Here is a 115,343-nt window from a genome sequence, read left to right as displayed (position 1 = left end):
AAAGCCGTAGAAAAAGCAGGCTACGAAGTGGAAGCGCTGCAACCAATAGAGCTTACGATTGAGGGTATGTCATGTGCTTCTTGTGTAGGTCGAGTAGAAAAAGCCTTAAAATCTGTTGAGGGTGTGGAATCAGCACATGTAAATCTGGCTACTGAAAAAGCGACTATTCAGGCAAGCTCATCTGTCACTCGTGACTCGTTAATTCAGGCTGTCACCAAAGCAGGGTTTGAAGCAAAGTCAGTTCATCAAACTACGGAAAGCTTTCAAGATAAAAAAAATATTGAATTAGAAAAACTTAAAAAAGATTTAATTTTGTCAGTCTTATTGACTCTACCCGTTTTTATTTTAGAAATGGGATCACACCTGATTCCCGCCTTTCATACGTTTATGATGGATAACATTGGCCAACAAAATAGCTGGTTAATGCAATTTTTCTTGACCACAGTAGCATTAATTTTTCCAGGCCGACGCTTCTTCAAAAAGGGCATCCCAAGTTTATTCCGCTTAGCACCAGACATGAATTCCTTGGTGGCTGTAGGAACATTGGCTGCTTATCTTTATTCAGTGGTTGCTACTTTCTTTCCAAGTGTCCTGCCACAAGGCACGGTCAATGTTTATTATGAAGCTGCAGCGGTTATTATCACTTTAATTCTATTAGGTAGATTTTTTGAAGCCAAGGCAAAAGGCCGAACGTCTTTAGCAATTCAACATCTAGTTGGAATGCAGCCTAAAGTTGCCAGAATACAGCTCAATAATCAGGTGATAGAAGTTCCGATTGCCGAAGTTCAAACAGGAACGATTGTAGAGATTAGACCAGGTGAGCGTATCCCTGTCGATGGTGAAGTTATTCACGGCCAAAGTTTTATTGATGAATCCATGATTACTGGCGAGCCTATGCCCGTTGAAAAAACGATAGGCTCTACTGTGGTAGGAGGAACAATTAACCAAAGTGGCAGCTTAAATATCAAAGCCACCTCTGTTGGTAGTTCATCAGTGCTTTCTCAAATCATCCGAATGGTTGAACAGGCACAGGGTTCCAAGCTGCCTATTCAGGCATTGGTTGATAAAATTACCATGTGGTTTGTACCTGTAGTAATGGGTCTCTCTCTTTTAACTTTTATTACTTGGTTTATCTTCGGCCCTGAGCCCGCCCTAACGTTTAGCTTAGTTAATGCAGTTGCGGTACTCATTATTGCATGTCCTTGTGCAATGGGACTTGCAACGCCTACATCAATCATGGTGGGAACTGGGCGTGGTGCTGAAATGGGTGTTTTATTCCGTAAAGGGGAAGCTTTGCAGCTGCTCAAAGAAACTAAAGTGGTTGCTGTTGATAAAACAGGGACCCTGACTGAAGGGAAACCAATTTTAACCGATCTGCATGTCTTAGAAGGGTTTGAATACAATGCCGTACTTTCACTTATGGCAGCCGTTGAATCAAAGTCTGAGCATCCTATTGCTCGAGCAATTGTACAAGCCGCTATAGATAAGGAATTAATCCTGTCTCCTGTTGCTGATTTCAAGTCAGTCACGGGCTATGGAATAGAAGCAACGGTGTCTGAACATTTGGTTCATATTGGTGCAGATCGATATATGGAAAAACTAGGTTTGAATCCTAATGTTTTTTCTCAATTTTCGGATCGTTTGGGAGAAGAAGGAAAAACCCCTCTCTATGTTGCGATTGACCAGAAACTTGCTGCCATTATTGCTGTAGCAGATCCAATTAAAGAATCAACATTTGCTGCAATTGAAGCGTTACATCAGTTAGGTTTAAAGGTTGCCATGATTACAGGTGATAACCGTCATACAGCTCAAGCGATTGCAAAAAAACTAGGTATTGATGAGGTTATTGCAGAAGTCTTACCTGAAGGTAAAATAGAGGCCGTTAAAAAATTAAAAAATCAATATGGTAAACTCGCATATGTTGGAGATGGCATTAATGATGCCCCTGCACTTGCAGAAGCAGATATTGGTTTAGCAATAGGTACAGGTACAGACGTAGCTATTGAAGCTGCTGATGTGGTTTTGATGTCTGGCAACCTGAAAGGAGTGCCAAATGCTATCGCTTTAAGCAAAGCGACTATAACCAATATTCGTGAAAATTTATTTTGGGCATTTGTTTACAATGCAGCTCTGATTCCTATTGCAGCAGGTGTACTTTATCCGCAATTTGGACTGCTACTTTCTCCTGTATTTGCTGCTGGTGCAATGGCTCTCTCGTCAATATTTGTACTAGGAAATGCTTTACGATTAAAACGTTTTAAAGCCCCCCTTGCAATTATTTAACCATTTTTTATATACATTTAAAGTTTTGTTGGCTTTACTTTATATATTTGGAAATAGTCTAAGCCATGTTGGCTTTTATTAAATATCATACAGTTGATATTCTAATTATTTGAGAGGGATTAAGATGAAAAGAATTTTATTAATATGCTTTATAGGCATGTCATTTACCTATGCGAATGCTCATTCTGGGGGAACGAACTCACAGGGTTGTCATACTAACAGTAAAACTGGTGATTACCACTGTCATTAATAGGTGCGCACACAGTTTTTTTATTTAAAAGACTGTGCTTTAAAGTTATAAGTAGCGTTTAACTAAAGCTAAAAATTCATTCAGTTCTTTTTCCTTTATTTCCGGCACTGTTGCAAATAGAGATTTGAGTCGATGATGTTCCCTTTAAAAAGTACTTAGAGACCGAAAACCCTGTTGATTAGACACACTTCACCCTGAGGCTGACCATAATAAAATGACGATGCTTGTCCTTTACGTAGTGCACGCATGACTTCAATACCTTTAATTGTGGCATAAGCCGTCTTCATAGATTTGAATCCTAATGTGGCCCTGATGATCCGCTTTAGCTTGCCATGATCACATTCAATCACGTTATTTTTATACTTAATCTGCCTGTGCTCAAGGTCTGGTGGACATTTACCTTCCCGTTTTAACCGTGATAAAGCACGTCCATATGTGGGTGCTTTATCCGTGTTGATCACTTGTGGAATTTGCCACTTCTTCACATTATTTAAAATTTTTCCAAGAAAACAATATGCTGATTTGGTATTACGTCTAGAAGAAAGATAAAAATCAATGGTATCGCCACGTTGATCGACTGCACGATACAGATAAGACCATCGTCCATTCACTTTTACATAGGTTTCATCAATATGCCACGAGCTCAGATCTGTAGGATTACGCCAATACCAGCGTAAACGTTTTTCTATTTCAGGAGCATAACGTTGAACCCAACGGTAAATAGTCGTGTGATCAACATTCACACCCCGTTCGGCCAGCATTTCCTGCAGTTCACGATAGCTAATGCCATATTTACAATACCAGCGCACAGCCCAAAGAATGATTTCGCCCTGAAAATGCCGACCATGGAAAGGATTCATATGCTGCACCTTTAGCTAAAACAGTCTTCAGCTTACCATTCGTGGTTATTTGCAATAGTGCCATGTAGAAAGAGCAGCACTTTAATGTTTATGCTGTTCCAATGTATTACATTCCGTACTTTCTATTTGTAACGTAATTTCAGTAATACTATGATTATGTTTTAGAACGTCTAAGGCCTTTTGATAGAGCTGATCTGGATCGCTATTAGGAGCAACTAAATGAGCAGTTAAATGAATGTTTTTTGAAGATATAGCCCAGACTTTCAACTGATGAATCCCTTCAACACCCTCTAGCATCAATAAATCATTTCTTAACGACTCAATATCAATCTCATCAGGAACCCCTTCAAGCAAAATATGGATACTTTGTTTTAATAAAACCCAAGTTCGAGGTAAGACCCAGAAGCCAATTAACACAGCGATTAAGGTATCTACCCACATCCACTGGGTAAAATAAATGACCACTCCTCCGATAATCACGCCTATCGATCCCAGTGCATCACTAAGAACTTCTAAATATGCGCCTTTCACATTTAGACTTCCTTCAGCACTCGCAGAAAGGATTTTCATTGAAATCAAATTTATGACCAAACCAATGACTGCGACAATCATCATTCCAATACTTTGAATTTCAGCAGGATTCGTAAAACGTTGGTAAGCTTCATAGACGATATATATCGCCACTACAAAAAGCATCACTGCATTAAACAGAGCCGCTAAAATTTCGAATCGCTGATAGCCAAAAGTTCTTTTATCATCTGCGGCTTTTTTACCAATTTTGATAGCAGCAAGAGCAATAGCTAATGCGGCTACATCAGTAAACATGTGAGCGGCATCAGACAGTAATGCTAAACTTTGGGTAATAAAAGCAGCGACAACTTCTACTATTAAAAAAGTAGTCGTTAAACCCAAAGCAAACATTAATTTCTTACTATTTCCTTCAGTAACAACCGCATGGCTATGATCATGATGTTCTGACATAAAATTTTCCTTATTCAATCCATGATTAGCAGAGATACTTGAGACAGGCTCAATATCTCTGCTAAAAATTGCTTAATCTAATGGATTAAGAAGCTTTCTTTTCATTCATCCAGCGGTACAGTACGGGCAATAAAACCAATGTAAGCAGGGTAGAGGAGATAATTCCTCCAATAACCACTGTTGCTAAAGGTCTCTGTACTTCTGCCCCAGTTCCGGTTGCCAAAGCCATCGGGACAAACCCAAGGGACGCCACACAAGCTGTCATCAGCACAGGTCTAAGACGCAAAATTGCACCCTGCCACGTTGCATAATAAAGGTCATATTGTTGTCGCAACTCTTTGATAAAGGTAAGCATGACTAAGCCATTCAGTACAGCCACCCCCGATAGTGCAATGAAGCCAACCCCTGCTGACATGGATAATGGAATGTCACGCAACCACAACGCGATTAAGCCTCCACATAAGGCAAACGGTACACCACTAAAGACCAGTAAGCTTTCTTTGATATTATGGAATACAGCCATCAATAAAATAAAGATCGTCAACAATGCGAGCGGAACCACCAATTGCATACGCGCTTTTGCAGACATCAGATTTTGAAATTGACCGCCATAATCTATCCAATAACCGCTTGGTAATTCCTGTTTGGATAACGTGCTCTGAAGCTCTGTTACGAATGAGCCTAAATCACGTCCTTCTACATTTGCAGTAATAACCACTCGACGTTTACCATTTTCACGGCTGACCTGATTAATACCCAGGATATTTTCAACGCGTGCCACATCTTGCAGTTGGACTAAACCACCATTCGGCAATTGAATAGGAAGTACCGCTAACTGTTCAGGACTACGCTGGGATTCATCTAGACGGATGACAAAATCAAAACGCTTGTCTCCCTGTAAAATTGTTCCAACATTCTGGCCACCGACACTTGTAGCTACCAGATCCTGAATTGCTCTTACCGACAAGCCATATTGTGCAGCTCTGGACTTATCCACCTCTACATTCAACAAGGGTAAGCCACTGGTCTGTTCTACATTAACGGCTGTCGCGCCTGAAATTGAGTTAATTTTTTGAGAAATTTTATTCGCTTCGCGATTTAGAATCTCCATGTCATCACCAAATAATTTGACACCCACATCACTTCGCACCCCTGAAATTAACTCGTTAAAGCGCAGTTCAATGGGTTGCGAGAACTCACTGTTATTTCCCGGCAATGTCGCTAAGAAAGTAATCATTCTTTGGCGAAGCTCATCAATCGTTTGTTTTGGATCAGGCCATTCATCATGAGGTTTTAACAGTACCACGCCATCTGAAATGTTGGGTGGCATAACATCTGTGGCCACTTCTGCTGTACCGGTACGGGCAAAGATCGCTTTAATTTCAGGAAATTCTTTCAACAGTAACTTTTCAGTATTTTCCTGCATTCTCAGTGACTGTTCTAACCCTGTACTTGGGGAACGCATTTGCTGAACAGCAAAATCACCTTCACCCAGTTGAGGTGCAAACTCGCTACCTGTTTGAGTGGCTAGCACGCCCGTAAGCACTAAAATACAGGCAGCCACAATAGTCACAAATAAACGAAGCTCATAGGCTTTATCTAAAAGCAGTTCATATTTGGTTTTAAGCCAATGCATCCAGCGACTTTCGGTTTCCTTGACTTCTCCAGTGACAAATAGGGCAACTGCGGCTGGCACAAAAGTGACAGATAAAATCATGGCCCCAATTAAAGCCAGTACAACAGTCATTGCCATAGGATGGAAAAGTTTGGCTTCTACACCCGTCAGGGTAAAGATAGGTAGATAAACCACCAAAATAATTAACTGTCCAAAGATGAGAGGACGACGCGCCTGTTTTGCAGCCAAGAAGACTTCTTTAAATCTTTCAGAACGGCTAAGTAAACCACCTTTCAGCTTCTGAGCTTCTGCTAGCCGACGGATACAGTTTTCTACAATAACCACTGCACCATCAATAATAATACCGAAGTCCAGTGCCCCTAAACTCATCAGATTTGCACTAATCTTTTGCTCTGCCATTCCCGTCAAGGTAAACAGCATTGACAGTGGAATAACGCAAGCCGTGATCAGCGCAGCACGGAAATTACCTAGAAAGAGAAATAAAATAACAATGACGAGGATTGCACCCTCAATCAAATTTTTCTGAACGGTTTTGATCGCCCGATCAACCAAATGCGTACGGTCATACACAGTCTCAATCACCACACCTTTAGGTAGCGATTGCTGGATCGATTGCACCTTTTCATCAATGGCTTGAGCAACGGTACGGCTATTTTCTCCCATCATCATCATGGCAATACCCAATACAGTTTCTTCACCATTATAGGTTGCAGCCCCTGTTCTTAAGTCATGACCAATTGAGACATTGGCGACATCTGCCACCCGAATCGGATAGCCGTTTTTATTGGCAATACTGATGTTCTGGATATCTTCAATCGTGTTTAAAGTGCCGGGAACACGAACCGTTAGCTGTTGTCCATTTTTCTCAATATAGCCAGCACCACGGTTTTCATTATTCTCTGTTAAGGCAGTTTGTAAATCAGACAAAGGAATTTGCAATTGTTGCAATCGGTTCAGATCAGGGGCAACCACATAGGTTTTATTAAAGCCACCGATACTGTTGATCTCAGCAACGCCTTTTACGCGCTGTAATTGCGGTCTTACAATCCAATCCTGAATTTCACGTAAATCCATCGCCGAATAAGGGGTTCCATCCGGCTTTTTAGCATTTGGTTCGGCTTTAATCACCCATTGATAGATTTCACCTAAACCTGTCGAAATAGGCGACATGTTAGGTTGCACATCTTCAGGCATTTCTCCCATTGCTTCTTGCAAGCGCTGGTTGATAAGCTGTCTGGCCCAGTAAATATCCGTGCCATCTTCAAAAATGATGGTCACTTGCGATAAGCCGTAGCGTGAAATCGAACGGGTTTGTTCCATTTTCGGCATGCCTGACATGGCATTCTCAATGGGATAGGTAATCCGCTGTTCCATTTCCAAAGCCGTAAAGCCATTGGCTGAAGTGTTAATCTGCACCTGAGTATTGGTAATATCCGGTACAGCATCAATCGGTAACTTTTGATAACTATAAATACCAATAGCAATCCAGGCTGCAATAAACAGCATAATCCAAATGGCGTTATGGATAGAAAACTGGATCAGCCGATCAAACAGCCCTTCAGGTTTTACCGATTCGTGGTCTGGAATGTGAGGGCTTTTAGTGCTCATGTGAAGCCTCTCCTTTTTCCATCTCAGATTTCAGTAAGAAACTGCCTTGAGCTGCATATTTTTGTCCCTGATTAAGCCCATTTACCACTTCAATCCACTGGCTATCCCCAGACGATTGCCCTAATTTCACCGGTTGCGGACTGAATTCAACTTTCTGTCCATGCTGAGTGGCGACAAAAACCACATCTTTTCCATCGACATTCTGAACTGCGGACTTAAGTACCCGTAATGCGGTACTTTCACTGCGTTGTTGCAACTGTACGTTTACCATCAAGTTTGGACGTAATTCGGTTGCATTCGATTCAACTTTTGCTCGCACCTGAAGACGGCCTGTTTGAATATCCGCTTCAGTATTTAAAGTCTGAATAACAGCCTGATAGACCTTTTCCGTTTGCAAGGATTTAAATTCGATCTTTTGATTCGGGGCTAAGCCCATAATTTCAGAATTTGGAACAATAAACTCAAGCCAGAGTTGATCTAACCGGTCTATCGTAAAGAGTTGATCGGCTAACTGAACATTTTCCCCGAGAACCAAATCCTTTTTACTGATCACGCCAGAAATGGGAGCTTTCAAAATATAGCGTCCGTTACTGGCATTCACTGCACCAAATGCACTTAAACGTGATTGGGCCGCTTGAACCTGAATTTGTGCCCGTTTATAGCTGTTATAAGCACGTTGATAGTCCTGTTTTGCTGAAATGCCCTGTGACCAAAGCTGACGCTCACGATCATAGTCTTGTTTCGCCAGTTCAAGGTTGGTTTGTTCAATTTTAAGATTGGCCTGCTGATCAACTAGATCAGGAACAAGCAACGCAGCCAAAGGCTGTCCTTTCTGAACTTTTTGACCGAGTTCTACATAGACATTTTCTACATGACCACTAAAACTCGGTGAGACGTGCGCTTGCTGGTCAGTATTCACATTCAGTTTGGCAGGATAAGAACTTAATTTAACCACCGGGCCTTGATCGACCGCTGATAATTGTATGCCCTGTTCCACCAGTTGCTTGGCAGTCAGGCTCACACCTTCTGCATGCTCTTCGGTTTCACCACCATGTTCTTCTCCCCCTTCTTCCTCGGCATGTTCATCTGATGTTTCAGATTTATTCTTACCCGTTAAGATCAAGAAAATACTGAGGAGTACGGTAGCGCCGATGACCAAACTAATCAGTAGGGGTTGGGAGATTTTTCCGCTCTGTTTTTTTAAGCTGTTTTTAAGATCGAACATGTTAATTTCCCCCACCAATGACAGGCATGGCCTGTATGTCTTGCCATAAATTTTGATTGATTTGTGCAATAGCATCTTTCGACATGACTTCACTTGGGCTAATGCCTAAGCTTAAACTTTCTGCTTCGATGGCCTTTTGCCAGCCCTCCCGTAACAACTGGACTTTACGTAGACGGATGTCTTGTAATTGAAGCGTGGCTTGCTGAACATCGGTTAAAGCAAACTTTCCTGCCAGAAAACCTTGTAAAGTTTTACTTTGAACTTGAGTCGCCAAAGGAATTTGAGTCTCGTCAACGACTTTGAATTGAAGCTCTAAACCCTGCAACTCGGTTAAGATCGTGCCTATTTGCAGCGCATTTTGCTTTAGATAAAAGTCTTTCTGACGCTCTAATAAGTTCATTTTTTCTTGCGCGATTTTTATGCCATTTTGCTGACGATCGAAAATATTGAGCGGTACACTGACTCCAACCACCAGTTGATTTTGTGTTGAGTTATCCAAGGATTGGGTGCGGTTAACGCCCAGGTTTAAAGTAGGATTAGGACGTGACTTTGCTTTCAGCTGATCAACCGTTGCTTGAGACTCTAACACCTGTAAAATCCGATATTTCTCAATGTAGTTATCCGCTAAATATTCTTGAACCTGCCCATGAGTCGATTTTGGCCAAAGCTTTTGCGAAGAGAGGTTTACCTTCAATGACTTATCAGAGGTTCCCCATAAATTTGATAATTGTTGGGTTGCCACTTGTACCTGTAAGTCGGCCTGTCTAAAAAGACGGATATTTTCAGCATGACTTAAACGTGCGCGATTCACATCTACTTGCGCGATACTGCCTGCATTAAAGCGCTTTTCGATTGCTTGAAGGTTTTCTTCGCTCACCCGAAGTTGTTCATTGACAATGTTTTTTTCAAGTTCGGCAATGGCCAGTTGCGACCATACATATTTCACTGCAAGCTCAATTTGTGCTTGATAAATCTTCTGTTTCAGCGCTGTTTTATCTATTGAGAGACTGGCTAATTTTTGGTTTGCTCTTCGCTCACCAAAAATATCCAAAGGTTGTGATATACCGATGGCAAGCTCTTTTTCATTATTTGAACCAAAGCCCGTTTGTTCAACTGACAATTCAGGATTTTTAAACAGCTTACTTTGCTGAAGATTCGTGGCATTAATACTATTTTGCGTTTCCCAGAAATTTTGGGACGCTTGATATTGGTTAACCTGCTCAATAGCTTGCTGCAGCGTTAAATCTTGAGTACTGGCGACTACGGAAGTACTGAAGCTGATCATTGCAGATAGCAAGATACCGCTACCTAAGGCTGACCAGGATAAATTCAGGATGGAGGTATCCTGATGTAATTTGTTTTTTGACATGAAAATGCCCCACGCATAATGAAATTAGGAGTGGTGGGCTTTTATAAGACTACCCCACCAATAGTAGGGGCAAATCGGGAGGCGGGGTTAATTGATCCAGATAAGGGGGTTTATAAAAAGTTATTCCCAAATAAGTTGGGGTAATGCCGGTCTCAAAATTAGCTTTAAGCTTCAGATCATCGGGTGGGTCAATCTGAATCACGATTGTATTTGAGAAATGACTGCACTTTTCGTTAAAACAAACCTTCTGACAATAGTCATAGATTTCTTTATAGTTTTCTAGGGAATAAAGTGCTTGACGAGGACTATCACTCTTTTCGTCTAAATCGATTGGATTAGAGAGTATTGAATTGGGTATGTTTGGCATTTCATGCAGACAAGCAGCCTCTGCCACACTCCAAATATTCTGGAATGTGAATAAGAGTACCAATATCTGGATTAGAAATGTTTTTCTCTTCATACACAAATCTGTATTTAAAACACCAATCGGAAGCTAACCAAAGCTATCTAAGATCTGATCACGAAATTTAAGTCACCTTAATCTTTTTGCAGCCTTAAGTAAAGATATACAGAGTTTTTGAAAAAGCATAGGTCTAGATAATCAAGCTAGATTTTTTAGAACTCCACATTGGTCAATTGTACATAAACCATCACAAGTACCTCTTAAATCAGATAATTGTTCAATAAGCTTTTGTTGCTTGATTATATTTTCTCTGATAGCACTGACATGTAAGTCAATTAATTCATTCACATCTGAACAATTTTTCTTGGGATTATCTTTATAGGTGAGTAATTGACGAATTTCATTCAAACTCATATTTAAAGTTCGGCAATTCAAAATAAACTTAATTCGCTCAACATAGCCTATATCGTAAAGGCGGTAATTTCCTTCCGTTCTTTCGGGTTCCGGAATTAAACCTTCCTTTTCATAAAACCTAATTGTTAATACTGAACATGAGGTTTTTTTAGAGAGTTCACCAATTTTTAAATGCATTGAGTTGGTATTTCCAAAAAATCTTGACTCTATAGTAACTATAGGGATTCTAATATTCAAAGTTTATAAATTTTTTTAATGGGTATAACTATGAGTGGCTGTGGATGTAGTAAAGAAACACCATGCGAAGATAAGAAATCTCAACAAGAAAATCATCCATCAATTGCAGAAGCAAGCAATTCAAAGAATTGTGATAATACGCCTAGCTGTTGTGGTGAAGAGGAAGAAGAAAAATCTTCATCTCCTTGCTGTAACACTTCAAACAGTTGTGAAGATACCGCTCAATCCTGTTGTGGTTCTGATCCCAAAGAAAATTTAAGCACTGAAAACGTTTTAAAAGATTCGCACTACATGAGTGAATACTTAGTTCCCAAAATGGATTGTTCTGCGGAAGAACAGATGGTTCGTATGGCGCTATCTTCAATTGATGGTGTTCAAAAACTCATCTTTGATTTACCTAACCGGTCTTTAAAGGTTCTACATAATCAAAAAGATGAAAATATAACTACCAAACTTGAAGCTTTGGGTTTTGGTGCAAAGCTTGTGAAGACTGAAACTTATATAAGCAATCAACAGGCTAAGCAAACAAGTACCTATACCATTCCTAAAATGGATTGCTCTGCTGAAGAGCAAATGGTCCGTATGGCTCTTGCAGATATTGAAGCAGTTAAAGGTCTTACTTTTGATCTTCCCAATCGAAAACTGAAAGTCTTCCATAATGAAGGGATTCAGCAAATTACGGCTAAACTCGAAGGACTGGGTTTTGGGGCGAAACTTGATGAAACACAGCTTTCTTCAGGCGATATACCTAATGAACCTGATCCTGTGAGACAAGCTAAAGTACTTAAACTGTTATTAGGCATTAATGCTCTACTTTTCTTTATAGAATTCATCAGCGGAATTATTGCTGCGTCTACAGGATTGATTGCTGATTCTCTAGATATGTTTGCAGATGCAGCCGTTTATGGTATTGCGCTATATGCCGTCGGAAAAGCTGCGAAATATCAAGTGAAAGCAGCCCATTTCGCAGGTTGGATTCAGTTATTACTTGCTGTCATCGTGATTATTGATGTCATTAGACGATTCATGTTTGGAAGCGAGCCAGAATCAACGCTCATGATTGTTATTGGCCTGCTCGCACTTATAGCTAACGTGACATGCTTATATCTTATTTCTGGTCATCGAGAAGATGGCGCACATATGAAAGCCAGTTGGATTTTCTCGGCGAATGACGTTGTCGTAAATATGGGCGTTATATTTGCCGGTGTACTCGTGGCGTGGACGGGATCAGCTTACCCAGACTTAATCATTGGCATCCTGGTTTCTTTATTCGTGCTTAATGGTGCTCGAAAGATTTTGGCTTTGAAGTAAGAGTATCGAAAATGAATCTATTTCAAGTTAAACAAAATCAGATCGTCAAAATTAGAGATCTCAAAAAAGGTAATCAATACAGTCATACCACTGATCCCGTATTGGAACGGCTCCAACTATTAGGTTTTAGAGAGGGTGAAACTCTACAAGTACTCGCTAAAGGTGTTTTTGGCGGAGATCCTGTTTTAGTTCAAATTGAAACTTCAAGATTCGCATTAAGAAAGAATGAAGCTGAAAGAATTTTTGTAGAGTTAGTATCCAATGAAGATTAAGAACATTGCATTAGTCGGTAATCCAAATTGCGGAAAAACCTCTTTATTTAATACGCTTACTGGTACGCGACAAAAAGTTGCCAACTATGCTGGGGTTACCGTAGAAAGAAAAGAAGGTTCTTTTAAATTACCTTCTGGTGATGCAATACGAGTATTGGACTTACCCGGAACTTACAGTTTAAAACCTAGTAGTTTAGATGAAGAAGTCACCAGGGCAGTTTGTTTGGGCGAGCTAAAAGGTGAAATTCTACCCGATATTTTTATATGCGTTGTAGATGCCACAAATTTAAGCTTACATTTGAGCTTGGTTCTCGAAGTTCGTGCTCTAAATCGCCCTATGATTCTTGTATTAAATATGATGGATGAGGTCAAAAAGCGTGGTATTTCCATTGATAAGGATAAACTGTCTCAACTGTTAGGTATCCCTGTAGTTGAAGCTGTCGCAGTTAAAACAAAAGGAATTCAAGATTTAATTAATCAATTAGATCAAAAAAATCTTTTTATTACTCCTTATCATTCTGAATTAAGTCATTTTGAACAGGTCAAACAAATCACCAAACAAGTTATTTTAAATAATGACAGTGGTGATAAAAGAACCGCATTTCTAGATAAAATTTTTCTACATCCTGTATTGGGTTTAGTAATCTTAACTTTAACCATGTTTGTGATGTTCCAGGCGGTATTTATATGGGCAACGCCTTTTATTGAATTCATTGAAAATTTTGTCGCATGGCTCAGTGATTTTATTGGACCACTAATCCAACATCCTCTATTAAAAAGCTTGGTTGTGGATGGGGTAATTGCTGGTGCAGGTAGCGTGCTTGCATATATGCCTCAGATTTTGATTTTATTCTTCTTCATTTTAATGCTTGAAGAGTCAGGCTATTTACCCCGAGCAGCATTTCTTTTAGATAAATTAATGTCTAAAGCCGGGCTTAGCGGCCGTTCATTTATTCCTCTGCTATCCAGTTTTGCTTGTGCGATTCCCGGAATTATGGCAACCAGAAGTATCAGCTCTGAACGGGACCGATTAGCAACAATTATGATTGCACCCTTGATGACCTGTTCAGCAAGATTGCCAGTATATGCTTTATTGATCGCGGCATTTATTCCGAACCAATTAATCTACGGCTGGTTAAGTCTGCAAGGATTAGTCCTTTTTGGTCTTTATATGTCGGGAATAGTCTCAGCGTTATTAGTTTCAGTGTTTCTGAAATTGGTTCGAAAAGATAAAACTGAAAGTATTTTTATTTTTGAACTTCCCACATACCGAATTCCAGATATTAGAAATATTGCATTAGGCTTATATGATAGGGCAACTATTTTCTTAAAACGAGTTGGTGGCATTATCGTCGCACTGTCTATCTTGTTATGGGTGCTAGTCACGTTCCCTCAACCACCAGATAATGCAAGCATGCCGGCCATTAACTATAGTTTAGCTGGTCAGTTAGGACATTTAATTCATCCTATATTTGCGCCTATTGGGTTTACATGGGAAATATGTATTGCACTCATTCCTGCTATGGCAGCAAGGGAAGTTGTAATTGCTGCTCTTGGGGTGATTTATGCGATGTCAGGTGATGAAGATACAGTAACTCAAAGTCTGTTAAGTCAAATTTCAGGCCCGGATGGATGGGGGTTAGCCACAGGTTTATCATTATTGGTATGGTTTATTTTTGCTCCCCATTGTCTTGCTACGTTAGCAACAATTAGACGAGAAACTGGCAGCTGGAAACAGCCCATCATTATGGCAACTTATTTGTTTGCATTAGCCTACATCTTTTCATTCATCACATATCAAGTTGCGAGTAAGTTTTAATTAGCAAATGAATAAAAGAGGGGGGGAGCTAGCTCCCCCCCCCTTTATTAAATTACTCGATGTAAGCGTGGGCTTCTGAATACTTTTATCTAACTATAACAACTACTTAAATGTTTAAATCTCTAGGTTTTGAATAGTCGAGGTATCAGACGAATATAGATTGGTAAAAAGCATAGTTCAACGATAGTCTGAGTCAAGATTACAGCAGGAATTATGGGCATACTTCCCGGAATTGCAAAAGCTAATGGAAGAATAACAAATGAATTTCTATATGATGCTGAAAAGGACACAGCACTAGCAGAGCCAGATTCTAATCGAAAAATACGAGCAATTATCCAACCCACGAATGGAGCAATAATGGCAAAAGAAATATAAATTGGTAAAGCTTGAAGAGCTGCACTTTTTGCAAGCCCAATTTGAGGCATAACTGATGCTAGGACGATAAACAAAACTAGGGCTGTGGCAGGTACAGGAAATAAGTTTAGGCTTTCAGCCACTTTTTCTGCTTGTTCATTTCTATTCCCAATGAACTGAACTATAGCTGCCATTGCTAAGGGTGCAACAATGAACCATACAAACGCATGGACAAAAGGACCAATTTCAACAAGCTGAGCTACCTCTTCTCCGAGGAGTACACCAAGATAAATTGGTAATAAGATCATTTGGATAAGCAATAATACAGGTGTCATCGCAAGTAATAATCTTGCATTACCTTTCCCAACATGGGTGAAAGTAATCACATAATCAATACACGGTGCTAGTAGAACAAAAAGTACAGCTAAACGAATAAGTGGGTTTTCAGGTAAAAATTGTATTAGACCTGCCGTAATTAAAGGTAAGGCAATAAAGTTAGTAATAAGTAATGCAGAAATAAAACGTAAATTTTTTAATGCCTTGCCAATTTCTGCAATAGGTACTTGTAAAAAAGTAGCAAATAACATTAATGCCAGTGCAGGGTTAATCAAACTTTCTAAAATCGTCGCTCCACTGATGGTTAATCCAAAAATAACTCCGATAAAGATGGTACAGAAGTAGATTTTGACTTGATTATCTTCAAGAAAATTTCGAATATTTTCCATTTTAATTGAGTTACTCACTTGCTTTTAAATAGCGGTATACCGCCTGGCGACTAATTCCAAATGCCTGGCCTAATGCCATTTTTGAAGGGTACTTTCCTTCCTTCCATTCTTGTCTTAAAGCTTCAGCCTGTTCAGGTTTCAATTTATGTACACGCCCTTTGTACTTTCCTTGAGCAGAGGCCAGTTTTATTCCTTCTTTTTGACGCTCTAAAATGATCTCACGTTCGAACTGTGCAAAAGCGCCCATCAATTGCAGCATCAAATTATCCATCGGGGTAGATTGAGCAGTGAAAGTAATATTTTCGGCACTGTTGCAAATAGAGATTTGAGTCGATGATGTTCCCTTTAAAAAGTACTTAGAGACCGAAAACCCTGTTGATTAGATACACTTCACCCTGAGGCTGACCATAATAAAATGACGATGCTTGTCCTTTACGTAGTGCACGCATGACTTCAATACCTTTAATTGTGGCATAAGCCGTCTTCATAGATTTGAATCCTAATGTGGCCCTGATGATCCGCTTTAGCTTGCCATGATCACATTCAATCACGTTATTTTTATACTTAATCTGCCTGTGCTCAAGGTCTGGTGGACATTTACCTTCCCGTTTTAACCGTGATAAAGCACGTCCATATGTGGGTGCTTTATCCGTGTTGATCACTTGTGGAATTTGCCACTTCTTCACATTATTTAAAATTTTTCCAAGAAAACAATATGCTGATTTGGTATTACGTCTAGAAGAAAGATAAAAATCAATGGTATCGCCACGTTGATCGACTGCACGATACAGATAAGACCATCGTCCATTCACTTTTACATAGGTTTCATCAATATGCCACGAGCTCAGATCTGTAGGATTACGCCAATACCAGCGTAAACGTTTTTCTATTTCAGGAGCATAACGTTGAACCCAACGGTAAATAGTCGTGTGATCAACATTCACACCCCGTTCGGCCAGCATTTCCTGCAGTTCACGATAGCTAATGCCATATTTACAATACCAGCGCACAGCCCAAAGAATGATTTCGCCCTGAAAATGCCGACCATGGAAAGGATTCATATGCTGCACCTTTAGCTAAAACAGTCTTCAGCTTACCATTCGTGGTTATTTGCAACAGTGCCTTGAAAAGAGTCTATTTTAAAATCCTCTAATGAGATAGATAGCTCATTTTTCTAAATAATTTTTAGTATCAATTTCGTGTAGATAAGCAACGATTTCCTCCACTGTGGTTCTCGCTGTTCTAGAAACTCCAATTATCGTAGCTGAAGCCATCCCAGTCCATTCCCCATAGCCTACCAACCACAAGTTCGGCATCTTGACCGATCTTCCGTCCTTAACCTCTATCAGGTTGTCTGGCTCTATCACCCCCAGAGTCCTCAAGTGATCCAAAGAAGCTTTAAACCCTGTACACCAGATCACCGCATCGACTTGCTCTTTTGAGCCATCAGGCCAAATGATAGAGTCTGTGGTAAATGATTTAAAAGGTGGACGACTATGCAAAACCCCTCTCTGCCTTGCCTCCTTAACACTATCAATCATCACAATATCACCAAGCCCCCCAACAGGCTGATCAATGACTTTACCCTCTTGCTGTGCTTTTAAGCGTTCCGTCGCTCTTAAAAACAGTACACGACCGTCCACATCATCGGATAAAAATTGAGGTGGAGTTTTCGTGACCCAAATGGTTTCAGCAACTTGTGAAACCTCAGCGAGTATTTGAGCGCCTGAATTCCCACCACCCACAACGATGACTTTCTTACCTTTAAATGGGTCTGCATTCATGTAATGGGCTGAATGTAACTGTGTACCTTGAAAGTTTTCTTGTCCCGGATAATCAGGAATAAACGGCTGGCTCCATGTCCCGGTTGCACTAACCACGGCCTTGGCTCGCCAAAACTTTTCTCCAGCATATACGTCTAAATACTTTCCATTCGATTCCACACGATCGACATGTACTGGACGAACAATCGGAAATTGATATCTCTGTTCATAAGCCGATAAATACTGAATCACCTCATTTCGTGTTGGATAGGTCTGTTCAGTGATGGGCATCATCCAACCGGATAGAGAACTCCAGGTATTAGGAGAAAAAAGACGCAATGACTCCCAGGTATGCAGCCAGGCACCCCCTGCTTGATTTTGCTCATCCAATATAATGAATGGGATTTTCTTGCGCTTTAAAAAATAAGCAGTAGATAAAGCAGCCTGTCCACCACCTATAATGATGACATCTGTTTCCGTCTGTTTCTGGTTCAACGCCTTTTCCCCTTTTGTTTTTTATATCTGATTTCTTTAGTGCAAAAACCCAATCATGAAGACTGGGTTTTTACATTTATTCACTTTTTCAATTATGACAACCTACTCATCAATTCAGATTATCAAGATATTTTTCAGCATCAAGTGCAGCCATACAGCCTGAACCTGCCGAAGTAATCGCTTGACGGTAAACGCTGTCAGCAATATCACCCGCAGCAAATACACCCGGAACAGATGCAGCAGTCGCATTACCTGCCGTACCGCTTTGAACCTGAATATAACCATCACGAAGGTTCAACTGACCTTCAAACATGCCGCTATTCGGTTTATGACCAATGGCAACAAATAAGCCAGTAACTTCTACATCTTGTTTAGAGCCATCTTGGGTAGATTGCAGGCGAACTGCAGTTACACCTGACGTTCTGTCACCAAGAACTTCGTCCACTTGATGATTCCAAGTGATGCTGATTTTACCTTCTTTCTCTTTCTCGAACAGATGATCTTGAAGAATTTTTTCTGCACGTAAAGAGTCACGACGGTGAACTAGAGTCACGTGTGAAGCAATGTTGGATAGATAAAGGGCTTCTTCAACAGCAGTGTTGCCACCACCCACAACCATAACTTTTTGGTTTTTGTAGAAGAAACCATCACAGGTTGCACAAGCACTTACACCTTGACCCATAAATGCAGCTTCAGAGTCAAGGCCTAAATATTGCGCTGTAGCACCCGTTGCAATAATCAGGGCATCACAAGTGAACTCTTCCATATCACCTTTCAGAACGAATGGACGAACGCTTAAATCAACTTCGTTGATATGGTCATAGACAATGTTAGTACCAAAGCGTTCAGCATGCGCTTGCATACGTTCCATGAGTGCAGGACCAGTTAGACCTTCAGGGTCACCCGGCCAATTGTCGACTTCGGTTGTTGTGGTCAACTGACCACCTAGCTGTAAACCGGCAATCAGCGTTGGCTTTAAGTTGGCACGTGCAGCATATACAGCTGCGCTATAACCCGCAGGGCCTGAACCTAGAATAATTAATTTAGAATGTCTCTTTTGCATTTAATATCACCTAGCGTTTACAAACTACGCTGATTCACACGTTTAGATAATTCTTCAGCCGATTCCTTACGTTCAGAATAACGATCTGTCAGGTATTTGCTTTGACCACGGGTCAGTAGGGTGAACTTAAATAACTCTTCCATCACATCCACAATCCGGTCATAGAAAGCTGAAGGTTTCATTCGTCCATCTTCTTCGAATTCCAAGAATGCTTTTGGAACTGAGGACTGATTTGGAATGGTGATCATCCGCATCCAACGACCCAAAATACGCATCTGGTTCAGGCTGTTAAATGACTGTGATCCGCCACTGACTTGCATCAAGGCAAGAGTTTTACCTTGGGTGGCACGGATTGCACCCCCTGCCAGTGGAATCCAGTCTATTTGTGATTTAAAAATTGAACTCATAGAACCATGGCGTTCAGGTGAACACCAGACCATGCCTTCTGACCATGCTAAAAGTTCATGCAACTCTTTTACTTTTGGATGCTCAGTATCCGCATCTTCAGGTAAAGGAAGCCCTTTAGGATGAAAGATTTTTACTTCCGCCCCAAAATGCTCCAGGATTCGACCGGCTTCAAGAACGGCAAGGCGACTGTAAGAGCGTTCTCGATTCGAGCCGTAAAGGAGCAAAATGCGAGGGGGATGAGCAAGTTCTTTTGCCTGAACTTTTTCAAAAGTCGGTTGCTCAAGAAGATTAAGATCTACGTTTGGGAGATTCATAGAATTAGGCCTCTTTAAAAACTTTTTTTCTCAGCCAGAGCGAAACACTCACCAAGGCAATCAACACCGGAACTTCGACCAATGGACCAATAATCGTGGTAAAAGCAACAGGTGAAGCGATACCAAAAGTGGCAATTGCGACTGCCAGTGATAATTCAAAATTATTCCCGGCTGCAGTAAATGCGATTGCTGTGGTCTTAGGATAGTCATTGCCCATCCATTTACTCATGAAGAAGCTGATAAAGAACATCAAAACGAAGTAAATGGTTAAAGGAACCGCGATTCGTAAAACTTCCAGTGGAAGACTCACGACATCACCACCTTTTAGGCTAAACATGGCCAGAATCGTGAACAGTAAAGCCATTAAACTCAGCGGGCTGATTTTCGGAATAAACTGAGTTTCATACCACTCTACCCCTTTTTGTTTCACCAGAATCCAACGCGTTAAGAAACCCAACAGAAATGGAATACCAAGATAAACCAGAACAGCATGGGTGATGGTCCAGAAATCAACATTAATGACCTGTGAAGCAACACCGAAATAAGGTGGCAGGAAGGTCAGGAATAACCAGGCATAGGTACTGAAGAATAAAATCTGGAAGATACTGTTAAAGGCAACTAAGGCTGCAACATATTGATTATCACCACAAGCTAGGCCATTCCAAACCAATACCATGGCAATACATCGAGCTAGACCAATTAGGATGACACCAGTCATATATTCGGGATAGCTATGTAAAAATATAATAGCCAGAGCAAACATCAGTACTGGGGCAATTAGCCAGTTTTGTATTAAAGATAAAGTTAGTGTTTTTTTATCTTTAAATACTTGTGGCAACGTCGCATAGTTCACTTTTGCCAGGGGGGGATACATCATCAGAATAAGACCAACTGCAATTGGAATATTCACAGAGTTGATACTTAATTGATCGAGTGCGACAGAAGCTTGCGGAAAGAAGTTTCCGATTGCAATACCTAGAGCCATGGCAATAAAAATCCATAGCGTCAGGTTACGATCTAAAAAGGATAAGCGTTTTTCAGACATATCTCTTACTCAACATTCGAAATTTTATTGATTTCAGCAATGAGTTCAGGACGAGAAAGTTTATTTACATCTAGGGCAAATAAAGCATCTAAACGACGGTTGATATGTTCAACAGTGGTCATAAAAGCTTTCATTTTTTCTTCTTTATTTACTTCCAGGTGTGAAGGATCAGCTAGGCCCCAATGTGCCTTGATTGCTCCACCCAAATAAAGTGGACAGGCTTCTTGAGCAGCAGAGTCACATACCGTGATCACAACATCAGGTTGGTACTGTTCACAGTCATCAATCGTTTTACTCCATAAACCTTCAGTAGATAACCCTAAGTTTTCAAGGGTTTCTATGGTCAGCGGATGCACTTGTCCTGAAGGCTTACTCCCAGCGCTATATGCTTTCCAACCTTCCGGGGCACGGCTATTAAACAAAACTTCTGACAAAATGCTACGGCAGCTATTTCCGGTACATAAAAATAAAAATTTCATTGAATTACTCACAATAACTATTTACAGAAAAGGGTTGTTGATCATCCAGCTTTGGCTGAGATTGAACTGTCTTCAAAATATCTAAAATTTCATAACACCAGTCGGCCAATTTTGGACTGATACTGTAGTAAACCCATTGGCTTTGTCTGCGATCTTGAAGTAGTCCTGCAGCACGTAAAAGGGCTAGATGTCTTGAAATTTTAGGCTGACTTAGTTGTAGTTTTTCAATCAAATCACACACACATAGTTCTTTATTTTCAGCGATTAATGTCACTATATTGAGACGTGTTTCATCTGATAAGCATTTAAAAAAATTAACTTGATCCATATAAGTCTCCTTCACATTGTTCCCATCCAAGAGATGAGAACGTGCTATTTAATTCTTTGACCATTTTCATCAATAATTTTTTCACCATCTTCTTTGCTAAACGCGCCTTTTTGAGGTAACGGGAGAATATCCAGAACAATTTCAGAAGGACGACACAAACGTGTACCTAAATCCGTCACAACGAATGGGCGATTAATCAAAATTGGATGTTGAAGCATAAAATTTAAAAGCTGTTCATCAGACCAATCTTCCTGATCTATTCCTAAATCAGAATATGGAGGTACATTTTTACGAATTGCTTCTCTAACACTTAAACCAGCACTACGAATAAGTTCAACTAATTCTGCTTTCGAAGGTGGGGTCATTAGATATTCAATAACAATTGGTTCAACACCCGAATTACGGATTAAAGCCAAAGTATTGCGTGAAGTTCCACAAGCGGGATTATGATAAATCTTTATGACGCTAGAATTATTCATTTTCCGATTAACTCAAATTCAAAATATCTTTATATATGAATATCCGCATATATTCAATAAAACTGCTGTATTTTTTTATCCAATAGTAAGGGAATAAGACTTTAAGTTATTAATAAAAAATTAAATTTTGAATAAAAATATATATCAAGCTAATAAATAAGTGACTAATGAGGAATTGAAACTATAACCAACCCCCCTCACAGTTCTAATGATTTCTTCGATTTTATTTTTACTTAGAACTAGTCTTATACGTCGTATATATACATCAATTGAACGATCATCAATACGATCATTTTCACCACATAAATGATTTTTGAGCGTAATTCGACTGATAGGACGATCTGGATGCTGAGCAAGAAAATACAATAGCTTATATCCTATTGGACACAATTCTATAGAAACAACTTTACCTTCCTTATCTAGTAACAATGTCCTTTGACTTGAATCAAATTTTAATTTAGGAATTCTAGCTTGATCGTGATGTGCTATTGAATGATTCGAAGTTAAGAATTTATCTAATTGTAAGAGTGCAAATCTTATCCTTACCCCTAGAACGTAATTGAGACAAGGTTTAATAACATAATCATCTGCACCTGCTTGTAAATAGTCTACAAATATTTGGTCATTAAAAGTACTGGTTACAAAAATTAAAGGCACATTTCTCGTTAACGGATTTTGCTTAAATGCAATAATAAAAGCCAAACTAATTTCTGTAGCTTCATCCCAGTCGAGAACCACTAGTGATATTTCTGAAGATGTTGAAGCCCTTAAACCTTCTTGAAAACCTGAAGCCGTTTTTATTCTGTATCCAGATTTTTTCAGCTGATTCTCCACAATTCCTTTATCGTTACACAAGGGATCCTGTACTACCAAAATAGTCTGACTATTTATGATATTTAATTGATAACTTAGCTCGTTAAGATTATCAAGACACTTTGTCACATTCATAGCTTATCCCCTTATTTGTGACGAACATCAACGCCTTCCACGATATAAATAATAAGCTCTGCAATATTTTTAGTATGATCGCCAATTCGCTCTATACCTTTAGCCATAAACAGCAAATCCATTAGAGCAGATACATTTTCGTTATTCGAATAGACTCCTTGCATTAGATTATTTAGAATTTTGACAAACGCATCATTTATGACTTTGTCAGCCTTAATAATCTCCTTAGCTTTCTTAACATCTTGTTGTTTAAAAGCAGTTAAGACGTTCGAAAACAAAGACAAAGAAAGTTGCGATACTTCTAATAGATCAATGTTATTAATCAGGCTGATCTGATTCTCAGAAATTAATCTTCTCGTTTTATTTGCAATTTTTTCGGCCTCATCCCCAATGCGTTCAAGATTTGTAGTCATCTTCGAAACCGCAATAATAAAGCGTAAGTCAGATGCTATAGGCTGCCTTCTGGTAATGATTGAACTGCATAAGGCGTCAATTTCTATCTCATACTCATTGACTTTTTCTTCCTGTTGAATCACAAGCTTGGTTAAGGTTTGATCACTATTCTGTATCGCCCTTATCGCAAAACTTAACTGCGTTTCAACCAGTTCCCCCATGTCCAAAAATAAAGAGGACATATTTTGAAGATCAATGTCATATTGATGATAAATGTGTTTTTGTTCCATATACAGTTCCTTAAATACTTAACCAAAACGACCAGTTATGTATGCTTCAGTTTCAGGGTGTTGAGGCGCAGTAAATATATCTTCTGTCTTACCAAATTCGACTAATTCGCCCATATACATGTAAGCAGTAAAATCAGAAACACGTGTTGCTTGATACATATTGTGAGTTACGATCAAAATAGTCACTTTTTCACGTATTGAATGAATAAGATCTTCAATACTTGCTGTAGCAATAGGGTCTAATGCAGAAGTTGGCTCATCAAATAACAAAAGTTCTGGATCTGTAGCTAAGCAACGCGCAATACATAAACGCTGCTGTTGCCCACCGGACAAAGAAGTGGCTTGATTATGTAGGCGGTCTTTTACTTCATTCCATAATGCAGCATCTTTTAAGGCCTGCTCTACTCGATCCTGTATATATGTTTTGCTCTTTTCTTTTCTTAAACGCAGACCATACGCCACATTTTCAAAAATTGATTTCGGAAAGGGATTGGGCTTCTGAAATACCATTCCAACGCGCATACGAACTTCAATTGGATCAACTTTAGGATCTAGCAGATTTGTTTCATCTGGATGAAAATCAATACGTCCTTCATAACGCGTATCAGGATATAAGTCATGCATACGATTGAATGATCGTAATAATGTTGATTTTCCACAACCAGAAGGACCAATTAGTGCAGTAACCTTTTTTTCATAAATTGGCATTGAAACTTTTTTGATTGCATTAAATTTTCCATAGTAGAAACTAAAATCTCGTGTCTCTGCTTTTAACTTTAATGGAGTTTCTGGAACTTCATTTTGCTGATTAGCTTGTATAGGTTGCATAACGATGCTCATTCTCTTTAAATCTCTTATTCAATTACCAACTAATGTTTTTTCGTAATCTGTAGCGTAGGAATATGGCTAAGGCATTCATGGAAAGTGTCAATAAGACTAAAATAAATCCTGCTGCGGCTGCATTTACCTGAAAAGCCTCAGCTGGTCTCGATGTCCAGTTAAACATTTGAATTGGCATGACAGTAAATCCTGAACTTAACCAATCGAAATTTACCCATGGGAATTCTGGGCTAACCGGAGAAGGGGGCAGGAATGCAATAAATGTAAGGGCGCCAATCGTGATAATAGGTGCAGTTTCTCCAATGGCGCGTGACAAACCAATAATGATCCCTGTCAATATTCCTGATAGTGAATAAGGGATAATATGGTCTCGAACAACTTGCCACTTGGTTGCTCCCATTCCATATGCTGCCTCTCTAATATGAGAAGGAATAGCACGAATTGATTCCCGAGTAGAAACAATAATGATGGGTAAAATAAGTAATGCTAAAGTCAGTCCTGCAGTCAAAATACTTTGCCCAAGCCCAAATCCGTAAACAAACACTCCTAATGCAAGTAGCCCGTATACGATTGAAGGAACACCCGCCAAATTTGTGACATTGATTTCAATAATGTCGGTTAATAAATTTTTAGGTGCATATTCTTCTAAATAGACACCGGCACCTACTCCTAATGGAATTGCTGCTACCGCTGTAACTAGCATGACCAGTATTGAACCTACCAAGGCAGATAAAATTCCAGCCGACTCGGCTCGGCGTGAAGGAAAGTTTGTAAAAAATTCTGGCGAAATGCGCTCCCATCCGGTTACTGCCATTTGTGCAAATAACACTAGAAACGTCATCACCGCTAACAAGAGCGATAAAAAGCCTAGAATAGAAAATAAAATATCAAAACGCTTATTTTTTTGAATCAGTGTTCTTAACTCGGGTAGAGTTACGCTTATATCTTGCTTCATCAGATTAGTCCTCAATATACTTCGCGGAAACGTTTACGTAATACATGCCCTAAAATATTGAATATTAAGGTAAGTAACATAAGCGCTAGACCTGCAGCAAAAATTGACTGATACCCAATTGAGCCATGAGGTAAATCACCTAAAGCAACTTGCACAATGTATGCCGAAATAGTCTGAGCAGGCTCCATTGGGTTCAATGTCAGATTTGGCTGCATACCTGCTGCTACAGCTACGATCATGGTTTCACCGACAGCTCGTGAAATACCAAGAATATAAGCCGAAAGAATTCCAGAAAGTGCTGCTGGGAAAACGACTCGTAGAGCTGTTTGAAATCTTGTTGCTCCCGCTGCATATGAGCCTTCACGCATACTCATAGGTACTGCTCGCATTGCATCTTCAGCAAGCGAACTAATATAAGGAATAATGGCTACCCCCATAATGAGGCCCGCAGATAACATACTGAAGCCTGGAAGACTCGGGAATATAATCTGTAATAGTGGGGTAATAACGACTAGTGCAAAATATCCATAGACAATGGTAGGAACCCCGCCCAACAACTCCAAGAAAGGTTTTACGACTTCACGGACTTTATGGTTGGCAAATTCTGAAAGATAAATAGCAATGATAGTACCTAGAGGAATAGCGACACTAAGCGCAACCAAGGAAGTGGTTAATGTGCCTGCCAATAGCGGCATAATTCCATAATGAGCATCTTCAAATAGTGGTGTCCATTCAGTATCTGTGACGAAATCAATAATAGAAACATGCTCAAAAAAATGCATAGATTCAGTAACAAGAACCCAGATAATTCCGATTGTGGTTGCAACAGAAACAAATGCAGCAAGGAATAGAATTATCTCAATAATTAATTCTTTAGTATTTCTGAATCTATTTTTAGCAAATCTAGTACTAACATTTGAATTGGAACTCATAACTTAATCCTTACGAGTACAATAAAACGAAAACAAGGTTGCTCTAATTTCTTAAAACAACCTCATACAACTTAAGGATTAGAGTTTAGCTTCACGCTTCATTAACTCTTCAATGGTTAGTCCAACTTGTGCTTCCCCACCAAATACAGTACCAAGCTTGCCCTTCTTAAGAACTTCAATATTGTGACTGTATGCCTTAGCCGGCAAAGGTACATATTTCACTTCTTTAATAAGAGGTGCAGATTTTTTCATGTAAAAATCGACAAACTTTTGTACTTCTGGTTTTTTCAAAGCAGATTGACTTACATAAATAAAGATTGGGCGGGATAATGGGTTATAACTCCCATTTAGAACATTCGCTTCATTTGGTGCAACAATTTTGCCCTTATTATTTACAACTGGCACCGCTTTTAATTTGCTTTTATTTTCGATGTAATAAGCATAGCCAAGATAACCCAATCCATTTTTGTCACGTGACAAACCCTGAACAATTACATGATCATCTTCTGATGCTGTGTAATCACCACGCGAAGATTTTGCCTTACCGACTACAGCTTCAGTAAAATAATCAAATGTACCTGAGTCAGCACCAGGCCCGTATAACTTCAAGGGAGCGTTAGGAAAACTTGAGCTAATTTGATTCCACGTTTTTACTTTTCCTTGCGCAGCAGGTTCCCACACTTTCTTAAGATGGTTAACGGTTAAAGGCTTAATAAAATTATTATTCTTATTTACTACCACTGTTAATGCATCAAATGCTACGGGTAATTCATAAAACTTAATACCATTTTGTGCACAAAGTTCCATTTCTTTTTTTAGAATTGGTCGAGATGCATTAGAAATATCTGTTTCACCACGGCAAAACTTTTTAAAACCACCACCTGTACCCGAAACACCAACTGTTACTTTTTCTTTAGTGGTTATTTGAAACTCTTCAGCCACTGCTTCCGTTACCGGGTATACAGTGCTTGAGCCATCAATTTTAATGATTTCAGCTTGCACATTTGATGCCAGCAAACCAGCTGATAGCAACCCCAGGGTGATACGAGAAAGTTTATTCATAATTTATTACTCCAATAAATACTTTTTTTTGCCAATAAATACTTTTTTGTAAGCATCTATGATTCTAGATATATGGAAATATATATATAAAATATGTCACTTATATGACAGCTTTATTATTGGTAAACAAAAAACATTCTAGATATACATATTGTTGTCATACTTTATGACCTATAATTGAAATTGATTTTTAATTTTTTATAGTTTTATGCATACCTCTTTATCTTCCATAAACCCTGAACACGCAGTAACGTGTTTAAGCGCATTAGCTCAAAGTTCACGTTTAAAAATATTTAGATTGCTTGTTGTTGCGGGTGATGAGGGATGTACAGTCGGTAACATCGGTAAATGCTTAGAACTGCCTGCTGCGACGTTATCTTTTCATTTGAAAGAATTGTCCCATTCAGGACTAATTGAAAAAAGGCAGCAAGGTCGATATGTCAACTACGTGGCTAATTATAAACAAATGAAATCACTAATTGAGTTTCTAAGTGAACAATGTTGTGAAGGTATCGAGCAAACAGATTGTTTAATTGAAACTGAAATATGTGACTAAAAAAGGCTTTGTTGCATAAACCTATTTTTTGAAGGTCTTTTCAACAATATTTTTTGTGATTCATGATCTGCTCAATCTAGCGATTAAAAAATTCAATGCGGTTCATAGATACCCCATTTGATAATGCAAATATCCAATAAATAATATAAATAAAAATTAGAAAACAATCTCTTTAGTATAATCCAAGCAGGAAAAATTCAGATTAAAATTGCCCAGCCTTTCCATGCTGTGCTATGAATAAAAATAGTTTTAAAATTATGGGTATTAAGGATTGTTCAATGGCTAATAAGAATATTTTGGTTCCTATCGATGGCTCTGAGAGTGCCTTCGCCGCTTTAAAACAAGCCACAGTTTTGGCCAATTCTCTTGAGAGCAAGCTTACGATTATTAGCATTGTGGAAGAGAATCCTTTTGTAAACGCTGACTTTTATTATTTCGGGGCTGATGCTCAGACCATGAAAGCATATTTTGATGAAGCTTGTCTCAATGCAAAGCATGCTTTAACAGAAGCAGAGAAAATATGTGCTAATCAAAGCGTGAGTGAATTTGAAACAAAAATCATTAAAGCTGAAGTTTCTGCAAAAAATATTGTCAAAGTCGCAGAAGAACTGGATGTTAGCCTCATTATTATGGGATCTCATGGACGTAAGGGTATCCAGAAACTGACTCTAGGCAGTGTAGCTGAAGAAGTATTAAAATTCTCACCATTGCCGGTACTGATTGTTAAGCAATAAGTCTGCTCTTATTCATTCAAATAAAAAACCAGTTGCCGGAGCAACTGGTTTTTAAACTTAAATTTCAATAACTCAATTTACTTGTTTTTTTCAATTAACTCAGCCACCGCTTGAGCTTCTAATACTTTACCGCTTGAGACAATTTTATCATTAATGACTAGACCAGGCGTACTCATCAAACCTGTTTCAGCAATCTTGATCATGTCGGTGACATACTCAATTTCAGCCTGTACACCACTGTTTTTCACTGCTTCTTCTGTCGCTGCTAATAAAGCCTTACATTTACGACAACCTGTACCCATAACTTTAATCTGCATTTCTAATCTCCTGAGACTGCTTTATATAAAGAACTGACCAACTAAATTTAGACTATATCCAATGATTAAAATACCAACAAAAACAATCGCGACAAAAAGGCTGAGCAATTGTTTTTTCACGACTTGCTTTAACAAAATTAACGATGGCAGCGAAAGTGCTGTCACCGCCATCATAAAGGCCAAAACTGTACCTAAGCCCACACCTTTAGCTACCAATGCTTCTGCGATAGGTAAAGTCCCAAATATGTCTGCGTACATCGGCATGCCGACCACAGCCGCAACAAGCACTGAATACCAGTGGCCTTGTCCTAATAAGGCCGTAATCCACTGCTCTGGAATCCAGTTATGAATCGCTGCGCCAATACCGACACCGATCAAGACATAGATCCAGACTTTCCGGAAGATTTCGACCACCTGCTCCCAGGCAAATTCACGACGCTCTTTAGCGGACATTTTAAAATCTTCATCCCCTTGCACCGCATTACTGTGCGTTACAAATTCAGCGACATACCTTTCCATTTTGAAAAAGCTGATGAGTGAACCACCCAGGACCGCCAGAATCAGACCGAGTACCACGTAGATCATGGCAATTTTCCAGTTGAAAATACTGGCGAGTAAAATGATGGAAGCTAAATCGACCAAGGGAGAGGAAATCAGAAAGGAGAATGTTACGCCAACAGGCAAACCGGCCCGAGTAAAACCAATGAAGATAGGAATAGAGGAACAGGAACAAAATGGAGTAATGGTTCCCAGTAAGGCACCCATGATATTGGCTTTAATCCCTTTCATGCGTCCCAGAATTTGTCGAGTTCGTTCTGGAGGGAAATAGCTCTGGATATATGACAGTGAATAGATCAGGACACTTAAAAGTATAAAAATTTTGATGACGTCATAGATAAAAAAATGCACGCTGCCACCGACTTGTGTAGCAATCGATAAACCTAAGATATTTTCAACAAACCAGGCAACCCCATCTGATAGCCATGTCATTTTCAACAGGACGCTATTTAACCATGCAAAGATTGCAATAATACTGTCCATTTAAATCCCCCTAACCTTGACCGACTAAAAGTGTTTTAGTGAATGAATACAGCTGTTCGGTACAAAGGGTATTTAGTGAATAACGCATCCAGCGTCCATCTTTTCTCCCCTTGACTAGACCAAGTTCAGTCAGACACTTCATATGATGTGAGAGCGTAGATTGTGTAATAGATAAGTTTTTCAACAGTTCACAGGCACAACATTCACCTGAATGCAGTGTTTGTAAAATTTTTATCCGCGTTTCATCCGTTAAAGCTTTATATAGATGACAGGCCTGAAGATTGTTCAATCTACACATTCCTTGATTGACTCTAATATAACCAGTATGTAAATTATATTGATCACTGTCAATGTGATATGGAAAATAAAAAAGCCCATTTTTCTGGGCTTTCACAATAAATTATTTTTTATTTTAAATGCTTACCATTTCCATCAATAATGATTTTTCCATCTTTTTTAATAAAAGTACCTTACTGTGGCAAAGGAAGAATATCTACAACCACTTCTGATCGACAATACAAAATATAGGGTTTCTGCAGGGGCTGCTAAATAACACATGTCTATGAAACATGATCTTTATGGTTCATCTCACAATGTTCAGCATAATCGATGGATTCTAGCTGTACAGTCACATGGTTGAGATCAAAATGATGATGTAAAGATTCAGTAATTACTGTCAACAAGGCATCCGCGCTTTGTAATTTTTCATCATAAACCACATGTACTGTTAATGCGTTCTCCAGGGTACTCATACTCCAGATATGTAAATCATGCAAAGTCACGACACTCGGTGTATTCAATAAACAGTTTCTCACTTCCAAAAGATTGACTTGATCTGGCACACCATCAAAAAGTAAATGTAAAGATTGCTTGAATAATGAAAAGGTTCCTAGAATGATAATAATGGCGATAACCAGCCCCACTACAGCATCAATCCATAACCAGCCCTGCCATAAGTATAAAGCCCCAGCAATCACCACCCCGACAGAAACAACGGCATCTGCCGCCATATGTAGAAAGGCTCCTCTGATATTCAAATCATGCTGACTATTTTTTAGAAATAAAAAAGCTGTACTCAAATTCACCGCCACGCCGATTGCCGCCACCACCATAACGGTGATTGCTGCTACAGGACTTGGAGACTGAATACGTTGTATAGATTCCCATGCTAAAGCAAACATGGCAAATAAAATCAGGACTGCATTAATAAAGCTTGCCAGAATAGAAGCTTTTTTCCAGCCATAAGTATGCCGTCGATTAGACTGCAGCTTAGCTGCACTATAGGCAGCCCAAGCCAAAAGTAACCCCCCGACATCAGTTAAGTTATGCCCTGCATCTGCCAGTAAGGCCATAGAGCCCGTATGCCAGCCATAAATTGCTTCAATTGCCACGAATCCTAAATTTAATACAATACCTATTGCAAAAGCAGTTCCATAATTGACTGTCCCGTGGATATGAGAATGAGACATAATCAGTAAATATTCCAAAGAAATTATTATTAGTAATTAAAGCATTTTAAACTTCAAAGCAATTTCTTATTTTTCAAAGGAATCTTATAGCAACCGGCTATATACCAAGAATAGTAAACGTAACTCAGATATCCCTTCACTAACAGGTTCAGTATCTCCGAAATTTCTATCTTCTACATAGTCAATCCGAACTCGTATTCGTCTTTTAGCTTGTTGATCTTTTAATTTATAAAAATAAAAAATCAAATACTTAGTGTAAATTTGGTATTCTAAAAGCGGACATTTTTACTTTGGAGAAACCGGACATTTATATTTTGGGCTTACATAAGCTAAACTAAATATAGTCGTAAATTTCAATTGAGTTATTCATCGGCTTTTAAATAACGGTATACCGCTTGGCGACTAATTCCAAATGCCTGGCCTAATGCCATTTTTGAAGGATACTTCCCTTCCTTCCATGCTTGTCGCAAAGCGTCAGCTTGATCAGGCTTCAATTTATGTACCCGGCCTTTGTACTTCCCTTGAGCCGAGGCGAGTTTAATTCCTTCCTTTTGCCGTTCCAGAATAATTTCACGTTCGAACTGTGCAAAAGCTCCCATCAGTTGCAGCATCAAATTATCCATCGGGGTAGATTGGGCGGTAAAAGTAATATTTTCTTTTATAAACTGGATGGCGATCCCTCGTTTGACCAGTTTATCTACTTCAGTGACCAAATCTTTCAGGCTTCGCGCAAAACGATCCATGGAATGAACAATCACCCTGTCCCCTTCCCGAACATAGTTCAACATTTCTTGAAATTTCGGTCGGTCAGTATTTTTACCTGAAGCGCGGTCGACAAAAATCCGGTCGACTTCAATTCCCTCAAGTTGACGCCCAGTATTTTGCTCGACCGAACTCACCCGGACATAACCTACTTTTTGACCTTTCACTTTTTCACGCCCCAATTAGATAAAAATGAACAGTTTTGTAAATTATAAATCTTTAATATCAAAGTTACATGTTATATATGGTTAAAAATCATTTAAATGATACATGGTTTTACCAACTTTCATATTGTTACTTTAGGGTATGCTCTATTAATACATTTATTATTAGATCTCTCTGCTACAAAATTTTAGTTAGACCACTTAAGCAACAATAAGTTTAATAAGTTTAATAAGTTTAATAAGTTTAATAAGTTTAAACTCTAACTGCTATAATGGTATTGTTCACTAGTACACTCATTTATGAAGGATTAAAGGTAAGCATCTGGTAAAGTACCCAACACATCCATCTCTTCAGTCGCTTTTCAATAAGTACTAAATGCAAATCTCGTATGTAGATGGTTTCACCTTATGGATGGAGGACAAGCTCGGCACCACCCAAGCCCACATTCATTGCATTGCCTTACCCTGCAACGTTTAATCTATCCATTACAGCAATACTACCCTTTCACATTACTTTGCCTGATGCGAACATAGCGATTGGGCTGAAACGGAAGGTATCAGGAGCACTGACTTTGGCAGAATTACCCAAGGTGCTCACAACAAGATTCACATTGATGAAATCTGGCTTTCTACTCAGTCCATGGATATGCGAGCAGTTACTTATACTGCACTTTCTCATGTCCTAAAAGCCTTTGACCATGTCAAATCGCAACATTGAAGTTATCTTGTTTTGGAATAAGCGTGGTCATTGTATAAAAGTGTTAATACATGATGGACTGGGTATTCAGAGCTCTACGGTTGGAACAAGCAACATTTCACTGGACTCAAACTCATCATAGTGAAACAATTACAAGCATTGATTCAGAGTTTAGCTTGACAGAGAATTTGACAATGTGCATCAAACATCATGACATCAATCCAGTCAGCCAAGCTGAATAGCCTAGATCCGTGTCTGTGCAGAAAAGGCCGCCTTCATATAAAATAACTCAAATAGAAAAATTACTACCACACTGCTGGAACCTGAGCTGAATTTAAAAATATCTATAGGGTTCACCGGGGGCTTACAGTAAATTTAACTTGGATAAAAAATATCCCCCTTAAAAAAGGGGGATATTTTTAAATTATTTATTTAATATTTCTTTTAATTCATCTGCACTATATGTCGATAAATTTTCTATAGCTGCTCGAACAATGCTTGAACGATTTATTCTTGCATTTTGCCCTTTTACAACCAGCTCATCAATTAGTTTACTAATATCTTCATTTAGAGAAAAAGTGTAACGAATAAATTTTTTTTCACTTGATTCTAAAGCCTTTACCCTCTTTTCTGCACCAGATATAAATGCATCTAACATTTTATCTTGTTCTGTAGGTTCAGTTTTTTTGTTTAGTCCAGTTAAACCAGCCATAGTTATACTCCTAAAAACTCTATTGCAATACTTTCAATTTCAGCTTTCGCTTTAGGATCACTATTTACTTCAAAAACCGAAAGCCCATTTTCATCTGCATCATCATAAACATTTCGATTTGTTGTGATTGAATTCAATGCATCAATACCAAATGATTTGCATGCCTCTTTTGCATCTAAAATTCTTTGAACTTGAGAAGGAAGAGTTGGACACTGAGTAATAATTGCTCTAGCTTTCAGATTTGGATTTACTGTTTTTGCTAATTTTAAAACTTGTTCCATATGATCTAAAGTTTTTAGATCTCTTCGTTTGGGTCTAAACGGCAATAACATATGTGTAGCTATAGTCATTGCTGAACGTAATGCTTCAGAATCCTGTCCACCTGCATCAATGATAATATCTTGGTATCTTTTGTCTAAATCTTTTAAAACTGAACGTATATTCCCTGATGCTTGTACTGATGGAATATTATTTAATTCATCGTTTTCATCTCTTTCTTTAACCCAATCTGTTGTTGTTCCTTGAGGGTCAGCATCTAATAAGAGGACGTCTCTCTGACTTTGTTGTAAGTAAACTGCAAGATTTTGAGCTAAACAGCTTTTACCAGCACCGCCTTTTTCACCACCAACTAAGATAATCATAATTTATGTAAGTTACGTAAGTTTGTTTGTATATAATTTAAAGGTGATTTATGAAGTAATCAACTATCATGAAAAAAAAAATTAAAAAAAAGTTATCCACAAAAGAATGGTCTTTTTGAATTTATATATATTTATTTAAATTTATTATTTATATCTCTGCTCAAAGCTTGACTACCAAAGGGATACAGGAAGTATATGTTGACAAATTCCTACCAATAAGTTGACTTTTTCCTGTTTCTAAGTTGACAAATTCCTACCAATAAGTTGACTTTTTCCTGTTTCTAAGTTGACAAATTCTGTGCATAAGTTGACAAATTCTTTTATTAAAAATACTTTCATTTGTGGACGTTAAGTAGTATTGTCAATATATCTATTTATAACATTTTCCTTAATATATCTCCCTATGAGTAACATAGTATATAAAGATAATAATTTGGTTGAAGCATCGTATTCACTAAATCTATCTGAGCAAAGGCTAATATTAATTGCGATCATTGCTGCTCGAGAAATTGAGAAAGAACTTACTTCGGATACTATACTTACGATTCATGCTTCTGAATACATGAAACAGTTTAATTTAGGACGTCAAGCATCCTATGAAGCGTTACAATCTGCATGTGATAATCTTTTTGAACGGCATTTGAATTATAAAGCAGTAGATCCTATAACTGGAAAAATAGGAATATACAAAAGTAGGTGGGTTTCAAAAGTTGGTTATGTTAAGGAAGAGGGATGCGTCCAACTAATTTTTGCACCAGATATTATCCCCTTATTTGTAAAACTTGAAGAAAAGTTCACAAGATATGAACTTAAACAAATCTCACCACTTACAAGCATTTATGCTATTCGCCTGTATGAGTTACTCATACGTTGGAGATCAACTGGTAAGTTATATATTTCTATAGATGAGCTTAGATCAAAACTCGGATTGATAGAAGATGAATATAAAAAGATGGGAGACTTTAAAAAAAGGGTTCTTACCGTAGCTTTAAATCAAATTAACAAATTTACGGATATTACTGTTTCTTATATACAAAAAAAGGAGGGAAGAAATATTTCAGAATTACACTTCATGTTTGAAGAAAAAGAACAAAATAAAACGAGTACAAGTGCTCATTTAGAGCCAACTTATAAATTGACAGCTAAGCAATGTATATTCTTTGCTAAAAAGCTATGTGATATTACTAACTATCCAAAATTTGGTAATGATTTCGCACATCGTGGAGAGACTCTAGAAGACTTTCAGGAAAGGATATCAAGTGATCTTCTTGATAGCGATAATGTTAGAAAGTATTTTTCTTATTTGTTAGAAGTTGGTTATGCTCCTAAATACAAGAAGTAACCCTTTAGTTAATTGTCACTTTAAACAAAAGACCACGCCCTCTCATACTAAGTTTTTAAATAAGATTGCTTTCATGTGATTTTAATATGAATTAGCATAAGTTACATAACTTATGCTGGTTAAGTAACCACCTATCCTGCCTTTATAATTTATTGCTGCAATTCTTATCACCGTTTAAATAAGTGGACAGATTCCTGACACGGAATACTATAACTGAGGTCACCTAAATAGGATGCATAAGTTATGCAAGTTACACCACTTAAATAAGTTAAGGTGCTAAAGCGATAAAAGCTACATGATGGCCAGTACTGAGCACTGGAGATCTAAGGCAATGCTGCAGTTCTCATCACCGTTAGAATAAGTGGACAAATTCCTGACATGGAACTTGCTGCGAGATTGGCTAAAGTTACTGCGCTGATTATCAGCCGAGATGTCGTTATTGATTATGCCTTATACGGAACTCCAGAATTAGACCTCGTTGCGAACAACAAAGCCAGAAATCCTACAGTTCCGCGGACGCTAATAAGTGGACAAATTCCTGACACGGAATACTATGACTTACGTCACTTAAATAGGATGCATAAGTTATGCAAGTTACACCACTTAAATAAGTTAAGGTGCTAAAGCGATAAAAGCTACATGATGACCAGCACTGAGCACTGGAGATCTAAGGCAATGCTGCAGTTCTCATCACCGTTAGAATAAGTGGACAAATTCCTGACATGGAAATTGCTGCGAGATTGGCTAAAGTTACTGCGCTGATTATCAGCCGAGATGTCGTTATTGATTATGCCTTATACGGAACTCCAGAATTAGACCTCGTTGCGAACAACAAAGCCAGAAATCCTGCAGTTCCGCGGACGCTAATAAGTGGACAAATTCCTGACACGGAATACTATGACTTACGTCACTTAAATAGGATGCATAAGTTATGTAAGTTACACCACTTAAATAAGTTAAGTTGCTAAAGCGATAAAAGCTACACGATGACCAGCACTGAGCACTGGTGATCTAAGTCGATGCTGCAATTCTCATCATCATTGGAATAAGTGGACAGATTCCTGACACGGAATACTATAACTGAGGTCACCTAAATAGGATGCATAAGTTATGCAAGTTACACCACTTAAATAAGTTAAGTTGCTAAAGCGATAAAAGCTACACGATGACCAGCACTGAGCACTGGTGATCTAAGTCGATGATGCAATTCTCATCATCATTGGAATAAGTGGACAGATTCCTGACACGGAATACTATAACTGAGGTCACCTAAATAGGATGCATAAGTTATGCAAGTTACACCACTTAAATAAGTTAAGGTGCTAAAGCGATAAAAGCTACATGATGGCCAGTACTGAGCACTGGAGATCTAAGGCAATGCTGCAGTTCTCATCACCGTTAGAATAAGTAGACAAATTCCTGACATGGAAATTGCTGCGAGATTGGCTAAAGTTACTGCGCTGATTATCAGCCGAGATGTCGTTATTGATTATGCCTTATACGGAACTCCAGAATTAGACCTCGTTGCGAACAACAAAGCCAGAAATCCTGCAGTTCCGCGGACGCTAATAAGTGGACAAATTCCTGACACGGAATACTATGACTTACGTCACTTAAATAGGATGCATAAGTTATGTAAGTTACACCACTTAAATAAGTTAAGTTGCTAAAGCGATAAAAGCTACACGATGACCAGCACTGAGCACTGGTGATCTAAGTCGATGCTGCAATTCTCATCATCATTGGAATAAGTGGACAGATTCCTGACACGGAATACTATAACTGAGGTCACCTAAATAGGATGCATAAGTTATGCAAGTTACACCACTTAAATAAGTTAAGGTGCTAAAGCGATAAAAGCTACATGATGGCCAGTACTGAGCACTGGAGATCTAAGGCAATGCTGCAGTTCTCATCACCGTTAGAATAAGTGGACAAATTCCTGACATGGAAATTGCTGCGAGATTGGCTAAAGTTACTGCGCTGATTATCAGCCGAGATGTCGTTATTGATTATGCCTTATACGGAACTCCAGAATTAGACCTCGTTGCGAACAACAAAGCCAGAAATCCTGCAGTTCCGCGGACGCTAATAAGTGGACAAATTCCTGACACGGAATACTATGACTTACGTCACTTAAATAGGATGCATAAGTTATGTAAGTTACACCACTTAAATAAGTTAAGTTGCTAAAGCGATAAAAGCTACATGATGGCCAGTACTGAGCACTGGAGATCTAAGGCAATGCTGCAGTTCTCATCACCGTTAGAATAAGTGGACAGATTCCTGACACGGAATACTATAACTGAGGTCACCTAAATAGGATGCATAAGTTATGCAAGTTACACCACTTAAATAAGTTAAGTTGCTAAAGCGATAAAAGCTACACGATGACCAGCACTGAGCACTGGTGATCTAAGTCGATGCTGCAATTCTCATCATCATTGGAATAAGTGGACAGATTCCTGACACGGAATACTATAACTGAGGTCACCTAAATAGGATGCATAAGTTATGCAAGTTACACCACTTAAATAAGTTAAGGTGCTAAAGCGATAAAAGCTACATGATGGCCAGTACTGAGCACTGGAGATCTAAGGCAATGCTGCAGTTCTCATCACCGTTAGAATAAGTGGACAAATTCCTGACATGGAAATTGCTGCGAGATTGGCTAAAGTTACTGCGCTGATTATCAGCCGAGATGTCGTTATTGATTATGCCTTATACGGAACTCCAGAATTAGACCTCGTTGCGAACAACAAAGCCAGAAATCCTGCAGTTCCGCGGACGCTAATAAGTGGACAAATTCCTGACACGGAATACTATGACTTACGTCACTTAAATAGGATGCATAAGTTATGTAAGTTACACCACTTAAATAAGTTAAGTTGCTAAAGCGATAAAAGCTACACGATGACCAGCACTGAGCACTGGTGATCTAAGTCGATGCTGCAATTCTCATCATCATTGGAATAAGTGGACAGATTCCTGACACGGAATACTATAACTGAGGTCACCTAAATAGGATGCATAAGTTATGCAAGTTACACCACTTAAATAAGTTAAGTTGCTAAAGCGATAAAAGCTACACGATGACCAGCACTGAGCACTGGTGATCTAAGTCGATGATGCAATTCTCATCATCATTGGAATAAGTGGACAGATTCCTGACACGGAATACTATAACTGAGGTCACCTAAATAGGATGCATAAGTTATGCAAGTTACACCACTTAAATAAGTTAAGGTGCTAAAGCGATAAAAGCTACATGATGGCCAGTACTGAGCACTGGAGATCTAAGGCAATGCTGCAGTTCTCATCACCGTTAGAATAAGTAGACAAATTCCTGACATGGAAATTGCTGCGAGATTGGCTAAAGTTACTGCGCTGATTATCAGCCGAGATGTCGTTATTGATTATGCCTTATACGGAACTCCAGAATTAGACCTCGTTGCGAACAACAAAGCCAGAAATCCTGCAGTTCCGCGGACGCTAATAAGTGGACAAATTCCTGACACGGAATACTATGACTTACGTCACTTAAATAGGATGCATAAGTTATGTAAGTTACACCACTTAAATAAGTTAAGTTGCTAAAGCGATAAAAGCTACACGATGACCAGCACTGAGCACTGGTGATCTAAGTCGATGCTGCAATTCTCATCATCATTGGAATAAGTGGACAGATTCCTGACACGGAATACTATAACTGAGGTCACCTAAATAGGATGCATAAGTTATGCAAGTTACACCACTTAAATAAGTTAAGGTGCTAAAGCGATAAAAGCTACATGATGGCCAGTACTGAGCACTGGAGATCTAAGGCAATGCTGCAGTTCTCATCACCGTTAGAATAAGTGGACAGATTCCTGACACGGAATACTATAACTGAGGTCACCTAAATAGGATGCATAAGTTATGCAAGTTACACCACTTAAATAAGTTAAGGTGCTAAAGCGAAAAAGTGGCACTGTTGGAAATATAGATTTAAGTCGATGATTTTCCTTTTAAAAAAAGTACTTAAAGACTGAAAACTCTATTTAGTTTACTAGATAGACTTCATCTTGAGGTTGACCAGCATAAAATAATGATGCCTTCCCTTTCCGTAATGCACGCATCACTTCAATACCTTTGATTGTGGCATAAGCCGTCTTCATCAATTTGAATCCTAAGGTCGCCTTGATAATTCGCTTTAAGCTTTAACTTGCTATGATCACATTAGCTTACGTTATTTTTGTTTTTAATCTGCCTGTGCTCAAGGTCTAGCGGACATTTTCCTTCGTGTTTTAACCGTGACAAAGCACATCCATATATGGGGGATTTGTCCGTATTGATCACTTGTGGCATCTTCCATTTCTTCACATTATTAAAAATTTTACCAAGAAAACAATAGGCTGATTTGGTATTACGTCTAGATGAAAGATAAAAATCAATGGTATAGCCATATTGATCGACTGTACGATACAGATAAGACCATTGTCCATTCACTTTTAGATAAGTTTCATCAATATGCCATGAACTTAACTCTTTAGGATTATGCCAATACCATCGTAAACGTTTTTCTATTTCAGGAGCATAATGTTGAACCCAACGATAAATCGTAGTGTGATCAACTTTTACACCGCGTTCAGCAAGCAATTCCTGAAGTTCGAGATAGCTAATGCAATATTTACAATACCAGCGCAGGGCCTAAAGAACGATTCCACCCTGAAAATGCCGACCATGGAAAGGATTCATATACTGAACTTTTAGCTTATCATCTATAGCTAATTACAACAGTGCCGAAATAAGTCGGCGTTATATTCAGCAAACCTGTAACTTCAGTCAATAAAATCGATCAAAAACGATCATATTTTAACTTTTCCCTGATAACTCAATGCCTGCACTTCGGAAATTATCCGCAATTTCTGCGGATAAACCTTGGGGTAAGTTTTGAACAATCTTGTAAGCTCAGGCTGACATCAATTAAAGACCATTGCGTCTATGTCATCCCTGCGATTTTTCATATGATGGGGACATAGAAAACAGGATGTTCTAACACATAAAACAATAATGATAAGTGTGACACCAGGACGTGAGGTACGACAGGAGTTATACCTAAACACCCAATACGAAAAAGCCCGACAGGATGTCGGGCTTTTTTATTGCTGAATTTTAATTAAGCCGTAATTGGTATAAATCTCGAATTCTATTTTCATCAGATTTTAGCCATAAAATGGTTTGTACAATGAGACCTAAATAGAGTAAAAGAGAAATAAACACTGCATTTTTATGATTCAAATTGGATTGAATCGTTGCACGGTTCTCGTGCAAAAAAAATTCCTATCAGGAAATAAAATGAGGTATTAAATTTTAAAATATTGAAATATATAAAAATAATAATTTGGCATATTTTATGCTTTTAGCTTATTGCAACTTCATCAAGGAGTCAGGTCAATGAGTACAACAAGTTTATTCAAAGTAAAAAATATACGACTAATCGGGCAAGATGCTTGTGAGTTATATATGGAAAATATTGAAAATTATTCAGCCAAAGGCTGGATCATTCATTGCAATAATGTGTTCGCACATCAGTTTCATGAGCACCTGAACCTCTTATGCCAATCAGAGAATCCATTCAATTCATTACTACAATTAAAGCAATACCATAAAGTCGAAGTTTTATGTTAAGCCACTTTTTGGCATGGATGATGGGAAGCCATCATCCATGCTTACGCTTGTTTAAAATATTGTAACCTATTGAAAAATAATAATAATAAATTAAAAAACTATAGACGAAACCAAAAATATCTTATATAAATTCTCTACAGGAAAATTAATTTCTTTAAAGGAAATTAAAGGTGTCTTTTTATAGTGTGAATCCCTCCAAAATCATATAGAGGAAATACCATGTCTCAAGATCTTCTCGACCAGTATGTTTTAAAAATTTCATGTCCTGCAGCTTCAGGTATTGTTGCCGCAGTTTCAGGGTATCTTGCGGGAAATAATTGTTTTATCAGTGAAATGTCACAATACGATGATGAAATCACTGGACGTTTCTTCACTCGAATCGTATTCCGCTTTAACGATGGCAAAGGAGATCTTGAGCAATTAAAACAAGGCTTCTCAGAAGTCACCGAAAAATTTTCATTGAATGCAAAATTCTATGAAAAGAAAAAACCGATGAAAGTCATGATTATGGTGAGTAAGTTTGATCATTGCTTATTGAACTTGTTATACCGTTACCATAAAGGTGAATTAAGTTTCGAGATCACTGCGATTGTGTCGAATCATTTAGATTTACGTGCGATTGCAGAACGTGAAGGCATCCGCTTCATTTATCTGCCAGTGACCAAGGAAACCAAACAACAACAAGAAGAAGAATTGCTGAAAATCGTGGATGAAACCAACACGGAATTGGTGATTTTAGCGCGCTACATGCAAATTTTATCGAATAGCTTATGCACCCAACTTGCAGGCCGTGCCATCAACATTCACCACTCGTTCTTACCAGGCTTTAAAGGTGCAAAACCTTATCACCAAGCATTTGATCGCGGTGTGAAACTGATTGGTGCGACAGCCCATTTCGTGACCAGCGATCTAGATGAGGGTCCAATTATCGAACAAGCCGTGCAACGTGTCGATCATGATTTTCTTGCAGATGATTTAGTTGCCGTGGGTCGTGATACCGAAACAATCGCGCTGTCTAAAGCAGTGAAATATTTTGTCGAGCATCGCGTATTTATGAATGATAACCGTACGGTGGTGTTCAAATGAGTCTGGCCTTATTACAACAAGACGATGACAAAATTATTGATGGCAAAGCCATCGCACAGCGCGTGCTAGAAGAAGTCAAACACGATGTGATGATATTGCAACAGCAAGGTATTGAGCCTTGTCTGGCGGTGGTTCTAGTGGGTGATGATCCTGCAAGCCATGTGTATGTACGCAATAAAGTCGAAAAAGCCCGATTTGTCGGGATCCGCTCTCTCGAGTTTCGCTTTGATGAACAACTGTCTGAAGTGGATTTACTCAACAAGATTGATGAACTTAATGCAGATCCAGACGTACACGGCATTTTGGTGCAGTTGCCGTTACCAAAGCAAATTAATGAAACCAAGGTTTTGGAGCGGATTAATCCGAAAAAAGACGTCGATGGTTTTCACAGTGAAAACGTCGGTGGCTTAAGTCAGGGGCGAGATGTACTTACCCCATGTACCCCGACAGGTTGTATTCGCTTGCTGAAAGAGGCTTTGGGTGAAGACTTAACTGGTTTACATGCCGTGGTGATTGGGCGTTCCAATATTGTGGGGAAACCTATGGCGGCTTTGCTCCTGAAAGAAAGCTGCACGGTCACAGTCGTACATTCCAAAACCAAGAATATCCAGCAAATTTGCCAGCAAGCCGACATTGTGGTTGCCGCGGTAGGTCGCCCAAAAATGGTTACCGCTTCGTATTTACAGGCAGATGCTGTAGTCATAGATGTGGGCATTAACCGCATTGTGGAAGATGGTAAGGCTCGTTTAGTCGGTGATGTCGATTTTGAAGATGCCTTGCCAATGGTGAGTGCCATCACACCTGTTCCAGGTGGAGTCGGACCGATGACCATCGCTTATTTGATGAAAAATACTTTACAAGCAGCACGCTTACAACACCCAGATTTATAGATTGATTATAGGCGTTGCTTGACGCCTAGGAGGACACCCCATGCCATTTAGCCTACTGAAGTATGGATTGAGTAATGAATATCCAGTGGAAGTGGATTTGCCTCCACCGAAGGAGCTGAAATCTCACTATGACGTTGTCATTATTGGCGGCGGTGGTCATGGTTTGGCAACAGCCTATTATTTATCTAAATATCATGGAATTACCAATATTGCAGTATTGGAAAAGTCTTATCTAGGTGGGGGGAATACCGCGCGAAATACAGCGGTTATCCGTTCCAACTATTTAACCTCTGAAGGCGTGAAATTTTATGCCGAATCGGTACGTATGTTTAAAGATCTCTCCAATGAGTTTGACTTTAACATTATGTATTCCGAACGCGGGCAATTGACTTTAGCGCATACCGATTCAACGGTACGTGCATTCCGTCAGCGTGCAGAAGTGAATAAGCATTTTGGTGGTCGCACTGAAATGATTGACCGCCAACAAATTAAAGAACTGGTGCCTTGCTTGAATTTAGACCCAGCACATTTACCTGTGTTGGCTGGGCTTTGGCATATTGATGGTGCAACTGCACGCCATGATGCGGTGGCTTGGGGTTATGCCAAAGAAGCAGCAAAACGTGGGGTTGAAATTCATCAGTTAACCGAAGTTCAAGATTTTGTGGTGGATAAAAATAAGGTGGTTGCGGTTAAAACCAACCGTGGCACAGTGCAATGTGGTTGTGCAGTTCAGGCGATTGCGGGTGCCTCTTCCATTTTAATGAATAAGTTAAACATTCGTGCCCCGATTCATACCTATCCATTGCAAGCCATGGTGACACAGCCATTTAAACCATTCTTGAATCCTTTGGTGAGTTCTTCGGCTTTACATTGTTATGTGCAACAAACCAGCCGTGGAGAAATTGTATTTGGTGGCGGTTCAGATCCTTATCCACTGTATAACACGCGTTCAACTTTAGACCTGAAAGAAAGTCTATTGGCGCATGCAATTGAAATGTTCCCCTTTATGGCCAATGCCAAACTCATGCGTCAATGGGCGGGCATTACCGATATGACACCTGACTATAGCCCGATTATGGGTAAATCGCCTTATGACAATTATTACTTGGATGCAGGTTGGGGAACGTGGGGCTTTAAAGCCACACCAATTTGTGGAAAAACCATGGCGGAAATGGTGGCGACAGGTCGCACACCAGAAATGATTAAACCTTTTGAATTAGAACGTTTTAGTCGCTTCCAGCAAGTCAATGAAATGGGTGCAACGGCTGCGAGCCATTAAGGAGAATATCAGATGAAAATTATGCATTGTCCTTTAAATGGACCTCGTAACATCAGTGAATTTACCTATGGCGGTGAAGTCAAACAGATGCCAGATCAAAATACCTGTACAGACGTTGAATGGGCGGACTATGTTTTTAACAGTGCAAACATTGCAGGTATTGTGCGGGAGTGGTGGATGCATACCCCAAGCAGCTATTGGTTTATTGCCGAACGCCATACCGTAACCGATGAAATTATTCGAACTTTTGATGCCAAAGAATTATTTAATACGCGGGTTGAATTTGCAGCCGTTGAAAGTAAAAAAACAGCTGTCGCACAGCAACAGAAGGAGTCATTAGCATGAGCAATTTAAACTTACCACGACTCCCGTTGCCTTACGGTACTTTACTTGACCGCAGTCAAGAAGTTGAATTCGAGTTTGACGCTGAAAAATTTAAAGGTTTTGCTGGGGATAGTATCGCCAGTGCCCTAATTGCGAATCAACGTTGGGTAATGTCGCGTTCATTTAAATACCATCGTCCACGTGCGCCACTGACCATGGCGGGGCAAGATGCGAATACCTTGGTTCAATTGCCCCATGAAGCCAATGTATTGGCAGACACAACAATCATTCATTCTGGATTGGTTTCAGGTGGGCAAAATTTCTCAGGTTCCCTGATGAAAGACTCGGACGCATTTTTAGGAAAATTTTCCAAATTTATGCCAGTCGGATTCTACTATCGTTCCTTTTATAAACCTAAAGGGGTATGGAAACTTTGGGAACCGTTAATTCGTAAAAAAGCAGGTTTAGGGGTCTTGGATCTCAATTTTGAACCTGAATATTACGACAAAGCCTATTTATTTACCGATATCGCGATTGTGGGTGCAGGTCCAGCAGGGCTGCAAGCAGCTCTCAGTGCTGCGGATGCAGGGGCCAAAGTATTGCTGATTGAGCAAGATAAAATCCTCGGTGGCAGTCTGAACTATGCACGTTTCGATCTTAAAGGTGAAAAAGCCAATGCTTTACGCCAACAATTGCTGAATGCAGTTGAACAGCATGCCAATATTACTGTAATGACCGAGTCCATCTGTAATGCATGGTTTACCGATCATTATCTGCCTGTGATTCAAGGCAAACGTTTATACAAAGTCCGCGCGAAGCAATGCATTGTGGCCAGTGGTAGCTTTGATCAACCAGTGGTATTTCGAAATAATGATCTGCCAGGCGTGATTTTAACCAGTGCGGTGCAGCGTTTAATTAAACTCTATGCCATTCAACCGGGTCAGAAGATTACCATTTTGACGGGCAATGATGATGGTTATTTAGCCGCGCTGGATTTCATTGATGCTGGTTTAAATGTCGTGGCATTGGTTGATATGCGTGAAACCGCGAAGGATGCTGCACTTTATGGAGCACTCAAAGCGAAAAAAATTCCGTGTTATATGGGCAGTACCGTTTACGAAGCACTGCATGAAAAACACATGCATCGTGTAACAGGTGTTGATGTTCGTAAAATTGTCGCTGAAGGCGAAGTTAGTACAGAGTCTAAGAAACTTGATTGTGATGTATTGTGTATGTCTTCGGGGTATATGCCTGTGTATCAGTTGCTGTGTCAGGCGGGTGCCAAGCTCAGTTATGACGATCACAAAGCCGAATTTACCATTTCTGGTTTACCGAAAGGGCTGTATGTTGCAGGTTCTGCCAATGCTGTGCATGCAATTGAACAGGTCTTGGAAAATGCACAGCAAACTGCGAAATTGGCTGCCGCACGCGCATTGAATCAGCCTGAAGAAGGGCTTTCAATCCAACAGTTGTCTGAACATGATGTGAATTTTCCTTGGCCAATTTTCCCACATCCTAAAGGCAAAGAATTTGTCGATTTTGATGAAGATTTGCAAATTAAAGATATCGTGAATGCCACCAAGAGCGGCTACCGCGATGTGCAATTGGTGAAGCGTTTTTCAACCGTGGGCATGGGGCCATCGCAAGGTCGTCATTCTGCCTTACCAACTGCGCGTTTAGTGGCGAAATCGACTGATCGTAGTGTCAGTGAAACAGGTGTGACCACTGCGCGTCCACCATTTACAGCAGAAAAACTTGCGCATGTTGCGGGTCGCGGATTTGATCCGTACCGTCAAACCCCAATGCATGCACGCCATATTGAAGCAGGCGCAAAAATGATGCCTGCGGGGAATTGGCAACGTCCGGCATTTTATGGTGATGCCAATAAACGTCTGCAAAACATCGAAAGTGAAGTACAAAATGTCCGTCAAAATGTCGGCATGATTGATGTGTCGACTTTGGGTGGCTTGGAAGTTCGTGGTGCGGACAGTGCTGAGTTTTTAAACCGTCTGTATACCTTCGGATTTGCCAAATTACCTGTTGGCAAAACCCGCTATGCGGTCATGGCGAATGAAGATGGTGTGGTGATTGATGATGGGGTTGCAGGGCGCCTCAGTGAAAATCATTTTTACGTGACAGCCACCACCAGTGGGGTGGATCGTATCTATCAACAAATGCTGAAGTGGAATGTGCAATGGCGTTTGAATGTAGATATTACCAATGTTACTACTGCGCTTGCAGCAGTAAATATTGCAGGTCCGAACTCACGTGCAGTGATGCAAAAGGTCTGTCATGACGTGGATTTATCCAATGCCGCCTTTCCATATTTAGGTCTGCGTAAAGGCACCATTGATGGTATCCCTGTGCGAATTTTACGGGTGGGTTTTGTCGGTGAATTGGGTTATGAAATCCATTTCCCAGCACGCTACGGTGAATTTATGTGGGATAAACTAATGCAGGCGGGTCAGTCCTTCAATATGCTGCCTTTTGGTGTAGAAAGCCAACGTCTATTACGTTTGGAAAAAGGACATATCATTATTAGCCAAGATACCGATGGTATGACCCATCCTCAAGAGGTGGATTTGGGCTGGGCGGTCGCGCGCAACAAACCTTGGTTTGTGGGTAAACGTTCGATAGAAATTCTTGAAGCACAGCAGCTGAAACGCAAATTGGTGTCGTTTGTTTTAGATAAGCATCATGAGAAGCCTTTGGAAGGACATATTGTACTTCAGGGCAGTGATATTTCAGGTAACATCACATCTTGTGAATATTCTCCAACCCTCGACAAAATCATTGGCATGGCCTATGTCGGCATCGAGCAAAGTGAAGTGGGACAGCAATTTCCAATCCGTGTCGAAAAAGGGGCTGTGGTACATGCCACTGTAGTGAAAGCGCCATTTTATGACCCACAAAACCAACGTCAGGAGATCTAAAAATGCAAGCACTTTATCAAGCGGAACGTAGCCCGATTGCTCAGACTCACTATCAATCTTTTGGCTTGGGCAAACAATTTCTTAAAGACAGTAGTGTAGCCAGCGAATCACAGATTCAACAATGTGCAATCGTTGATTTGACCAATTTATCGCGTGTAGGTTTTCGTGGGCAAGACGCAGCACAATATCTAAGTGCCTATGGATTTAATCTTCCTGAGAAGCCGAATCAGGCATTAAAGCAAGAAGATGGCAGCTGGGTCGCACGCTTATCCTTCACTGAATATTGTGTTTTGGGTTCTCTAAATGATTTTGGTGAGCGTGTCAGTCAGCTTGAACAGGGTTGGAAAATGGATGACACAGCCAATTATTTGCTGCCGCGTCAAGATAGCCATGCTTGGATTCAGTTAACTGGGGAGTATGTGGCTGTGGTGATGGCAAAACTATGTGGCGTGAATCTGCATCAGGAAGAATTTGCGGTGGGACAAATTGCGCAGACCTCTATTGCTCGGATTAATGCAATTGTGATCAATGTGAGTGATGCACAAACCCATAAGTTTAATTTACTGTGTGATCGCGCCGCGGCAGCATATTTATGGGAAGTCTTGCAAGATGCGATACAAGAATTTAAAGGCGAAGTCGTTGGCATAGAAGGGCTGCTTTAATACCAGTTGGCAAAATAGTGAACACTGCATTTTCCCATTAAACATGTAGTGTTCACTTGTCAAAATCAAGGATAACTATGTGTGAACATATTTATCCTTTTTTACAGCTAGATGAGTAAGATAAGTAGAAAAGTGGGCTGTGCCAGATGATTGGATTAAGCTTCAACAATACTAATCATGACATCGGCACTTCCTTCACGAGCATCACGAGCCGCTTTATATTCTATGGAATCATAACAGGCTTGTGCTGTTGCTAAATCTGCAAATTCAATCAGTACATGACGTTTAAATGCTTGTCCTTCTAAATTGACAGAATCACCGCCACGCGCCAAAAATTTAGCACCGTACTTTTGGAATGCAGCTGGTGCGAGTTGCATATATTGTTGGTATTGTTGCATATCATGTACGGTGATATGTGCGATCCAGTAAGCAGCCATGCGTCATTCCTTTTAGTTCTGATCCAAAATATTTTTAGCTACTGCAGCGGCTTCTGCAATGTGTTCGGCAACCGCTTGTTTGGCACGTTCAGGGTCTTGGTGCAAATAAATCGCTTCGCAGATATTTTTAATGCGTTGAAAACCTGAGATTTCACGTTTCGTCGACTTCATGGTCATGACACGTAAACGGCTAATACGGCCATTTAGACGTTGTACTACTTCCCAAGCGATGTGATGTTTTGCTGTGGTAAAAATGGTTTCATAGAGTTTGGCTGAAGTGGCAATAATATGGTTGATATCATCAGCAGAAAAATCTTGCTCTAATTCTTCTAATAAAATGATTAAACGTTCTTTCGTGCTTTCATCAAGATTTTTGGTGCAATCCGCCACAGCACTTTGTTCGAGCAACAATCGAATTTCATAAATTTGAGAGGCAATATCCCAATTTAACAAGGAAACGATAGGACCTTTATTGGGAAGGATTTCCACAAGTCCCTCAGCTTCTAAATAGCGAATCACTTCACGCACAACAGATCGGCTAACCCCAAGTTCTTCACATAGTGTGCGCTCTACAAGGCGTTTTCCAGAAGGAAAATATCCCGTAATAATGGCGTTGCGCATTTTCTCTAAGCAAAGTTCACGCAAGGTGACTGGCGGATTATCTATTTTAAGATTCATATCAGTTGATCTTACCTAAATATTTGAGTCGTAATTTTGTTACATAACTTCCATTCAAAAAGAGCATAGCAAAGTCTTGCATTTTTTTCATTATGTATTATGGTATACCATAAGATGTATGACAATATTAATCGATCCGATAGGGAATAACAATGAATCTAATACGCAAAACCGTACTGTATGTAGAAACCACTTATGTGGATGGTGCTAAAGAGGCAGCAACGCCTTTAAAGATGGTTGCCGCGGCTGCTGTAATTAAAAATCCATGGGCAGGACAAGGCTATGTCGAAAATCTCACCCCAGAAATTCGTCGTATTGCACCAATCCTGAGTGAACATTTAACCAAAATGATTCTGGATGAAGTTGGATCAGGGGCTGAGGTAGAAGCTTTTGGTAAAAGTGCAGTGGTGGGATTAAATGGCGAGCTTGAACATGCATCAGCACTCATTCATACCTTACATTTTGGTAACACTTACCGCAGTGCAGTAGGAGCGAAGTCTTACCTAGCGTTTAACAATACCCGTGGACCAGCCAACGCACCAATTCTGATCCCAATGATGGATAAAAATGATGAAGGTCGTCGTTCACATTACTTAACTTTGCAATTTGCAATTCCAGATGCACCAGCACCAGATGAAATTGTTGTAGTGATTGGTGCAGCGACAACTGGACGTCCACACCACCGTATTGGTGATCGTTACAAGGATTTAGAAGAGTTAGGACATGATCTCAAAAACCCAGCTGCTGTCAAATAATCGAATCGCTCACTATATTGAGCAAGGTGAAGGAGAACCACTGGTTCTCATTCACGGTGTAGGAATGCAGGCTGAAGCTTGGTATCCACAAATTGAATTTTTTTCGCAACATTATCAGGTCATCTCAGTGGATATGCCTGGACATGGTCAAAGCACACCATTACCTGCTAATGCTGCCCTACAGGATTTTGTAGATTGGACAATCGAATTGATTGGTGCGCTTAATTTGGGCCCAGTAAATTTGGCTGGACATTCAATGGGATCCTTAATTACCACGGGTGTCAGTGTAACGCGTCCTGATTTGGTAAAACGTATGGCGGTGCTGAACGGTGTTTACCGTCGTTCACCTGAAGCAAAACAAGCGGTGTTGCAGCGTGCTGAAGACTTGAAGCACGGGCATATCGATGTGGAAACACCGTTGCAACGCTGGTTTGGTAATAGTGAAATCGAACGAATTGCCTCAGCCAAAGTCAAGTCATGGCTTGAAAATGTAGATATGCTGGGCTATGCCACAGCATACTCAGCCTTTGCACGAGGTGATGAAACTTATGCTGACGGGTGGTCAAAAATAAGCTGCCCAGCATTGGTACTAACGGGTACAGATGATCCAAATTCAACCGCAGAAATGACCAAGCAAATGGCGAACCAAGCTGCACAAGGTAAAGCAATCATTATTGAAAATGAAAGACACATGGTGAACCTCACTGCACCAGATAAAGTGAATCAAGCAATGCTGGCGTGGCTAAATACCGCTGCATAAATTGCTGAATAAATATAGGAATATAAAGATGAGTGAACAGGAAGTAGTGAATAAAATACGTGAACTGCGTGATGCCTTTGGGTCATTTATGACGGGGGTTACCGTAGTGACGACGTGTAAAGAGGATGGAACTCCTTTAGGTTTTACAGCAAACTCTTTTGCTTCGGTGTCTTTGGACCCTGCGCTACTGTTAGTCAGTATTGCCAAGACATCAAGCAATTATAATAACTTTGCAAAAGCTACACATTTTGCAATTAACATTTTGGCAGAAGAGCAAAAAGATATTTCCAATACTTTTGCTCGCCCAAGTGATGACCGTTTTGCCAATTTAGCATGGACGAAAAGTCCGATACACAATCCATTAATTGATGATGTTAGTGCCTGGTTTGACTGTACAACTTATCAGGTTGTCGATGCAGGTGATCATGCCATTTTAATCGGTAAAGTAGAAAACTTTGCTTCTGCTGGTTTTGCAGGCTTGGGCTATTACCGTGGCGGATATTTCACGCCAGCGAAACTTTCAGCAGAAGTGATTACGGGACCAAAAGTGGTGATCAGTGCCATCATTGGTCATGAAAATAAAATCCTCTTAGTGAAAACTGATGCGCAAAAATGGACCATTCCACATGTTGTCGTTGGCAAAGAAGGTGCTGATCAAGCATTGGAAACCATTTTTGAAAATTATCAGTCTGATGCTTCAGCAAGTTTTATTTATTCTGTTTATGAAAATCTTGAGACTCAGCAGCAATATATTTCGTTCTTATGTAATACGCCAGTTGATGAAGCACGAAATGGAACTTTTGTTGATTTAGAGCAGTTAGAACAATACGAATTTGTGGACAGCGCCCTAGAAAGTATGTTGTTGCGTTATCGTAAAGAAAATCAGCTTAAGACCTACGGGGTTTATTACGGTAATCAAGAAAGTGGAACTGTTCGTCAAATTGTAAAAGAGGGAGTTTAATCATGCGTTTTTCTTTATTTATTCACATGGAACGTGTTTCTGATCAGCAAACACAAAAGCAACTTTATGAAGAGATGATTGAACTTTGTCAGATTGCAGATCGTGGTGGCATGCATGCGATTTGGACGGGCGAACATCATGCAATGAATTTTACCATTGCGCCGAATCCCTTTTTAAACCTAGCTGATTTAGCCAATAAAACTCAAAATGTACGCTTAGGTACAGGTACTGTGGTTGCACCATTTTGGCATCCAATTAAGTTGGCAGGTGAAGCTGCCATGACCGACATTATCACCAATGGTCGTTTAGATATCGGGATCGCACGCGGAGCATATTCTTTTGAATACGAACGTATGGTACCTGGTATGGATGCATGGAGTGCAGGTCAACGTTTACGCGAAATGATTCCAGCGGTCAAAAATTTATGGAAAGGGGATTACGAGCATAACGGAGAGTTTTGGCAGTTTCCGAAAACAACGTCAGCACCACAGCCATTGCAACAGCCATTTCCGCCAATTTGGGTAGCAGCACGTGACCCAAATAGCCATGAATTTGCAGTGCAGCAAGGCTGTAATGTGCAAGTGACACCATTGCATTTAGGTGATGAAGAAGTGGAAAAACTCATGGGTCACTTTAATGCTGCCTGTGAAAAGTTTGATGAGATTCCACGTCCTGAAATCATGTTGTTACGTCATACTTATGTGGCGGATAGTGAAGATGATGCGCAGCTTGCTGCTGATGAAATGAACACTTTTTATAATTATTTTGGCGCATGGTTTAAAAATGAGCGTGAGATTTCACAAGGATTAATTGCACCACTTAGCCCAGAAGAAATTGCAGCGCATCCTTTCTATACACCTGAAGTAATGCGTAAAAATAATGTGATTGGTCAAGCGCAAGAAGTCATTGATCGCCTTAAATTTTATGAAGCTATGGGTTATGACGAATATTCATTCTGGATTGATACAGGTATGAGCTTCGAGCGTAAAAAGGCATCTTTAGAACGTATGATTCATGAAGTCATGCCTGCATTTGCATAAGAGAGGCAACGATAATGACCTCAGTATTTCAGTTATATATTAATGGTCAGTTTGAAGCTGGTGCTGCAACATTTAACAGCATTAATCCAGCAACTGGTCAGGTCTGGGCAACCATGCCTGAAGCCCGTCGTGATGAAGTAAACCGTGCAGTAGATGCTGCACAGCAAGCATTGAGTGATCCTGCTTGGGCAAATTTGACAGCTTCACAGCGCGGGCAATTGCTTTATAAGCTGGCTGATCTAATTGAACAGGCTGCACCGCGCTTAGCAGAGCTGGAAACACAAGACACGGGTAAAATTATTCGCGAAACATCAAGCCAGATTGCATATGTTGCGCAGTATTACCGCTACTATGCGGGCGTTGCAGATAAAATTCAGGGCAGTTTCATTCCAGTTGATAAACCTGATATGCAGGTCTGGACGGTGCGTGAACCTGTGGGAGTGATCGCTGCAATTGTGCCATGGAACAGTCAGTTATTTTTGTCTGCAGTGAAATTGGGTCCAGCTTTGGCAGCAGGATGTACCGTTGTGCTTAAAGCTTCAGAAGAAGGTCCTGCCCCTTTGCTGGAATTTGCCAAACTGGTGCATGCAGCGGGTTTCCCTGCTGGTGTAGTGAATATCATCACGGGTTTTGCACCAGAATGTGGTGCAGTGCTAAGTAGTCATCCGCAAGTTGCCCATGTTGCATTTACGGGTGGTCCTGAAACGGCCAAACATATTGTAAAAAATAGTGCTGAAAATTTGGCAAAAGTTTCTTTGGAACTTGGCGGGAAATCTCCCTTTATTGTATTTGCTGATGCGGATCTACAAAGTGCAGTAAATGCACAAGTTGCGGCAATTTTTGCGGCCACGGGACAGAGCTGTGTCGCAGGCTCACGCTTACTGATCGAAGAAAGCATTAAGGATCAATTTTTAGAAAAATTGGTCGAGCGTGTGCAGCGAATTCGTGTTGGGTTGCCAGAGGATTATGCAACAGAATTTGGACCATTGTGCACGTTGCGTCAACGCGAAAAGATTGAGCAGATTGTGCAAGTCTCAATTCAACAGGGTGCAAAATTACTGACAGGTGGTCATGCAATTGCGGGGGATGGTTTTTATTACGCACCCACAATTCTAGATTGTAGTGCAGCCCCGCAAGCAGAGAGCATCACCAATGAATTATTCGGACCCGTATTATCGGTAGATACTTTTAGTACCGAACAAGAAGCGGTCCAAAAGGCAAATAGTACCGCTTATGGTTTGGCATCAGGTGTATTTACCCAAAATTTGACGCGTGCACATCGCATGACCAAAGCAATTCGAGCAGGCATTGTTTGGTTAAATACTTATCGTGCAGTTTCACCACTTGCCCCGTTTGGTGGCTATGGCTTATCAGGGCATGGGCGAGAGGGTGGTTTAGATGCGGTGTTGGATTACACCACCACAAAAACAGTGTGGTTACGGACTTCGGATGATCCAATTGACGATCCATTTGTCATGCGATGAGCGAGAGTGAATGGATAGATCACTACAATATATTGTTTAGAATAAATTAACAAATGGATTGATCGAAGAAAATGGATTTTCGACAATACTTATCTCGATGCGGATATCGGGTTAGTTTTTCTATTGTTTTTTTAGTATAAAAACAATTAGATAAGAAAATTTCATATTCTCGATCAGTTTTGACTAAGCTCAAAGGGATCGTCTCGTTTGAAGAAAATCCGACACTAAATAAAATTAAGATTTACTAAAAAATGGTCTGAAAGTTGCTTTTAGTGTAAGGAATAAAAAATTCCTTGAAAGAATTCTTGGAATCTTTAACGAAGTCACTTCTTTTATAAAGTGAGATTAAGGATATGAGTCAAAATGCAACAACAGGAAAAGCTTTTGAAATAGAAAGCAATAGTATCGATTATGTAGACGCTTCGCAAAGAAATGGAAACGTAAAAGATTTATTTACATTATGGTTTTGTACCAACATTGCACCGTTGGCAGTGATTACGGGTGCTATGGCAGTGCAAACCTTTCACCTCAATATTGTCAGTGCCTTTACCGCCATTTTATTGGGCCATTTCTTTGGTGCGGCTATTTTAGCCTTAACCTCAGCACAAGGTCCGCAGGTGGGTATTCCGCAAATGATTCAAAGTCGTGCGCAATTTGGACGTTATGGGGCATTGTTGGTTGTCATTTTCACAACATTCATTTATTTGGGCTTCTTTACCTCAAATATTATTTTATCTGGGAAAACTTTACACACTGTCATTCCATCGATCCCTGTGTCTACGGCTACAGTCATTGGGGCGGTTGTCGCAACGTTAATTGGGATTATTGGCTACCACTTTATTCATAAGTTCAACAAAATTGGAACTTGGTTTATGGGCGGTGCATTGCTGATTGGTTTTGCCTTGATGATTCCGCATATCACTGCAGATGTACTTGCTAAAGGCTCATTTAACTTAAAAGGCTGGTTTGCCATGTTCTGTGTGTGTGCAATTTGGCAAATCAGTTTCTCACCCTATACTTCAGATTATTCTCGCTACTTACCTAAGAGTATTGGGATTTTTAAACCGTTCATTAACACCTATTTAGGTGCTTCACTCGGAACCATCATCGCCTTTAGTTTTGGGATGCTCGCGGTTAGCATTATGACGACCAATGATGCCATGGAAGCTGTTAAAACAGTGACAGGTGGTTTTGGTTATGTGCTCATGATTTTGTTCTTGTGCAATATTATTGGTCACAACGCCATGAATTTGTATGGCGCTTCATTATCCTTTATTACCGCGATTCAGACGTTTGCAGGCAAATGGATTCCAAGTAAAAACACCCGCATTGTATTGTCGATCTTGGTATTAATTCTCGCAACAGGCACAGCGTTGTGGGCGTCTAGTGGTTTCATCAGTTATTTCTTAAATTTCATTTTTGCCTTGTTGTTTATTTTGGTGCCATGGGTCGTGATTAACCTCATGGATTTCTATTACATCAATAAAATGGAATATGACATTCAAGCCATTTTTGATGAAGACGGTGGCAAATACGGCAAGTACAACGTTAAAACCTTATGTGCTTATTTCATTGGTATCGTGGTGCAAATTCCATTTTTAACCAATTCATTTTTTACGGGTACATTCGCGAATCTAATTCCAGATGTCGATATTTCTTGGATCATTGGCATGCTTGTGACCGCTATTGTGTATTACTTTTTCAATCTATTCAAAGTATCGGCTTGCCAATACGATGACTCAACCAAAAATTGCTAAGCAAATCTCCCATTTATATGAGTAGGAATAAGATAATGAAAAATACATATTACAGTTTTGGTTTGGGTTTAATCAGTAGCAGTCTGGCCATGCCATGTTTTGCTGGAATGACCTTTGGTGATGCTACAACCGACACAGGCGCTCTCACGATTTCGGGTTATGTTCGTGCCAATTATCAAGATAAGAACTATGGATCAGACAATGACCACAAGCTGCAATTTAATGCCGCAAAACTGGCATTAGATTACGAAGCCCCTAAATGGTTTGCCCACACAGAATATCGTTGTTATCAATACAATACCCTTTGTGATTTTTCTACCTTGGTCGATGCGTACGCAGGTTATCGTTTTAATGCACAGCAAAATTTAACTGTGGGTGTGCAGCCGATTCCTTTTGGAATTTCAAGATTTTGGGAAAGTAGCCTATATGGTGGCATTAACAACACTATGGGCTTAGAAGATGCACATAATTTGGGCGTTAATTATCATCACGAAATTAATGCGACCAAAATCGACTTGGCATACTTTGCAACCGATGCTGGTAACTATAAGGGAGACAGTCGTGATTCGGCACGTTATACCGCGAATTTTGTGAATACGGGTGATGCTTCACAGTCTTCATTAAATGAGAAAAATATGTGGATTGGGCGGATTAGCCAAGGGGTGAACTTTAGCAGTATGCCGTTACTGAATATGACGCTAGGCGGTTCATATTGGTATTCTGATATCGAAAATAAAACCACGGGTTTAGACGGTTCACGTAAAGCATGGGCGTTGTTTGGCAGTTTGGCTTATCAGAATTTTGCACTCACCTTGACCGGTGGTAATAATTCAGTCGATAACCAGGATGAACTTCAGCCAAATTCTTCAGTCATGGGATCGTATGATGGTGAATATAATGTGGCAAATGAAGGGGATTTCTATACGGCAGATGTTCGTTATAGTTTTAAAGATGTCTATCATGGTTTAGACATTACACCTTATGCGACCTATACCACCTATGTAAAAGATCAAGCCGGCTATAAAGATTCTACTCGAAACTTTTTAGGTGTGTCTTTTGACTACAAAAAGACCTCATTGGTTGCTGAATATATTATGAGCAAAAATGATCCTTTTATTGGTGGTTCACAATCGGCTTTGGCTGAAGGCGATGCAGATGGCAAATGGAATAAACTGCTGAATTTAACTTTCTTCTATTATTTCTAATATGATGGTTTGGGCGGAAGCTCAAAAAATTTTTCTTTATTTTTATGGTATACCGTATTATTAATATATGGTATTCAAATAATGATTTGGTCTAAGCGAACCTTCAAAGTGGAGCTTAGACTGAATCCGCGCCACAGGTAGGATAAACAATGAATACAATGGGACCGCTATTTCATCAGCAGGCATTTATTGCGGGGCAGTGGTGTGATGCCGATGATTTACAAACAACCGAAATTTATAACCCGGCAAATCAGCAGCTCATTGGTACGGTACCCAATATGGGACAAGCTGAAGCTGAACGCGCAATTAGCGCAGCTTATGCAGCTTGGCCAACATGGAAAGCCAAAACAGCAAAAGATCGTTCAATCTTATTAAAGAAATGGTATGACCTGATTATTCAGCATAGTGATGAATTGGCAACAATTTTGACCTTAGAGCAAGGCAAGCCCTTGACTGAAGCTAAAGGCGAAATAATTTACGCTGCCAGTTTTATTGAATGGTTCGCGGAAGAAGCAAAACGGATTTATGGCGATGTGATTCCAAGTCCATATCCTGATGCACGAATTGTCGTTAATAAGCAACCCATTGGTATCGTAGCAGCGATTACGCCTTGGAATTTCCCAGCAGCCATGATCACACGTAAAGTTGCACCTGCATTGGCTGCAGGATGCCCTTGTATCGTGAAGCCTGCACCAGAAACGCCATTTACCGCTTTGGCTTTGGTCGATTTAGCGCTACAGGCGGGTATTCCAGCAGAAATCTTTAGTGTTATTACTGGAGATGCTGTACAGATTGGCGAGGCAATATTTTCAAGTGATCTAGTGCGTAAGTTTACTTTTACTGGTTCTACGCCTGTAGGGAAACTGTTGTTGCAGCAATCTGCCAAAACACTGAAAAAAGTGTCTTTGGAACTCGGCGGGAATGCACCATTTATTGTGTTTGATGATGCTGACGTTGAAGCTGCGGTTGAAGGTGCGTTAATCGCTAAATTTAGAAATGCGGGACAAACCTGTGTCTGTGTGAATCGCTTTTTGGTGCAGTCAGGAGTGTATGAAAAATTTCTTCAGGTCTTTAAAGAAAAGATTGAAAACTTACGCATTGGGAATGGTTTAGAAGCTGGTCACGAAATCGGTCCTTTAATTAATCATCAAGCAGTCGAAAAAGTGCAGTCGCATATCCAAGATGCTTTAGATAAAAAAGGTCGCCTAATTACAGGCGGTCACTCGCATAGTGCAGGTGCTTTATTCTTTGAACCGACTTTGATTGCAGATGCTCATGAGGATATGTTGGTCGCCACACAGGAAACCTTTGGTCCACTTGCTGCCGTATTCAAATTTGAAACAGAGGAACAAGCTTTACAGATGGCAAATGATACCGAATACGGTCTTGCCGCATATTGTTATACCCGTGATTTAGGGCGAGCATGGCGTATGAGTGAACAGCTTGAATATGGAATGGTTGGTATCAACAAGGGATTAATTTCCAATGAAGTTGCACCTTTTGGTGGTGTTAAACATTCAGGCTTGGGACGTGAAGGTTCTAAGTATGGCATTGAAGATTATCTAGAAATTAAATACACCTTATTTGGAGGCATTTAAATCATGGCGAATGAAAAATTTGAAAAAGGCTTAGCCATTCGAAAGCAAGTTTTGGGCGAAGAATATGTAAATCAATCGATTGGCAATGCCGATGATTTCACAATGCCTTTACAAGAGTTGGTGACGGAATATTGTTGGGGAGCAGTTTGGGGGAGAGAGGAGCTTTCCAAAGTCGAGCGAAGCATGATTAATTTGGCGATGATCTCGGCTTTAAATCGTCCACATGAATTAAAACTGCATGTCAAAGGTGCCTTGCGTAATGGTGTGCCGAAAGAAAAGATCCGTGAAGTGCTCTTACAAGTGGCAATTTATTGCGGTGTGCCTGCTGCAGTGGATAGTTTCCGTATTGCCAAAGAAGCAATCAAAGAATTTGAAGCTGAAAATAAATAAAAGTATAGAAAGCAAAAAGAGGGTATTTGTCCTCTTTTACTGCTCCAAGCTGTTTCTATTGGTTATAAGCACGTTCATTGTGATCGCTAATATCCAGACCTTTATCTTCTTGTTCAGTACTGACGCGTAAACCAATGGTCAGATCAATCACTTTAAAGATGCCCCAAGTAAATGCCGCACTATAGGCAACAGTGACCACAATACCAATCAATTGAGCGATAAATTGCGTACCAAATTCCAAGCCTTCAATGTTGCCTCCTAATGCAGGTGAAGCAAACACACCAGTCAGGAGACCACCAACAATCCCGCCGATGCCGTGTAATGCAAAAACATCAAGTGAATCATCAATGTGCAGGACATTTTTCAAACGAGTGACAGAGTAGAAGCAAGCTACGCCCGTGATCAAACCAATCGCTGCAGCACCAAAAACACCGACATACGCGGCGGCAGGGGTAATACCAACTAAGCCTGCAATTGCACCAGAGGCTAAACCTAAAGATGAAATATGTGTATCAAGGAATTTTTCAACAATCATCCAACCGACGATACCTGCACAAGCTGCAACTTGCGTATTCATCAGGATTAGACCAGCACTGTTGTTGGCTGCTAAAGCTGAACCGACGTTAAATCCAAACCAGCCTGCCCAAAGTAAACCAGCACCAATGAAGGTATACACGAGGTTGTGTGGTGCAATACTTTGTGTTTTCCAGTCTTTACGTTTGCCAATAATTAAGGCACCAACCAGTGCTGCAATACCAGCATTAATATGCACTGCGGTACCACCAGCAAAATCAAGTACACCCCAATTGTGCATGGCTGCACCAGGACCACCCCAAACCATGTGTGCCATTGGCGCATATACCAAGGTTGTCCATAAAACGACAAACAAAACCATGGCACTGAATTTCATTCGTTCAGCATAACCCCCGACCACAATGGCAGGTGTAATCATGGCAAAGGTCATTCCAAACACAGAGGTTACAAACTCTGGGATATCGCCCATGAGGGTCTGATCGGTAATTCCTTGCATAAAGGCCTTGTCAAAACCGCCAACAAAACTGGCAAGATTAAAAACGCCTTCTTCCATGCCCGTGGTATCCACTACCATACTGTAAATAAACATGATCCAAAGCAAGCCGACGATTCCCGCAAAAGCAAAAAATTGGGTGCAAATGGACAAAACATTCTTACTTCGTAGCATCCCGCCATAGAATAAAGCGAGTCCAGGAATAAACATGATCATGACAAAAACAATGGATGTCATAACCCATGCTGTTGAAACTTGATTCAGCGTGGCGGTTTCAGCTGCTGATGCCCAAGCAGGACAAAGCAACAGTGAGGCAGCGAGTAGGCTAGCAACAAAACGAGAAATCATATTTGATCCTCCTGTACATTTGTACGTGGCGTAAGGTGAGTGTGAATGAGTTTTTAAAAGTTATGAACGAACCCGAGTGCGTTCAGGATCATAAAAAGGTAAGGCAACGACTTGAGCTTTGAGTCTTTTCTGTTGACCGTCGAGCTTGCCAATTTCAATTTCTGCACCGATTGCAGCATGCTGAGGTGCAATACGGCATAAAGCGATTTGTTTTTTTAAGAGCGGAGAATTGGTCGCACTGGTCACCACGCCAACAGGGAAGCGTCCAGCATAGACGAGATCTCCATGTGCTGCGGGTTCAGTCTGATCTAAAACCAATCCCACTAATTTATGTCGACTGGCAGCGGCTTGGTGTTGTATAGCAGCTTTACCCAAAAAGTCTTCTTCTTTGGTTTTCAGCGGAACGGTAAAGCCAATGCCTGCCTCGAAGGGATTAATTTGCGGGTTAAATTCATGTTGCGCAAAAATGAGTCCTGCCTCAATACGCAGCATATCTAAGGCATCGAAGCCCATCGGTGCAATGTCATAGGCTTGTCCAGCCTGCCAAATTGCATCCCAAACAGTTTCGGCATCGTTTGGATGACACCACACTTCAAAGCCCAGTTCACCCGTGTAACCTGTCCGAGAAACCATCACAGGAATTCCATTCGCTCCGCCTAGACGACCTAAAGTGAAGTGAAACCAAGCGAGGTTTTGCACGTCAGGTTGGTGTTCAGGTGTCCAAATCAGTTGTTGCAATAATCCCCGACTGTGTGGACCTTGAACGGCAACATTATGAATTTGATCTGAGGAATTACGGATACTGACGCGATAACCTTGTTCTTGTGCTTTCTGTTTCAGCCATAGCCCAGAATATTCATCGCCACAGATCCAGCGGAAATTTTGTTCGCCCAGTCTAAAGATGGTGCCATCATCCACCATGCCACCAGTTTCTAAGCATGCTGCCGAATAGGCAATTTCACCAATTGCCAATTTTCGAACATTACGAGTCAGCATGTATTGCAAGAAACTTTCAGCATCAGGTCCCGTAATTTCGAATTTGCGTAAAGCAGTTAAATCAATCATGGCGACACGTTCACGGCAAGCAAGATATTCCGCTTTTGCACCCCAACCTTCATATTCTGTCGCGACCCAATAGCCATGATATTCCACCAGTTTTGAGGTCATTGCTTGAATGCGAGAATGAAATCCAGTCTGTTTGGTCATACGAGGCATCTCCTCTGGAGTGAGTCGGTAATGTTGTGAGCGCTGAAATTGTTCTTGTTGATCATAAATACGCACATGAATGTCTGTTGGAATCCAGCCATTGGATGGATCAATATCATCTGGGCAAGCAGAGGATGCACAGAGCAGATCTTTTTGTGCTCTAAGGAGCACATAATCTCCAGGTTGAGACCATGGTTCATCCATACTGATCGTTCCGCAGGATTCAACCTGCGTGTTATAAAAAAAGTTAATCGCTGGCCAAGCACTTTTACTTTGAATACCGTATGGTTTTAAGATTTGGTTGAAGTTTTCTGTGCAGGAAATATGCCCAAAATAGCCAGAGTCATTATAAAATTTTGGTGTACATGCGGTCAGGAACATGTCATGACGACCTACTGTATCTTGTACTACTTCAACTAAGGCTTCTAAATTGGCTCCATAAAAACGAGAGTGTAAGCCAGGCATTGGGGTGGAATGCCCGAGAATACTGCGGGTGGCAACAGCATCAAGACCAATTTCCTCTCCATTTTCGAGTGCTTTGGCATCGAAAGCGATGAAGTCGCTACATTGTTTCCCTGCGACATCAATAATTTGAATCCATTGTCCCGCTTTCACGGTATAGGTTTGCGCAGTGGCATGTGCGATTCGAATCTCTTGAATCGGTGTTGCAAGTGGTGCAGGTAAATATTCAAGTGCTGCAATGGCTTTTTTGATGATGACTTTGACTTCATCGACAGGTGTTTGTTGCTCAATCTGCATATTCTTGCCAGTATTCAGCACTATAATTTCCAATGCTGCTAAGGCTTTGAACTGAATCGAAGGTGCATATTCAAGGCAGATCACCTGTTCCAAATCCGTGTCTTGAATATTCAATTGAGTCAATTGCTGACGCAGTTGTAATGCTGTTCGATCATGTTGTTGTAATTGAGCCAAGGTATTTTGTGCAGGATGAATTTTAATTGGGGCAGATGATTCCAGTATTTGAATGCAATCTGAATTGGGTTGTGCATTTTGATCACGCACGATCAGCTCAATGGATTGATCATGAGGAAGCTGGAGTTCCATTTCATCATTGGGTGCCAAATCAAATGCCTGAACCTGTTGCGGATCTACCCGTAAATGCAGCACAGAAATAGGGCGTTGTAGATGATAAAACTCGTCTGCTGGTCCAGACAGATACATCTCTGAAAGATGTGATTTTAGATTACCCATATCCAATACCTGAATTGATCCATGTGAATGCTGCTGAGCGCCTAAAGCAGCTCAAGACCTGTACATGACATTCACTATTACTGCGAAAAAAACTCAGCGCAATTACACAAAATGGATACCTACTCTGGGGTATATACAGATGTTGGCATGAATCATGCTCAAAAAAATTAACTATCAAGAATAAATAATTGTGATTTTGATGAGAGTTTTCTGTGGTGATCACAACGAGGTAATGCAGGAAGTAATCTATGATCAGCAGTCATTATGGGTGGGAGATATGAAGTCTTGGGCGCATTGGTTTGCTAAACCTGAATTACCTACTCAGCATCCCTCGAAACAGATTGAAGCGTTACAGCATCAACTTTTCATCTCTAAATTCGAATTGATGTGTACGCAATTGGAGTTAAAACTGGCACGTTTAGATGCCGAATTGTCAGGATTACCTGAGCATTTATTTGAGCTTGAGCAACAAATGGCGTCCATGCTGGAGGTACCCGCTACACAGATTGCTTGTGTGCTGTGTTATCCCTTTAGTCAGGAATGTTTTATTTATCATTCCTATCGTCAGCAATTATCACGTACTGAATTGAAAGCGATTCAACACAATTTACTGAATCATGCAGCATATTCGGGAGCAGATTTAGAATCTGTATCAGAACTAAATTTGCTCTCTTATCAAGCAAGGTTGCTATTTACTGGACAAGACGTTGTGGTTTGGCGCTTATATGAAACACAAGCCCTCAAAGAAAAGCATCATCATTTATACCAATTGCTTGATCAAGCACTGCAACGTGGTTTACAGACTTGGGTGGAGCAACAACAAAAAATTCGCACCACGCTATTACAAGAACGCCGTGAAGTTGCCGCAGAGTTACACGACAGTATTGCGCAAATACTGGGTTTCCTCAGATTAAAATCGGCCCAGTTGAATCAGCAGTGCAAACAGCAGCCACAATATGCTGAACTTAGATCGACCACAGAAGAACTCGCCAATTACACCCATTATGCCTATCAGCAGACGCGTGAATTAATTACCGCTTCCCGTTTAGCCTATCAAGAATTGGATTTTGCGTCCGCCTTGAAAAAAGTGGTGGTTGAGTTTGAGCATCATTCAGGGGTGTCTTTTGAACTGGATAACCGCGTCCCTCAACTCAAAGTGTCGGCGAAACAGTCTGTGCAACTGCTTTACATTATTCGCGAAAGCCTGAGCAATGTGGTTCGACATTCACATGCTTCTATCGCAAAAATTCGTTTGGAACATTTGGCTTCAGGCACGTTGCAGATGAGTGTTGAAGATAATGGTCGTGGCTTAGATCTTAGTCAAAAAAGAAACGATAGTTTTGGTTTGGAAATTATGCATGAACGTGCAGAGCGAATTGGCGCTGAGCTGTGTTTCAAAGCGAATCAACCCCAAGGCACATGCGTGATTCTGAAGTTAAATGCTCATTAAGAGGAGCTGCCCATGTTATGTAAAGTTAGTATTGTTGATGATCACGCACTATTTCGACGTGGCGTTTTAGATATTTTACGTCAGACCGAAGAGTATGAGATTGTTGCAGAGTATTCCTCAGGTAAAGCCTTTCTGGCAAAAATGCAGGAGGAGTATCCCGAATTATTATTACTTGATGTACAAATGCCAGATGAGTCGGGTTTAAATATTTTAAAAGAAATCCGTAAAACTGATCAGCAGCTCAAAGTGGTGGTACTGACTGCGAGTGAGGATGATGAGATTGTGCTGGAAGCGATTCAATCTGGAGCGAATGGATTTTTACCCAAAGATACTTTGCCTGAAGTGATTGTGGAAAATTTGCGTGAAGTTCGTAAAGGGCAAACCATATTACACGGTTCAGGAATTACCTTATTGGCAAATTTATTACGACAACATGGTGACATTGCCAAGCCACATCACGTAACAAATATAGAGCAAGCTGAACAGCATCCACTGTTAGCCGAAATGACCATGCGCGAACAAGAAACCTTATTGCTGATTGCCAAAGGACTCAACAATAAATTAATTGCGCGTGAGTTGGGCATTAGCGATGGCACGGTGAAAGTTTATGTCAAAAGCCTATTACGCAAACTGAATGTGCATTCCCGTTTAGAACTTTCGGTGTGGGCACATCAGCATTTAACGGCATCGAGCCTAAAGCTTGAAATCAGCTAGGAGTTGCCATGCTTAAACGCTTTACTCAATACCTTCAGGTTCCAGAATTATTGGAGCCTTATTGGACACCACTGTTTGATCAGTGGCATGAATGCATCTTGATGATTGATCAGGCATTCTCGATTTACAAATCCAATCAAAGTTGGCAACAATTTGTTGGAGCAGCCACACATGATCCTGCCGATCATTTGGATGGAAACTTAACGCGTCATCTGTATCCTGAAGATGTATTTCTATTAAAACAACTGTTGCTCAAGGGTCAGCCGATTGAACGCTTGCGCGTACGTTTGATGAATGCACATTATCAACTGTTTTGGTTTGAACTTTCTGCGACGGTATTACCTATAGGCACTTCAGCGCAATATTGGTGTTTGCAGTGTTCAGATCAAACGCAAAATATTCAGCAACAGTATCTTCAGGCTGCGCAACAACGGAGTCTTACCGATTTGTTATATCGCTTGCCGATTATGCTCTATCGTTCGCGCCATGATCGGGATTGGACCATGGAATATGTCAGTCCAGGCTGTGAAGCGATTACGGGATATACCAGCCAAGCTTTGCTGAATACACCGTTGTATGGGCAAATTATTCATCCTGAAGATGAAGAACAAGTTTGGTCAAAGGTACAACATGCTATACAACGTAAAACCTTATTTTACTTAAATTATCGAATTATTCATGCAAATCAGCAAATTGCTCAGGTTCAAGAAATTGGACAGGGGCTTTATTCGGACAGTGATATGGTACTTGGGGTAGAAGGGGTAATTTTCTCTAGTATGTACAGTGATAAAACTGCGCTGGCCTCAATTTAGATATCTCGTTTGGAATACTCCCTCTGAGGAATTTATTCAGTTTTCATTCCGCTCTATTGTCGGTTTATCAAGTTGTACCAGACTTTTTATTCACGAACATGGAGATATACCATGACACGAGTTGCAATTATCGGTGCTGGACCAAGTGGGATGGCTCAACTCAGAGCGTTCCAATCTGCACAACAAAAAGGCATAGAAATTCCTGAAATCGTTTGTTTTGAGAAGCAATCCGATTGGGGTGGGCAGTGGAACTATACATGGCGCACAGGCATGGATGAACATGGGGAAAATGTGCATAGCAGTATGTATCGTTACCTCTGGTCGAATGGTCCTAAAGAATGTCTAGAATTTGCAGATTATTCTTTTGATGAACACTTCGGTAAGGCCATTGGTTCTTATCCACCGCGAGCAGTGTTGTGGGATTACATTAAAGGGCGGGTAGAAAAAGCCAATGTGCGCAAATATGTACGCTTTAACAGTGCAGTTCGACATTTAAGCTATGATGAGACCACGCAATTATTTGACGTGACCGTACAAGATCATACGAACGATAGTATTTATACCGAGCAGTTTGATTATGTGGTGGTGGCATCGGGGCATTTTTCTACCCCGAAAGTCCCTGAATATCAAGGCTTTGATATCTTCGGTGGGCGCATTTTACATGCGCATGATTTTAGAGATGCGCTGGAGTTTAAGGGAAAAACCATTTTAGTGGTTGGTAGTAGTTATTCAGCAGAAGATATTGGTTCGCAATGCTATAAGTATGGTGCCAAACAAATTATCAGCTGCTATAGAAGTGCGCCAATGGGCTATAAATGGCCTGAGAACTGGTCTGAACGTCCACAACTATTACGTGTCGATCAAACCCATGCCTATTTTTCAGATGGTAGTTCTGCACAGGTCGATGCCATTATTTTATGTACGGGTTATATCCATAGTTTTCCCTTTATTGACGAATCCTTACGCTTAAAAACCAATAATATTCTTTATCCATTGGGTTTATATAAGGGCGTGGCGTGGGAAAAAAATCCAAAATTATTTTATCTGGGCATGCAAGACCAATGGTATTCCTTCAATATGTTTGATGCGCAGGCTTGGTATGTACGGGATATCATCTTAGGTAAAATTGCATTACCGAGTTATGAACAGATGCTGGCAGACACCCAGCAATGGCATGATGAAGAGCAGACCCTTGAAGATGCTGCGGCAATGTTTAAGTTCCAGGGTGACTATATTATGCAGCTCATAGAGGCGACAGATTACCCGACCTTTAATATTGAAGGGGTACGACAGACCTTTTTAGAATGGAAAAAGCATAAGAAAGAAAACATCATGACCTTTAGGGATCATACCTATAAATCACTGATGACAGGCACCATGGCAGAGCCTCACCATACCACATGGTTAGAAGCTTTGGATGATTCGCTTGAAGCCTATTTACAAGTTGAACCACCTTCAGCATTCACCCGAAAAGTCGGCTAATGTCATTCAGCGCAAGATAAAAATAAGAACTATGCTGATGAAAATTAATGTTGTGGAGAATCGTGTCCCTCCACAACATTTTTTTATTTATGAGCAGTTTAGTTTAATCCCAACCAGCTGTTTACCCCTTTAGAGGTATGCTTTAAAGGGAATTGTGATGACTCATAAAATAATTTAAATATTTGATTATATTAATTTAAAAAAAAAGGATATTGTCATGCAAGATCCAATGAACAGTACCCCGATTTATCAAGCAGCAACAGCACTGCAGTTTCAGTCTGGTTCGACTTTATTTTTATTTCAGCATACCCAACATGCCGATGCACAATTGCTTTTACAGAAATTAGCATTTGAAGATCAGAGCAATCTTTTAATTTTGGCGGAAATGCCAAATGCAGATACCGATCTCAACCAGTATTTACAGCGTATTCAGCAACGCATGCAACATGCGACTACAGGGTGGCATGCGGTGGTTTTCGGGGATGAAGCTTTCATCTGGCGCGTGATGCAAACCTTGTTAGCGACAGGTCTCATGCAAGATGAAATCAGTTTGATCTCAAGTACTGGTCCACGTCAAGTTTATTGCGTGCACTGTGGTCATCAGCAATTGCATTCACAGCAGGATTACTGTGATTGTGAACAATGCGGTGTGCATTTGTTGGTACGTAGTCATTTCTCACGCCGTTTGGGTGCTTATATGGGCGTGTGTGCCGATGCCGATTATCCGCATGGAGATGCCGCATGAACAATTTAATCTCAGTCAAAGTGGCTCAAATTCAGCAACTGACCCCTGTCATTCGTGAATTTAGTTTGGAAGCGGTGAATCAGCCCTTATTGCCATTTTCTTCAGGCAGCCACATTGTTGTGCAATTGCCACTACAAGACCGTATTTTGCGCAATGCCTATTCTTTATTGAGCGATCCGTATAACACACAACGGTATCAGATTGCGGTCCGTTTACAGGAACAGTCTCGTGGTGGTTCGCGCTTTTTACATGAACAGGTACAGGAAGGGGATATTCTAAAAATTTCCGCACCGTTAAATCTATTCTCATTACATTCTCAAGCCCAGCATCATGTCTTTATTGCGGGTGGAATAGGCATTACACCATTTATGTCGCATATCCATCAAATTATGCATGCCAATAGCAGTTTTGAACTGCATTATGCCTGCCGTGATCAGCTCAGTAATGCCTATGAGCCTACGTTGAATCAGTTGTTTCCGACGCAGTTGCATGTCTATTCAGACCGAACCGCAAAACGATTGAATGTGTATGACCTATTAAAAGCACAAGATTTGCACACTCATGTCTATGTTTGTGGACCAGACCGTTTGATTCAAGAGGTACTCGATACCGCACAGCAACTGGGTTGGTCTCAACATCGGGTGCATTGGGAAGCATTTAGTTCACCCGCAGCAGGAACAGCATTTCAGGCATATCTCAGCAAGAGCCAAAAAAGTATTGAAGTCCCAAGTGATTACAGCTTGCTTGAAGCACTGGAAAAAAATGACATAGAGGTGCCTAGCCTGTGCCGTGGGGGTGTTTGCGGTCAGTGCGCCGTGAAGTATCAGCATGGCGAAGTGGAGCATCATGATCATTTCTTATCGCCACAAGAACGTGAACATTTATTAATGCCTTGCGTGTCCCGCGCGAAACAAGGCTGTCGTATAGAACTTGATTTGTAATTCAGGAGAACACAATGACCATTCAATTTAATCCTGATGAACGCATGCATGGTGACTTCAGTTATCACAACAGTGCCAAAGCGATAGCACGCTTTCCATTTCCATTTCCTGAAGATCAATACATGTATTCAGTCAATATTGAACCTGCGATTTCCAAATCCAGCACGGTGTTTGAACACTGGTTCGATATTGATGAGCATTATTTGACAGAAGTGCAAGAACGCGCCATGACACTGGCAAATGACCAAAAACGTTGCATCATTCAGCCGCATATGCTGCAAGCCTCTTGGGACTTTTTAGAAATGGCGATGGAGCATTTATCGCAGGATTATCCAAAACTATTTCAATTAGAGCGTAACGGTAAAACTTGGCGCTGGGTGAACAAAGCCCTACAAATTGATACCACTTTTGAGTTTGGTGATGTTTCGAGCTTACCGATGCATCCATTTGAATATATCTCGCGTCAAATCCAAGGTGACATTGCCTTGCTGGATCAGCGTGAAGGGGATTTATTCATGGATACTGGCATGATCACGGGTCCTGCCGATTGGTCGCTGAATTTTGATGCAGGCATGAGTTTTAAGCAATGGCATGCACCTGTACCTAAAGTGGCTCATGATCTGGGCGTGTTTGAACGGGCACTTAAATTTTTGCTCAATATTCAAGTTGGGCAACCGTATCGCCGTCTGAATTGGACCATGACCATTAACCCACGTATGGATACCTCATCAGAAACCTATCATTTATGGGGGCATGAACGTGGTTTGGTCACCGCAGAAAATGCAGGCGAGTTGGTGCATTTACGCGTTGAATTGCAATTTATGCCACGTTTACCGCGTAGCAATGCCTTGTTGTTCAGTATTCGCACTTATCTGATTAGCCTGAATGATCTGACCCAAAATCCAGCATGGGCAAAACGCTTGCATCGTGTGATCCGCGATTTACCTGAATCCATTGCGGAATACAAAGGCATCAGTCGTTATCGTGAACCTTTGGTGCAATGGCTTAGTCAATTCGATCAATAACAGATTATTTCTATTTATTATTTTAAATCTATAAAGGAACGAGATTATGGGAAATTCATGGCGTATTTCAGCATTGGCAGAACGTCACCGTCAGTTAGGGGCACAGCTCGAAGACTGGAATGGTATGGGCACAGCATGGACTTATCATAGTGATACGGCAGATCACTATACTGCGATTCGAACCAAAGCGGGTTTGATGGATGTATCTGGTCTAAAAAAGGTGCATTACGTGGGTCCACATGCTGAGAGTTTATTGGAATATGCGACCTCGCGTGATATTTCCAAATTGTATCCGGGCAAATCGGCTTATGCCACCATGCTGAATGAAGAAGGCAAGTTTGTCGATGACTGCGTAATTTATCGCACAGGTCCGAATTCATTTATGGTGGTGCATGGTACGGGCATCGGCTTGGAAATGTTGATTCGTTCAGCCACAGGGCGTCAAGTTGCGGTGTTATTTGATGATGATTTACATGATCTTTCCTTACAAGGTCCCGTGGCTGTTGATTTCTTGGCGGAGCATGTACCAGGTATTCGTGACTTACCTTATTTCCATCATATTCAAACCCGATTATTTGGCTGTCCAGTCATGATTTCACGTACAGGTTATACGGGAGAACGTGGCTATGAGATTTTCTGTAAAGCCATGGATGCACCGTTAATTTGGGATACGATTCTGGAAAAAGGCGTACCTTTTGGCATTGTGGCAAGTTCATTTGTAACTTTGGATTGGTTACGTACAGAAAGCTACTTACTCTTCTTCCCGTATGACAACTCAGAATATTTCCCATTCGAAAATGATAAATCAGGGGATACTTTGTGGGAGTTGGGCTTGGATTTCACCGTATCTCCAACCAAAGGCGAGTTCCGTGGATGCTATGAACATCGCCGTTTAAAGGGTAAAGAACGCTTCAAAATTTTTGGGATTAAGCTTGAAGGCGATCAAGCGGCTCAAATGGGCGATACAGTTTGGGATGGTGATCAAAAAGTTGGGGTGATTACTTGTGGCATGTATTCGCCGCTGACCAAAACATCTGTAGCTTTGGCACGGATGGATGTACCTTATGCCGTAGCTGACCGATCTGTGCAGATTAAAGGTAGCTTAGAAGTTGATGCCATCACGCATACACTACCATTTGATGATCCGCAAAAATTGAAACGTACTGCAAAAGGTTAATCGCAAACGCCTTTTCCTTATTGGTTTTATTTGGATTCATCTTTGGATGATGAAAAATTGAAACAGCCGTTAGATTGAATTCTGCTCAATTTAACGGCTTTTTTTCGTACGATAATTTATGTATTTATTTTAAATCGGATGTGTATTGCACCTTAAAAAGATCGTGCCATACGCAAATTAAAGATGAGTGATTTTATCTTTATCTTCAATTGCGGAATGAATCATGTTCTGAAAGTTCTCCCATGATTAATTCCGCTAGCATTTTCTTGTTTTTATAAGTGCCTTGTGGTTTTAAGAACATCTTTTTGAAAGCCATTTAACTCATCAAGTAATAACTTAATTCTTCACGCATAAGTCTGACGATCTCCATACGTTTTCTGTGATGATGGTGTGAGGAGGATCAAAGTTCGTATCCATATGGCGTTTAACGTGCCATGCGGGAAAAGCAAGTTCCTAATGAGGTAGATACACAATGATATTTTATGAGGGTGTAGAGTAAGGCATTACAAATCGAATCAATCGTATCAAACAGAATAAAAACATACAGATGAAAAAAAGAGAGCCTATCGCTCTCTTTTTTTATGCAATACCGTGTTTAATTATAAGCACGTTCATTGTGGTTGCTAATATCCAACCCAATTTGCTCTTGTTCATTGGAAGCACGTAGTCCAATGGTTTTATCAATAATTTTAAAAATCAACCAAGTGAAAAAGCCGCAATAAACTACTGTCAGTAGAATCCCTGCGATTTGCGCAATTAACTGTTGACCAACATTTACATTTTCAACATAACCGCCGAGTGCAGGAATACAAAAAATGCCAGTCAGAATGGCACCGACCATACCGCCAATCCCATGTAAGGCAAAAACGTCCAGTGCATCATCAAAACCGAATTTTCGCTTTAAGCCTGTAACTGCAAAGAAACAGCAAACACTGGTGATGAATCCAATTGCGATGGCACCCAGTGCACCGACATAAGCAGCAGCAGGCGTAATGCCGACAAGACCCGCAATCACACCAGAGGCTAAACCCAATGAAGTCACGTGTTTGGTCATGATTTTTTCAATCACCATCCAACCTACAATGCCCCCACAGGTTGCAATCATGGTGGTCATTAAAACCAAACCAGCAGTGGTATTGGCTGAAAGGGCAGAACCGACATTAAAGCCAAACCATCCTGCCCATAATAAAGCCGCACCAATCATAGTATAAACCAAGTTATGCGGAGGCATAGGTGTCGTTGGCCAACCATGACGTTTACCTAAGATTAATGCACCTACGAGAGCCGCAACCCCTGAATTAATATGTACGGCAGTCCCACCAGCAAAATCAAGGACGCCCCAATTGTGCATAATTGCACCCGGACCACCCCAGACCATATGTGCCAAAGGACCGTAAACCAAAATCAGCCAAAGTGCACCAAACAGCACAACTGCACCAAATTTCATTCGTTCTGCAAAACCACCCACAGCGATACAAGGCGTAATCATGGCAAAGGTTAAGCCGAAAACGCACAGTACAAATTCAGGTACACCTGCAATTAAGGTTTGGTCTGTAATTCCTAATAGAAAGGCTTTATCAAAACCACCGACGAAACTGTTGAGGTTTAATACACCTTCCGACATGTTGGTGGTATCGGCAACAAAGCTATAGACAAATGCGATCCATAAAATGCCAGAAACGCCTGCAATAGCAAAGAACTGGGAGAAGATGGAGAGGACATTTTTCGCGCGTACCATTCCGCCATAAAACAAGGCTAGTCCTGGAATAAACATAATCAGCACGAGGATGGCAGACACCATAATCCATACGGTTGATGCAGCATCAAATGGCGTATCTTCCGCAAATGCGAGGGTCGGCATGAGTAACAGCAAACAGGGTAATAGTTTTTTAAACGTATCAGAGGTCATGAAGAACTCCCCAAATAATGAAAGATATAAATAGGTTCGGGCTACAAAAAGCTGGAAGAGATAGAAGCTCTTGTATTCCTAAAGAGAATATTAATTTCATTTTGGTTAAAGCAAATCTTGTACCATGATGTTTTATTGAGCGAAAAAGAGTGCTCAAAGTAAGGGTTGTTTTAATATTAAAGTATTGTTTTTATTAGGTTGTGGTGTTTGATTTGAATGTTGATGCAATAGGCTGACCTGATCATATATCGGGTCAGCTATGTGTAGCAAAGTGTGCAGATTTAAGTCGATGGAGCACTATTCTTCACTGTGTGCATAATTCATGACTGAGAGTAAGCGGATAGGCACTTTAATTAGTTTTCCTGGTCCATGTGGAATTTCACCTTCGAAGGTGAGACAGTCACCAGGCTGCATGTGAAATACTTCATCCCCATGTCTATACTCCATTTCACCTTCAACTAAATACAACATTTCAGTACCAGGATGTGCAAAGGTGGGGAATTCCTCACTTGCATCATCCATACTCACTAAATAGGCTTCAAGGTTTTTGCGTGGGCCACGAGAATGCGTGAGTAAATGATAGGTATGTCCTTTTTCAGTCCCGCGACGCACAACCTCCATGCCTTCCCCAGAGCGAACTAACATAGCATTACTTTCATGTTGGTCGTATTGGCTAAATAAAGTTGATACGGAAATCCCTAGAACCTCACATAAACGAATTAATGTATCTAGGCTGGTCGATACTTGGGCATTTTCGATCTTGCTCAGCATGCCCTGACTGATATTTGCCATTTGTGCCACTTCGGAAAGTTTTAAGCCTTGTTCTTGCCGATGACGTTTAATTTGGATGCCAATGTACTGTTCTAACTTCAAGCTATTTTTAGTTTGTCTCATTCTGGGTCAACTCTGCACTTAATATGATCACTTTTGTTTCATAATTTTACTTAATACGAAAATTGTATAGAAGAAAATTAAAAAATAATGATAGGAAATATATATTCTTTACAGGAATAAAAGCAAATCGACCTCCAAATATAAAAAAAGACAGATTTATAAAAGTTGGCAAGGGAATTGCTTTCTTATTAGGAAAGAAAGTTTCTTATTTTGAAAACTGAATCGTGAATTGAATACGATGCATTTTTCGAGCCAAATACCATTATTGTCATGTTAGGAGTATGTCAATCATGTTGCAGCAGGCCGTAGAAGAGATGTTTGATCAGCATAAACTGATCAATAAAACAATATACCGACCAGAAGTACAGCAGGTCATTGATCAACATAATTTAAAATATGTGTTAGCGCAGTTTGTCGATATTCATGGTGCTGCGAAAACCAAATCAGTCCCAATTTCGGGTTTAAAAGCAATAGAAAAAGATGGTGTGGGTTTCGCGGGTTTTGCAATTTCAGGCATGGGCATGCAACCGCATGGACCAGACTTTATGGTGAAAGGTGATTTGTCGACGTTATCTCCAGTACCATGGCAACCCGGTTATGGTCGTGTGGTGTGCGAAGGTTATGTCAATGGTCAGCCACATCCTTATGATTCACGTTTTGTATTACGTAAACAAGTCGAGCGTTTAAGTGCGAAAGGTTGGACACTAAATACTGGCTTAGAACCTGAATTCAGCCTGTTCCGCCGTGCTGAAGATGGTTCACTAAAAATGGTCGATGATTCAGACAACCTCGATAAACCTTGTTATGACTATAAAGGCTTATCGCGCTCACGTGAGTTTTTGGAGCGATTAACCGAAGCTTTAATTCCTGTGGGTTTCGACATTTATCAGATTGACCATGAAGATGCCAATGGCCAGTTTGAAATTAACTATACCTACAGCGATGCCATGAATTCGGCAGACATGTTCACTTTCTTCCGCATGGCAGCAGGGGAAATCGCCAATGATTTAGGCATGATCTGTTCGTTTATGCCAAAACCAGATCCGAAACGTGCGGGCAACGGTATGCACTTCCACTTGTCGATTGGCAGTGAAGAATCCAGCAATCTGTTCCATGACCCGAGTGACCCAAGTGGTATGGGCTTATCTAAAATGGCTTATCACTTCATTGCAGGTTTACTTGAACATGGCCCAGCACTGTGTGCCTTCTGTGCGCCAACCGTGAACTCTTATAAACGCCTTGTGGTCGGTCGTTCACTCTCAGGTGCGACATGGGCACCTGCCTTCATTGCTTATGGTTCTAATAACCGTTCAGCTATGGTCCGTATTCCGTATGGTCGTATTGAATTACGGCTTCCAGATGCCGGCTGTAATCCTTACTTGGTTTCAGCGGCCATTATTGCGGCAGGCTTGGATGGGATTGAACGTGAGTTAATGCCACCCGCAGCATGTAATGAAAATCTCTACAAGCTTAGTTTTGAAGAGATTGCCGCACGTGGCATTGAAACTTTACCGCAGTCACTCAAAGAAGCGGTTGATGCATTGAAAGCTAATCCACTGTTCCGTGAAAAATTGGGTACGGAAATCGTGGATGAATTCATCGATCAAAAAAGCATGGAATGGGTGGAATACAGTCGACATGTGTCTGACTGGGAAATCAAGCGTTATACCGAGTTCTTCTAATTCAACTGAAATAAACACATTAAATATTAAATTTTCGGAGAAATCTTATGTGCGGAATTGTTGGTTTATATCTTAAAAACCCTGCGCTTGAATCACAACTAGGCAAGTTATTTGAACCAATGTTAGAAGCTATGACGGGTCGTGGTCCAGATAGTGCAGGCTTCGCCATTTATGGTGATGAAGTACAAGATGGCTGGGTCAAATTGACCTTGCAGACTACGGATGAAAGCTTTAATTGGCAAGGCTTTGCAGAAAAATTACAAGCAAATCTCGGTACAGGTTTTGATTGGTTCCAAAATGCAACTGCGGCGGTGTTAAAGGTTGAAGCAGATGAAGCGACTGTTCGTGCTGCCATTACTGAACTTGCACCTGAACTGAAAATTATGAGCGTAGGTCAAAGCATTGAAATTTTAAAAGGCATGGGACTTCCTGTTGAAATTTCTGAACGCTTTGGCTTGGCGAATATGAAAGGCAGTCACATTATCGGGCACACGCGTATGGCGACTGAAAGTGCTGTGACCATGGAAGGCAGCCATCCATTCTCAACAGGTGCAGATCTTTGTCTTGTACATAACGGTTCATTATCAAACCATGCCCGTTTACGCCAAGAATTAAAACGTGAAGGCATTCACTTTGAAACAGATAACGATACCGAAGTTGCGGCGGGCTACCTGACTTGGCGTTTACAGCAAGGAGACAACCTTGAGCAAGCTTTAAATCATGCACTGGATGACTTGGATGGTTTCTTTACTTTTGCCATTGGCACACGTGATGGCTTCGCGGTAATTCGTGATCCGATTGCTTGTAAACCTGCAGTTTTGGCTGAAACGGATGATTACGTTGCCATGGCATCTGAATATCAAGCTTTAGCCTCTTTACCAAATATTGATAAAGCCAAAGTGTGGGAGCCAGAGCCAGCAACTTTATATGTTTGGGAACGTTCTTCAACCAATAGCAGCGCAGCAGCATAAGTTAACCGAAAAATTGGAGCAAAAATATGAATAGCACAGTACTAGCAGAAAAAATGACTTCCAGCATTTTTAAAGATACTTATGATTTGAGCGTGGATACGATTCGTGAGCTGAATCAGGCATTACATACTGCGGAAATTGTTGAAGAAGTTACAACTTGGACAGTCAAAAATCCAGCGGGTCAACATAACATTGCCGTGGGGATTAAAGCGCCAGTTCAAGTCACCATTGATGGACATGCGGGCTACTACTGTGCAGGCATGAACCAAGAAGCAGACATCGTGGTCAATGGAAATGTCGGTGTCGGTGTTGCAGAAAATATGATGTCAGGTTCGGTACATATTAAAGGCAATGCATCACAAGCGGCTGGCGCAACTGCACATGGTGGTTTGCTAGTGATTGAAGGTGATGCAGGTGCTCGCTGTGGTATCTCCATGAAAGGTGTAGATATTGTGGTTGGCGGTAGTATCGGTCACATGAGCTGTTTCATGGGTCAAGCAGGGCGCTTGGTGGTGTGCGGAGATGCAGGTGATGCACTGGGTGATTCACTTTACGAAACCCGTATTTATGTGAAAGGCACAGTCAAATCACTGGGTTCAGATTGCATCGAAAAAGAAATGCGTGCTGAACATATTGCTGAGTTAACAGAATTACTGGCGAAAGCAGGCTTTAATGAAGATGCAGCGGCATTTAAACGCTATGGCTCAGCACGCCAACTTTATAACTTCAAAGTAGACAATGCATCTGCTTACTAAGAATTAAACGTATTTGGAGATATTATCATGACACAAGCGACTACTACATTTGAGCCAGTATTACGTGAATCCGCTACGTTTGATCGTTTGACGATTCAAGAAATTCAACGTGCAGCTGCAACAGGGATCTATGATATTCGTGGTGGCGGTACTAAACGCCATTTACCACACTTTGATGATTTACTGCTTTTGGGTGCGAGTATGTCACGTTACCCATTAGAAGGTTATCGTGAAAAATGCGGTACCGATGTGGTGTTGGGCACACGTTTTGCGAAAAAGCCAATTCATTTGAAAATTCCAGTGACCATTGCGGGCATGAGCTTCGGTGCATTGTCTGCCAATGCTAAAGAATCACTCGGTCGTGGCGCCTCTATGGTGGGGACATCGACAACGACAGGTGATGGTGGTATGACACCAGAAGAGCGCGGTCACTCTGAAACATTAGTGTACCAATATCTTCCTTCACGTTACGGTATGAACCCTGACGATTTACGCAAAGCAGATGCGATTGAAATTGTATTGGGTCAAGGCGCAAAACCTGGTGGTGGTGGTATGCTTCTGGGTATGAAAGTCACTGAGCGTGTTGCGGGTATGCGTACGCTACCAGTGGGTGTCGATCAACGTAGTGCATGTCGTCATCCTGACTGGACTGGTCCAGATGACTTAGCCATTAAAATTGCCGAAATCCGTGAAATCACTGATTGGGAAAAACCGATTTATGTCAAAATCGGGGCGAGTCGTCCGTACTATGATGTCAAACTTGCAGTGAAAGCAGGGGCTGATGTGATTGTATTAGATGGTATGCAAGGTGGTACTGCTGCAACTCAAGAAGTATTTATTGAGCATGTCGGTATTCCAATTTTATCTGCTATTCCTCAAGCGATTCAGGCACTGCAAGAAATGGGCATGCATCGTAAAGTGCAGCTTATTGTGTCAGGCGGTATTCGTACTGGTGCTGATGTTGCAAAAGCAATGGCACTGGGTGCCGATGCAGTAGCGATTGGTACCGCGGCTCTGATTGCATTAGGCGATAACCATCCACGCTTGAACGATGAACTTAAAAAAATCGGTTCTGCATCAGGTTATTATGATGATTGGCAAAATGGTCGTGACCCAGCAGGGATTACCACACAAGATCCAGAGTTGTCTAAAAATCTAGATCCGATTGAAGGTGGACGTCACTTGGCTAACTATCTACGTGTGCTGGTACTGGAAGCGCAGACCATGGCGCGTGCTTGTGGCAAATCTCACTTGCATAACCTTGACCCTGAAGATTTAGTGGCATTAACTGTAGAAGCAGCAGCAATGGCTCGTGTTCCATTAGCGGGTACCAACTGGGTTCCTGGTCAGCTGCAGTATTAATAACATTGACGAAGTAAAAAGTAAGCCATGCGCTTACTTTTTATTACGTCACTGTTACAAATAGCTATAGATGATAAGGTAAATACCCATTTAGCTAAAAGTTCATTATATGAATCCTTTCTATGGTAGACCTTTTCAAGGTGAAATCATTCTCTGGGATATACGATGGTATTGGCATAATCCTAAAGAGTTAAGCTCATTGCATATTGATGAAACTTATCTAAAAGTGAATGGACAATGGTCTTATCTGTATCGTGCAGTCGATCAATATGGCTATACCATTGATTTTTATCTTTCATCTAGACGTAATACCAAATCAGCCTATTGTTTTCTTGGTAAAATTTTTAATAATGTGAAGAAATGGAAGATGCCACAAGTGATCAATACGGACAAATCCCCCATATATGGATGTGCTTTGTCACGGCTAAAACACGAAGGAAAATGTCCGCTAGACCTTGAGCACAGGCAGATTAAAAACAAAAATAACGTAAGCGAATGTGATCATAGCAAGTTAAAGCTTAAAGCGAATTATCAAGGCGACCTTAGGATTCAAATTGATGAAGACGGCTTATGCCACAATCAAAGGTATTGAAGTGATACGTGCATTACGGAAAGGGAAGGCATCATTATTTTATGCTGGTCAACCTCAAGGTGAAGTCTACCTAGTAAATAGAGTTTTCGGTCTTTAAGTACTTTTTTAAATGTAAAATCATCGACTTTAATCTACATTTGCAACAGTGCCCTATAACTTACGTCACTTAAATAGGATGCATAAGTTATGCAAGTTACGCTACTTAAATAAGTTAAGGTGCTAAAGCGATAAAAGCTACATGATGACCGTAGTACTGAGCACTGGTGATCTAAGTCAATGTTGCAATCCTCATCACCTTTGGAATAAATAGACAAATTCCTGACAAGGTGTGCTATAACTTACGTCACTTAAATAGGAAGCATAAGTTATGTAGGTTACGTCATTTTAATAAGTTGAGGCGCTCTAGCGATAAAAGCTACACGATGACCATAGCACTGAGCACTGGTGATCTAAGTCAATGCTTCAATCCTCATCACCTTTGGAATAAATAGACAAATTCCTGACAAGGTGTGCTATAACTTACGTCACTTAAATAGGAAGCATAAGTTATGTAAGTTACGTCATTTTAATAAGTTGAGGCGCTCTAGCGATAAAACACGATGACCATAGCACTGAGCACTGGTGATCTAAGTCAATGCTTCAATCCTCATCATCATTGGAATAAGTGGACAGATAACTGACATAGAAACTCGAAGAGTGAAGGAAATAATTTAGTGGACTGCGAGCAGTCCAATGAGTAATTAACAGAAAAATTAAACTTGGTACACAATTTGCTATAGAACGTAATTAGGTTTAAAGCGATTTCTATAGTGAAAACTCCTTTTCAGGCAAAGCGGGTAGGTTTTTTGCTTCTCGATGGATTTTCAATGATTGCATTTTCAAATGCCATTGAAGTTTTTCGCATGGCAAATTACGTTGAAAAAAAACATTTATATCAATGGAATGTAACGGGTCTAGAGGGGCATCATACTTGTGCCAGTAATGGTTTACAGATACAACATACCTGTCAAATGCTACATCTTCTTTCAATGGATATTGTATTTGTGTGTGGTGGTTTTCAGCTCTTTAAATTGAACACTCTGACGCATAAAACATTCTTAAAACGTTTGGATCAAGCCAATATTGCTCTAGGTGGAATTTGCACTGGGGCATATGTATTGGCGAGTGCTGGTTTACTTGATGGTTATCAGGCCAGTTTACATTGGGAGAATTCTTTGGCAGCACAAGAGGAGTTTCCTCAGGTCCATTTTAATTCGTATATTTTTAGTCTGGATCGGATGAGGTATACCTGCTCGGGTGGGCTTGCTTCGATTGATATGTGTTCACAGCTTGTAGAGCAGCATTACGGTGCCAGTTTGGCTAAAAGAATTTGTGAACAATTTATTGTGCATCATGTACGTGAAAATACTGATATTCAACATCAACCTATCCCAAATCAGAGAAATAGTATTCAGCCAGCAGTAAAAGAAGCTCTCCGTTTAATGGAAAATAACATTAATGAACCTTTAAATATCTTAGAAATTTGTCAGTTGATTCATAGTAGAACACGAACATTGGAAAGGTTGTTTCAAATGCATTTTAGTTGTTCACCCAAAGAATATTATTCAAAGATGCGCTTAACCCACGCGCAGAATTTATTAAAACAGTCTAGCATGAGCGTGTCGAATGTAGCATTGGCTTGTGGCTTTGCTAATGCATCAAGTTTTAATAAAGCTTACAAAAATCTTTTTGGTTATTCGCCAAAAAATGAACGTGGCATTTTGGAACTGGCCTCTTGATTTGTCGTATTCTGACAACTTTTTAGCGGTTTTTGAAAATAAACACTCTAAAAAAATACCTAAGCTTAATTCATACCAACACTTACCCCCTAAGGTATCCACTATGAATATCCAAGCGAAGGTTCACCAAGACTCGTTGCCTGCACTTTTAACAATTGAAAATGGTGAAAAGGTACAATCAACATTCTCAAAAGAAGAATATGAAAATCGTCATAGAAAATTACGTCAAATGATGGCGGATCAACAAGTTGATTCAGTTTTATTCAGCTCTATGCATAACATCAACTATTACGTTGATTTCCTGTATTGCTCATTTGGTCGCTTTTTTGGTGTAGTAGTTACAGATCAAAAGGTGGTGAGTATTTCTGCCAATATTGATGGTGGTCAACCTTGGCGTCGTACAGTAGGTGACTACAATGTGGTCTATACCGATTGGCAGCGTGATAACTATTTCCGTGCTGTTGCACAAGAAATTCCCAACAAAGGTCGTGTAGGGGTTGAGTTTGATCATCTGCCGATTGAGCGATTAAACAAGCTGAAAGCATTCTTGCCAAATGTTGAATTTGTCGATATTAGTGCTGCTTGTATGAAGCTGCGTATGGTGAAATCTCTAGAAGAAATTGCGCACATTAAACATGGTGCAGCAGTATGTGATATTGGCGGTTTTGCCTTAACAGCGGCTGTCGAAGAAGGAGTGCACGAGCACGAAGTCGCGTTGGCATCGACACAAGCGATGGTGCGTGAAATTGCTAAACGTTTCCCGCATTCAGAATTAATGGATACTTGGACTTGGTTCCAATCAGGCATTAACACTGATGGGGCACACAACCCTGTGACTACTCGTCAAGTGCAAAAAGGCGATATCTTAAGTTTGAACTGCTTTTCAATGATCGCGGGTTATTACACTGCACTTGAACGGACTCAGTTCTTTGGTCATTGTGATGATGCTTCGTTAAAAATTTGGCAAGCCAATGTCAAAGTGCATGAGGCAGGTTTGAAACTGATTCAACCTGGTGCGCGGTGCTGTGATATTGCTAATGAATTAAATGAAATTTACCGTGAAGAAGGTTTGCTTCAATACCGTACTTTTGGCTATGGGCATTCATTCGGCGTACTTTCCCACTACTATGGTCGTGAAGCAGGTTTAGAGCTTCGAGAAGATATCGATACCGTGATTGAATCTGGAATGGTGATTTCAATGGAGCCAATGCTTATGTTGCCACAAGGTATGGCAGGTGCGGGCGGTTATCGTGAACACGACATTTTGGTGGTGACTGAATCAGGCACTGAAAATATCACTAAATTCCCTTATGGCCCTGAGCACAACATTATCAAGGCATAAGTCACAAGGCATCCCAAATCGGGATGCCTTTTTTGGTGGAGAAAATAATATGAATGAAAAAGCTAAATCTGATCAAAACACTTTAAAACGTGTTGCCACTGCGAGTTTTATTGGTAACTTTGTCGAATGGTTTGATTATGCGGCTTATGGTTTTTTAGCCACTGTGATTGCTTTGGTTTTCTTTCCAAGCAGTGATCCTATAGTTGCATTAATGTCAACCTACGCCATCTTTGCATTGTCCTTTATTGTTCGGCCTTTTGGTGGAATTTTCTGGGGATATATTGGTGATAAATACGGGCGAAAACATGCACTGTCTTGGTCAATTATGATTATGACGTTGGCAACTATGTGTATTGCGCTCTTACCGAATTATGCTTCTATTGGAATATTTGCACCGCTTTTATTGCTTTTCTTTCGGATGATTCAAGGTTTTTCTGCTTCAGGTGAATATGCTGGTGCATCAAATTTTTTAGCTGAATACGCACCTAAAAATAAAAAGGGCTTATATACCAGCTTAGTGCCGGCCAGTACAGCGGCAGGTTTATTGTTAGGTTCATTGATGTCAGCTGCGATGTTTGCATGGATGTCAGAATCATTTTTATATGAATACGGCTGGAGAATACCATTCTTATTGGCTGCACCACTGGGTTTAATTGGTCGTTTCATTCGTCTCAAACTTGAAGATACCCCCGAATTTGTGGCACATCAAAAAACAAGTCAGAAAGAAACTTTCCCGATTAAAGCATTATTTACAGAATACCGTCAGCCATTATTTAAAGCGTTTGCAATAGCATCGTTAAATGCTACTGCCTTCTACTTAATTTTTAGCTACATGCCAAATTATTTGTCAACTGAGTTGGGGGTAAATAAAACCGAATCTTTTATTTCTGGGGCTATTTCTTTAGCATTTTACATCGGCATTGTATTTATGATGGGTAAATATTCTGACCGTATTGGCCGTAATAAAATGTTAGCTATGGCATGTATAGGCTTTATAATTTTAACTTTCCCATTGTTCTATTTCTTATCTGGTACATCATTTATTGGCATGATCATCATTCAATTGGTTTTCTGTAGCCTACTTGCGATGAATGATGGCAGTTTGCCTGCATACCTCACTGAACTTTTCCCTGTGCATGTGCGTTATACCGGTTTTGCATTTAGTTTTAATACAGCGAATGCATTGCTGGGCGGTACGATTCCACTATTTGCAACATGGTTGATTCACAGTACAGGTAGTACTTTAGCACCAGCCTTTATTTTAATTGTGATTGCCTTATTTAGCATGAGCGTATTGGTTCAGAGCAATAAAGCGAAACTTGTCACGGTCTAATCCTCTTGGATGAGACCTTTGTAAACTCGTTGTAGGGAACAAAAGTATGAATACACAATCACAATGGTTTGGTGCTTTATTGGTAATTATGGGGGCAATAGGTTGGGGGACTTTAGGCATTGCCAGTACCCAATTGGCAAATGCAGGCGTGAGTAATAGTTCAGTAACAGGATTACGGATTGTCGGTACATTTATTTGTTTATTGGCTTTTTTACCTTTTCTTTATAAGGTTCTACGAACACTGCAATTTAAAGATATTCCTAAATTGGTCATTCAATCATTACTAGGTATGCTTGGAATGACTTTCTGTTATTTTAATGCTGTACAACATGTTGGACCAGCTATAGCAGTAGCATTGCTTTATACCGCTCCTATTTGGAGTGTGGTACTTTCTTTTATTTTTTTGAAAGAGCAAATAAAGTTAAAGTCAATTATGCTTACTTTTGTGGCTGTGAGTGGTGTTGCATGTATGATGCTTGGTGATAATCAACTCAATATGACGGGGGTGCTATTTGGTTTAGCCTCGGGCATTTGTTATGCTGCTTATGGGGTGATTGGTAAAGATATTATTGATCACTATAGCCCGACTTTTTTACTGTTCAGTTCAATGATGGTCAGTGCGCTTGCGATTTTTCCCTTTATTCACTTCCAAGAAATTGAAAGTCTGGTCTCGAATTTAGACTTCAATATTGTGATTGCCTGTATCTTATTAGTTGTGTTTGGCACGTTATTACCTTTTGCTTTATATACCTATGGACTGAAGTATTTAAAAGCATCGCAAGCTTCTATTTATACTATTTTTGAACCATTGACAGCAGTCATTCTTGCCAGCCTGTTCGCCAATGTACAGCTTTCCAATGCGCAGATATTTGGGATAATGTTGATTATTAGCGTGTCATTGCTCAATGTGATTCTGGGTAAAACCAATCTTAATCATGAAAAAATATACTCAACCAATTGATTTTAAAATCAATATCTTCTAGATAGTTTTGGTTATGTTAAGCAAATATTTAAAAGCAGACATTTTCACTAACTATTGTAATTCAAATTACAATCTGGTTAGTAGACTGGTCAATTTCTGTAAATTTATCTAGGACAGTAATTCTCACATTCATCTCATTAACCTGACTTGAAAAAATCTTTTTTGACTATTTATCGTTTACTAATTTGACGCATTACTTCTTGGTTTTAGCCTAACTACTGTGATAATAGCCGGACCAGTTTTCTATTATCCTACCTAAATGTTTAACTGTTCAAAGCAGCACGTTTCTATTTAGCGAGTGAGTAAACGTATCATCATAAGGCTCCTTGTTTTTTTAGGAAGAATATTATGGCTGCTCTGAATAAGTATTTTTGTTTAAGTTTTAGTTAAAAAACCAACATTTTGTTGAATCCGTGATTGAATCATCTCTAGGGTAGATGCTCGAATTTGATTGGGATAAAGGCACTGCGCAATCTGGCTAAACTGCAGAGCAATTTCTCGCATGGCCAAGATGATCTCATCGACTTCTAGAGCGGTCAGATTGGCTTCTGAAGTCCCGAGTTTATGTATGTCATTTCGGGAAATATTGAGCGCTTCGCCCATAATGTCCATTTGATGATAACCACCTGGACCCTCACAGAAGGTCACGTCATAGGCTGGAGCCAATTTCCATTGACCATTTTGTGTCATGAGAAAAGAAAAGTTCTTGGTATGGTCATCCCGATTATTGAAAAGTACATTAAACACAGCACGTTTAAAAGCATGCATCCTTTCTCGCACATCTTGCGTACACATTAAGGTTGCCCGAAGAAAATTGCGATAGTCTAGGCTACCTGGAACTTTATAGTCTGCTCCAGTATATGCAGCCAAACTCTGCATTGGAATCCGCATACCATTTTGACGGTCGAATCGTTTAGAAGCAAAAGCCGTTAAACCATTGGGCAAATTAAAAAAATGGGTGTCTGGAGTCTCGATTTCGCAAAGACGTAAACATTCAGCATAGACGGCTTCAATGGCGCAGACTTCAGGATGCTCTTGCTGAGCTGGGAATTTTATTAGCCAGGCTTCGTGTTGATCAGTAACTTGCGTTGAAAACTCTAGGCTAACAGGATCTCGGTAAACCAATGCTTTGGGTCTGGCACCTTGAGGGGAGCCACCCATGACCAATAAATGCTGTAGAAATTCACCACCTTCACCTTTAAGTACTTCTTGAACTTCCTGCGCCAGTTGTTGTAAGGGGATATTTTCTGTGGTTTGCATGTCAGCAACACAAGGTTCAAAGGAGAGGGCGCCCATTGCGTGACTACTAATATAGGTCAGCCGTTCCAAAGGTCCAATTCGTGCTGGGTTCAAGCCAGTTTTTTTGAAATATCGATCCATCAACAACATGCCCCAACCATCTGGCAAGGCATCATAGACTGGACCAGGCAATCCCATTTGATGAGTAGGAAAACCCTGTCTGAATGGTAGACCTTTTAAAGGGAGTAAGTAAGTAGAGAGCTCTACACCTTGCTGTATTGCTTCTGGACTATATTCAAAAGCAATGATGGGTCTACCAGTTGTGGCAGTTGAACTAATCAGTGTTCCCCATAACCAAGATTCCCCCCAACCGTTGTAATAAACATTAAGTCTATTGAGCATTAACCCTTCCTCTTAATACGGTGGCGCTTACTTTGACTCTCATAGCGTAGAATGTCATTTACACTGTTGAGTTGTGGTTGGAACAGCTCCTGAAGTTCGTTTAATCGGCCTAAGACCATTGCGATACGGACTAAATTTTCAACAGATACATTTCGCCCCGCTTCAAGGTTCGAAACAGTATTTACACCGACGCCTGCACGTGCTGCAACCTCAGCTTGAGACATCTCCAGAAAGAGTCGTTGCTTACGTAAACGCTCACCTAAAAGAGTCACAACTTCTTCGGGTTTAGTAAAATATAAATCCATTAAATTGGGGCTAAAGATTAATTAATTTAATTAAAACACAAAATAATGGAATTATTCTACAGATATCGTGTAGTTAAGGTTAGCTTTGTTGCGCAGTACATCGAAAATTAAGTATGGTCCTTGGATATAGGTTGCAGAAAATCATCAGGATGTACTTGGACTGATTTTTGATACGGAGATCTCAGTATTTTCATTTTTCCTTTTAGGTCACATTACTTAGAAGGGTTCTTCGAAAAGTAGTTCATATTTTAAAAATCCTATAAATATTGAGGATATTTTCTTAATGCTTTCAATATAGCATGCGGCGATATGTAACTCGGACGGGTTTGATCTGCCTTTCAGTATAAATTTTTTGGGTGTGAGAGAGGTAGAGAATTGTGTTGGTTGGTTTATTTGGGAAATTAATCAGTGGATTGAAGCAAAGATGGTGGTTCGTTAAGGATTGTGGGTTCCGACTACCTAAATTTTAGGTATTTTGAATAAAGCATATTTCAAAAATCTGAATTAATGGATTTAAATTACCATAAAAACCTTCAATATTGGCTTGAATCCATTGTTGTTGAGAGTCAATGCGAGACCAATCAATACCATAACCACAATGAGCAATCAGATGCTCAAAGTAAATCCGTTGTGTACGTCCATTACCTTCACGGAATGGGTGTATGACATTAAGCTCACAATACAAGTCGGCAAGTTGAGGAATTAGTTGTTGTGGTGCTAAGCCTTGAAAGTACTTTTTTTCTTGAAGTGGTTTAAGTAATTTATTGGTTTCAATTTCAATACGGGAAAAATTACAAAAACGGGTGTCACCTTTGGAAATATCGATTTGTCTTAACTTTCCTGCCCAGTCGTATAAGTCGCCAAAAAGCTGCGCATGAATTGATTTTAAGTATTGTAAGTCGTAAGGTGGTTCAGCATATTCAATTAAGTTACTTGCCAATCCAGACAGTTCTAGTTCAGCTTGTTCTAAAATTTGTTCATCACGAATATTGAGTTTGTTCTTTAGGATATTTGTGTCAGGGTAACAATACAGGCTGTCACCCATTTCCCCATATTTATCCATACATGCACCTGACTAAGATTCGGGTTGCGAATACTTCTTATATTTTTTCAAGATTTCAGATTTACTTTGTTGAGTTGTTTGAGCTGTCGTTGTAATGCCTTCAAGCTTTAGGCTGGCTTGATAGTTTTGCGCACGTGTCGCTTGAATATATTTTTTTTTCTGTTCAGTGGTTCTGAGCATTTCGAAACTCCATTGATGCTACACGTGAAGTAAGTATAGCAGAGAATCTTTTTGATCAATGCTGCATACACAGCATTTCAAAATGTAATACAACGGTATTGTTTCATGTAATAACAGAAAACTAAAAAAAAGTGGAAGAATTTTTAAAATTTAGATCACATTTAATAACACTAAATCTAAAAAAATTGATCGGATAAGTCCTTTGAATGTCATGTATACCTAAATTTGACAGTTTGAAGGGATCGGTATGTACATTTTTAACAAGGTTAAAGATCGACCATAAACGTGATAAACGGCAGAGGATTATTGAAAAATGAATAGATTTAAAAGCACTGTTACAAATAGAGATTTGAGACGATGATTTTCCCTTTAAAAGGTACTTAAAGCCCGAAAACTCTATTCACTAGATACACCTCACCCTGAGGCTGACCATAATAAAATGATGAAGCTTGTCCTTTACGTAGTGCACGCATGACTTCAATGCCTTTAATTATGGCATAAGCTGTCTTCATCGATTTGAATCCTAAGGTCACCCTGATGATCCGCTTGAGCTAGCCATAATCATTCCATTCCGAGGCAACTAACATGCAAAAACAGGGCATATGCAGGCAACTCTGTGCCATTCTCTGCCATTTTTTATTTTAAAATTAAAAGAATTTTAGAAGAATTTAATTGATCTAGTAGTTTTAAAAAATAATTAACAAATAGTCATCAAGATTTTATGATTTAAATCAAAATTTGATAAAATTAACTGATTAAAAATTCAATAATAATCCTTATTAATCTCTGTGATGTAATGAATTTGTTATATTTTATTACATTGAATTTAAAATTAAAAAACAAAATACTTGTTTTTATTTATTTTAAATTATTTATATTAAAAATTGCAATTATTTAACCATAAAATTTAAGATTGGTTTGAAACATACACAGAGCGTGCTTGTAACTGTCGGTAGATTTTCTTGTAACTGTCGTCTAAAAAATCAACAAATAACATGTAACTGTCGATAGAATTTCTTGTAACTGTCATCCAAAAAAGTCAACAAATAACATGTAACTGTCGTTTTTCATTTCTGTAACACTACATAAAATAGGTCTGAAACATACACTTTTTTGCTCTGATTTGATGTTGTAACAGTAATCTTAGCTCTTTTTTCTTTATTTCGGTCCAATTTGTCACATCCAATTCATAGATTTTCCTTCATTTGCAGATAGAACAGCTAATTTTATGCTTAAGAGTAAGAAATATTTTAAAAGGATGATTTGTTCTAGCTTCATTTAAAAACTGTAGTGTTGTTAGATGAAGTTAAACTACAGATATTAATATAATCGGTGCATGTTTATGTTTTTAATAGTAATTTAACCTTAATTATTAAAAAGTCTAATATAACCAAAAGATAAGGTTGTAGTTCATGGTTTATAATTAATAATATAAAAATAATTATTAAGTTCTCTGTATTAAGTTTTTTAAATTAAAATATAAATGATTATAGATAATTAAATTTATTAAAAATTTACCTTATTATTTGAATAGTGAGGATTATAACAATTATTGAATTTGATTAAAAAACAAACACCAACTTTTAAGAAATGAATTGCGAAATTGATGAGAACAATGCAAACGTGAGACTTATGAAAACTCAAGCTTGTATTTAACAGCATGAGAAGGGTGTGTTTTGCTTTTAAAGTCGTATGCGCTGATTTAAAAGAGTGTAGTAAGTTACTACCCAAGTAGTGAAGGAAATTAAGTCCACTTTTCAAGCTGACATATCCCATTCCTTACCAAACTCAATCGATGATTATTAATAAAGTTTTTTTGTGTAGGGCTTGGTGCATTTAGACTATAAAAGAAGTTATCCCAACCTTAAAGGCAAAAACTGTGTGAAGTACAAGGGCATCACAATATTGGTTTGCTCTAGCATCGAAGAGCCTTGTGTTCCAGTTAATTTGAATGTTTTGCTTGGTGAACACTTTTCAATGTAAGACGTTAGTGATTTAGCACGCGTGCGTTTACCGCTTTTGACTTCAATTGGGACGATATCCCCTTCATCAGTTGCCAGAATAAATTCAATTTCAGCACGGGCATCATTCCATGAGTAACTCGGGTCAATATTGATAGCGGTGAGTTCTTGCTGAACAAAGTTTTCTGCTACATATCCCTTGTACTCATAGCTTTGTTGTTTGATCTCCTTATAACTACTGCCCAGCATATGATTGAGTAGACCCACATCAAATAGAAACAGTTTGACCATATTTTCTTTTTTATAGGCTGCCAGAGGAGATTTCGGTTGCCCTTCAATGAGATAATTCGCCAAGGCTAAACGACAACACTTTAACCAATGGATTGCGGTTTCAAAATCGCTATAACGCGATTTACGCTCATGAACATTTTTAAATTTGAAGCGTTTAACGGACTCATCGGAAACCTGTGATAGTTGTGATGGAATGCTATTAAATACAGATTCAATTAGTTTCGCATTGACCTTACCCGCGTATTTACCAAAGTCACGGCGGTAACCTTCGACTAAATCAGCATGAATTTTGGATACTTTTTCAATGTGTTCTAAAATGCTCGACTCTTTATACTGATACTAAGAAGCAACTGCCTTAGGCATACCTCCAGTGAAAAAATAGTCCGTTAGCTTGTCCATCAATTTAGAATGTACGGCTGGAGTGTTTGTCTGGTTATCAAAGGCTTTAATCAGAGCTTGCTCCCCAGAAGCATGTATAAACTCTCGGAAGGTTAATGGGCGTAAATTGAATTGTTCTACATTGCCAACAGGAAAGGTGTTTAACAAACCAATGTTCGAGCCACTGGCAGCTACAAAATAGGATGGAGCTTTCTCGGCAAAATATTTTAATGAGGTCACAGCATGTTCACACTCGCCAATCTCATCCAAGATCAGCAAATCGGTTTTTGGATTAAATATTTGGTTTGTCAGCAGCTCAATATTCATCAACAGTTCTTCAGGTGGCAGGGCACCCTCGAATGCTTTTTTGTAAGTCGGATTTTCAAGAAAGTCGATACGAAGGATGTTGGCAAAGGTATTGCCAAACAACTCTTGCATTAAGAAGGTTTTGCCTGTTTGCCTAGCACCATCTATTAATAAGGGCTTACGCGAGGGTAGATTTTTTCAAGCCATTAAAGTGTGCATTCTGCTTTTAATGTACAGCACTTTAGTCAATCTATCTTGACGATGACGAAGTTCGGACAGATGTTTCTTATGCTTGGTAACCCCCTAAAAATATGATTTATTACATGAAAAGAATAATAAAAAGTGAACTATGATTTACTTTATGGCATTTAAAAAATACTATAAAAGGACGATAGGGGATTTACGCTTCATAAAAATGTAGAGCCTTAAGTGCCAACTTTGTCATGGATAACTATAATGAATACCTATAACACAGGTTCAAGTACTGAACTTAGTACTCTTGCTCCAAAAATAATGCTCACACCATTATTAAATGCGATGGTCAGTACGCTGAAAGAACAACAATCGAAATCCTTCTTTTATTACGGCGGTCCAAATAATGCTTTGAATTTTGATGCTTCAGCTTTTGTTGCTGCAGTATTTAAAAAAATTGGGTCTAAGAAAGAAGCTAAGCCGATTTATAACATCATCAAAGATATTCAGCTGCTCCCACATGAATCTAAATTACGTATTAGCACCTTATTTGATAAAGAGTCTGAGATTAAAACTGCCGAAGCTTACCGTGAGTTTGATCTTGCTATGGCAGAAACAGTCAATCAGCTGATTATGGATGCACCAAATGGTTTTAATCTCCAAAATCTGGATCAGGTGTTGGGGAATTATCAAGAGGTTGTTAAGAATCCGAATAGTAATAGAAAGCACAATGCTGTACCAATCAAGATCCAAGGTGAAGCAAGAATTCTTCCATTGCAATATACCAGCGATCTGAAGGTTAAGAATGGCTTGCTACGCTTGTTTACTGTGACTGAGGAACTGGAAGCGCCTAACTGGGTTAATGAGGTCTGCACGGCGATTAAAACTATTGTCAAGCTGTCTTATCCAGTAGATGAGAAGATATCTCCAGATGCAATGGATTTCATGGAGGGAATTTTAAGTGATGTTATTGCAACAGAGAACAATGACATCCAAAATCTACTCACCTTTGTAGAAACACAGGCTTTATCACGAGCTCGGACTAAAAACTGCTTTAAGATCATGGAAATCATTGCTGACTATATCGAGAGCAATGAAAAAAATGAGTATAAGCGTACTGCTGCTGTTTCCTACATTCGTAAAGCTAAGGCATTTTTTGAGATTTTTGGCGAGCGAGTCATGCCGTGGAATACGGAGACTACTGACATAGAAAATAATTTTATTTTGAATGTCGGAGCCATCTATGGCGCAGTTGGTGCATTAGACTTGAACTATCAATTGGGCTATGTCCGTGCCACGGAAGCTTTGCCTATCTGGGTTCGCCCTAATGTTGAAATGAATGATATTCGTGCTCAAGATGAAAAAGGGCTTTCAATTAAACGTGAAGTAACTTATGCCTTTCGAGTGAATGGAGAGTTCGCACAAGAAGAAAAGAGCAGTAGATTCAATTCCAGACTGTTGATTAATAATAAAAAGTGTACTGAACTACCAAATTCTGCAGGCTCGATGTTAACAGCCTATGAATCTCGCCTAATCAGCATCAACGAAGCGTTGTTGCTTTCGAATATCGTCAATGAAAAAAATGAGATGATAGACGAGCCGATCTTGGTTGCCGAATGTCAGGAGCGTGTCTGTAAGAACGAATTGTTTCAACTGATTATGCTTTACTTTGTATTATCGGATGACCTTAAAATTGAAGCATTTAAAGAAAAATTCGCTTTATTGGCAGATATGCTAAAGCAACCTGAGAAAATGCGTACAACCCTATCGGCAATTTTGAATCAGCGATTAAATACCGATACGATGCATAGAAAGGTTAAAGCTATCACTGACACAATTAAGAAAGCACTAAATGATAGCTGTGAACCAATCATGCAAGAGATGGATAAGGATTCTAGTCTCAAAACCAAAATTTTTGTGCAGCCAAACATTGTGAATCTGGACGTGTTTAAGCCCTCCATTTTTGGTGATGATGTTGAACAATATTCCAGTATTTTTCATGGGGAGAATAACAATTTCTATGACTACATCATGATCGTAGATGGTAGTCGTAAGAAGATGGCTCGTATGGGTGAGGACGAGACGCAGCGGATGAATCAGTATGCTCGAAAGGCACTGAGTGAACTTGAGTTTAAGTCAACTTTAAAGGTGAAGACGCTCGTTCCATTGGAGAATACTAATCCAGATTTGTCCCAATTTACTGTCCAGCGTGATTTATCAGCACCGTGTCTTCCTGTGGTTATGGTTCCAACAAAACGTAAGCAACCGAATGAAGCACCGTATATGTATCACCATGAAAGTCTACATTATGATGATTTTCTCTCGCTTAATCGGGTAATGATTCATTATCGAACTCAACTGTTCAGACTAAGTGATTTGAAAGGGGGAGCAGATAATCTTTGTTTGGATGAAACTGAAAATGGCTTGATTATGAGTAGTACCTGTTTTTCGATGATCATGCATTCCTTTTTAAAGCATTTGATAAAAGCAGTGAAGGTCAAAAATGGGTTAGAACAGCGAATTTATATTCCTTTTCTTCGGATTGATTCAGTAGATGAACATGAAAATGAGGAAAATGCTCGCAATTACGGTAGCCGTAAAGCCAATCAAAAAGGCGGTTTTAATCCAGAAAGTAAACGTGCCTATGCAACGGCGTATTCATTGGAAAAGCTGCTGAACAATGAGGATTCGATTTTCAAAGTCCAAGGTCTTAAATACAATCCAGATCCGAGAATCTATACAAGTGCTCAAGGGGACAGGTTGTGCTCACCAGTCAATCTAAAAATGGACCGTACTATTTCATACCGTATCTCGGCAGCGATTGAAGCACTTTCTGGTTATTCGGAAGTGATTGTCCCATTCGAAGGCACTAAAGATCGAGTAGCTTGTATTAGCTATAACTCCCGCCCTGAAAATGATGTTGAATTCAAATACCAAACGCAAAAGTATTTGCTGACGTTAAAGCCAGACTATAGTTACATTTGCTATGTCTACGGTTTGGAGCGTATCAACGATAAGCAAGGGAGACTGGTATTGAAGAAAATAAGTCATGCACCTGTGATGCAAGACAATTTACGCACTTCAAAAGCACTACACCGTATTTTGGAAGGTCTTCAGTCTGAAGGGTATAAGGATGTTGTGTTGTTATCTCATCACTTTGCTCAGCGTAAAATTGGTAAAACAGAAAGCAACAATAATATTCATGAAAGCGAAAGTGCCTTAGATCAGCTGGATCAACTTTTCCCAGAGTTGAATTTCTATCCATGCCAATCTGACACGATCCCAGCGCTCAACATCAAACAACGTGAAATTGGTTCGTTATGTGAAGTACCACATCACCAGCACCATACTGCCAGTGCCAATTGCTCTATCCATAAGCAATCACTGTCGATCCTGAGTATAGCGACTATGAAAACTGTGGGGGCTCGCACTCAGAATGGTATTTGCTCATATTTCTATATGCTCACCAGTCAGGAACACTCTATTCATAATGATAAACGGACTAAGCTTCATGCCAAAGTGATTGATACCCAAGACACCAATGAGATGAAAGCGATTCGGTCAGTCCTTCGTGGGGTTCATTATTATGAGTCAGAACGACCGAGTGGGACAGAACGTGCGGAGAAGAAATTCTATAACCCAATTTTGCAACCTTCCCATATTCGTGGCACAACCGGGATACAAGAGCTGGGTGAGATTATCGTTTCCAAGCGCCAGACCAAAGGTGAAGTACTGATGAGCTTGCCTGCAATGATTGGTAAGCTTGAAGAATACATCATTGAGAAAAAGGAACTCGAAGCCGAATTTCCTGTCGAAGAAGTTCCAGTTGAAGACTCTACCACTTCGCAAAATACGGAGTAAGTGCCGTGTTGGATAATGAAGCAAAAATTTGGGGCGAGGTTTATGAAATCGGAGCTAAACGTGGGGCAATCATGGCTTTGTTGGACGCAAAGCTATTGCCAACTAATCATCCACTGGTTATCAGATGGAACCGTAAGCAGCTGATGGAGGTTCTTGCTGAGGTTAAAGCTGAACTATATGCAGATGTTGTGAATGCAACCGTTCACGAGAATATTGAGAAGTACTTTCATCATTTGATGAAAACCTCGTTCGGACATGGCTACACCAATACTCGTGAGTTCCTTCGAAAAATTAAACCGAAAGGCTCTCCACTGGCAAAGTCAGCAGATGCAAAACCGAACTGGGGCTTGGCTGGAATCTGGTGTCCCTTAACCTTACCAAGTGACACTACTCAAACTTGGATAGATGACTACACAACTGCAGAGCAGTTTGCAGCGATGGAGAAATATAAGTCTGAGACAACACAAACCTTCAAAGACCAGTTTAAAATTTATCAGGCTGATATGTTTAAGAAGGGAAATTTTGCTCGATCGGATTTCTTGGCAGTGATTCGTGTCCAATCAACCTATCATGTCATGGTTCAGGAATACTCAATATTCTATGTCATCGGTGAACCTGAACAGTTCAATGCTAAAGATCCATATACATATCTGAATGAGTATAAACGGTATATCAAGCAATCCGAATCGCATAGTGTATTTTCTTATGTGAATGCTGAGGCTCAGGAAATTCCTTTCAAATTCACTGACAAATTACGTGATTACCTGAAGGCGTTCGTTCGTAAAGAAAAGGTACTGTTTAAGATTGCCCAAGGTTGTTCTTATGCCACAACTTTTGCGGAATCCTTTAAGCGCACTCTGGATCCTGAACGACAATGTAAAATGCGTTTGAATGTGATTGCGATTACAAATAGGGGTAGTGAATACATCTCATCTGAATACTCGGATGATCACAAATCTCCAGAATTGGAAATGATGTTCCAATTGGGCCAGGAGTATCGGAAAAACCACCTGAGTATTGAGAATTTAGAGCAACGTAAAATTCTTCAAACTCAGATGTTAAATTTTTTGATGAGCAAGCCGACTTCAGAAATGAGGGACAAGCTCCATGAAAATATCACCGATATTGAATACGGTGAGGACTTAACCTTTTCGGTCACGGAACAACTCAAAGACTTTATTAATCCGAATGCTCCCTTGTCTTTGGAATACGTATTTGACCTGATCGACCAGTATGGTGATGTCGATGATCATAAGCAAAAGCTGAAGCAAATGGTCAAGGCTGAATTCAAACTTATTCAGAAGAAAAAGATCCTGAATAAGACCGCTTTTACTTTACGTGATTTGCATAAATGTGCCGTAGTGGTTGCCTTAAAAGAAAGTCAGCTCGGTAAAATTTCATATATTTGCCTGACAGGAACACCGGGTATTGGAAAAACTTCAAGCGTCAAGACTCTCTTGGCAGACTTGGAGGGGTTCTTTTTCTTCTACACAAGTCCACGAGTATTGATCAATGATGATGTAGTTGGGGATTTGTCTAAAATCTCAGCCACGATTACGAGTAATAGCGAGGTAGTGACGCAAGCCAAGCAGATTTATGCTGCTATCAATGGCAAGGAAAATCCTGTAAATGCTCGTGGAGGTGCAATCATTGGTGGTGTTGATAATCTGAAGTCATCGAATGGTTCAAGTGTATTGCTATTCAAGCAAGACGACTATCAAAAGATTAAGGACCTGGAGGAAAGTCAAAGTACCAGCAGACGATATGCAAATACATCCGATGCTAAAGTCACGGCGACCAACAAGAAATTTGCGAGAGTTTTTGATTCTCTTGGTGAGTCATCGCAGCAATTGCTAGATTGCCATCCTGAGATTAATCGACTCACCATGACTGTAGCGACTCAGGCATTCATGAAATATGACACCACGGCTGCTGGGCCAAGGAATCCAAGAGAAGGGCAAAGTAAAGCGAAGATCGCATCAAGTCTAGATGGTTTAAACAAGATGTTTAAAATCGACATCGATAAAAAACCTTCGGAAGCTAGGATGGAACGTGCAGCCTTTGCCAAGAAGTTCCCGAATATTGTGGTGATGTTTGATGAAATCACTGGGGATTCGGGTTGTCGGTCTTTCATTAATGAGATGCATAAGTTCTTGTCGAAGAACTTTATTGATCCATTTGATGGCAATTCGCCATTTACTGTGACAGTCATCCTTGCGGATGCTTCACTCAGTAATGTAAATGCAATCCAGAATTACATGAAGAAGTTGGATCCACTACCAGCCAAGATGTTTATTTCTCCTTCGGTTGGTAATTTCCCTTTCAAAATGCAGACAGCGGATATATGTGATGGAAAAGGGTTCAGACCAAGTATTCATATCATGGCGAACTGTTATCCAGCCACTGAGCTGAAAATTAATTACATGCTGATGCAATATGCTATCAATCCTGAGAAGGATGAGATGGGCCTGGAGCGAAATTTAACGCAACAATTTAGATCTGAAATAGGTGAACGTTCCGAAGATACTGCCCTGACGTTGATCCATCGGCATTTATTGGCAGGGAAGAAGCAAGTCATCTATTTTGCCCAAGATAAAAATGCCTTAGCGAAGTTGAGGGATGCGATCATTCATGCTGGTAAAGTTGATCGATCCAAGATTGGTATTTTTGATAGTCAGGTTATGGGAAGCAATCGAGTTGACCTCCTAAAGAGAAAGGAAGAACTTGAAGTTGTTTTGATTACTTCAACTGCAGCAAGAGGTATTTCATTTCCAAACTGTGATGCCATTATTGCAGCGATGCCTCGCTTTGCAATTGAAGCCTCTATGATGGAAATTGCACAACTTGTATACCGTGGACGTGGTGGGTATTTAGATCCAGAAACGAAAGAATGGGTTAATGGTGATGAAAGAGACCGTACTTTGACCATTCTTGTTGAAGATTTTTACTTAACAACCAGTGATGCATTTCAATCTGAACTGGAATATAAAATTAAAAGCTCCTTGGACATGCTCTCTATTTTTATGTTGATTCGAGGAACCTTGTTTACCCGAATCACTGGAGATGCTGGCTTTAAGAACTCGAATATTGCCATGATCCCGATTGGGGAAGTGAAGGATAAAGGCAATGGGAAACCGGGATTGGCCAAGCTGATTCGTGACTTTATGAAGGAGACCAATAGTGTTCTTTATAAAATGGCCTCAAATAAAGATGCAGGGGAGCTGGTTGGCCGCCTGAAAGCTGTTATGGATAAGGCTGAACGGTTGTATGGAGCACTAAACCTAAATTCGGTTTACAGCACTAAAACCAGCAGATTTCGTAGTTTCTATACGCCTGTCAAAGAAGCTGAATCTAGTGAACTTCAGTTCTACGAAAAGTGGTGCCGGGATAATCATTCTTTAAAATCAAGATTGTTGACGATCAGTGACTCTGAGGATAATTTAGCAATACCAGAGAATATTTACATCTCTGGGCCAATCATCTTGGAAGACAGGTCATTTTTTGGAAATAAGGAATCATTTCAACTAGCGAATGACAACAATGCTCAAGAATTACTAAAAGTATTTTGGGGCGAGCTAATAGCGATTAAGGGTCATCCTCAATTGAACACTTATAAAAATATTCAGAAATATATCAAGGAAATTCTGAATATGATTACTGCTGTTCGTGAGTCTGAAAGCGATAGTTATATTAAGGAAGTAGAGCAACAAGGCATGATCCGTAAACTATGGTTGGCGTATCCAGTTTGTTCAAATGAGTTGGTCAAAATCGCTGACAAGAGCTTCGATGTTGATTGGTTTGATACCTTGAGTTTTGAATTGAAGGCGAGGAATGCTGAATATCCAGTTGTGCCCGAATATAAGGATCATCCATTCCGTGGAACAGATCAATTGTCTGGCCATCCAGTATTTGAAACGTTATTTGAGCAATCCAATTTTATGTTATGTCGTGAATTGAATTTGGTAAATGCGCTGACGATGTTCAATGAGTAGGAATCGAGTTAGTTAAATAAAAAATCATACGAAGAAGAGAAACTCGAGTTAAAATAGCCTAAGCAATTTGATAAGAGGAATAATGTAAAAGCATTAAGCCAGGCGAATCAAAGCCGAAAGATAAGTGATCTTTGCTAGACAAATATAAAGACAAAGCAATCTTATTGATGGAAGAGGTTAAAGATATTAAGTTGATTGAAAATAACCTAAATTAGCACCCAGCAAAACATCAGCACAAACAGTAGTCTAATGAAAACTCAACATTAGATTTTAGCTTGAGTTATGCTTTGTTAAGAAAATTTAAGTGTCTCTTTTCTTAGTATTTCCGCGAATAACGATTTAGTATTGTTATTCGCTTAATTTTAAAACAAGATATCAACTATTTAATATTGTGATTTTAGCTTTTTAAGCATGCCTTTAATTGGGTTTGATAAAATTGAGAAGGGGAAAATAATGCTAGAAGATGAAAATAACCAACAACATGATCCACAATATTCATTACACGTTGATTGTGCTTCAGCTTTGAGTTTTGTCTTACAACAAAATTCAGTGCCTCTTATTCGGCAAGTTCTAATCTCTTCCACTGAAACAACTTCTGGTTCTCGAATTGTTATTCGTTCAAATCCTGAGTATTTCAAAGAACATACCATCAATATTGCGAGCTTAGAAGGTAATCAAGTTTTGGCTCTTGATAAACCAAAATTAGTTTTTGATATTAAACTATTGCAGGAGTTACCTGAGAATCTTAAAGGCAGTATTGAAATACTTTGGTTGAATGAAAGAGACGAGATACTGGCAGAGCAGCGGGTAGAGATTGATTTATTAACTATTGATACTTGGGGTGGGGAACGCCAACCCATAGAATTATTGGCGAGTTTTTCACAACCCAATGCTTCAGCACTCAGCCCGATTTTGGTAAAGGCCAGTGAAATTTTAAAAACAAAAGAACTAGGTTCATTAAATGGTTATCAAGACCGAGATCGAGATTCTGTTTTATCTCAGCTGAATGCGTTATGGGAATCTTTATTACAACAAGATATTCATTATATTGTTAACCCAGCAAGCTTTATTAAATCGGGCCAAAGAATACGTTTGGCAAAGCAGATATTTGACGAGAAGCTAGCATGTTGTTTAGACACGACAATACTTTTAAGTGCCTTGGCTGAACAAATAGGCTTAGATACTTTACTTATTATTGAAGAAGGACATTCGTATCTTGGTATTTGGTTAAATGAGACGCCAAATGTTGACTTGATTATTGATGATATTCAAGCCTTAAGAAAGCGTTATGATTTGGGTGAAGTTGTTTTTCTAGAAACAACGCTGCTCACACAACAAGCAAAGTTTGCATCCGCACTTGAAACAGCAAAACAGTACATTAAGGATGAATCCCGCCAGCATAAGTTCTATCTTGCGATTGATGTTCGCCAGTCTCGGTTGCGAGGCATTAAACCAATTTCCTCATACCAGGATAAGAAAAATCATTTGGATGAAACAGAAATTGAATGGGCACCTGCATCCATTCCTGTTTACGATCTTGAACGTCCAGTTGAAAGTAAAACCACTAGGGTTGACCGCTGGTTGCGTCGTTTACTCGATCTAAGTCTTCGTAACAAGCTCTTAAACTTTAAGGACAATCGTTACAGCATTCCCTTACAATGTCCTGAGTTAACACTGGGTAAACTTGAAGATGCATTGGCGAACCAAGAGGGTTTCTTATTTAAGGGGGTTGATAGCATCTCGCTAAAAGACGTCCAGCGTGACAATGAAAGCCAGCATATCAATCAATATGTTGATGAGAGCCTGTCCAGAAAACTATTGTTTAGTCCACTCGATACACCCTTATTGGAAAAGCGCTTAATTGAGGTTTACCGTGCCTCACGTACTGCTTTGGAAGAGGGCGGAGCGAATACACTATTTCTTGCGATCGGTTTCTTGGAATGGAAAGAATCAGAGCGATCAAAACGCACCTTTAAAGCGCCTCTACTGCTTATTCCTGTGCAGATCACTCGCGAGACCGCTAAAACAGGTTATCGCCTGTTTATGTATGATGATGAGCCTCGCTTTAATTCGACCTTATTACAATTATTAAGACAGGATTTTGAACTAGATATTTCGGGTTTAAATCCTTTGCCTACAGATGATTCTGGTATAGATGTTAATCAAGTCTTACATATTGTGCGTAAGGCTATTGTGAATATAGCAGGATGGGAGGTTAAAGCTGAGGCTGCCATTGGTCAGTTCTCATTTTCAAAATATTTAATGTGGCTTGATTTGTCTACACGAATGGATCAACTTAAAAATCAATCTGTAGTAAATCATCTTATTGAAACACCACGAGAACCATTCATTAAGCAAGATGATTTTCCGCAACCAGCTCAACTAGACCAACAATATCAACCGCAACAATTATTTACACCATTATCGTCTGACTCTTCACAGCTAGCAGCAGTGATGTCCGCCGCATTAGGACGTACTTTTGTACTTTCGGGCCCTCCTGGTACAGGTAAGTCGCAGACCATTACCAATATGATTTCACAATGTCTAGCAGATGGAAAATCCGTGTTATTCGTTTCGGAAAAAATGGCTGCTTTAGAGGTTGTCTATCGTCGTTTGACACAGATTGGTTTGAGTGAGTTGTGCTTGCAGTTACATTCTTCCAAAGCTCAGAAAATGGAGGTTTTGGATCAACTACGGGAAAGAGCACAGAAAAACAATGATCCATACTTTCTAAGTGCTCAGCCAAAGACAACTGAATGGCAGAAGCTATCGGACAGATTAATCCAGTCACGTGATGAACTGAATCAGCACGTAAATAACCTGCATACCGTACATGCGATTGGTTGGAGTCTGTATGCAGCAATGAGTGATGAACTTTGTTATCGGAATACACCACATTTACGGTTTCCTGAGATTAATATCGCGACATTGACATTAGAAAAGCGTGAATTGCTGAATAAGACTGTGACACAAGCGGTAAGCTTGCGTCAGCTAGTGAATGAAAATGCTAAAGACGTATTGGATGGTTTTGCGGAGGGCTTGTCTGAACCTATTTGGAGTCTGGCATGGCAGGAGCAATATCAGCTATTACAGGACCAACTTATCGGTCAGATACAGCAATTACAAAAGTCTATTTCTGCTTGGCAACAGGCTTTTGGATTCAGTGAGAAGCAAAATCTGAGTCTGGTTAAGCAGGATGTTTCGATTTTTAAGGCAATATCTAAACTAGTTCAGCAAACAGATTTAAAACTATTAAATACGATTAAAGATATCGATTTAAAAACCATTACCCAGACAAAATACTTAACGCAGGATCTTAAGCAACAGCGTTCTTCATTAGTAGGGCAATACCAATCTCAAATTTATCAAGCAGATTTAAGTCAAATGGGCTCTAAATGGCGTGAAGCAGAATCAAAAATGTTCCCATTTTCATGGTTCGCTAAATTCCAGTTGAGAAACTTAGTCAAGACCTATCAAGACTCGACTCAACGCCCAACAGCGTTGGCAGTTGCACATGACTTACCTATCTTGCAACATATCCAAAGCCAACAACGACAGTTTACTGAATGTGAAAAACAGTTAGCGAATGAGCTTGGTTCTTATTGGCAGGGTGAAGATAGCGCGTGGCAAAGTTTTGAAACTATTCACAATCAGTGGCAAGAAATTAAGCAGATAGTTGCGTCGTCAATTACCGATCAAGCAACTTTATTAAAAGCGGTAGAGTTCAGTAAAAATCATGATTTGGATGAACTGACGCAAAAGATAGCTCAGGTGGAGAATACATTCAGTCAATTGCTGAATGATCATGTACTGAAGGGTGATATTGAGATTACCGCATATTCAGATATTGATTTTAATGAAATTATCGAAAGACAACAGCAATTGCAGCAATATGGGCTAGCTTGGAGGCATTGGTTAAATTGGCAGGCGATTAAAAGCCAGCTTATTAAAAGTGGCTTAAAACCATTGGCATTTGAACTTCTGCATGCCCCACTGGATTTGGATGCTGCCCTAAAACGCCTGAATATTAATTTAGAGAGACACTGGATTACACATAAGTTTAGCCAGCATCCAGAGTTAAATCAATTTAACAGCCAACAACATGAACAGAAAATAATGTCCTTTGCCCAGCAGGATAAAGAACACCAACTTGCTGCAAGCCAGGAAATTATTCACCGTTGGAATAATATTTTTACAGAACAAAACCAGTACAAAGGGCAATGGACTGTTCTTAACAAAGAGTTGGGTAAGAAACGCCGTCATATTCCTGTACGAGAGTTGATGCGTCAAATTCCTGATGTTTTAGTTGGCTTGAAACCATGTTTATTAATGAGTCCATTATCAGTTGCCCAATATCTGGACACAGAAGCAAAATTTGATGTAGTAATTTTCGATGAAGCATCACAGATTCCTGTATGGGATGCAATTGGTGCATTAGCGAGGGGTAAACAGTCAATCGTGGTGGGTGATAATAAACAAATGCCACCAACCAGTTTCTTTGGTAAAGGCGATTCTGAAGAAGAAATTGATGAGGAGGTTACTGAAGATCTGGAGAGTATTTTAGATGAATGCCTTGCTGCTCAGTTACCAGAATTAGCTTTGAACTGGCATTACCGTAGTCGTTACGAAAGCCTGATTCAGTTTAGTAATCAGAAATACTACAAAGGTGGTTTATTTACTTTCCCTGCACCTGTTGCTAAGGACACAGCTGTAAAATTGCATGTGGTTGATGGAGTCTATGACAAAGGGGATACACGTACCAATCCGAATGAAGCTAAGGCAATTGTTGAATTCATTATTCAGCATTTACAGTCACAGTTAGGGCAAGAGAATCCTTTGACTCTAGGGGTGGTCACTTTCAATATGACTCAGCAGAAGTTGATTGAAGATTTACTGGATAATGAATTGGCAAATCATCCAGAGTTAGAGACATTGAGTAAATCAGGCATTGAGCATTTATTTGTTAAAAATTTAGAGAATGTGCAAGGGGATGAACGCGATATTATCGTTTTCTCAATTACTTACGCAAAAGACCGTGATGGCCGCTTATCTATGAATTTTGGTGCACTTAACCGTCAAGGTGGTCAGCGCCGTCTAAATGTAGCAATTACTCGCGCTCGTCAAGGATTACATGTTTTCTCGGCCTTAAGTCCAGAAGAAATTAATTTGGCACGCACCAATAGTGAGGGTGTAAGGGATCTAAAAGATTTCTTAGTTTTTGCTCGTAGTGGTCAGCTGCATTTAAATTATGTTGATCAAAACAAACAGCAGACTAAAAAAGAATTTGTACAGTACTTACAGAATAGGCTTCAAGAAAAAGGTTGGAGCGTGGACCTCGGAATAGGTCAGGGAGATAGCTGTGTAGATCTAGCTATTAAAGATGACTTGCATGCAGATAGCTATATTGTAGGTATTCTAGTCGATGGTGAAAATTATGCAAAAGCAGCTACAGCAAGAGACCGTGATCAGCTCAAACCAACAGTATTAAATGGGTTAGGCTGGCAGGTATTATCTGTGTGGACAGTTGACTGGTGGCTGGATCCAGAGCAGAACTTAACTAAATTGGTAAAAGAATTGGAAGAGATCAAAATAAATCAACAGGTTGCTTAAATTGTCTGAAAATTTTGAGATGAAAAGCATGCTTTAAATCAAGTCATTGACTTGGGCTGTATGGTCCATGCGAGTCGTAAATTCCATGAACTGCATGTGACGGGGAAAAGTCAGATCAATGAACAGGAATTTTTAAGGTCATCAGATTAAGTGCATTCTGATAATGAATAAAGTGCCGTTTGGCGCTTTATTCATCCTAGCCCTTCAATATTGCAAAATGCGATAATTGGTTTATACTTGATTTATAGCAAAATGCGATAAAATGTTATGCATGTGATCACCCACGCTCGAATTATAGAAGCAATGCACAAGTGGCCACAGGCTGAAACGGCATTAGATGGTTGGTATCGAATCATAAAGGCAAACGATCCGAAAGATTTTGCTGAGATGAAACAGCTCTTTCCAGCGGTCGATAAAGTTGGAAAGTTCCATGTGTTCGATATTGGCGGGAACAAGATCCGACTTATTGCAGTCGTGATGTATCAGGCGAAACGTGTGTATATCCGTCATGTCTTGTCCCATAAAGAATATGACAAAGGTCATTGGAAGGAAGGTTAGTATGAACGCGATGATTAAACAGGCCGTAGACCACTGGCACTACGTTGCACCATTGCTCAGCAAGCCAGAAAATGAAGAAGACTTTCATACACTTGTTGAAGCTTTAGATGAACTTTTAGATACCGTTGGTGATGATGAGTCTCATCCTTTAATGGGGCTTATTCATCAGCTTGGTGATCTGGTTTCTGATTATGAAAATGAGCATCTTCCTATGCCTAAAGGGGATGGTCGCGCTGCTTTGGCTTTTTTGATGGAGCAACATGGTTTAGGTCAGTCTGACTTAGCAGAGGTTGCAACCCAATCTGTGATTTCTGAGATTTTAAGTGGTAAACGCCAACTGAATATTCGTCATATTAAGGCATTGTCTGAGCGGTTTAATGTATCGGCAGATACGTTTTTCTAAAAGATAGGGCGCCGTGAGGCGCTCTATTAGTAATCAATTTGAATTTCTCGTTAGTCTTGATATTTCAATTTACAAAGTCTACGTGCCTATAATCGCTTTATTCCTTCGTTAAGAATCACAAAAACGGTAATAAATAAAAAAACCACTATATAAAATTATCATTGAAATACTGCTCATTGTAGCTTTATGCAGTAAAGTTTTTTGCTTTCTGCACTTAATAAAGTGAACCGTACCGAGTTTGTCTGAGACAAACTTTCTTGACGAATATGGCAACATTCTAACGCCATTTCAATATAGTGTTGCGTATAATTATACAATGAATAGCAAAGACATTATTAAGTGTCTAGAGCAGGAAGGCTGGTACAAAGTGGGAGATAAAGGCGACCATGAGAAATAAAAGCCTCCTGAAAAATCTGGTCATGTTGTAGTTCCTCCCCCGAGGAAAGACATGCCGATTGGCACTTTACGCAATATTTATAAACAGGCTGGTTGGGAGTGGAGGTAAATATGTTATATCCAGTATATGTTCATAAAGATGAAGATACTGCATACGGCTTAACTTTTCCTGACTTTGAAGGGTGTTTTAGTGCAGCGGATGAAATGCAAGATATTCAACGCATGGCGCAAGAGGCTGTAGAGCTTCATTTTGATGGCGAGGAATCAAAATTACCAAAACCATCAAGCCCTGAACAATGGTTGGGTGATGAGCGATTTCAAGATGGGTTCTGGTTGTTGATTGATATTGATACAAGCAAAATCAGTCCGTATCAATGTCAGTATGTCAGAGTCTTTGGTCAAACGTCTTGATGCTGTTGCAAAAAGATAGCATTTAAGTCGATCTGCCTTTTTGGCAAAAAAAGTGCAGAATTAGCACTACACGATTAAGATCTTAAGAGAGCAACTACCCGTCTACATGGCGGTTTTTTTTTGCGTAATTTATGAAAAATACCGATCTTCTTAGCGCTGATAAGGGATATGACTCGAAAGCTTTGAGAGAGCAGATAGAAAGAAAATCCACAAATGTTAAATGAACTCTGGCTTAAATAGCCTAAGCAAACTGAAAAGGGGGAATTGTTTAAAAATCTCTCTGGTTATAAGTAAGCTGTCTTTATGAAAAGCATCATGCTAACTTTGATTCATAATAAGGGGAATTTAAAAGCTTTAGCATCACAGTTTGATTGCTGGATTTACGAAAATGGTGTGAAGATTAGCACTTTGGTAAATCGATGAGCTAAAGTGTTGTAGTCCAAACTCGATCTGACAGTTACCCATTTTTTAGTGGGCCCGTCAGGTTAAATTTGAGCTGATTTTTTCTCAGCCCAAATTCGCTTCCAATTAAGTAATGTTTCAAGTGGTGTGCGACCACTGCACAACTTAATTTACTGTTCCCAACACTGGTATCAACTTTGGTCCAGCCATTCTTGCTTTACTAATAATCTCCACCAACTCATCATAAGTCAGTTCAAACTTATCTTCGCTATCAAAAACATAAACCATGTCCTTGCCTTTAAGTTCAGGTGGCGTAGGTGGTACAAATCTTTTCGGGATAAGGATTTGAGTAATTTGTTCGTCAGTTAATTTAAATAAATGCATGTTTTATCCCACTCTTGGTAAGTCAGACCATTTTGTTAAATATGATGGTGATCTAAGGTTTTGATTCATGTGCCATGAGGCTTCTCGATTGTTGGCTATCCCCAACGTGACAAGATTCTTCCCAAACCGCTCACTGATGGATTCAATGGCATCAGAAAGTTTTTCGCGCTCTTGCTTATGTGAATAGTCCGTGAATAGATCGGGCACAAACTTGGATTTATCCGTGATTTCGAGCAGAACGATTCCTGCCTTTTTATACTTAAAACCCTTCTTAAATATCTGATCGATACCTTTCATCGCAGCCTTGGTGATAATCAGTAGATCATCAGTATGCTCATGCATCTGAACCACGATGTAAGGTGAGTAACGCTCAGTCTTATCAAAGCGACTGGTTTGGATATAAACACCGATCATCTTGCAGATTGAGCCATCTTCCCGCATTCGCTTTACGGCTCTGGCCACATAAAGCCGGACAGAAGCTTTGATGTCATCCTTTTCATACACTGGGTTGCCATATGAACGACTGCTGATGATTTGCTTCTTCGCTACAGCATCATCTGTCAGGTCAATACAAGAGAGACCCTGTAGCTCAAGCACCGTCTTTTCCATCACGATACTGAACTGCTTTTTGATTTCTTTAGGGTTGGCATTGATGAGATCCAGCACAGACTGAACACCCATGGCATTGAGCTTCTTACAGTTCTGCCTGCCGACGCCCCAAATCTCAGACACATCGACCTGCGCGAGTAGCGTTTCTGTAGAGCATGGGTCCATATGAGCCAGATTACACACCCCATTGAAGAACTTGTTCTTCTTGGCGAGATGATTGGCAATCTTGGCTTCAGTTTTAGAGCGACCGATTCCAATACAGCAGGGTAGTCCTAACCAGCGCCAAGCCTTAGCTCTCATGTCCTGCGCATATTCAGTCAGGTCAAATAAATGCTCATAAGCTGTAAGTTTTAAGAAGCATTCATCAATGGAATAGACCTCTTGATCTCCTGGTGCAACATAATCCCCAAGCAGCTCCATAAAGCGCTTGGACATTTCGCCATATAATGAGAAATTACTGGATAGCACCTGAATGTTATGTTGTTTGATCAGGTCCTGAATTTGGAATACAGGAACACCCATCTTGATACCTAAGTCTTTCGCTTCTTGGCTTCTCGCTACAGCACAGCCGTCATTGTTGCTGAGCACAATGGTCGGGCGATCATTCAAGGCAGGATTAAACACACGCTCACACGAGACGTAGCAATTATTCACGTCGACTAACGCGAATATTTCATTTTCACTTTGCATGGTTATTCTTCTTTTTATGAGCGGTGATAAATACGCTTTAAATTAAAAGTCACCACACCCCAGATTGAGATGGTCTGACTGTCATCAGGAATGATGTGATTGTAATTCGAATTTTCAGCCTTTAACCAAAGTTCTGGAAGAGGATAATCTTCATCTCCAAATATCTCTTTGATTTCAGACTTGGACATCTTATTGGTGATCATCAGCCGCTTAATGGTCGAGGCGCTATTATCAATCAGGGCAACGACGATGTCGTAATGCTTGGCTTCAATACTGCGATCAATAATGATTGGATCATTAATCTCTAGGCCAGCATCAAGCATGGATTCACTGTCTACATAAGCAATGAACGTAGAAATAGGGTTGTGGATCAGGAACTCATTCAGATCGAGCGCTTTGTCTTGCTCATCCTTGGTGCTGAAGGCTGGACCTGCAGGAATACGCTCTAAAGAGACGGGAATGGATACTTTGGATTTGGGTAGGACTGCAGTAAGCCCTAATTTCTCAACAAGCTCATTTTGAACAGCGATTTGTTCAAGCACAGTGTTAATGGTAGGGCTTGGCTTACCCTCTGGACCCATGAGCTCTTGTAAAGATGACCATGCGTCGTCAGAGAAGTAGATAGGCAACTTCTTAGACATGTGATACTCCTACGCTACGGTGGCGTGTTTGGAAGTAGAATTTGTTTAAATAGGATATTACTAACAGCGTTTAAAATTCAAATTTAAAAAGTTGTGGATAAACAAGGATGCGTCAGAATAAGACGTTTTGTTTCTGCTCATCGCGTGGAAAAGTGACGAATTCATCAGGCATTTGAAAGAAATATTCATGCGCGTGTTCATGATCTGCTGTTAGCCAGTCTTTTCTGTACTGCTCTGGAATAACGATGATGGATCGCTTCTCATCCTTCGGTGCATGGAATTGCTTCATGAAGGGGTGATGATCAGAATTGATGGTTAACATCGAAAAGGAGCGTACCTTATTGCCATCAATCACCGCATCATCATAGATCCCTGCAACCGTGAAAGGTTGATCATCTTTACGCTTAATGGTGTACCAGTGCGGCTTACCATTGATGTATTTGGGTTCATAGAACTCTTGAACAGGAACTAGGCAAAACTTACTGTACTTCCATGCATGTCGGAAGCTTGGCTTATCTGCTACAAACTCGGTTCTGGCATTATAAGTATGACTGCTAAACTTCAATTCTTTCGCCCAGCTTGGTAGCAAGCCAAACTTTGCGATATCAAGTTCCAAATGTTCTGAACCATTCAGAATGATTGGAGCATGATAGGAAGGAAAAACATGATCCTTAAGCTCAAGATTGGACTGACTGGTATCGACACCAAAGAGTGTCAAATTTCTTTTACTTGGAAATAGGTAATTTGAGCACATGATTATCTTACCCTTAAGTGTCACATTTCGAATTATTTACCTGAAAGTGATCTATATATTCATTTCATTAAAAGAAAGGAGTTTTAGCTTTTGGCTGTTGTGTTAGTTTTGGATATCGAGTCAATGGTGACTTGCCAATGCTCATAAAGTTTTGATAAATATTTTTTCACGATGCCATTTCATATATTTTTCATGAGAGGGCTGAAGAGCCACCTTAGTATCTTTCAGAATACCAAGCGTATTACGAACGTCATTAGATAAGGCCTTCGAAATAAGAATTTTTCCGTCATCTTTAAATGAAATGAGTCCTTTATCAAAAAGTGCATCAAAGTTAGGGGAAAGGAGTAATCCATTAAATTTATCTAAACGCTCTTCGTTTGTAGAGTCTCTCCAGGGTTTAATATGAGAAGCGCGTAAAATATCAATATAGATACAACCACTCGCACAACATTTACCCCACATGCTAATTAGTTCTTTTCTGAAATTTCCTTGTCCGATACGAGCATTTATAAGCTGCTGCTTAACAGTTTTGTTTAATTTTGGGGCATTTTTGATGTTGTTCTCAATATCATCTTCAATAATAATTTTAATTTCATCAGTAACCCAATATTTCCTTTTCTTATTATCGGGTTTTATACCATGATTCTTACAAAATTCTAAAAATTGTGTTTCTAAAGTAGAATTATCACTAGGAATGGATTTAAAAATTTTGGTGATGGCTACATTAGTTGCTCGCCCATTTTTGCCATCATTTTCAGAGTGAATTTCTAAATTGTTATCGATATATCCTATAAACCTTGAAGGTGCAAAAGCGATGCCTGAATCAGACATGTAAGGTACAAAGCATTGGCCTTTCTGTATTAACTTTAAGTACTGACCTAAAGTTACTTGTGAAGTGCCTTTAGATTTTTCAAATTCTTTAATATTATTTCTTATTTGGTCAGTATTGGTAACAACATCCATTAATTATTCCTCAGAATAAGTGTCATTTATTAATTTGTTATGTGCTCAAAGATGATGCGGTTATAGTAAAGTGTGCATTAATCTTTAAATGTTTCATTCAAAGCCTGCTGAACAGCATCCACACGTGACTTACAGGCTTTGTAAGCATTCATCGATTCTTCAACAATTTTCATCAAATTATCGATATCTGGCTGTTCTTGAGATTCAAGAAGCTCAGAATTTTTCTGCAGAATATCGAATCCCTCTTTAAAGCTTAATTCTTTCTTAGTCATTCTTAATCACCTGCGTCACATTGGCTTCGATTAGACCATCCTGCAGTTCTACTTGGATGGCTTTACCTGATATTTGTTGGATAGAACGAATAGCCTTACCTTCACTACGGACAATCCCGTAGCCTTTGGCCATTACATTTCTAGGGTTTTGTAAAAGAGTCTCACGGAGTAAGCCTTCAATTTGATTTGAGGCAAGTTTCAATTGAGATTGAGCAAAGTATTGGGTATCGCTCTTCATTAACTCGAGCGTTCTGTTTGCTTCATTGATTTGGTTTTGAGCAAGCGTCTTTATGACTTTGATGTATTGATCATTCTGACCTTGATACGCCGAGATTTGATGTTGAGAGAGCAGCTTTATCTTCTGTAGAGATTCAAGCACGTTCTGAACTCGCTCCTGGATCAGATTTCGAATCCCGCCAATCACTTTACTCGGGGTGTCAAAAGAACGGTTGGCCACTTCATCTAAAATTGTACGGTCTTTTTCGTGGCCAATACCTACCCAGATCGGTACTGAACGTTTACAGAGTAGGGCGGCCAAATCATAGTCATTCAAATAGGCAAGATCATTAACTGCACCACCACCTCGGATAATCACAATCAGATCAGGAGGGGAATCGAAATCAGTTGCCCATTGCCTTAAACCTGCACTTAAAGATTCAATGATACTGGTAGGGGCTGTATTACCTTGGAATGTTGCTGAGTGATAGACAAAGTGACACACACCAGCGCGATCTAGCACATCGGCATCCTTTCGGAAGTCACCTAGACCTGCAGCATTCTCAGGGGCAATCACCAGGACATTTTGAATATCGAAGGGTGTTGGAAGCCCCTTGTTTTTATTAACCAATCCTTCAGTGGTTAGCTTCTCAAGAATTTGCTGATAGCGCCGTGCAATGTCACCAAGGGTGTAACTTGAATCAATATCTTCGACGTTGACTGAAAAGCCGTACTGGGGATCAAAGCGAGCTTTTACCTTGATCAACACATTGAGATCTTTAGATAGCTCAACTCCGCTTTCACGCTCAAACTTAAGAACCATTTTAGCTGCTGAGAACTTCCAAATAGTTGCTCTACAGCTGGCGACCAGCTTATCCGTATGCTCATCTTTTTCAGCAAGCTCTAAATAGTAATGTCCACCTTTGATACTTAGGTTGCGAACCTCAGCTTTTACCCATACAGGTTCATTGAAAGCAATTTGAATCACTTCCTGAACACTAGACAGGTATTGGCTTAGTGATAATTGAGTATCAAGCATATTGTTTTTTAAATCTGAATACGATTCGAAACTTTGACTGGTAGAAGTGTCTGGTTTTTTTGCAGAATGCTGTTGTACACATTCACATCACCAACAGTTTGAATAGATAAAACTAAAGAATATTTAATAGGAGGCAATTCTGAAATTTCAGTCGAGGCCCCTTGCTCTCTAGCATGATATTTGACATCAAATAAAGGATCATCAAGAGTTGATAATTTAAATCTTTGGCTCCTCGATATTGTTGTTTCCCATTTATGTGCATCTTCTCGTAATTCATCTTCAGTGAGATATAAGCTTTTACTTGAAAAGAAAGTTTTAGCATCAGGATGTTGTTGCTCATCATTTTTTTTATTTTGATTAGCCCTAAATGTAATATCCAAGCCTGACCGCGTGTAGTGTAAAGGATGCTCGGGATCTGTAATGGCATTGATACTAAATGTAGCTTTTAAAACAACCCACGTGCAATCCGCATCTTTCGGGACTGGAATCGGGATACGCAAGTGTTGATCTGGCTTAAGTTCTCCTTGAAATAAAATTGTAGCTTCATCATCTAAGCACTCTAATACTTCTTCTGGGTTGTGAGGTAGTTTTCCCCAGCCAACATCATTTTGCGAATGGTGTTCGGGCTTCGCTTTATGAATCATCAAGGCCTTTATAGAATTTGTTGTTAAGTCAAAATCTGTTAGTGCATCAATACCAGCTGCAACACGCATAGCAAGTGGAGAGGCAAAGCTGGTTCCCATAGTTGCTACTATTGAATGTGTAAGAGGAGAATAAAGATGAAACATTTCCTTTTCACTACCGCCAAATAAAACTCCATCCGGTTTGATTAGACCAGGACTTCTTCCTGGTCCTGTACAACTATAAGGTGCTCGTTCCCAATCATTACTCTGGCTATTTATTGCTCCTATGGCAAGACTATTGACCATGTCGCTAGGGGGTTGTATACGGCCTAATTCTCCAGGTAGATCACCATCATTGCCAATAGCAATTGTTGCTAAACAATGTCCATCTTGTAGATATTGATCAAGAACTGAAGTCCATACATGCACGTCATCATCATCGACTGCTATTTGAGGTCCTAGACTTAAATTAATATATTTATATTTCTTTTCTTTCAGTACAGCTTCAATTCTTGATAAGACATTGAATAAATCTGGATCTAGTTCATCTTCTGGAGAAAGGACTCTAACTATATCAACATTTGTATATGGCGTGCCTAACAATGCTGAACCAGGTTCATATGGTCCAAATAGATATGTTGAACAAACTTCACTGCCATGGGCTAAAAAGTGAGGATGGGAGGTGGAAACATCAGGAGGTATAATTTCTGTTGCTAAAGTTCCTAGGAGATGAGAATTCCCAAGGCCACCATCGAATATACAAACTTTAAACTTTTCAGAAAGTTTATAATTTTGAGGAAAGTTAAAAGGCTCTCTTAATTGAGTTCTTGTTAGATTTGGCTTATTGAAACGTAACTTAGGAATACTTCTTAATACACGTAAATGAGAAAATTCAGCAAGTTCTTCTTCAAGACCGTGTTCAATTGTTACAGGTATGAAAGTTAACCCTCCAACAATTTTAGATTTATTTTTTTCAGCATTTCCTCCTAGTTTATCAACATATTTTAGGAAAGCTTCTAAAATAGTACCCTCGTCTTCGGAAGCATGAATGACTACTTCAAGTTTATTTACTTCTCTAGTTGGATCTAAATTTTTAATCTTTTCTTCAGATTTAAAAATATCTACGCGTTCAATAGTACGAATAAAGTCTAGAGCGGTTTGATCTAAACGATTTTCTTCAACATCTTGAAGCATCTTTTGATAATCGGTTTTTTTACCAGATACATAAATGCATGACGTTACGGCAATATGTGGGTGTTTATGGGTAGCCCAGCTATCAGGTGAAATTTTTACAGATCTTGATCCTACATCTTTCATCCCAAATTTTTTAAAAAGTTTACGTGGGTAATAAGTTTTAGCTAGATATGAGGGGTGTTGAATAAATTTGACTACCACTTCGTCATTTGCACAAGCTTCTGTAGGTTTATTTTCGATTTCCCACATAATTTCTTCTAAATTATGTTGAAATCTTAGTCGTCCTTCTTCAAAAGAGTATGGGTGTTTCTTATCTCCACCTCCAGTTTTTATATTCACTGGATTGGTGAGGGTCTCACCATATCCTATTAGGAAGTTTTTCAT

General features: G+C 39.9%; 91 protein-coding genes and 8 pseudogenes (1 of these 99 running past the window's edge). 47 read left to right on the top strand and 52 right to left on the bottom strand.

Features of this window, described 5'->3' with window-relative positions; translation table 11 throughout:
• Positions 1-2,283, top strand: partial view of a heavy metal translocating P-type ATPase gene (locus MP622_RS17190; protein WP_004281880.1) — the 3' portion only. It extends 195 nt beyond the left edge of the window; only the last 2,283 of its 2,478 coding nucleotides appear in the window; the start codon falls outside the window, past its left edge; its stop codon occupies positions 2,281-2,283.
• 124 nt (positions 2,284-2,407) lie between these two features.
• Positions 2,408-2,533, top strand: coding sequence for a YHYH domain-containing protein (locus MP622_RS17185; protein WP_094148905.1), 126 nt, complete (start codon positions 2,408-2,410; stop codon positions 2,531-2,533).
• A gap of 155 nt (positions 2,534-2,688) precedes the next feature.
• Here the strand turns inward: MP622_RS17185 and MP622_RS17180 are convergent, their stop codons facing one another.
• From MP622_RS17180 to cadR, 7 genes are all read right to left on the bottom strand, one after another.
• Entirely contained in the window at positions 2,689-3,393 is a 705-nt protein-coding gene (locus MP622_RS17180; protein WP_001067784.1) for an IS6-like element IS1006 family transposase, read from the bottom strand.
• A gap of 81 nt (positions 3,394-3,474) precedes the next feature.
• Complete coding sequence (locus MP622_RS17175) at positions 3,475-4,374, bottom strand: cation diffusion facilitator family transporter (RefSeq protein ID WP_016165559.1); 900 nt, start codon at positions 4,372-4,374, stop codon at positions 3,475-3,477.
• Positions 4,375-4,459: 85 nt separating this feature from the next.
• Positions 4,460-7,618 carry a CusA/CzcA family heavy metal efflux RND transporter gene (locus MP622_RS17170; RefSeq protein ID WP_016165560.1) on the bottom strand — a complete coding sequence of 1,053 codons (3,159 nt, stop codon included), beginning with the start codon at positions 7,616-7,618 and terminating at the stop codon, positions 4,460-4,462.
• Positions 7,608-8,843 carry an efflux RND transporter periplasmic adaptor subunit gene (locus tag MP622_RS17165; RefSeq protein ID WP_016165561.1) on the bottom strand — a complete coding sequence of 412 codons (1,236 nt, stop codon included), beginning with the start codon at positions 8,841-8,843 and terminating at the stop codon, positions 7,608-7,610. The genes MP622_RS17170 and MP622_RS17165 overlap by 11 nt, the downstream gene beginning before the upstream one ends.
• Before the next feature lies 1 nt (position 8,844).
• Positions 8,845-10,212: a TolC family protein gene (locus tag MP622_RS17160; RefSeq protein WP_004781067.1), complete on the bottom strand. Its 1,368-nt coding sequence runs from the start codon at positions 10,210-10,212 to the stop codon at positions 8,845-8,847.
• A gap of 49 nt (positions 10,213-10,261) precedes the next feature.
• Complete coding sequence (locus MP622_RS17155) at positions 10,262-10,672, bottom strand: hypothetical protein (protein ID WP_004733191.1); 411 nt, start codon at positions 10,670-10,672, stop codon at positions 10,262-10,264.
• Between the two features lie 141 nt (positions 10,673-10,813).
• Complete coding sequence (cadR, locus tag MP622_RS17150) at positions 10,814-11,206, bottom strand: Cd(II)/Pb(II)-responsive transcriptional regulator (protein ID WP_004281856.1); 393 nt, start codon at positions 11,204-11,206, stop codon at positions 10,814-10,816.
• A gap of 90 nt (positions 11,207-11,296) precedes the next feature.
• Between cadR and MP622_RS17145 the strand changes: the two genes are divergently transcribed.
• Genes MP622_RS17145 through MP622_RS17135 form a run of 3 tightly spaced genes read left to right on the top strand, consistent with a single transcriptional unit; the run spans position 11,297 to position 14,668 of the window.
• Positions 11,297-12,577, top strand: coding sequence for a cation transporter (locus MP622_RS17145; RefSeq protein ID WP_010700353.1), 1,281 nt, complete (start codon positions 11,297-11,299; stop codon positions 12,575-12,577).
• Positions 12,578-12,588: 11 nt separating this feature from the next.
• Positions 12,589-12,849, top strand: a complete 261-nt coding sequence (locus MP622_RS17140) for a FeoA family protein (protein WP_004665962.1) — start codon at positions 12,589-12,591, stop codon at positions 12,847-12,849.
• Positions 12,839-14,668 (top strand): ferrous iron transporter B, encoded by a 1,830-nt coding sequence (locus MP622_RS17135; protein ID WP_004281858.1) that lies wholly within the window; start codon positions 12,839-12,841, stop codon positions 14,666-14,668. The genes MP622_RS17140 and MP622_RS17135 overlap by 11 nt, the downstream gene beginning before the upstream one ends.
• Positions 14,669-14,790: 122 nt before the next feature.
• Here MP622_RS17135 and MP622_RS17130 read toward each other — a convergent pair whose 3' ends face one another.
• The 16 genes and pseudogenes from MP622_RS17130 to MP622_RS17055 all read right to left on the bottom strand — a co-directional run bounded on the left by MP622_RS17130 (position 14,791) and on the right by MP622_RS17055 (position 27,541).
• The gene (locus MP622_RS17130) at positions 14,791-15,747 is read right to left on the bottom strand and encodes an arsenic resistance protein (protein WP_004665958.1); all 957 of its coding nucleotides are present in this window, start codon (positions 15,745-15,747) and stop codon (positions 14,791-14,793) included.
• A 10-nt stretch (positions 15,748-15,757) separates the two neighbouring features.
• Positions 15,758-16,051 (bottom strand): annotated as a pseudogene (locus MP622_RS17125) (recombinase family protein); the annotation flags it as partial.
• 52 nt (positions 16,052-16,103) lie between these two features.
• Complete coding sequence (locus MP622_RS17120; protein ID WP_099143705.1) at positions 16,104-16,808, bottom strand: IS6-like element IS1006 family transposase; 705 nt, start codon at positions 16,806-16,808, stop codon at positions 16,104-16,106.
• A gap of 105 nt (positions 16,809-16,913) precedes the next feature.
• Complete coding sequence (locus MP622_RS17115; RefSeq protein WP_005253618.1) at positions 16,914-18,005, bottom strand: ArsO family NAD(P)H-dependent flavin-containing monooxygenase; 1,092 nt, start codon at positions 18,003-18,005, stop codon at positions 16,914-16,916.
• Between the two features lie 109 nt (positions 18,006-18,114).
• On the bottom strand, positions 18,115-19,068 hold the full coding sequence (gene trxB, locus MP622_RS17110) for a thioredoxin-disulfide reductase (RefSeq protein WP_092621673.1): 954 nt from the start codon (positions 19,066-19,068) through the stop codon (positions 18,115-18,117).
• 17 nt (positions 19,069-19,085) lie between these two features.
• Positions 19,086-19,790 (bottom strand): arsenical resistance protein ArsH, encoded by a 705-nt coding sequence (gene arsH, locus MP622_RS17105; RefSeq protein ID WP_005253621.1) that lies wholly within the window; start codon positions 19,788-19,790, stop codon positions 19,086-19,088.
• 4 nt (positions 19,791-19,794) lie between these two features.
• A complete protein-coding gene (gene arsB / locus MP622_RS17100) occupies positions 19,795-20,835 on the bottom strand; it encodes an ACR3 family arsenite efflux transporter (protein ID WP_010116223.1) in 1,041 nt (346 codons plus the stop codon).
• A 5-nt stretch (positions 20,836-20,840) separates the two neighbouring features.
• The gene (locus MP622_RS17095) at positions 20,841-21,314 is read right to left on the bottom strand and encodes an arsenate reductase ArsC (RefSeq protein WP_005253624.1); all 474 of its coding nucleotides are present in this window, start codon (positions 21,312-21,314) and stop codon (positions 20,841-20,843) included.
• Between the two features lie 4 nt (positions 21,315-21,318).
• Positions 21,319-21,642, bottom strand: a complete 324-nt coding sequence (locus MP622_RS17090) for a metalloregulator ArsR/SmtB family transcription factor (RefSeq protein ID WP_058869063.1) — start codon at positions 21,640-21,642, stop codon at positions 21,319-21,321.
• Positions 21,643-21,686: 44 nt separating this feature from the next.
• Entirely contained in the window at positions 21,687-22,121 is a 435-nt protein-coding gene (gene arsC, locus MP622_RS17085; RefSeq protein ID WP_131367349.1) for an arsenate reductase (glutaredoxin), read from the bottom strand.
• A 144-nt stretch (positions 22,122-22,265) separates the two neighbouring features.
• Positions 22,266-23,069 carry a response regulator transcription factor gene (locus tag MP622_RS17080; RefSeq protein WP_243793587.1) on the bottom strand — a complete coding sequence of 268 codons (804 nt, stop codon included), beginning with the start codon at positions 23,067-23,069 and terminating at the stop codon, positions 22,266-22,268.
• Between the two features lie 11 nt (positions 23,070-23,080).
• A complete protein-coding gene (gene phoU, locus MP622_RS17075; protein ID WP_243793585.1) occupies positions 23,081-23,752 on the bottom strand; it encodes a phosphate signaling complex protein PhoU in 672 nt (223 codons plus the stop codon).
• Positions 23,753-23,770: 18 nt separating this feature from the next.
• Positions 23,771-24,580 (bottom strand): phosphate ABC transporter ATP-binding protein PstB, encoded by an 810-nt coding sequence (gene pstB / locus MP622_RS17070; RefSeq protein ID WP_243793584.1) that lies wholly within the window; start codon positions 24,578-24,580, stop codon positions 23,771-23,773.
• Between the two features lie 34 nt (positions 24,581-24,614).
• Complete coding sequence (pstA, locus tag MP622_RS17065; RefSeq protein ID WP_087011453.1) at positions 24,615-25,547, bottom strand: phosphate ABC transporter permease PstA; 933 nt, start codon at positions 25,545-25,547, stop codon at positions 24,615-24,617.
• 11 nt (positions 25,548-25,558) lie between these two features.
• A complete protein-coding gene (pstC, locus tag MP622_RS17060) occupies positions 25,559-26,479 on the bottom strand; it encodes a phosphate ABC transporter permease subunit PstC (RefSeq protein WP_243793582.1) in 921 nt (306 codons plus the stop codon).
• 78 nt (positions 26,480-26,557) lie between these two features.
• Positions 26,558-27,541 carry a PstS family phosphate ABC transporter substrate-binding protein gene (locus MP622_RS17055; protein WP_243793581.1) on the bottom strand — a complete coding sequence of 328 codons (984 nt, stop codon included), beginning with the start codon at positions 27,539-27,541 and terminating at the stop codon, positions 26,558-26,560.
• Positions 27,542-27,749: 208 nt separating this feature from the next.
• Here MP622_RS17055 and MP622_RS17050 point away from each other — a divergent pair, with 208 nt between their 5' ends.
• Positions 27,750-28,097 (top strand): metalloregulator ArsR/SmtB family transcription factor, encoded by a 348-nt coding sequence (locus MP622_RS17050; RefSeq protein WP_243793580.1) that lies wholly within the window; start codon positions 27,750-27,752, stop codon positions 28,095-28,097.
• A gap of 278 nt (positions 28,098-28,375) precedes the next feature.
• Positions 28,376-28,831 (top strand): universal stress protein, encoded by a 456-nt coding sequence (locus MP622_RS17045; RefSeq protein WP_243793579.1) that lies wholly within the window; start codon positions 28,376-28,378, stop codon positions 28,829-28,831.
• Positions 28,832-28,908: 77 nt separating this feature from the next.
• Here MP622_RS17045 and MP622_RS17040 read toward each other — a convergent pair whose 3' ends face one another.
• The 8 genes and pseudogenes from MP622_RS17040 to MP622_RS17000 form a co-directional block, all read right to left on the bottom strand.
• Positions 28,909-29,148 carry a thioredoxin family protein gene (locus MP622_RS17040; RefSeq protein ID WP_131367353.1) on the bottom strand — a complete coding sequence of 80 codons (240 nt, stop codon included), beginning with the start codon at positions 29,146-29,148 and terminating at the stop codon, positions 28,909-28,911.
• A 21-nt stretch (positions 29,149-29,169) separates the two neighbouring features.
• On the bottom strand, positions 29,170-30,189 hold the full coding sequence (locus MP622_RS17035) for a permease (protein ID WP_243793578.1): 1,020 nt from the start codon (positions 30,187-30,189) through the stop codon (positions 29,170-29,172).
• Positions 30,190-30,199: 10 nt separating this feature from the next.
• Positions 30,200-30,487 (bottom strand): metalloregulator ArsR/SmtB family transcription factor, encoded by a 288-nt coding sequence (locus tag MP622_RS17030; RefSeq protein ID WP_243793577.1) that lies wholly within the window; start codon positions 30,485-30,487, stop codon positions 30,200-30,202.
• A gap of 109 nt (positions 30,488-30,596) precedes the next feature.
• Positions 30,597-30,698: pseudogene (locus MP622_RS17025) on the bottom strand (arsenate reductase (glutaredoxin)); the annotation flags it as partial.
• 51 nt (positions 30,699-30,749) lie between these two features.
• Positions 30,750-31,658, bottom strand: coding sequence for a cation diffusion facilitator family transporter (locus MP622_RS17020; RefSeq protein WP_243793576.1), 909 nt, complete (start codon positions 31,656-31,658; stop codon positions 30,750-30,752).
• A gap of 362 nt (positions 31,659-32,020) precedes the next feature.
• A complete protein-coding gene (locus MP622_RS17015) occupies positions 32,021-32,587 on the bottom strand; it encodes a recombinase family protein (protein WP_243793575.1) in 567 nt (188 codons plus the stop codon).
• 1,118 nt (positions 32,588-33,705) lie between these two features.
• On the bottom strand, positions 33,706-33,993 hold the full coding sequence (locus MP622_RS17005; RefSeq protein ID WP_151833509.1) for a hypothetical protein: 288 nt from the start codon (positions 33,991-33,993) through the stop codon (positions 33,706-33,708).
• Positions 33,994-33,995: 2 nt separating this feature from the next.
• Positions 33,996-34,634, bottom strand: coding sequence for an AAA family ATPase (locus MP622_RS17000; protein ID WP_016165569.1), 639 nt, complete (start codon positions 34,632-34,634; stop codon positions 33,996-33,998).
• A 403-nt stretch (positions 34,635-35,037) separates the two neighbouring features.
• Between MP622_RS17000 and repM the strand changes: the two genes are divergently transcribed.
• Positions 35,038-35,976: a replication initiation protein RepM gene (repM, locus tag MP622_RS16995; protein ID WP_243793574.1), complete on the top strand. Its 939-nt coding sequence runs from the start codon at positions 35,038-35,040 to the stop codon at positions 35,974-35,976.
• A gap of 4,040 nt (positions 35,977-40,016) precedes the next feature.
• On the opposite strand, the pseudogene MP622_RS16990 reads toward repM, so the two are convergent.
• A pseudogene (locus MP622_RS16990) lies at positions 40,017-40,662 on the bottom strand (IS6 family transposase).
• 1,203 nt (positions 40,663-41,865) lie between these two features.
• On the opposite strand from MP622_RS16990, the gene purU reads away from it, so the two are divergent.
• From purU to MP622_RS16960, 6 genes are read left to right on the top strand one after another with little or no spacing between them, the layout of a single operon-like run.
• Entirely contained in the window at positions 41,866-42,732 is an 867-nt protein-coding gene (purU, locus tag MP622_RS16985) for a formyltetrahydrofolate deformylase (protein WP_243793710.1), read from the top strand.
• Positions 42,729-43,622 carry a bifunctional methylenetetrahydrofolate dehydrogenase/methenyltetrahydrofolate cyclohydrolase FolD gene (gene folD, locus MP622_RS16980; RefSeq protein WP_243793708.1) on the top strand — a complete coding sequence of 298 codons (894 nt, stop codon included), beginning with the start codon at positions 42,729-42,731 and terminating at the stop codon, positions 43,620-43,622. Before purU ends, folD begins: the two co-directional genes overlap by 4 nt.
• Before the next feature lie 40 nt (positions 43,623-43,662).
• Positions 43,663-44,901: an FAD-dependent oxidoreductase gene (locus MP622_RS16975; protein ID WP_111828282.1), complete on the top strand. Its 1,239-nt coding sequence runs from the start codon at positions 43,663-43,665 to the stop codon at positions 44,899-44,901.
• 12 nt (positions 44,902-44,913) lie between these two features.
• The gene (locus tag MP622_RS16970) at positions 44,914-45,246 is read left to right on the top strand and encodes a sarcosine oxidase subunit delta (protein WP_243793707.1); all 333 of its coding nucleotides are present in this window, start codon (positions 44,914-44,916) and stop codon (positions 45,244-45,246) included.
• Positions 45,243-48,158 (top strand): glycine cleavage T C-terminal barrel domain-containing protein, encoded by a 2,916-nt coding sequence (locus MP622_RS16965; protein ID WP_243793706.1) that lies wholly within the window; start codon positions 45,243-45,245, stop codon positions 48,156-48,158. The genes MP622_RS16970 and MP622_RS16965 overlap by 4 nt, the downstream gene beginning before the upstream one ends.
• Positions 48,159-48,160: 2 nt before the next feature.
• On the top strand, positions 48,161-48,820 hold the full coding sequence (locus MP622_RS16960; RefSeq protein WP_243793702.1) for a sarcosine oxidase: 660 nt from the start codon (positions 48,161-48,163) through the stop codon (positions 48,818-48,820).
• 155 nt (positions 48,821-48,975) lie between these two features.
• Here MP622_RS16960 and MP622_RS16955 read toward each other — a convergent pair whose 3' ends face one another.
• Together MP622_RS16955 and MP622_RS16950 are read right to left on the bottom strand one after the other, a co-directional pair.
• Positions 48,976-49,257 (bottom strand): DUF1330 domain-containing protein, encoded by a 282-nt coding sequence (locus MP622_RS16955; RefSeq protein WP_243793700.1) that lies wholly within the window; start codon positions 49,255-49,257, stop codon positions 48,976-48,978.
• Between the two features lie 12 nt (positions 49,258-49,269).
• On the bottom strand, positions 49,270-49,935 hold the full coding sequence (locus MP622_RS16950; protein ID WP_243793698.1) for a GntR family transcriptional regulator: 666 nt from the start codon (positions 49,933-49,935) through the stop codon (positions 49,270-49,272).
• A gap of 152 nt (positions 49,936-50,087) precedes the next feature.
• On the opposite strand from MP622_RS16950, the gene MP622_RS16945 reads away from it, so the two are divergent.
• From MP622_RS16945 to MP622_RS16905, 9 genes are all read left to right on the top strand, one after another.
• Positions 50,088-50,690 carry an amino acid synthesis family protein gene (locus MP622_RS16945; protein WP_243793696.1) on the top strand — a complete coding sequence of 201 codons (603 nt, stop codon included), beginning with the start codon at positions 50,088-50,090 and terminating at the stop codon, positions 50,688-50,690.
• The gene (locus MP622_RS16940; protein ID WP_243793694.1) at positions 50,659-51,450 is read left to right on the top strand and encodes an alpha/beta hydrolase; all 792 of its coding nucleotides are present in this window, start codon (positions 50,659-50,661) and stop codon (positions 51,448-51,450) included. Before MP622_RS16945 ends, MP622_RS16940 begins: the two co-directional genes overlap by 32 nt.
• 28 nt (positions 51,451-51,478) lie before the next feature.
• On the top strand, positions 51,479-52,411 hold the full coding sequence (tgnA, locus tag MP622_RS16935) for a flavin-dependent trigonelline monooxygenase reductase component (RefSeq protein WP_243793692.1): 933 nt from the start codon (positions 51,479-51,481) through the stop codon (positions 52,409-52,411).
• Positions 52,412-52,413: 2 nt separating this feature from the next.
• Positions 52,414-53,451 (top strand): flavin-dependent trigonelline monooxygenase oxygenase component, encoded by a 1,038-nt coding sequence (gene tgnB / locus MP622_RS16930; protein ID WP_243793690.1) that lies wholly within the window; start codon positions 52,414-52,416, stop codon positions 53,449-53,451.
• A 14-nt stretch (positions 53,452-53,465) separates the two neighbouring features.
• On the top strand, positions 53,466-54,935 hold the full coding sequence (gene tgnC / locus MP622_RS16925) for a (Z)-2-((N-methylformamido)methylene)-5-hydroxybutyrolactone dehydrogenase (protein WP_243793689.1): 1,470 nt from the start codon (positions 53,466-53,468) through the stop codon (positions 54,933-54,935).
• A 353-nt stretch (positions 54,936-55,288) separates the two neighbouring features.
• The gene (locus MP622_RS16920; RefSeq protein ID WP_243793688.1) at positions 55,289-56,692 is read left to right on the top strand and encodes a cytosine permease; all 1,404 of its coding nucleotides are present in this window, start codon (positions 55,289-55,291) and stop codon (positions 56,690-56,692) included.
• A 35-nt stretch (positions 56,693-56,727) separates the two neighbouring features.
• On the top strand, positions 56,728-57,897 hold the full coding sequence (locus MP622_RS16915) for a hypothetical protein (protein WP_243793681.1): 1,170 nt from the start codon (positions 56,728-56,730) through the stop codon (positions 57,895-57,897).
• A 149-nt stretch (positions 57,898-58,046) separates the two neighbouring features.
• On the top strand, positions 58,047-59,495 hold the full coding sequence (locus tag MP622_RS16910) for an NAD-dependent succinate-semialdehyde dehydrogenase (RefSeq protein WP_243793679.1): 1,449 nt from the start codon (positions 58,047-58,049) through the stop codon (positions 59,493-59,495).
• A gap of 3 nt (positions 59,496-59,498) precedes the next feature.
• On the top strand, positions 59,499-59,885 hold the full coding sequence (locus MP622_RS16905; RefSeq protein WP_243793677.1) for a carboxymuconolactone decarboxylase family protein: 387 nt from the start codon (positions 59,499-59,501) through the stop codon (positions 59,883-59,885).
• Positions 59,886-59,940: 55 nt separating this feature from the next.
• Here MP622_RS16905 and MP622_RS16900 read toward each other — a convergent pair whose 3' ends face one another.
• Positions 59,941-61,260: an ammonium transporter gene (locus MP622_RS16900; protein WP_243793671.1), complete on the bottom strand. Its 1,320-nt coding sequence runs from the start codon at positions 61,258-61,260 to the stop codon at positions 59,941-59,943.
• Positions 61,261-61,320: 60 nt separating this feature from the next.
• Positions 61,321-63,678, bottom strand: a complete 2,358-nt coding sequence (locus MP622_RS16895) for an aminomethyltransferase family protein (RefSeq protein WP_243793669.1) — start codon at positions 63,676-63,678, stop codon at positions 61,321-61,323.
• A gap of 277 nt (positions 63,679-63,955) precedes the next feature.
• Here MP622_RS16895 and MP622_RS16890 point away from each other — a divergent pair, with 277 nt between their 5' ends.
• The 8 genes from MP622_RS16890 (at position 63,956) to MP622_RS16855 (ending at position 72,024) form a co-directional block, all read left to right on the top strand.
• Positions 63,956-65,128, top strand: a complete 1,173-nt coding sequence (locus MP622_RS16890; protein WP_111828302.1) for an ATP-binding protein — start codon at positions 63,956-63,958, stop codon at positions 65,126-65,128.
• Positions 65,129-65,140: 12 nt separating this feature from the next.
• Positions 65,141-65,842: a response regulator transcription factor gene (locus tag MP622_RS16885; RefSeq protein WP_243793667.1), complete on the top strand. Its 702-nt coding sequence runs from the start codon at positions 65,141-65,143 to the stop codon at positions 65,840-65,842.
• Between the two features lie 8 nt (positions 65,843-65,850).
• Positions 65,851-66,654 (top strand): PAS domain-containing protein, encoded by an 804-nt coding sequence (locus tag MP622_RS16880; protein ID WP_243793666.1) that lies wholly within the window; start codon positions 65,851-65,853, stop codon positions 66,652-66,654.
• A gap of 111 nt (positions 66,655-66,765) precedes the next feature.
• On the top strand, positions 66,766-68,136 hold the full coding sequence (locus MP622_RS16875; RefSeq protein WP_243793665.1) for an NAD(P)/FAD-dependent oxidoreductase: 1,371 nt from the start codon (positions 66,766-66,768) through the stop codon (positions 68,134-68,136).
• 217 nt (positions 68,137-68,353) lie between these two features.
• Complete coding sequence (locus MP622_RS16870; protein WP_243793664.1) at positions 68,354-68,881, top strand: dimethylamine monooxygenase subunit DmmA family protein; 528 nt, start codon at positions 68,354-68,356, stop codon at positions 68,879-68,881.
• Entirely contained in the window at positions 68,878-69,822 is a 945-nt protein-coding gene (locus MP622_RS16865) for a PDR/VanB family oxidoreductase (RefSeq protein WP_111828298.1), read from the top strand. Before MP622_RS16870 ends, MP622_RS16865 begins: the two co-directional genes overlap by 4 nt.
• A gap of 14 nt (positions 69,823-69,836) precedes the next feature.
• The gene (locus MP622_RS16860) at positions 69,837-70,847 is read left to right on the top strand and encodes a DUF3445 domain-containing protein (protein WP_243793663.1); all 1,011 of its coding nucleotides are present in this window, start codon (positions 69,837-69,839) and stop codon (positions 70,845-70,847) included.
• Between the two features lie 46 nt (positions 70,848-70,893).
• Positions 70,894-72,024 (top strand): aminomethyltransferase family protein, encoded by a 1,131-nt coding sequence (locus tag MP622_RS16855; RefSeq protein WP_243793662.1) that lies wholly within the window; start codon positions 70,894-70,896, stop codon positions 72,022-72,024.
• A 595-nt stretch (positions 72,025-72,619) separates the two neighbouring features.
• Here MP622_RS16855 and MP622_RS16850 read toward each other — a convergent pair.
• Positions 72,620-73,933, bottom strand: a complete 1,314-nt coding sequence (locus MP622_RS16850) for an ammonium transporter (protein WP_243793660.1) — start codon at positions 73,931-73,933, stop codon at positions 72,620-72,622.
• A 297-nt stretch (positions 73,934-74,230) separates the two neighbouring features.
• Complete coding sequence (locus MP622_RS16845) at positions 74,231-74,827, bottom strand: XRE family transcriptional regulator (RefSeq protein ID WP_111828333.1); 597 nt, start codon at positions 74,825-74,827, stop codon at positions 74,231-74,233.
• 314 nt (positions 74,828-75,141) lie between these two features.
• On the opposite strand from MP622_RS16845, the gene glnT reads away from it, so the two are divergent.
• From glnT to MP622_RS16800, 9 genes and pseudogenes are all read left to right on the top strand, one after another.
• Complete coding sequence (gene glnT, locus MP622_RS16840; protein WP_243793711.1) at positions 75,142-76,509, top strand: type III glutamate--ammonia ligase; 1,368 nt, start codon at positions 75,142-75,144, stop codon at positions 76,507-76,509.
• 47 nt (positions 76,510-76,556) lie between these two features.
• Positions 76,557-77,480 (top strand): glutamine amidotransferase family protein, encoded by a 924-nt coding sequence (locus tag MP622_RS16835; RefSeq protein WP_243793659.1) that lies wholly within the window; start codon positions 76,557-76,559, stop codon positions 77,478-77,480.
• Positions 77,481-77,506: 26 nt separating this feature from the next.
• Positions 77,507-78,235, top strand: a complete 729-nt coding sequence (locus MP622_RS16830) for a protein glxC (protein ID WP_243793658.1) — start codon at positions 77,507-77,509, stop codon at positions 78,233-78,235.
• Between the two features lie 27 nt (positions 78,236-78,262).
• The gene (locus MP622_RS16825) at positions 78,263-79,597 is read left to right on the top strand and encodes an FMN-binding glutamate synthase family protein (protein WP_243793657.1); all 1,335 of its coding nucleotides are present in this window, start codon (positions 78,263-78,265) and stop codon (positions 79,595-79,597) included.
• Between the two features lie 109 nt (positions 79,598-79,706).
• A pseudogene (locus MP622_RS16820) lies at positions 79,707-80,286 on the top strand (IS6 family transposase).
• Positions 80,287-80,998: 712 nt separating this feature from the next.
• Positions 80,999-81,967 carry a GlxA family transcriptional regulator gene (locus MP622_RS16815; protein WP_243793656.1) on the top strand — a complete coding sequence of 323 codons (969 nt, stop codon included), beginning with the start codon at positions 80,999-81,001 and terminating at the stop codon, positions 81,965-81,967.
• Positions 81,968-82,070: 103 nt separating this feature from the next.
• Positions 82,071-83,309 (top strand): M24 family metallopeptidase, encoded by a 1,239-nt coding sequence (locus MP622_RS16810; RefSeq protein WP_243793655.1) that lies wholly within the window; start codon positions 82,071-82,073, stop codon positions 83,307-83,309.
• A 49-nt stretch (positions 83,310-83,358) separates the two neighbouring features.
• The gene (locus MP622_RS16805; protein ID WP_100243235.1) at positions 83,359-84,642 is read left to right on the top strand and encodes an MFS transporter; all 1,284 of its coding nucleotides are present in this window, start codon (positions 83,359-83,361) and stop codon (positions 84,640-84,642) included.
• A 46-nt stretch (positions 84,643-84,688) separates the two neighbouring features.
• Positions 84,689-85,603: an EamA family transporter gene (locus MP622_RS16800; RefSeq protein ID WP_100243234.1), complete on the top strand. Its 915-nt coding sequence runs from the start codon at positions 84,689-84,691 to the stop codon at positions 85,601-85,603.
• Positions 85,604-85,999: 396 nt separating this feature from the next.
• Here MP622_RS16800 and MP622_RS16795 read toward each other — a convergent pair whose 3' ends face one another.
• The 6 genes and pseudogenes from MP622_RS16795 to MP622_RS16770 all read right to left on the bottom strand — a co-directional run bounded on the left by MP622_RS16795 (position 86,000) and on the right by MP622_RS16770 (position 91,881).
• On the bottom strand, positions 86,000-87,265 hold the full coding sequence (locus MP622_RS16795) for a type II toxin-antitoxin system HipA family toxin (protein WP_243793654.1): 1,266 nt from the start codon (positions 87,263-87,265) through the stop codon (positions 86,000-86,002).
• The gene (locus MP622_RS16790; protein WP_243793653.1) at positions 87,265-87,570 is read right to left on the bottom strand and encodes a helix-turn-helix transcriptional regulator; all 306 of its coding nucleotides are present in this window, start codon (positions 87,568-87,570) and stop codon (positions 87,265-87,267) included. Before MP622_RS16790 ends, MP622_RS16795 begins: the two co-directional genes overlap by 1 nt.
• A 466-nt stretch (positions 87,571-88,036) precedes the next feature.
• Positions 88,037-88,633: a putative adenosine monophosphate-protein transferase Fic gene (locus tag MP622_RS16785; protein WP_243793652.1), complete on the bottom strand. Its 597-nt coding sequence runs from the start codon at positions 88,631-88,633 to the stop codon at positions 88,037-88,039.
• A gap of 12 nt (positions 88,634-88,645) precedes the next feature.
• The gene (locus MP622_RS16780) at positions 88,646-88,813 is read right to left on the bottom strand and encodes a YhfG family protein (RefSeq protein WP_243793650.1); all 168 of its coding nucleotides are present in this window, start codon (positions 88,811-88,813) and stop codon (positions 88,646-88,648) included.
• A 380-nt stretch (positions 88,814-89,193) separates the two neighbouring features.
• Positions 89,194-89,376 (bottom strand): annotated as a pseudogene (locus MP622_RS16775) (IS6 family transposase); the annotation flags it as partial.
• Between the two features lie 1,290 nt (positions 89,377-90,666).
• Positions 90,667-91,881: pseudogene (locus tag MP622_RS16770) on the bottom strand (DUF4143 domain-containing protein).
• Positions 91,882-92,205: 324 nt separating this feature from the next.
• Here MP622_RS16770 and MP622_RS16765 point away from each other — a divergent pair.
• The 7 genes and pseudogenes from MP622_RS16765 (at position 92,206) to MP622_RS16735 (ending at position 107,191) form a co-directional block, all read left to right on the top strand.
• Positions 92,206-95,802 (top strand): hypothetical protein, encoded by a 3,597-nt coding sequence (locus tag MP622_RS16765; protein ID WP_243793648.1) that lies wholly within the window; start codon positions 92,206-92,208, stop codon positions 95,800-95,802.
• A gap of 5 nt (positions 95,803-95,807) precedes the next feature.
• Positions 95,808-99,794 carry a hypothetical protein gene (locus MP622_RS16760; protein ID WP_243793646.1) on the top strand — a complete coding sequence of 1,329 codons (3,987 nt, stop codon included), beginning with the start codon at positions 95,808-95,810 and terminating at the stop codon, positions 99,792-99,794.
• 453 nt (positions 99,795-100,247) lie between these two features.
• A complete protein-coding gene (locus MP622_RS16755) occupies positions 100,248-105,404 on the top strand; it encodes a DUF4011 domain-containing protein (RefSeq protein WP_243793640.1) in 5,157 nt (1,718 codons plus the stop codon).
• 267 nt (positions 105,405-105,671) lie between these two features.
• Entirely contained in the window at positions 105,672-105,962 is a 291-nt protein-coding gene (locus MP622_RS16750; protein ID WP_243793638.1) for a type II toxin-antitoxin system HigB family toxin, read from the top strand.
• 1 nt (position 105,963) lies between these two features.
• Positions 105,964-106,365: a helix-turn-helix domain-containing protein gene (locus MP622_RS16745; RefSeq protein ID WP_016165532.1), complete on the top strand. Its 402-nt coding sequence runs from the start codon at positions 105,964-105,966 to the stop codon at positions 106,363-106,365.
• 316 nt (positions 106,366-106,681) lie between these two features.
• Positions 106,682-106,870: pseudogene (locus MP622_RS16740) on the top strand (type II toxin-antitoxin system HicA family toxin).
• 2 nt (positions 106,871-106,872) lie between these two features.
• A pseudogene (locus tag MP622_RS16735) lies at positions 106,873-107,191 on the top strand (type II toxin-antitoxin system HicB family antitoxin).
• A 548-nt stretch (positions 107,192-107,739) separates the two neighbouring features.
• Here MP622_RS16735 and MP622_RS16730 read toward each other — a convergent pair.
• From MP622_RS16730 to MP622_RS16695, 8 genes are all read right to left on the bottom strand, one after another.
• Positions 107,740-107,958, bottom strand: coding sequence for a hypothetical protein (locus MP622_RS16730; protein ID WP_243793636.1), 219 nt, complete (start codon positions 107,956-107,958; stop codon positions 107,740-107,742).
• A gap of 3 nt (positions 107,959-107,961) precedes the next feature.
• Positions 107,962-109,257, bottom strand: coding sequence for a Y-family DNA polymerase (locus MP622_RS16725; protein ID WP_243793634.1), 1,296 nt, complete (start codon positions 109,255-109,257; stop codon positions 107,962-107,964).
• Positions 109,258-109,271: 14 nt separating this feature from the next.
• Entirely contained in the window at positions 109,272-109,898 is a 627-nt protein-coding gene (locus tag MP622_RS16720) for a S24 family peptidase (RefSeq protein WP_243793632.1), read from the bottom strand.
• A 112-nt stretch (positions 109,899-110,010) separates the two neighbouring features.
• Positions 110,011-110,652, bottom strand: coding sequence for an SOS response-associated peptidase family protein (locus MP622_RS16715; RefSeq protein WP_243793630.1), 642 nt, complete (start codon positions 110,650-110,652; stop codon positions 110,011-110,013).
• Between the two features lie 141 nt (positions 110,653-110,793).
• Positions 110,794-111,615, bottom strand: a complete 822-nt coding sequence (locus tag MP622_RS16710; protein ID WP_243793629.1) for an HNH endonuclease — start codon at positions 111,613-111,615, stop codon at positions 110,794-110,796.
• A gap of 77 nt (positions 111,616-111,692) precedes the next feature.
• Positions 111,693-111,887: an exodeoxyribonuclease VII small subunit gene (gene xseB, locus MP622_RS16705; RefSeq protein ID WP_243793627.1), complete on the bottom strand. Its 195-nt coding sequence runs from the start codon at positions 111,885-111,887 to the stop codon at positions 111,693-111,695.
• Entirely contained in the window at positions 111,880-113,142 is a 1,263-nt protein-coding gene (gene xseA / locus MP622_RS16700; protein ID WP_243793626.1) for an exodeoxyribonuclease VII large subunit, read from the bottom strand. Before xseA ends, xseB begins: the two co-directional genes overlap by 8 nt.
• A gap of 8 nt (positions 113,143-113,150) precedes the next feature.
• Positions 113,151-115,343 (bottom strand): S8 family peptidase, encoded by a 2,193-nt coding sequence (locus MP622_RS16695; protein ID WP_243793624.1) that lies wholly within the window; start codon positions 115,341-115,343, stop codon positions 113,151-113,153.

Origin of the sequence: Acinetobacter sp. PK01, assembly GCF_022819285.1 — a bacterium.
In the GTDB taxonomy this organism is placed as follows: domain Bacteria; phylum Pseudomonadota; class Gammaproteobacteria; order Pseudomonadales; family Moraxellaceae; genus Acinetobacter; species Acinetobacter tandoii.
This window is presented reverse-complemented; position numbering and strand designations above follow the sequence as displayed.

Bases quoted from the DNA above. Each gene is read 5' to 3' on its own strand.
- MP622_RS17160 (WP_004781067.1), bottom strand. From the start codon at position 10,212: ATGTCAAAAAACAAATTACATCAGGATACCTCCATCCTGAATTTATCC.
- trxB (WP_092621673.1), bottom strand. From the start codon at position 19,068: ATGCAAAAGAGACATTCTAAATTAATTATTCTAGGTTCAGGCCCTGCG.
- MP622_RS16910 (WP_243793679.1), top strand. From the start codon at position 58,047: ATGAATACAATGGGACCGCTATTTCATCAGCAGGCATTTATTGCGGGG.
- MP622_RS17155 (WP_004733191.1), bottom strand. From the start codon at position 10,672: ATGAAGAGAAAAACATTTCTAATCCAGATATTGGTACTCTTATTCACA.
- purU (WP_243793710.1), top strand. From the start codon at position 41,866: ATGTCTCAAGATCTTCTCGACCAGTATGTTTTAAAAATTTCATGTCCT.
- MP622_RS16890 (WP_111828302.1), top strand. From the start codon at position 63,956: ATGAAGTCTTGGGCGCATTGGTTTGCTAAACCTGAATTACCTACTCAG.
- MP622_RS16865 (WP_111828298.1), top strand. From the start codon at position 68,878: ATGAACAATTTAATCTCAGTCAAAGTGGCTCAAATTCAGCAACTGACC.
- MP622_RS16915 (WP_243793681.1), top strand. From the start codon at position 56,728: ATGAAAAATACATATTACAGTTTTGGTTTGGGTTTAATCAGTAGCAGT.
- MP622_RS16695 (WP_243793624.1), bottom strand. From the start codon at position 115,343: ATGAAAAACTTCCTAATAGGATATGGTGAGACCCTCACCAATCCAGTG.
- MP622_RS16755 (WP_243793640.1), top strand. From the start codon at position 100,248: ATGCTAGAAGATGAAAATAACCAACAACATGATCCACAATATTCATTA.
- arsB (WP_010116223.1), bottom strand. From the start codon at position 20,835: ATGTCTGAAAAACGCTTATCCTTTTTAGATCGTAACCTGACGCTATGG.
- MP622_RS17020 (WP_243793576.1), bottom strand. From the start codon at position 31,658: ATGTCTCATTCTCATATCCACGGGACAGTCAATTATGGAACTGCTTTT.
- repM (WP_243793574.1), top strand. From the start codon at position 35,038: ATGAGTAACATAGTATATAAAGATAATAATTTGGTTGAAGCATCGTAT.
- cadR (WP_004281856.1), bottom strand. From the start codon at position 11,206: ATGCATTTAAAAATTGGTGAACTCTCTAAAAAAACCTCATGTTCAGTA.
- MP622_RS16870 (WP_243793664.1), top strand. From the start codon at position 68,354: ATGCAAGATCCAATGAACAGTACCCCGATTTATCAAGCAGCAACAGCA.
- MP622_RS16750 (WP_243793638.1), top strand. From the start codon at position 105,672: ATGCATGTGATCACCCACGCTCGAATTATAGAAGCAATGCACAAGTGG.
- glnT (WP_243793711.1), top strand. From the start codon at position 75,142: ATGTTTGATCAGCATAAACTGATCAATAAAACAATATACCGACCAGAA.
- MP622_RS16810 (WP_243793655.1), top strand. From the start codon at position 82,071: ATGAATATCCAAGCGAAGGTTCACCAAGACTCGTTGCCTGCACTTTTA.
- MP622_RS16845 (WP_111828333.1), bottom strand. From the start codon at position 74,827: ATGAGACAAACTAAAAATAGCTTGAAGTTAGAACAGTACATTGGCATC.
- MP622_RS16850 (WP_243793660.1), bottom strand. From the start codon at position 73,933: ATGACCTCTGATACGTTTAAAAAACTATTACCCTGTTTGCTGTTACTC.
- tgnA (WP_243793692.1), top strand. From the start codon at position 51,479: ATGAGTGAACAGGAAGTAGTGAATAAAATACGTGAACTGCGTGATGCC.
- MP622_RS16900 (WP_243793671.1), bottom strand. From the start codon at position 61,260: ATGATTTCTCGTTTTGTTGCTAGCCTACTCGCTGCCTCACTGTTGCTT.
- MP622_RS16905 (WP_243793677.1), top strand. From the start codon at position 59,499: ATGGCGAATGAAAAATTTGAAAAAGGCTTAGCCATTCGAAAGCAAGTT.
- MP622_RS17030 (WP_243793577.1), bottom strand. From the start codon at position 30,487: ATGTGTAGATTGAACAATCTTCAGGCCTGTCATCTATATAAAGCTTTA.
- MP622_RS17055 (WP_243793581.1), bottom strand. From the start codon at position 27,541: ATGAATAAACTTTCTCGTATCACCCTGGGGTTGCTATCAGCTGGTTTG.
- MP622_RS16835 (WP_243793659.1), top strand. From the start codon at position 76,557: ATGTGCGGAATTGTTGGTTTATATCTTAAAAACCCTGCGCTTGAATCA.
- arsC (WP_131367349.1), bottom strand. From the start codon at position 22,121: ATGAATAATTCTAGCGTCATAAAGATTTATCATAATCCCGCTTGTGGA.
- MP622_RS16790 (WP_243793653.1), bottom strand. From the start codon at position 87,570: ATGGATTTATATTTTACTAAACCCGAAGAAGTTGTGACTCTTTTAGGT.
- MP622_RS17145 (WP_010700353.1), top strand. From the start codon at position 11,297: ATGAGTGGCTGTGGATGTAGTAAAGAAACACCATGCGAAGATAAGAAA.
- MP622_RS16950 (WP_243793698.1), bottom strand. From the start codon at position 49,935: ATGAATCTTAAAATAGATAATCCGCCAGTCACCTTGCGTGAACTTTGC.
- MP622_RS16880 (WP_243793666.1), top strand. From the start codon at position 65,851: ATGCTTAAACGCTTTACTCAATACCTTCAGGTTCCAGAATTATTGGAG.
- MP622_RS16745 (WP_016165532.1), top strand. From the start codon at position 105,964: ATGAACGCGATGATTAAACAGGCCGTAGACCACTGGCACTACGTTGCA.
- MP622_RS16730 (WP_243793636.1), bottom strand. From the start codon at position 107,958: ATGCATTTATTTAAATTAACTGACGAACAAATTACTCAAATCCTTATC.
- MP622_RS16710 (WP_243793629.1), bottom strand. From the start codon at position 111,615: ATGGATGTTGTTACCAATACTGACCAAATAAGAAATAATATTAAAGAA.
- MP622_RS17130 (WP_004665958.1), bottom strand. From the start codon at position 15,747: ATGGAAAATATTCGAAATTTTCTTGAAGATAATCAAGTCAAAATCTAC.
- MP622_RS17185 (WP_094148905.1), top strand. From the start codon at position 2,408: ATGAAAAGAATTTTATTAATATGCTTTATAGGCATGTCATTTACCTAT.
- MP622_RS16965 (WP_243793706.1), top strand. From the start codon at position 45,243: ATGAGCAATTTAAACTTACCACGACTCCCGTTGCCTTACGGTACTTTA.
- MP622_RS16805 (WP_100243235.1), top strand. From the start codon at position 83,359: ATGAATGAAAAAGCTAAATCTGATCAAAACACTTTAAAACGTGTTGCC.
- MP622_RS16795 (WP_243793654.1), bottom strand. From the start codon at position 87,265: ATGCTCAATAGACTTAATGTTTATTACAACGGTTGGGGGGAATCTTGG.
- MP622_RS17120 (WP_099143705.1), bottom strand. From the start codon at position 16,808: ATGAATCCTTTCCATGGTCGGCATTTTCAGGGCGAAATCATTCTTTGG.
- MP622_RS16830 (WP_243793658.1), top strand. From the start codon at position 77,507: ATGAATAGCACAGTACTAGCAGAAAAAATGACTTCCAGCATTTTTAAA.
- MP622_RS16955 (WP_243793700.1), bottom strand. From the start codon at position 49,257: ATGGCTGCTTACTGGATCGCACATATCACCGTACATGATATGCAACAA.
- MP622_RS16780 (WP_243793650.1), bottom strand. From the start codon at position 88,813: ATGCTCAGAACCACTGAACAGAAAAAAAAATATATTCAAGCGACACGT.
- xseB (WP_243793627.1), bottom strand. From the start codon at position 111,887: ATGACTAAGAAAGAATTAAGCTTTAAAGAGGGATTCGATATTCTGCAG.
- MP622_RS17090 (WP_058869063.1), bottom strand. From the start codon at position 21,642: ATGGATCAAGTTAATTTTTTTAAATGCTTATCAGATGAAACACGTCTC.
- MP622_RS16860 (WP_243793663.1), top strand. From the start codon at position 69,837: ATGACCATTCAATTTAATCCTGATGAACGCATGCATGGTGACTTCAGT.
- MP622_RS17005 (WP_151833509.1), bottom strand. From the start codon at position 33,993: ATGGCTGGTTTAACTGGACTAAACAAAAAAACTGAACCTACAGAACAA.
- MP622_RS16825 (WP_243793657.1), top strand. From the start codon at position 78,263: ATGACACAAGCGACTACTACATTTGAGCCAGTATTACGTGAATCCGCT.
- MP622_RS17135 (WP_004281858.1), top strand. From the start codon at position 12,839: ATGAAGATTAAGAACATTGCATTAGTCGGTAATCCAAATTGCGGAAAA.
- MP622_RS16920 (WP_243793688.1), top strand. From the start codon at position 55,289: ATGAGTCAAAATGCAACAACAGGAAAAGCTTTTGAAATAGAAAGCAAT.
- MP622_RS16800 (WP_100243234.1), top strand. From the start codon at position 84,689: ATGAATACACAATCACAATGGTTTGGTGCTTTATTGGTAATTATGGGG.
- MP622_RS17175 (WP_016165559.1), bottom strand. From the start codon at position 4,374: ATGTCAGAACATCATGATCATAGCCATGCGGTTGTTACTGAAGGAAAT.
- MP622_RS16765 (WP_243793648.1), top strand. From the start codon at position 92,206: ATGAATACCTATAACACAGGTTCAAGTACTGAACTTAGTACTCTTGCT.
- arsH (WP_005253621.1), bottom strand. From the start codon at position 19,790: ATGAATCTCCCAAACGTAGATCTTAATCTTCTTGAGCAACCGACTTTT.
- MP622_RS17080 (WP_243793587.1), bottom strand. From the start codon at position 23,069: ATGAATGTGACAAAGTGTCTTGATAATCTTAACGAGCTAAGTTATCAA.
- MP622_RS16725 (WP_243793634.1), bottom strand. From the start codon at position 109,257: ATGCAAAGTGAAAATGAAATATTCGCGTTAGTCGACGTGAATAATTGC.
- tgnC (WP_243793689.1), top strand. From the start codon at position 53,466: ATGACCTCAGTATTTCAGTTATATATTAATGGTCAGTTTGAAGCTGGT.
- MP622_RS17170 (WP_016165560.1), bottom strand. From the start codon at position 7,618: ATGAGCACTAAAAGCCCTCACATTCCAGACCACGAATCGGTAAAACCT.
- MP622_RS16885 (WP_243793667.1), top strand. From the start codon at position 65,141: ATGTTATGTAAAGTTAGTATTGTTGATGATCACGCACTATTTCGACGT.
- MP622_RS17000 (WP_016165569.1), bottom strand. From the start codon at position 34,634: ATGATTATCTTAGTTGGTGGTGAAAAAGGCGGTGCTGGTAAAAGCTGT.
- MP622_RS16855 (WP_243793662.1), top strand. From the start codon at position 70,894: ATGGGAAATTCATGGCGTATTTCAGCATTGGCAGAACGTCACCGTCAG.
- pstA (WP_087011453.1), bottom strand. From the start codon at position 25,547: ATGAAGCAAGATATAAGCGTAACTCTACCCGAGTTAAGAACACTGATT.
- MP622_RS17035 (WP_243793578.1), bottom strand. From the start codon at position 30,189: ATGGACAGTATTATTGCAATCTTTGCATGGTTAAATAGCGTCCTGTTG.
- tgnB (WP_243793690.1), top strand. From the start codon at position 52,414: ATGCGTTTTTCTTTATTTATTCACATGGAACGTGTTTCTGATCAGCAA.
- pstB (WP_243793584.1), bottom strand. From the start codon at position 24,580: ATGCAACCTATACAAGCTAATCAGCAAAATGAAGTTCCAGAAACTCCA.
- MP622_RS16970 (WP_243793707.1), top strand. From the start codon at position 44,914: ATGAAAATTATGCATTGTCCTTTAAATGGACCTCGTAACATCAGTGAA.
- MP622_RS17140 (WP_004665962.1), top strand. From the start codon at position 12,589: ATGAATCTATTTCAAGTTAAACAAAATCAGATCGTCAAAATTAGAGAT.
- MP622_RS16940 (WP_243793694.1), top strand. From the start codon at position 50,659: ATGATCTCAAAAACCCAGCTGCTGTCAAATAATCGAATCGCTCACTAT.
- MP622_RS16960 (WP_243793702.1), top strand. From the start codon at position 48,161: ATGCAAGCACTTTATCAAGCGGAACGTAGCCCGATTGCTCAGACTCAC.
- MP622_RS17050 (WP_243793580.1), top strand. From the start codon at position 27,750: ATGCATACCTCTTTATCTTCCATAAACCCTGAACACGCAGTAACGTGT.
- MP622_RS16895 (WP_243793669.1), bottom strand. From the start codon at position 63,678: ATGGGTAATCTAAAATCACATCTTTCAGAGATGTATCTGTCTGGACCA.
- MP622_RS16720 (WP_243793632.1), bottom strand. From the start codon at position 109,898: ATGTCTAAGAAGTTGCCTATCTACTTCTCTGACGACGCATGGTCATCT.
- phoU (WP_243793585.1), bottom strand. From the start codon at position 23,752: ATGGAACAAAAACACATTTATCATCAATATGACATTGATCTTCAAAAT.
- MP622_RS16785 (WP_243793652.1), bottom strand. From the start codon at position 88,633: ATGGATAAATATGGGGAAATGGGTGACAGCCTGTATTGTTACCCTGAC.
- MP622_RS17180 (WP_001067784.1), bottom strand. From the start codon at position 3,393: ATGAATCCTTTCCATGGTCGGCATTTTCAGGGCGAAATCATTCTTTGG.
- MP622_RS17165 (WP_016165561.1), bottom strand. From the start codon at position 8,843: ATGTTCGATCTTAAAAACAGCTTAAAAAAACAGAGCGGAAAAATCTCC.
- MP622_RS16945 (WP_243793696.1), top strand. From the start codon at position 50,088: ATGAATCTAATACGCAAAACCGTACTGTATGTAGAAACCACTTATGTG.
- pstC (WP_243793582.1), bottom strand. From the start codon at position 26,479: ATGAGTTCCAATTCAAATGTTAGTACTAGATTTGCTAAAAATAGATTC.
- folD (WP_243793708.1), top strand. From the start codon at position 42,729: ATGAGTCTGGCCTTATTACAACAAGACGATGACAAAATTATTGATGGC.
- MP622_RS17040 (WP_131367353.1), bottom strand. From the start codon at position 29,148: ATGCAGATTAAAGTTATGGGTACAGGTTGTCGTAAATGTAAGGCTTTA.
- xseA (WP_243793626.1), bottom strand. From the start codon at position 113,142: ATGCTTGATACTCAATTATCACTAAGCCAATACCTGTCTAGTGTTCAG.
- MP622_RS16975 (WP_111828282.1), top strand. From the start codon at position 43,663: ATGCCATTTAGCCTACTGAAGTATGGATTGAGTAATGAATATCCAGTG.
- MP622_RS17045 (WP_243793579.1), top strand. From the start codon at position 28,376: ATGGCTAATAAGAATATTTTGGTTCCTATCGATGGCTCTGAGAGTGCC.
- MP622_RS16875 (WP_243793665.1), top strand. From the start codon at position 66,766: ATGACACGAGTTGCAATTATCGGTGCTGGACCAAGTGGGATGGCTCAA.
- MP622_RS17095 (WP_005253624.1), bottom strand. From the start codon at position 21,314: ATGAAATTTTTATTTTTATGTACCGGAAATAGCTGCCGTAGCATTTTG.
- MP622_RS16715 (WP_243793630.1), bottom strand. From the start codon at position 110,652: ATGTGCTCAAATTACCTATTTCCAAGTAAAAGAAATTTGACACTCTTT.